The organism is Vreelandella sp. GE22, from assembly GCF_968212445.1.
This window is the reverse complement of sequence record NZ_OZ309110.1, coordinates 3593488-3706521: the sequence shown is the minus strand read 5'-3', so window position 1 is coordinate 3706521 and position 113034 is coordinate 3593488. Positions and strand designations below refer to the sequence as shown.

The window sequence follows — 113034 nt, the reverse complement described above, 5'->3', positions numbered from 1 at the left end:
GCCTTCTACGCCGCTCAGTCGCTGGGTATCGAAGAAGACCTGCACGAAGACTTTTTTGACGCGATTCACCAAAACGGCCAGTCGCTGACCGACGAAGACGACATTGCCGCGTTTTTCGCCAACTACGGCGTGAGCGAAGACGAGGCCAAAAAGGCCCTGAATTCCTTCCCGGTGCGCAGCGAAACCAACCGCGCCAATAGCCGCATGCGCGAAATGCGCCTGATGGGCGTGCCGGCGCTGATCGTCGACGGCCGCTACGTGGTCACGCCCAGCAGCGCCGGTGGTCTGGACAACATGCCGGTGATCGCCGAGGCGCTGATCGAGCGCGTGCGCAGCGAGCGTGACGAGTAATCGTGCTGAGCACCTCGGCCAGCGATAAACCGCTTGGCACGGATAGCCCGCTTTGGGAAAACGGGTCGCTGAGACTTTTGACCTTCAATCTCCAGGTGGGCATTCAAACGTCGGCGTATCATCATTACCTGACCCGTAGCTGGCAGCACTTCTTGCCCCACCCGCGCCGCGTCAAGCGTCTGGACGTGATGGGCGGGGTGCTCGGCAAGTTCGACGTGGTGGGGCTTCAAGAGGTCGACGGCGGAAGCTTTCGCTCGAGTCGCATCAACCAGGTCGAGTACCTGGCCACCCAGGCCGGGTTCCCGCATCACTTTCAGCAGCTCAACCGCAACTTGGGGCGCATGGCCCAGCACAGCAACGGGCTGCTCTCCAGGCTCAAGCCCAGCCGCATCGAAGAACACCGCCTGCCCGGCACTCGAGGGCGCGGCGCCATTCACGTGCGCTTTGGCGACGGCCCGGATGCGCTGCATATCTTCGTGGCGCACCTGGCGCTTAGCCACCGCGGCCGGGTGCGCCAGCTCAACTACCTAAGTGATATCATCGCCCCGCTTCGCCACGTGGTGGTGATGGGGGATCTCAACTGCACGCCGGAGCAGCTGCACGCCCACGAGCGCTTCAGCGCCTCCTTGCCGCTTCATCCGGTCAAGCCGCTTTTGAGCTACCCCTCCTGGCAGCCGCGTCGGGCGCTGGATCATATCCTGCTCTCGCAAACCCTGGAGGCCGCCGAGGTGAACGTGCTCGATCATCTCTTCTCGGATCATCTGCCGGTCGCCGTCGATTTGCCGCTGCCCGCCGCCTGCCTGCAAGCCCTCAAGGATAGCCAGCACCAACGCCCCGCCAGCGCATCGGACTAAGCGCTATAACCGTCCGTAAGTGCCCTTTAAGCCATAAAAGGGCGCTTTGAAGGCCTATCGTGGTCGCAGGGGATGACGCAAGGGCTAGAATCAGCGATCATTTCGAGTCGATTCTTGAAGGCAGGACACCCTAATGCGTGCAAATTCTCACGAGCCGCGTCTGCTGCGCGCCCTCGATGGGCTAACCGAAGGCGTTGGCCGAGCGATCGCCTGGCTTGTGATCGTCATGATGTTGGTGCAGTTCGCCATCGTGGTGCTGCGCTACGTGATTGGAACCAACAGCATCGTCATGCAAGAGTCGGTCATGTACATGCACGCCGCGGTCTTCATGCTGGGGTCGGCGTGGACGCTCAAGCACGACGGCCACGTCCGAGTGGATATCTTCTACCGCAAGCTCTCTAGTCGGGCGCGGGCATGGATCGATTTCCTCGGCACACTCTTTTTGCTCATTCCCGTGGCGCTATTCATCGCTATCGGAAGCGTCCACTACGTGGCGAGTAGCTGGGCCATTCTCGAACGCTCCCCCAACGGCGGCATTCCGGCGGTGTATCTCTTGAAAACGCTGATTCTGGTCATGGTGGGGCTATTGCTTTTGCAGGCGTTGGCGCAACTGATCCGCCAAGCGCTGATCATCCGCGGCGCTCTACCCAACCCCTCCCATGAGCACGAGGAGGTCGTCTAGTGGCCGTTTTATTGGACTTCATGCCGCTGGTGCTCTTCGCCGCCGTGTGCGGTGTGCTGATGCTGGGTTACCCGGTGGCGCTGTCGCTTGCCGGCACGGCGCTGGCCTTTGCGGGTATCGGGATGGCGCTACAGGCGCTGGGTATATCGGTGCCGTTCGAGGCGCGCATGATGGGCGCGATGCCCAACCGCCTTTACGGCATCATGACCAACTCGACGCTTTTGGCGGTGCCGCTGTTCATACTGATGGGCGTGCTGCTGGAAAAATCCCGGGTGGCGGAGACGCTTTTAGATGCCATGGCGATGCTCTTTGGCTCGCTGCGCGGTGGACTTGGGCTTTCGGTGGTCATCGTGGGCATGCTGCTGGCCGCCTCGACGGGGATCGTCGGCGCCACGGTGGTCACCATGGGGCTCTTGTCGCTGCCGACCATGCTCAAGCGTGGCTACTCGCCGGCGCTTGCCACCGGTACCATTTGCGCCACGGGCACCCTGGGTCAGATCATTCCGCCTTCGATCGCCCTGGTGCTTTTGGGCGACGTGCTCTCCAATGCCTACCAGCAGGCGCAGCTCGCCATGGGTGTCTGGAGCCCGCAAACGCTTTCGATCGGCGATCTGTTCATCGGCGCGCTGGTGCCGGGGCTGATTCTGGTCGTGGCCTACATCGTTTATCTTCTGGTCTTCGCCTGGCTCAAGCCCGCCTCGGCGCCGGCGGTGGATCGTGAGACGCTCAAGGCGGAGCTCAATCATACGGGGGCGATCTGGCCGCTTTTGTTGAAAGGACTGGTGCCGCCGGTGCTACTGATCGTGGCGGTACTGGGGTCGATTCTGGGCGGTTTCGCCACGCCCACCGAGGCCTCGGCGGTCGGGGCGTTCGGCGCGCTGGTGCTGGCGGCGGCGAATCGGCGCTTGAGCTTTTCGATGCTGAGAGAGGCGCTTTACTCCACCGCCCAGGTCACCAGCATGGTGTTTTTGATTTTGATCGGCGCGGCGCTGTTTTCACTGGTCTTTCGCGCCTACGGCGGCGAGGAGCTGGTCACCAGCCTGTTCGAGTCGATGCCGGGCGGCGTGGTCGGGGCGACGATCATCGTGATGCTGGTGATCTTTTTGCTCGGCTTCATTCTCGACTTCATCGAGATCACCTTTGTGGTGGTACCGATCGTCGGGCCGGTGCTGCTCGCCATGGGGGTCGACCCCATTTGGCTGGGCATCATGATCGCCGTGAACCTGCAAACCTCGTTTTTGACACCGCCGTTCGGCTTTGCGCTTTTCTACCTGCGCGGCGTTACGCCACCCGGTGTGCCGACCTCGGCCATCTACAAAGGGGTGATTCCGTTCATCCTGCTGCAACTGGGTATGCTGCTGGCTCTGTCGCTGTTCCCGGGAATTGCGACCTGGCTTCCTTCCGTGATGTAAGAGGTAGGTAATGATGACAGACATTGCAAAGGTACTGACCATCGCCGGCTCCGACCCTTCCGGCGGCGCCGGGCTACAGGGGGACATCAAGACGTTCTCGGCGCTGGGCGTTTACGCGACCAACGTCATCACCGCGGTGATCGCGCAGAACACCCAGGGCGTGGCCCAGGTCGAGCCGGTGTCGCCTTCGATGATCCGCGTCCAGCTCGAAAACCTGTTAGCGGATGTCGAGATCGACGCGGTAAAAATCGGCATGGTGGGCAGTCGCGAGGTCGCCGAGGTGATCGCGGACGTGCTCGACAAGCACCGCCCGCGCTGGATCGTGCTCGACCCGGTGATGGTGGCGAAAAGCGGCGATATTTTGGTGGACGACGAGGGCATCCGCGCGGTGCGCGATATCCTGGTGCCGCTGGCCCATGTGATCACCCCGAACCTGCCCGAGGCCGCCGTGCTGCTGGGGTCGGCTTCGCCGAAAACGCCGGACGAAATGGAGGCGATGCTGCCCGGGCTCACCCGGCTCGGCGCGCCTTTCGTGGTGCTCAAGGGCGGCCATCTGACCGGTGAAACCTGCCCGGATCTTTTGGCGACGCCTTCTGAGCACGCCTGGCTTCCCGCCTCGCGCATCGCCACCGAGAATCTGCACGGCACCGGCTGCGCGCTCTCATCGGCGGTGGCGGCGTGTCTGGCGAAGCTGCCCCTGGAGGCGGACAACCAGGCGCCGATTGCCGCGATCAAGGAGGCCAAACAGTGGCTGCACGCAGCGCTTGAGGCCAGCGAGCGGCTAAACGTCGGCCACGGCCGCGGGCCGGTCCATCACTTTCACCGCTGGTGGTAATATGAAAGCCTTGATTCAGCGCGTTAAAAACGCCGATGTCAGCGTCGAGGGGGAGAGCGTCGGCGCCATCGAGCAGGGGCTTTTGGCCCTGGTGGGGGTGGAGCGCGGCGATAGCGAAACGGACGCGGACAAGCTCCTGCACAAACTGCTTCACTACCGCGTGTTCAGCGATTTGGAGGGCAAGATGAACGACAACCTGCAGCAGGCCGAAGGCGGTTTGCTGCTGGTCTCTCAGTTCACGCTGGCCGCCGATACCCGCAAGGGGCTGCGCCCGGGCTTTTCGAGCGCCGCCGCCCCCGAAGAGGGCGAGCGGCTCTTCGATTATCTTGTTGGTAAGGCTAAAGCGGCTTGGCCGAACGTCGAAACCGGCCGGTTCGGCGCCGATATGCAGGTAGCGCTGGTCAATGATGGCCCCGTGACCTTCATGCTCGAAAGCCGCTAGCGTTCGAGCGGGCGCTAGTGCGCCTCGCTTTCGAGTATTTCGGCCTCCATCGCCTCCAGCGCTTCCTCGGCGGCGAGCCACTGCTGCTCGGCGCGCTCCACGCGCTCCTTGCAGGTGGCCTGCTCGGCAAGCGCTTTGGAAAGCTCCATCTTGCGCGCCGGGTCGGTATAAAGCTCGGCGTCGGCCAGGCTCTCTTCCACTTTCTCAAGCGCAGCCTGGGCGGCTTCCATGGCTTTCTCGGCCTGGTCGCGGGCCTTTTTCTGCGGGCGCAGCTTTTCGCGAAGCTCAGCGGCGGCCTTGCGCGAGGCCTTGCGGTCCACGCTCGGCGACTGCGCCTGGCGCTCGCTTTTCTCGACACGCTCCTCGCGGCGGCTCTCTTCCAGGCGCGCCTTCAGCCATACCCGGTAGTCGTCCAGATCGCCGTCGAAGGGCTCGACCTTGTGATCCGCCACCCGCCAGAACTCATCCACCGTGGCGCGCAGCAGGTGACGATCGTGAGAAACCAGAATCACCGTGCCTTCGAACGCCGAAAGCGCCTGGGTGAGCGCTTCGCGCATCTCCAGATCCAGGTGGTTGGTGGGCTCATCGAGCAGCAAGAGGTTGGGCTTTTGCCAGGCCACCAATGCCAGCGCCAGGCGCGCCTTCTCGCCGCCGGAGAAGGTGGCCACGTTGCCGAAGGCGTCGTCGCCCTTGAAGCCGAACCCGCCCAGGAAGTTGCGAATCTCCTGGTCGCTGGCGGTAGGGGAAAGACGCTGCACGTGAACGAACGGCGTGGTGGTGACGTCGAGCCCTTCGAGCTGATGCTGGGCGAAGTAGCCGATCGCCAGGTGCTCGCCGGGCACGCGCTTGCCGGCCAGCAGCGCAAGTTCGCCGGTCAGCGACTTGATCAGCGTCGATTTACCCGCCCCGTTGGGGCCCAAAAGGCCAATCCGGCTGCCCGGCAGCAGGCTCAGGTTCACCTTGTCGAGCTGCACGTTGTCGCCGTTTTCGCCCCCATAGCCCAGCTGCGCGCCGTCCAGCACCAGCAGCGGGTGCGAGGTCTTGTCGGCGGCGGGCAGGGTGAAGTGAAAGGGCGAATCGACGTGAGCCACGGCGATCTCTTCCATGCGCTCGAGCATCTTCACCCGGCTTTGGGCCTGGCGCGCCTTGGTCGCCTGGGCCTTGAAGCGGGTAACGAAGCGCTCGATCTCCTCACGGCGGGCCTGCTGCTTGGCGGCCTCGGCCTGTTGCAGGGCGAGCTTTTCGGCCCGGGTGCGCTCGAAGCGCGAGTAGTTGCCCCGGTAAAGCTCGACGCTTTGATGGTGCATGTGCACGATGTGATCGCACACCGCGTCCAGAAAGTCGCGGTCGTGGGAGATCAACAGCAGCGTGCCCGGATAGCGGGTTAGCCAGTTCTCCAGCCACAAAAGCGCGTCCAGATCCAAGTGGTTGGTGGGCTCGTCGAGCAGCAACAGGTCGGACGGCATGAACAGCGTACGCGCCAGGTTGACGCGCATACGCCAGCCGCCGGAAAAGCTCGATAGGGGCTGGGTCAAATTCGCCTGTAAAAAGCCCAGCCCCACCAGCAGCTGGGCCGCGCGGGACTCGGCGGTATAGCCGTCCAGGGTTTCGATCAGCCCGTGAAGCTCCGCCTCGCGGTGGGCGTTTTGGGTCTCTTGCGCTTCGAGAAGATCGTGTTGGGCCTGGCGCAGCGCGGTGTCACCGTCGAGCACGTACTCGATGATCGAGCGGTCCAGCGCCTCGACTTCCTGAGCCATGTGCGCCACGCGCTGGCCGCCGCTCATTTCGATATCGCCCTGATCCGGGCCCAGCTCGCCAAGCAAAAGCTTGAAAAGGCTCGACTTGCCGGCACCGTTGGCGCCAATGATACCGGCCTTGACGCCGTTATTGAGCGTCAGGTCGGCGTTATTCAGCAGCGTTTGCGTGCCACGTTGCAGGGCGACTTGGCGCAGTGCGATCATGCTTTCTCCCGGATAAGGCTGACGTAATGTTCGATTCTAACCGATTGCAGCGCTTGCAGCAGGCACCGCTTTGGGATTTCGCCTGCGATTTCTACGCCTTTGATAAGGTGGCGACGGCGTGTCTGACCCTTCAGGACAGCGCCGGAGTCGATGTGTGCGAACTGTTGTTTCACTGCTGGCTTTACCGATACGGTCTGCAGGCGCAAACCGCGGCGCTCGAACAAGCCCGCGCGGTGCGAAAGCATTGGCAGCAAAGCGTGACGCAAACCCTACGCGAGCTGCGCCGCGACCTGAAACCCGACGCCGCCCACAGCAGCTCGATTGCTAAGCTGCGCGAGACGATCAAAAACGCCGAGCTTCAAGCCGAAAAAGAAAATCTCCAGGCTTGGCAGGCATTTATCAAGAAAAATCCCCATGCTGTATCCGCGATTAGCGAAGGCGACAAAAGCGCGCTTGATGTAGGCATTTGGCTGCAAAGTAGGCTTTTTTCGCTCACTTTTGCCCAGAGCCAAAAACTCATGTACGAGCAGGGTCGAAGCGTTGAAAGCGCCTGGCGCACGCTGGTTTGGCGCCTTGACCCCGTTAACTGTGCGCGCTAGCCTCAAATTAAGCTATTTTTGAATAACGCGTGGTTTTTGAGTTGCCCGTGCCCGCTTTCAAACGTAGCGGGTAATGCATCGACTCCTGCGCTAGCCGTTATTCGAAAATGGATTTTTGCGCACTTCTTGACGCGCTTACCACTGCAAGGGGAACACTGCATGAAGGCTCACAAGGCTTTATCTACGCGCTCGGTCACCTCGAAACTTCTTACCTCGGCAAGCGTCGGCGCGCTGTTGTTCGGGCTAAGTGCCACCGCTCAGGCAGACAACTGGCGCTATGCTCACGAAGAGTACGAGGGCGATGTCCAGGACGTCTTCGCGGTGGCGTTCAAGGAGTACGTCGAGGATAACTCCGACCATACCGTTCAGGTCTATCGCTTTGGCGAGCTGGGCGAGTCCGACGACATCATGGAGCAGACGCAGAACGGTATTCTGCAGTTCGTCAACCAGTCTCCTGGCTTTACCGGTGCGCTGATTCCCGAGGCGCAGATCTTCTTCATTCCGTATCTGCTGCCCACCGACGAGCAAACCGTTCTCACGTTCTTCGATGAAAGCGAGGCGATCAACGAGACGTTCCCCGAGCTCTATGCCGAACAGGGCCTCGAGCTTTTGCAGATGTATCCGGAAGGCGAAATGGTGATCACCACCGATGAGCCGATTAGCTCGCCGGAGGACATGCAAAACAAGAAAATTCGTACCATGACCAATCCGCTGCTGTCCGAGACCTACAGCGCGTTTGGCGCTACGCCCACGCCACTGCCCTGGGGCGAGGTTTACGGCGGTTTGCAGACCGGTATTCTCGACGGTCAGGAAAACCCGATTTTCTGGATCGAGTCCGGTGGTCTTTACGAGGTATCGCCCCACCTGACCTTTACCGGTCACGGCTGGTTCACCACCGCGATGATGGCCAATCAGGACTTCTACGAAGGGCTCTCCGAGGAAGACCAGCAGCTGGTACAAGAGGCGACCGGGGCGGCCTACGAGCACACCATGGAGCACATCCAGGGGCTGGCCGAAGAATCCCTGGAGAAAATCCAGGCCGCTTCCGACGAAGTGACCGTTACTCGCTTGAACGACGAGCAGATCGAGGCGTTCCGCGAGCGTGCTCCCCAGGTCGAAGAAGAGTTTCTTGAAATGACCGGTGAGCGTGGCGCTGAGCTTCTCGAGCAGTTCAAGGCCGATCTCGAAGCCGTCACTAACGAGTCATGAAGCGCCTGCCATCTTACGTTGGCACCACAAAGCAATGACGCAGGGGCAGCCACGGCTGCCCCTTTTTTATGTCACCGGCGTGTTCACCGGTTGACCATGGCCGTTTAACCACCATTTTCCAGACGCTACGTTCGAAACCGCTCAAGGAGACACCCATGACCGATGAAGAAGCCGAAGATAACTACCGCTCGGGGTTACCCGGCGTGCTGGGCATGATCGACACCGCAATTAGCAAAATCGAGTCAGTGATTCTGGCGCTGGGGGTTTTGCTAATGGCGTTGAATACGGTGGTCAACGTGATTGCCCGGTTCGTGTTTGGCAACAGCATCATGTTTTCCGGCGAGTTAAACCGAATTTTGATCATCATGATCACCTTCGCGGGTATCGGCTACGCTGCCCGTCACGGGCGTCATATCCGCATGTCGGCCATTTACGATGCGCTGCCGGTGGGCGGGCGCCGGGCGCTGATGATCGTGATTTCGCTGTTTACCTCGCTCGTCATGTTCTTTCTGCTCTACTACTCGGTGGTGTACATCCTCGATCTTTATAGCAAGGGGCGGGTGCTGCCCTCGCTCGGGCTGCCCATCTGGATGATCTACATCTGGGTGCCCATGGGGTTTTTGATCACCGCGCTTCAGTACTTGCTGACCGCGGTGAAAAACGTGACTAGCCACGACGTGTACCTCTCGACCGGCGTTGTGGACGGCTACAAAGATACCGAAACGGAAGTCTAACAAGAGTAAGGCAGGCTTAGGGAAACACTATGACGACGATAATGTTAGTGACCATGATCGCCCTGCTGTTGCTGGGCTTTCCTATGATGGTGCCGCTGATTACCGCGGCGGTAATCGGCTTTTACATGATGTTCAACGGTTTCGGCCAGATGGATACGCTGATTCAGCAGATGATGGCCGGTATTCGCCCGGCCTCCCTGATCGCCGTTCCCATGTTCATTCTCGCCGCCGATATCATGACTCGGGGGCAATCGGCCAACCGGCTGATCGAAATGGTGATGTCGTTTATCGGCCATATCAAGGGTGGCCTGGCGGTGAGTACCGCCGCTTCGTGTACCCTGTTTGGCGCGGTGTCCGGCTCCACTCAGGCAACGGTGGTGGCGGTGGGCTCGCCGCTTCGCCCCAAAATGCTCAAGGCGGGCTACTCGGACTCTTTTACGCTGGCGCTGATCATCAACGCCAGCGACATCGCCTTTTTGATTCCGCCGAGTATCGGCATGATCATCTACGGGGTCATTTCCGGTACCTCCATCGGCGAGCTGTTCATCGCCGGTATCGGGCCGGGCCTTTTGATTTTGTTCATGTTTTCGGCGTACTGCATCCTTTATGCGGTCGTCAAGGATGTGCCCACCGAGCCACGCTCGAGCTGGAAAGAGCGCGGTGTGGCGGTGCAAAAGGCGCTCTGGCCCTTGGGCTTTCCGGTCATCATCGTCGGTGGTATCTACGGCGGGGTCTTCAGCCCCACCGAAGCGGCGGCGGCCTGTGTGCTCTACGCGGTACTGTTGGAGTTCGTGGTGTTTCGTTCGCTAAAGATGAACGACATCTACACCATCGCCAAGTCCACCGGTTTGATCACCGCGGTGGTGTTCATTTTGGTGGCGGTGGGTAACGGTTTCTCCTGGATCATCTCCTTTGCCCAGATCCCCCAGGCCATTCTGGAAGCGGTAGGCGTCAACGAGGCCGGCCCCACTGGGGTATTGATCGCGATCTGCGTCTCGTTTTTCATCGCCTGTATGTTCGTCGATCCGATCGTGGTGATTCTGGTGCTCACGCCCATCTTCGCCCCGGCGATTGCCGCCACGGGGCTGGACCCGGTGCTGGTGGGTATCCTGATCACGCTGCAGGTGGCCATCGGCTCGGCCACGCCCCCCTTTGGGTGCGATATCTTCACCGCCATCGCGATATTCAAGCGCCCGTACCTGGACGTCATCAAGGGAACGCCGCCGTTTATCTTCATTCTGATTCTCGCTGCGGCGCTTTTAATCATGTTCCCGCAGATCGCGCTGTTTTTACGCGATGTCGCCTTTCGTTGAACGCAAGGAGTGTGAGGCATGTTTCATCGTATCCTGATACCGGTGGATGGCTCGAAGGGCGCCATGAAAGCGCTCGAAAAGGCAGTCAGCCTTCACCTTCTAACCGGTGCGGAGCTTTACATCCTGTGCGTTTTCAAGCACCACAGCCTTTTAGAGGCGTCGCTCTCTATGGTGCGGCCTAACCGGCTCGACATTCCCGACGACGCCTTGAAAGAGTACGCCACCGAAATCGCCGTCTACGCCAAGTCCCACGCGGTGGAGCTGGGTGCGGAGTCCACCAAAGTGCGCGCCTTCGTGAAGGGCGGGCGGCCATCGCGTACCATCGTGCGCTTTGCCCGAAAACGGGAGTGCGATCTGACCGTGATTGGGGCTCAAGGCACCAACGGCGACAAGAATTTATTGCTGGGCAGCGTTTCGCAACGCGTCGCGGGAGCATCGCACTGTCCTACACTGGTGGTGTAGTCTTAAACCTTTGACGCAACATAAGGTCTTAAGCGAAGGTAAGCGTATCGTGTCAGCGAACGCTTTGCGCAGAACAGCGACACAGCATTTATTAGCCGGCGCACAGCGTCCTTGAAGAAGGTTTTAAAATGAAAGCAATGGTCTCTACTACGTTCAAAACCGCGGCTTTGACGGGTCTTCTTTTGGTGGCCCCCTTTGCCGCCGCCGAGCCGGAAACCGACGAGCAGCGCTTGGCTTACAGCCTGGGCGTTACGCTGGGCGAAAGCATGCAGGCCGATGTCGAAGATCTTGATATCGACACCTTTTCCGAAGGTATGCGCGACGTGTTCGAAGGCAACGAGCTTGCCTTAAGCGAAGAAGAGATGATGGAGACGCTGGTCGCGTTCCAGCAGCGCTCCATGCAGGAGCGTGAAGAGCAGGCCGCTGAAATCGCCGAGATGAACCAGCAAGAGGGCGAAGAGTACCTCGAAGAAAACGCCGAGCGCGAAGGCGTCGAAGTCACCGACTCCGGCCTTCAGTATGAAGTGCTCGAGTCCGGCGAAGACGACGGTCAATCCCCCGGCCCCGAAGACACGGTGGAAGTGAACTACGAAGGCATGCTGCTCGACGGCACCGTGTTCGACAGCTCTTTCGAGCGCGGCGAGTCGGTCACCTTCCAGGTCAACCAGGTAATCGAAGGTTGGCAGGAAGCGCTTCAGATGATGAGCGTCGGCGATAGCTGGATGATCTACATTCCGTCCGAGCTTGCTTACGGCGAGCAGGGCCAGGGCCCGATCGGTCCCAACGAGATGCTCACCTTCCGCGTCGAACTGCTGGGCATCGAGTAAGCATGATCCCACGCCTTTAAGCTACTCTGCGCCGCTTTTTAGCGGCGCTTTTAGTATCAGAGGCGCTTTGTCATCGTTTAAACGCCTTACGGTAAACAGAGTTTTCAATGAAAGGCTTTCAATGAAAGGATTACTGTCTTCTATCGCCTTGGCTGGTTGGCTGCTGACGGCACCCTATGCGGCGGCGGCGCCGGACACTGACGAACAGCGCTTCGCCTATAGCTTTGGGGCCACGATTGCCGAGGATATGCAGGAAAACCTCGAAATCGAAAACCTCGATTTACAGGCACTCGGCGACGGCATGCGTGATGTGTTTGATCACAACGAGCTGGTGTATGGTTGGCCGGTGATCAATACGGCGGTCCAGCAAGGGCCGGGTGGTGCCCTCGACGGGCATCATCTTGGCTACAGCTACGGTGCTACCATGGCACAAAACTTCATGCGTAATACCGAAGGCCTCGCTGAGCCACTCGAAGTCGATATCGATGCGTTCATCGACGGCATGCGTGACGTGTTTGCCGGTAACGCGCTGGCGCTAAGCCGCGACGAGATCGGTGCGACAAGAGAGGCGTTTGAAGCACGCCGCGCTCAAACGGCCGACGAGAAAGAGCGGCTCTTGAATGCCGATAGCGAGGCCTTTCTGGCGCGCAATGCCCAGCGTGACGGCGTGATCGAAACCGACGCCGGTTTTCAGTTCGAAAAGCTCGAGTCCGGTAGCGGCGCCTCGCCCGGCCTGGACGATAGCGTCGAGATCAGCATCCAACGTATGAACCCGGACGGCACCGAGTCGGGTGAACCGGCCTCGACGAGTACCTACGCGATCAACGAAGCGCAAAGAGGATTTAAACAGCTACTGCCGCTCATGCGCGTGGGCGATGTCTGGATGCTCTACACGCCCGCAAAGCTTGACCAGGATAATGGGCTTCAACTGCAGCGTGTCGAGCTATTGAGCATTGAATAAATGAAAAATCCCTGCGGTTTTACCTTTTGGTTGGCGGGCGCGCTTTTGTCGATGGCAGGCGCGAATAGCGACGCTGTCGCCGAGAATGGCACGCCCGGGGCGCTACCCCCGTTAGGCGCCGCGCAAGGCCAGGCCAGCGTCGTCGGGGTTTCCGCGGGCGGCTATATGGCCAGCCAGCTAGCGGCAGCGTGGCCCGAGCGCTTTAAAGGTCTGGGTGTCGTCGCTGCCGGGCCCTGGGGGTGTGCACAAGGAACATTGAGTCTGGCGCTTCGCCAGTGCATGCAGGTGAGCCGGGGGCTGCCCTCGCTCGAGGCCTTGGACGAGCGCTTCGAGCGCTACCGCGAGCAGTCGCTGGTGGGCAGCCGGGAAGCGCTTGGCGCGCTTCGTGTGTTCATTGCCCACGGCGACGACGACGAGGTGGTGGCGCCGGAGCTGGGTGCGCTGCTGGCCCGCCAATGGCGTGGCTGGAGCGCAGAGGACCAGGTGCGTTTCACGCCCGGAAGCCAGGGCCACGGCTGGCCGGTGCGCCTGCCCGCGCAGGCAAGCGTTGGCCCCCACGCGCTGGGGGGCTGCCGCCAGGGCGGGGGCAGCTTCGTGCTCGCCTGCGACGACGACCTGGCCGCGGATATGCTCGCGTGGTTCTACCCTGAGCGCGCCGGGGCGGCGTCCGACGGCGCGCTAATAGCCTTTGATCAAAGCGATTTCGCCGCGAAAGGCCTGGCCGACACCGGTTATCTTTTCCTGCCCAGGGGATGTGAAGAGGGTGGGTGTCCGGTGACCGTGGCGCTTCACGGCTGCCAGATGAGCGTTGAGGACATTGGCGACGTGTTCATCCGCCATAGCGGCCTGAATGATTGGGCGGCAGAGCACGGCCAGGTCGTGCTCTACCCCCAGGCCGAAAGCAGCCTGGCCAACCCCCAGGGGTGCTGGGACTGGTGGGGCTTTGCCGAAAGTACCTGGCAGCTCAACCCGCAGCACGATACCCGCGAAGGCGTGCAGGTACAGGCGTTGATGAACATGCTGGATAGACTCGAAGCGCCTCTCGATTAAGCGCCTTCGCGGCGCTCGTTAGCTTTTTTGGCGGCGAAGCTCTCGGTCCAGGGCGGACACCAGCGCGCCGGGCGTGGGCGAGTGAAGCACCTGTTCGAGAACGTCTCCTTCCCGATTGACCAGAAAAAGCCCGGCGGTGTGGTCCAGGGTGTAAGCCATGGAGGAGTCCGGCGTGTCGACTCGCTGCCACACCACGCCGTAGCGCTCGGCCACGTCCTCAAGCTCTTTGGGCGACCCCACCAGGCCAATGAACTCCTCACCGAACGCCTCCATGTATTCGCGCATGCGCGCCAGGGTGTCGCGCTCCAGATCGACGGTCACCATCACCGGCACCACGCGTTCGCGCGTCTCTTCGTCGAGCTGAGCCAGCGCCTGGCGTTTGACCGCCAGGGTGATCGGGCAAACGTCGGGGCAAAACGTGTAACCAAAAGAGACCACGGCCACCTGGTCCTCTTCCAGCTGGGTCAGCGCGAAAGCGCCGTCGGTCGAGGCCATGGCGATCGGCCCGCCGCGCAGGCCCTGCTCATCGTCGCTCGAGCCCATGATGAATAGCACCAGCGCGGCGAGCGCGGCCACCCCCAAAAACACCGCTACAATGACCGCAGGGCGCTTTTTTAAACGTGTTTGCATTGACTAACTCCTGGTGACGTCGAAATCGAACCAACTGCCGATTTTCCCTTCCGGGGTGGTTAGTATGACACGTGCGCGCCAGGGCATGACGGCCTGGGTGCACATACCCACCTGGCCCTGGCCGTTGAAGTGGCCCGGGGCGGTGGCCATCAGGTTAAAGCGATGAAGCCCCATGTCCATGTCACGGCCGTTGAACACAACGCTTACCTGGCTTGCCTCGATCCCCTCGATCTTGACCTCTAGCGGCAAGGCACTCAATGCGTCGATCGAGCCGTCCACGTCCACGGCGAAGCGGAGTTGGCCATCACCCAGAGCGGCGGTGCAGGCGCTTTCGTGGAGTTGGCAGCCCGGGTTCGGGGCGAACCAGGTGATATCGTCGCCGCCGCGCAGCCAGCTGTTCAGGCCATACACCAGGCAAGCCATCAGCGCCACGGCGGTCACCAGCATCAGCACATTGAGGACAGGAAATCCGGTAACGTATCCCGAAGAGGTTGGTTTATTCATGGGAAAAGCGTCACGATACGGCCATAGGCTAGAAAAGATACTGCATGGTAGCAGCAAACGTGCCCCAGGCCAGTGGCCAGGATGTCGCACGTGGGCGGGGCCAATCAGGAGTAGCGATGAACAGTATTACCGGGGCGCTGGGGCCACTTTTTTTGCTGATTCTGCTCGGCGCGGCGATTGGCTACAAGCGCTGGCCGAGCAGCGAGTTCTGGGCGCAGATGGAAAAAATCATCTACTTTCTACTGTTCCCCGCCATGCTGGTGGCAACGCTTGCCACCGCGGATGTAAGCCAGGTGCCGGTGGCCAGGCTTGCGGGCGTGCTGCTCGGCGCGATTATCCTTCTCACTCTGCTGCTCTGGGGGTTACGCGGGTGGCTTTTGCTCCCCGCCCCGGCGTTTACCTCGGTCTTCCAGGGGGCGATTCGCTTCAATACCTACGTGGGGGTGGCCGGTGCCGGGGCGCTGCACGGAAGTGCAGGGGTAACCACCGCGGCGGTGGCGGTCGCGGTGATGGTGCCGGTGGTCAATATTCTCTGCGTGGCGAGTTTCATCAGGGCAGGGACGCTTGGCCCAGCGAGCCTTCGCGCCAGCGCCCTGGCGCTGATCAAGAACCCGCTGATTTTGGCGTGCCTCGCGGGAATTTTTCTGAACCTGACCGGGATCGGCCTTCCGGGCTGGAGCGAAAACGCCGCGAAACTGCTGGGCCGCGCGGCGCTACCGCTGGGGCTGGTTGCCGTTGGCGTGGCGCTGCGCCCGGCGGCGCTTTTACGTATAGACCGGGGAACACTGACCACCAACGTGACCAAGCTTTTGGTGATGCCCGTTGTCGTACTGCTGCTGGCCTGGGCTCTAGGCCTCGATGCGCTGAGCCGCGACGTGGCGCTTTTGTTCGCGGCACTCCCCACGGCCACCTCGGCCTATATCCTTGCCCGCCAGCTCGGCGGCGATGCCGAGCTCATGGCGGCGATCATCACCGGGCAAACACTTTTGGCGATGCTCACGCTGCCGTTATGGCTTCAATTAGCCAGCGGGTAAAAATAAATAAAAAGTATTCGCATTTGTGTTGACGCAGTAAATGAGAATGATTATATTGTCCTTACTGGCGTTTGATGAGACGTCAGGGCCAAGGCAGCAGGCTTTTTCTGTCATGGTTTCTCCCTCTCATTGCTAGTCACGGTCTTTTGCCACTCCTCTGGAGTGGCTTTCTTTTTTGGGCCCTTCGAATCGTTATCTCAGGTACGCCGTGGCCTCACCCCCCTGCCGATGATGCAAACTGCGCGCGCTAAAGTGTCTAGACCGAGGCGGTCTCTCATTGTCATTCATTCCAGGCTCTCGCGATCATGGCCCACAAGAAACCCCACCTGCCGACCAAAATCTGCCCCGTCTGTCAGCGCCCCTTCACCTGGCGCAAGAAGTGGGCGCGGGATTGGGACAACGTCGTTTACTGCTCGCAGCGGTGTCGGCGTTCGGGCGTTTGATATCGGATGGCCATAAAAAAAGCCGCCAACGCTGGCTAATGCCGATCAGTTAAGCTTGGCTAGCCCCTGTGGGACGGAGATTTAGCTCGCGACGGGTGGCTTGGCCAGGGCGCCTGACGGCGCCATTCGCCGAATGGTCGGACTACCGCTGAAGCGGGCTCCACAACAACGAAATCTTGCATCCATCCCTTGTAGGAGCAGGCTTCAGCCAGCGATGCAGCGCAACGCGCTGCTGGGGTTGGTGATGATGGCAACCAAAAGTGCCGTCGCCACCGAAGGGCGGCTATCGCCGCCATCGCCCAATGGAATTGGGCTCCTACAATGGAGTCGTACCCCATCTCTCGTAAGAGCAGGCTTTAGCCAGCAACGCAGCGCAACGCGCTGCTACAATAGATTTACCGCTCGTTGTGGGTAGGCAAAAGCCTTAATTGATCGGCATTAGCCAACGCTGGCGGCTTTTAATTATCGCGGGTTAGCGCGCCTTCCGGTAAATCAGATCCCACACGCCGTGGCCGAGCTTCTCGCCGCGGGCCTCGAATTTGGTGAGCGGGCGAAAGCCGGGGCGGGGCACGAAGGGCGCGGTGTCACTTTCAGCGGTGTTGGCGTAGCCGGGCGCGGCGTCCATGACCTCGGCCATCCACTCGGCGTAGGCTTCCCAGTCCGTCGCCATGTGAAAAAAGCCGTCCGGCTCCAGGCGGGTGCGAATCAGCGCCACAAACGCGGGCTGCACGATACGCCGCTTGTGATGCTTTTTCTTCGGCCAGGGGTCGGGGAAGAAGAGCTGTACGGTGTTGATCGAGGCTTCCGGCAGGCACTCTTCCAGCACCTTCAAGGCGTCTTCACGGTAGACCCGCAGATTGGTGAGGCCCAGCTTTTCCGCCTCGTCGAGCAGCTTGCCAACGCCTGGGGCGTGCACTTCGATACCGATGAAGTCGGTTTCGGGATGGGTTTTGGCCTGCTCGATGAGCGAGTTACCCATGCCAAAGCCGATCTCGACCACGCGCGGCGCTTTGCGGCCGAACAGCGCATCGAGATCCTGTAGGCCGTCGGCGAGGGTGAGGCCCAGGCGGGGCCAGACGTCGTCGAGCCCGCGGGTTTGCGCCGGGGTCATGCGCCCGGCGCGAATCACGTAGCTTTTGATACCGCGCCGGTGAAGCGGAGCGTCCTGGCTTTCGGGGCCGGTAGCGCCATTTTCAGGCGAAGGTGCGTTGTCGTCGTTCATGATGTCTCGGCAGGGTCTCTCTAAGGGGCGTTAAATCAGCCGTTGATGCGGCCGGCAAACGGGGTCGACGGGTCGGCGCTTTGGCGCCGCGGCATGCGTCCGGATAAAAACGCATCGCGCCCGGCCTGAACGGCGAGCTTCATGGCGTTGGCCATACGCAGCGGGTCTTTTGCGTGGGCGATGGCGGAGTTGAGCAGCACGCCGTCGCAGCCAAGCTCCATGGCCTGAGCGGCTTCCGAGGCGGTGCCGATCCCGGCGTCCACCAGTACGGGCACGTTTGCCTGTTCGATGATTAGGCGAATGTTGTAGGGGTTTTGAATGCCGTGGCCGGAGCCGATCAGCGAGCCCAGCGGCATGATTGCGCAGCAGCCAAGCGCCTCGAGCTCGCGGGCCACGATCGGGTCGTCGCTGGTGTAGACCATGACGTCGAAGCCGTCGTCGATCAGCGTTTTGGCCGCGCTGAGTGTTTCCACCACGTTGGGGTAGAGCGTGGTCTCGTCGCCCAACACCTCGAGCTTGACCAGGTTGTGGCCGTCCAGCAATTCGCGGGCCAGCCGGCAGGTGCGCACCGCGTCTTTCGCGGTGTAGCAGCCTGCGGTGTTGGGCAGCAGGGTGTAGCGGCTGGGCGGGATCACGTCCAAAAGGTTCGGCGCGTCGGCGTCCTGGCCCAGGTTGGTGCGGCGCACGGCAAAGGTGACGATGTCGGCGCCGCTTTGGGCCACGGCTTCGCCGGTCTCGGTCATGTCCTTGTACTTGCCGGTGCCCACCAAAAGGCGCGAGCCGAAGGTGCGACCGGCAACGGAAAACGGCGTATCGTGTAGTGCTGTCATAAAAAAATCCTCAAGCGCGAGCAAGGCCTGGCTAGCCGCCGCCGATGGCGTGCACCACTTCGATCTGGTCACCTTCGTGCAGCGCGGTGGCGCCAAGCTGGCTTTTGGGAACGATCTGTTCGTTGATCTCGACGGCGATGCGCCGCTCGGTCAAGCCGAGCTGAGCGACGAGATCCGCCGCCGTCAGCCCTTGATTAATGGCGTAAGGTTCGCCGTTGAGCCTAAGCTCTATGGAGGCATTAGGGGTAGACATGGGTGATGAGTATCCCTTGATGAGGCAAACGATCCCTATTGTAGCGGTTTAGGGGCGCTCAAGGTATGTCACCCAGGATATGAAAGTGCTAAAGAATTCGACAACCTTTCAAGGAGCGTACTGTGCAGCAAGCCGATAAAGGATGGTGGTGTTGGGTCGCGGTTTCCGGTGCGCTCATGGTCGCACTCGGTGCCTACGCCGCCCACGGGTTGGCCGAACGAGTGAGCAGTGACATGGTTGATGCCGTTGAAACCGGCGTACGCTACCAGGCTTGGCATACGCTGGCCATGCTGGCGGTGCTCGTATGGCGCGGCCAACGCGCCCGCGCCGGGCAGCGGCTGGTGCTATCGCTTTGGCTTTTGGGCACGCTCTGCTTTTCCGGCTCGCTTTACGCCATGGCACTTGGCGGGATGAACCTGGGGCTGGTCACGCCCATAGGCGGGCTTGCGCTGATCGGCGGGTGGTTGTCACTTCTTTTGGTGGTGCTGATCGCACGCCCTTGAGGGCAGTGCCAGGGCAGCGCCGCCGGTCGCAGAAAGATGAAGTAAAACGCAGTTTTTGACGAGGAGAGACGCATGAGCGAGCAAGCACCCCGCCGTTTGCGGGCGGCCATGCTGGGCGGCGGCCAGGGCGCGTTCATCGGCGCGGTGCACCGCCTGGCGCTGCGCCTGGATAACCATTTCGAGCTACTTGCCGGGGTGTTCTCCTCGAACCCCGAGCGCAACCGGGCAAGTGCCCAGGCGCTCTATATCGAACCGGCGCGCTGTTACAAAGACGTCGACGCGCTGATCGAGACCGAGGCGAGGCGGGGCGATGGCATCGAGGTGCTGATTATCGTCACGCCCAACCACCTGCACTTCGACGCCGCACTCAAAGGCCTTGAGGCGGGGCTTCACGTGGTGTGCGAAAAGCCCATGACGCTGACTTCAGCTCAAGCCGGGCGTCTCGAAACGGCGGCGGTGCAAAGCGCAGGGCACTTTTTGCTCGCCCACACCTACGCGGGTTACCCGATGATTCAGCACGCCCGTGAAATGGCCGCCACGGGGGCGCTTGGCAAGTTACGCCACGTTCAGGTGGAGTACGTGCAGGAGTGGCTGAGCGAGGCGCAAGGCGAGGATAACCGCCAGGCGGCCTGGCGAATGGACCCTGATCAGGCGGGGGCAGCGGGGTGTCTGGGCGATATCGGTGTTCACGCTTTTCAACTCGCGCAGTTCGTCAGCGGTCAGAAGGTGGCAGACGTGAGCGCCTCCTTAACCACCGCGGTCGAAGGGCGGGAACTGGACGACAGCGTTCAGGCGTTGTTGCGCTTCGAGCCCGGTACCAGTGGCATGCTCTGGGCCAGCCAGTGCGCCCCTGGCTTTGAAAACGAGCTGAGCATTCGCTTGGTCGGCGAGAAGGCGAGCCTGCAATGGGCCCAGGAGAGCCCCAACGAGCTGTGGCTCAAGCCGCTCAACGCCCCCAGCCAGCGTCTGACTCGCCGGGAGGACGCCGTCAGCCAAACGGTGGGGCGCAGTATTCGCCTTCCCGGCGGCCACCCGGAAGGCTATATCGAGAGTTTCGCCAATCTCTATCAGGGGTTTGCCGATGGCGTGAAGGCGAAGACGCCGCCCGCTTGGCTACCCGGCATCGAGGATGGCGTGGACGGTATGCGCTTTATCGATGCGGTGCTCGCCTCCAGTCGACAAAACGGCGTTTGGACCCGGCTCGGCTAAAAGCCCCCGATGTTCGGGGTGCCGTGTGACGGGCCCGCCAGGTCCGCCGGCCGGTCGATATCCATCGCCACGCCCGGGTCATCGACCGGCAGCACCCGATGGTGCGCCGCGTGGGCCTTCAATACCCGCCTGGCGCCTTCGCCGCCTTTGATTTTGGAAAGTGCTTCCCAGAAGACACGACCGAATATCACCGGATGGCCCTGCCGGTCCTCGACGCTGGGCGAGACGATGATGTTGGGTGCACTCATTGCCATAAGCGCCGTTAGGGTTTGGCTTTGGATATAAGGCATATCGCCCAGCAGCACGGCGGCGGCCTGAATGTCTGACAGGGACGCGTCCTCCAGGATCGCGCTGAACGCCTCGCCAATACTCGCCCCCAACCCGTGGCGGGCGCTTTGCACGCGGATCAGCGAGCACTCCTCGAGGCCCTTGGGCGCATCCTCTTCGCGCACCACCACCCGCAGGCTCGTAAATGCTCGCCGGGCGTTGGCAACGCTTGCGATCAGCAAGGAGCGGCCATCGCTCAGCACCGCTTGACGTTTGTCCGCCGCGCCGAACCGGCTCGAGTAGCCCGCCGCCATCACCAACGCCATCACCGTATCAGAGCTCATCGAGGCGTTTCCCGTGCTGCACGCGCACGATATCTGCCATCACCGCCAGGGCGATTTCGGCGGGGGTTTTGCTGCCAAGCGCCAGGCCAATGGGCATGTGGATGCGCGAAAGCTCGGCCTCATTCAGGCCGCCGGAGCGTTCGAGGCGCTCAAAACGCGCCTGGGAGGTGCGCTTCGATCCCATCACGCCAATGTAGAACGCTTGGGTGCGCACCGCCTCCATCATCGCCAGATCGTCGATGCGCGGGTCGTGAGTCAGCGCCACCACGGCGGTGGCGGCGTGACAGGTGCCCTGGGCGATATACATTGACGGCAGCACGTTCTCGACCCGGGCCCCGGGTACCTCGAAACGCGCGCAGGCGCGCTCATCCGGGTCGCACACGATGACCTCGAAACCCAGGGTGAGCGCAAAGGCGGCGCAGGGCGCGGTGATCGGCGAAATACCGGCGATCACCAGCCGGTGCGCCGGTGAGACGCGCAGGTGGATAACGTCATTTTCGCTTTCCACGCGCGGTCCGGTCGGTGGGGCAGGGCGAAGCGTGCGCGCCCCGCTTGCGGTATTCACTTCGCGCGTCAAGGGCGCGTGGCCTTCGAGCGCCGTGAGTAGCGCGCTCAAATGCTCATGGGTGTTTGGGGCGGGCAAAAGCCGCTCGACCAGCACATCGAGTACGCCGCCGCAGGGCAGTGTAACGTTCGGCGCGTCGGTATCGGCGGTGTCGCCATAACGGGTAGTGGTCACGGGCTGGTCGAAGGCGCCTTTGGTGAGCCGTTCGAGAAAATCCTCCTCCACGCAGCCGCCGGAAAGCGAGCCGACGTGCTCGCCGCGTGCATTCGCCACAAGCCAGGCGCCCGGCGCCCGGGGCGAGGAGCCGAAGGTGTCCAGTACGGTGCAGAGCCAAATCGTTTGACCCTCGTCACTCCAATCCCGCGCTCGTTCGATGACCTTGAGGTCGAGGTGTTGCATCGAGAAAACCATTCCTTGTTGGGCGGCCCTTTTAAACGGCTCGCGTTCATCTGCCTGCTTAGCGTAGACCACTGGCGCGCTTTAATTTGTGTTATTGGATGCGATGAGGCGTTGGCTTTAATAGCGGCTATGCTTAATGCGTCATGACCGTGACCAGGCTATAGCGACGAAAAAATTAAAGGCAATTCAAAATGACCTCAACGACAACGTCCGAGAAGCATCCTGACGGCGCTCAAACGCGCTCAGCAGTTGCCCTTTCCATCAATGGCCAGCGCTACGAGCTGGAGCTTGATAACCGCACCACGCTGCTGGACGCCCTGCGCGAACATCTAAAATTCACTGGCTCCAAAAAAGGCTGCGACCTTGGCCAGTGCGGGGCGTGTACGGTGAATATCAACGGCAAACGGGTGAATGCTTGTTTGACCCTGGCCGTCATGCATCAGGCCGATGAGATCACCACCATCGAAGGCGTGGGGGGTGTCGAGCACATGGACCCCATGCAGCAGGCATTCATCGACCACGACGCCTTCCAGTGCGGCTACTGCACCCCGGGTCAGATTTGCTCGGCGAAAGCGACCCTCGAAGAGATTCGTGCCGGTATCCCGAGCCACGTAACGAAAGAGCTCGAGGGCGCCATCGAGATCAGCGATGAGGAGATTCGCGAGCGCATGTCCGGCAATCTTTGCCGCTGCGGCGCCTACGCCAACATTCTCAAAGCCATTCACCAGGTAGCCGGGGAGCGCTCATGAAATCCTTCTCCTTCGAGCGTATCGATGACGCCGCCCAGGCGGCGGCGCGCGCCTTTGAAGTGCCGGGTAGCAAGTTCATTGCCGGCGGCACCAACCTTTTGGATCTCATGAAGCACGAGATCGAAGTCCCACCGCATCTAATCGATATTACCGGCACCGGCCTTGACGATATCACTGAGACCGACGAAGGCGGCGTGCGCATCGGTGCTTTGGTGAGTAACACCGCCCTGGGCGCTGACGAGCGTATCCGCCGCGACTACCCGGTACTGAGCCGGGCGCTTTTTGCCGGCGCCTCGAGCCAGCTGCGCAATAAAGCCTCCACCGGTGGCAACCTATTGCAGCGCACCCGCTGCCCCTACTTTTACGATACGGCAATGCCCTGCAACAAGCGCGAGCCAGGCACGGGCTGCGCCGCGCTCGACGATGGCGCCGATACCCGCCAACTGGGCGTGATCGGGACCTCCGATCACTGCATCGCGACGCACCCTTCGGACATGGCGGTTGCGCTTCGCGTGCTGGACGCCGAGGTGGAAACCACCACGCCCCAAGGGCAAACGCGCAGGCTCACCCTCGATGAGTTTTATAAGCTGCCCGGCGACACCCCCGAGGTGGAAAACGCGCTCGAACCAGGTGAAATCATCACCGGCGTCGTACTGCCGGCCCCGGTCGGCGGACGCCAGCGTTACTACAAGGTGCGCGACCGTGCCTCTTACGCCTTTGCCCTGGTGTCGGTGGCGCTGATCGAAACCGACGACGGTCAGGGCCGCGTGGCGCTTGGCGGCATGGCACCCAAGCCCTGGCGTCGCGAGGACGCTGATGCCGAGCTGGGCAACGGTGCCCAGGCGGTGATGGCGAAACTGCTGGACGGCGCCCGCCCCACCGAGGAAAACGCCTACAAGCTGACGCTTGCCGAACGTACGCTTGCTGCCCTGCTGGCCAAGGAGTGATGTATGGATTTTAATCAGCCAACTGACGATAACCTGTTCGACCGGGCGCGACTCATCGGCAAACCGCATAAGCGCATCGACGGTCCGCTCAAGGTGACCGGCACCGCCCCCTACGCCTATGAGCGTCACGACGTGGCCAAGAACCCGCTGGTCGGCTATCCGATGGGGTCGAGCATCGCCAAAGGGCGTATCACCCACATGGATGCCACGGCAGCGCGCAATGCCGAAGGGGTGGCGGCGGTGATCACGACGCTCGATATCAAGGAGCTGCCCCGCCCTGAAAGCAATGTGGCCAAGCTTTTCGGTGGCGACACCGTCGAGCACTATCATCAGGCGATTGCCGTGGTCGTGGCCGACACCCTGGAGCAGGCCCGTGCGGCGGTCTCGCTCATCGAGGTGGAGTACGAGGAAACCCCTGGCGAGTTCGATCTGGACGATGCCTGGAAGCGCCTTCAGGACAGCGACGTGGTCTCCCACGTGGGCGATGTGGACGCGGCCTTTGATAGCGCGGAGGTCACCCTTGACGAGACCTACCACACCGCCTCGCAAAGCCACGCGATGATGGAGCCCCACGCGACCATCGCGGACTGGACTGATGGCAAGCACATGACGCTTTGGACCTCGAACCAGATGATCGAGTGGACCCACCAGGCGCTGGCGACCACCTTCGAGATGGATCCGGAAAACATCCGTTTGGAGAGCCCTTACATTGGCGGCGGTTTCGGCGGCAAGCTTTGGCTGCGGGTCGACGCCGTGCTCGCGGCTCTGGGCTCGAAAGAGACCGGCCGGCCGGTGAAAGTGGCGCTGCCGCGCTCGTTCATCTTCAATAACGCCACCCACCGCTCCGGCACCGTACAGCGGCTGCGCATCGCCGCCAACAAGGATGGGCACATTACCGCCTTCGATCATGCCGCCATTTCGCATACCTTGCCTGGCGGCAGCGGTGAAGACGCGGTGAACCAGACGCGCTGCTTCTACGCCGGCGAAAACCGCCGCACCGCGCACCACGCCATCGACATGAACCTGCCGGAATCCGCCGACATGCGCGCCCCCGGTGAGGCCTCGGGGCTTGCGGTACTCGAGATCGCCATGGATGAAATGGCCGAGAAGCTCGGTATGGATCCGGTGGAGTTTCGGATTCTCAACGACACCCAGGTCAACCCGGAAGAGCCCGAAAAGCGCTACAGCGACCGCCACTTTGTGGAGTGTTTGCGCAAGGGCGCCGAGGCGTTCGGCTGGGCCTCGCGCAACACCACCCCCGGCGGGCAGCGTGAAGGGCAGTGGCTGATCGGCCAGGGCGTGGCGGGTGCCTACCGCGGTGCTCCCACGCTGGATTCCGGCGCGCGGATACGCCTTAGCGAAGGCCGTGTGATCGTCGAAACCGATATGACCGATATCGGCACCGGCTCCTACACCATCATCGCCCAGACCGCTGCGGAAACCATGGGGCTGGAAATGGACGATGTGGACGTACGTCTGGGCAATAGCGCCTACCCCACGGCCTCGGGCTCCGGCGGCCAGATGGGCGCGGCCAGTGTCACCGCCGGGGTTTACGCAGCGTGCCTGGCGCTACAAGGCGAGATCAACAAGCGCTTGGGGGTCGAATCGGCGCGCTTCGAGAACGGCCAGGTGATCACCGATGATAAAAGCGTTGCCTTGCGCGATGTGGCCTCGGGCGAAGAGATCGTCGGCGAAGATACGCTGCACTTTGGCGATTTCAAGGATGACCTGGAAATCGGCACCTTCGCGGCGCATTTCGTCGAAGTGGCGGTACACGCCTACACCGGGGAAACGCGGCTTCGTCGCATGCTCTCGGTGTGCGATGCCGGGCGTATTCTGAACCCGATCACCGCGCGCAGCCAGGTGCTGGGCGGCATGACCATGTCGATCGGCGCGGCGCTGACGGAGAGTTTGACCGTGGATACCGCGCGGGGCTTTTTCGCCAATCACGATTTCGCCGGTTACGAGATCGCGGTTCACGCCGACATTCCCGACCAGGACGTGATCTTTCTGGACACCCAGGACGGCGCCTCTGCCCCCTTGAAAGCCAAGGGTGTCGGGGAGCTGGGCATTTGCGGCGGCGCCGCGGCGGTGGCCAACGCCATGTACAACGCCACGGGCATTCGCCTTCGCGACTACCCGCTGACGCTGGATCGTATGCTCGATAAATTGCCGGCGCTCTAACCTTCGGCGCGCCTTGTCAGCGCGTTCGTGGCCGCTTCATGGGAAGCGGCCCTCGCCGTCAGAGCGCTGAAGGTGGCATCACCCATGAAAAAGGCCCCGGGCAGTGATGCCCGGGGCCTTTCGTTGGTGCTGGCTTACTTCGCCTTATGCGCTTTTTTCTTATGCACCTGGCGCCATTCGTGCAGTAGCGGTTCGGTGTAACCGGAGGGCTGCTCGCGGCCCTTGAAGATCAGGTCAGACGCCGCCTTGAAGGCGGTGGAGCCGTCAAAGTCGGCGCTCATGGCGGTGTAGCTCGCGTCGCCGGCGTTCTGCTCGTCGACGACCTTGGCCATGCGCTTGAGCGTTTCTTGCACGCGGGCTTCATCGACGATGCCATGGTGCAGCCAGTTGGCGATGTGCTGGCTGGAGATACGCAGCGTTGCGCGGTCTTCCATCAGGCCGACATCGTGAATGTCCGGCACCTTGGAGCAGCCCACGCCGTGTTCGACCCAGCGCACCACGTAGCCCAGAATCCCCTGGCAGTTGTTATCCAGCTCCTGCTGAATCTCGTCATCCGACCAGTTGGTGTCCTCGGCGACCGGCACGGTGAGTAGCTCATCGAGCAGGTCCGTTTCGCCCTGGCTTTCAAGCTCACGCTGAACGTCGGCGACCTTCACCTGATGGTAATGCAGCGCGTGGAGCACCGCCGCGGTGGGTGAGGGCACCCAGGCCGTATTGGCGCCGGCTTTCGGGTGGCCGATTTTCTGCTCGAGCATATTGTGCATCAGATCCGGCATGGCCCACATGCCCTTGCCGATCTGGGCGCGGCCGCGCAGGCCACAGGCCAAGCCCACCTGTACGTTGTTCTTTTCGTAAGCGGTGATCCAGGCGGCGGACTTCATGTCGCCCTTGCGCACCATCGGGCCCGCTTCCATGGCGCTGTGCATTTCGTCGCCGGTACGGTCCAAAAAGCCGGTGTTGATGAAGACCACTCTTGATGTCGCCTCGGCAATACACGCCTTGAGGTTCACCGTGGTGCGACGTTCTTCGTCCATGATGCCCATTTTCAGGGTGTCGCGGCTCATGCCGAGGATATCTTCCACACGGCTGAAGAGTTCGTTGGCGAACGCGACTTCTTTGGGGCCGTGCATCTTCGGCTTGACGATGTAGACCGAGCCTGCGCGGGAGTTGCGCGGCTGGTCGGCGTCTTTTTTCAAATCATTCAGCGCGAGCAGCGAGGTCATGACGGCGTCGAGAATGCCTTCGGGCAATTCATTGCCGTCTTCATCCAGAATGGCCGGCGTGGTCATCAAGTGGCCCACGTTGCGCACGAACATCAGCGAGCGGCCGGGAAGCGTGACGCTTCCGCCCTCGGTGGTTTGCCAGGTGCGGTCGGCGTTGAGCGTGCGCGTGGTCGTCTTGTCGCCTTTTTCGATCTTCTCTTCCAGATCGCCGCGCATCAGGCCCAGCCAGTTGCTGTAAATGCCGACTTTATCTTCGGCGTCGACCGCGGCGACGGAGTCTTCGCAGTCCATGATGGTGGTCAGCGCGGCTTCGACCACGACATCCTTCACCCCCGCCGGGTCGGTCTTGCCGATCGAATCGTTAGCGTCGATCTGAATCTCGAGGTGCAGGTCGTTGTTGGAGAGCAGCACTGCGCTTGGCGCGCTTTCGTCGCCGTTAAAGCCGATCAGCTTGCCGGCATCTTTCAGGCCGGTTTCGCGCCCGCCCTCCAGGGTCACCACCAGGTGGCCGTCGCGCAGGCTATACTTGACCGCATCCCGGTGGGAACCGGTGGCCAGGGGGGCTGCGCGGTCCAGCACGCCGCGGGCGTAGGCGATGACCTTTTCACCGCGCTTGGGGTTGAAACTCGTACCCTTCTCGGCGCCGTCCTCTTCGGAAATCGCATCGGTGCCGTAGAGCGCGTCATAGAGGCTTCCCCACCGGGCGTTGGCGGCGTTCAGCGAGTAACGGGCGTTGCTGACCGGTACGACCAGCTGCGGGCCTGCCTGAATGGCGACTTCACGATCGACGTTGGCCGTTGTAACGTTAACGTTGGCCGGGGCGTCCACCAGGTAATTCTGCTTTTTAAGGAAGCTTTTATAGGCGGTCATGTCGTTGATAGCGCCGGGATGCTCCTTGTGCCAAGCGTCGAGGGCTTGTTGCAGCGTTTCGCGCTCTTCCAGCAGGCGCTGGTTTTTCGGGGTAAGATCGAAGAACAAGGCATCGACGCCGGACCAGAAGGCGTTTTCGTCGATACCGGTGCCCGGCAGGGCGTGTTCGCTGATAAAACGGTCCAGGCTGGCGGCCACCTGTAGACGGTGGCGCGTGATACGCTCGCTCATGGGTCTCTCCTGTGAAGGTGCCCGTGGGGTTGAAGGGGCCACGGCCCGTATCAATGAGTATTTATGGAAAATACTTCCATAAACGCTGGGGCGTGTAAATAGCGTAGTCGTTAAAGCGCCGCCGTGCTCGACTAAATGATAATAGCGCGCGCAATGGCCAAGCAGGCTACATGGCCGTTCAGGGAGACAGGTAATGCACGAGTTCGATCATTTATCAGAGGTGTTCCGCCAGGCAAGCGATGCCCCGGCGCTGCACTACCTGGCGCCGGGGACGGCGCTGACGCAGGCGGTGAAAAGCTACTTTAAGCACTATCAGCTCGACACCCTTTTCGAGAGTACGCCCTCGGTCTACGCCGGGTTTATCGACACCGGGCAGTTCAATTTGTGGTGTCAGGTCTGGAGTCCTATTGCGCCCAAGGGCACCATCTTCGTGGTGCACGGCTATTTCGATCACCTCGGGCTTTATCGTCACCTTCTGAAAAGCCTGCTGGACAAGGGCTGGCTGGTGGTGCTGTGGGATTTGCCTGGTCACGGGCTTTCCAGCGGCCCCCGTGCGGAAATCAACGAGTTCAGCGACTATCAGCACTGCTTTACCCACTTAAAAAAGACGCTGCAGGCGGCGAGTTTGGCGCCCACGCCTTGGGTCGGCATTGGTCAAAGTACCGGCGGGTCCATTCTGATCACCGACGCCCTGGAAAAACGCGAAGCGGCCCGCTGGGCGGGTATCGTCCTGCTGGCACCGTTGGTGCGCCCCTGGCGCTGGAGCCAGGCCAGCTGGGTGCATCTGATTGCCAGCCCCTTTGTAAAAGAACTGCCCCGCAAGTACCGCCCCAACTCCACTGACGAAACCTTCACCGCCTTTCTGCGCGACCAGGACCCGCTGCAGCCCGAGCGGCTCAGCGTTGCCTGGATTTCGGCCATGCGCCGCTGGATTCCCAGGCTGCTGGCGTTCGAGCCGCTGGCGCTGCCCACGCTGATTTTACAAGGCGAGCAGGACATGACCGTGGACTGGGAGCGCAACCTCGAAATCCTGGCCGACAAGCTGCCCGAGGCGACGGTGTATCGCCACCCCGAGGCGCGCCACCATCTGGTGAACGAGGCCGCGACCATTCGCCAGGCGCTTTTTTCAGAGCTTGAAGATTTCATCGACCGGGTGGATACCGAGTTTCCCGCCGAGCCCGAGCGCAGAGGTCGCGGCAAGAAGGCGGCCTCTTCCAAAGCGCTGGCGCCCTAAAGCGCATGGCACGACGCGCTTTCTCTCACCCGCCGGGCTTTTTGGCCAAAAGGCCGGTGGCCGTGATCGCCATCGCTCAGTTGCTGGGCACCTCCCTGTGGTTTAGTGCCAATAGTGCTTTTGATGAGCTGATGCGCGTCTGGAGCGTGAGCGCCACGGATATTGGCTGGCTAACCGGCGCAGTGCAGGGCGGTTTCATTCTGGGCACGCTCTCGCTGGCGCTTACGGGGCTGGCGGACCGCTTTCGAGCCAGCCACCTGTTCGTTGGCTGCGCGCTGGCCGGGGCACTCTTTAACGCGCTGTTTGCCTGGGGGGCGCAGGGGCTTGGGGACGCGCTTTTCTGGCGCTTTATGGTGGGGCTGAGCCTGGCGGGGATCTACCCGGTGGGCATGAAACTGGTGGTGAGCTGGGCGCCAGAGCGCACCGGCCAGGCGCTTGCCCAACTGGTCGCCATGCTCACGCTGGGCACCGCCTTGCCCCACGGCCTCAAACAGCTGGGGGCCGAGATTGCCTGGCAGGTGGTGATCAGCGCGTCTTCGCTATTGGCGCTTTTGGGGGCGGCGTTGATTTTTTGGCTGGGCGATGGGCCCCACCTACCCGCGCGGCCCAAGCCCGGGGCCAGGCGTATTCGTGTGATCGAGGCGTTCAAGGTTCCCCGCTTTCGCGCGGCGGCCTGGGGCTATTTTGGCCATATGTGGGAGCTCTATGCTTTCTGGACCCTGGTGCCGCTGCTGGTGGCAAGCTCGGTGCTGCCTGGCGCCTACCCGGGCCTTGGTATTTCGGGCTTGGCCTTCGGTGTGATCGGCATTGGGGCGCTGGGGTGTCTGCTGGGCGGGGCGCTTTCGCGAAGATTTGGCAGCGCGCCGGTGGCATTGGCGGCGCTGGCGCTGTCGTGTCTCTGCGCGGTGCTGTTCGCGCTATTCTGGCGTCAGCTCCCCCCGGTGGCGCTTTTGGCGCTGCTGCTGGTGTGGGGCGCGGCGGTCGTGGCGGACTCGCCGCAGTTCTCGGCGCTTTCCGCCAGGGCCTGCCCGCCGGCCATCGTCGGCGCGGCGCTGGCCATTTTGAACGCCATCGGCTTTGCCATCACTGTGGTGTCGATTACCGCTATCACCGCCCTATTCGAGCACACCGGCCTGGACGCGGCCTGGCTTTTAGTGCCAGGGCCCATAGTCGGGCTTCTGGGGTTCGTTCTGACGTTGCGCCGCCACCGCGCGCGCTAAGCTTGCCCACCCGCGGCAGGCGCGCCTTGACCCATGGGTGGCCCATAGGTTCTACGCTTATTGACGAACCCCATGAACTCGAAGACCCCTTCAGGAGGCGACGATGGCAAGTACTACCCAGGGCACGGCCCGCGTCTATCGTATGAACATGACCACCCACCGCTGCCCGTTTGGCGTGAAAACGGTGGATCTTCTCAAGCGCAAGGGCTTTACGGTGGAGGATCACTGGCTGACCTCCCGCGAGGAGATCGACGCCTTCAAGGCGTGGGAAGACGTCAAGACCACGCCCCAGACCTATATCAATGACACGCGCATCGGCGGTTACGAAGACGTACGCAAGCATCTGGGCCTGCGTGTGCGCGACCCCAACGCCACCACCTACCGCCCGGTGCTGGCGATCTTCGCCGTGGCCTTGTTGATCGGCCTGGCCGTGAGCTGGGCCGCTCAGGGCACGCTGCTGGGCCCGCGTATGCCGGAGTACGCCATCGCCACGGCGATGGTGCTGCTTGGCCTGCAAAAGCTTCAGGACGTGGAAAGTTTCAGCACCATGTTCGTCAACTACGATCTGCTCGCTCAGCGCTACGTGCCCTACGGCTACGTGTATCCTTTCATCGAAACCCTGGCCGGTCTTTTGATGCTGGCCGGCGCGCTTATTTGGCTGGCCGCGCCGCTGGCGCTTTTTGTCGGCGGGGTGGGCGCGGTCTCCGTTTTCAAGGCGGTTTACATCGACAAGCGCGAACTCAAGTGCGCCTGCGTGGGCGGGGGCAGCAACGTGCCGCTGGGTTTCGTGTCACTGACCGAAAACCTGGTGATGGTGGGCATGGGCCTTTGGATGCCGCTGCGCATGTGGCTGGGCTAAAAAGCACGGTTTATTCACTCTTGCCGGCGCGGGCGTCTCGGCGCCGGCCCGCGGCCAGCAGCGCAAGCACCGCCACCAGGGTAAGCATGTGCACTACCCCCACCAGCGCAAGGGCCCCCGGCCAGCCCCAATGGCTGTAGCAAAAGGCGGCAAGCGTGGCGCCCAGGGCGCCACCGGCGTAATAGAAAGTAAGGTAGAGGCCACTTGCAAACGAAGCGGGCACGCACTGCGCCCGGCTTACCATACGCGTGGTTAGCGTTTGCAGCAGGTAGGTGCTAATGGCAAAGAGCCCGACACTTAAAAGGCTCGTGTAAAAGCCGGTATTGGCGAACGCCAGCGACACCCAAAGCAGCGCGGTAAAGGGCAAAAAGAAGCGCGTCTCGCTGCTGTTTCGATAGAGCCTGGGGCTGGCGATGACCGCGGCGATGGCGGGCAGGGAGGCAAGGTAGACCAGCCCGATCTGCGCAGAGGAGTAGTTGAAGGGCGCTTGGGCGAGGCGCAGCCCCAGCACGGTAAAGACAGCGCTTTGGGTAAAGAGCAGGGTAAAGCCCACGCAGTACGCCACCGCCAAGCGGTTCTCCAAAAGCGCCTTTTTGAGCAGTTGAAGGTAAGGCGCCTGCTCGCTCGGCGGCGCCAGCTTAAGCGGCTGTGTTTGCGTTTGCCGGAAGATGACCAGCCAAGAAAGCCCCAAAAGTGCCGCGCAGCTCAAGAATCCGCCGCGCCAGGCGAATACATCCAGCGCCCAGGCGGGGTAAAAGCGGCTTAACGTGCTGCCGATAATGGTGCCGGCCACAAAAAAACCGACCCGGCGGGCGCGCTGCGCCTCGTTGTCAGCCTGGGCCAGCAGCGCGACGGTAGACGTCAGAACGCAGGGCAAGACCACGCCCTGGGTCACGCGAAGCCACCAGGTGACGCTCAGCGTAGTGCTGAACGCCAGCAGGACATTCAGCGCGATCAAAAGCCCGACCCCCATCAAAATGGCGCTATGCGAGGAGTGCCCCCGAGTAATGCGGTTGGCAAAGGGGGCGGTTAGCATCATGCCAAAAAGAGTGGCCATGTTGAGCCAGCCCGCCTGAGTGAAGCTGGCATCGAGCCGGCCTGCAAGCCAGGGGTAGATCGCCTGTAACTGGTACAGGTTGAAAAAAGCACTCGTGGAGCTTGCGAGTATTAAAAGCCGCATGGCCGCTTCCTGTACCAGTAGGGAGGGTGGCGAGGTGTCGCCCCATACTACCTAAAAGCAAGAGGCTCAGCGGCCCGGGCGCGGCCGGGTTTCTACACGTCAATCTGTTCACTCAACGTGATTTTATCGTGCGATTATCGCTGACTGGTTTAAATGGCCAAGTTTTGTTTAGGTTAAAGTAAATAACCTGTGTTATTAGTTATTCAAGAGAATTATTTGTTTCATTGGCTAGACGGCTAATTAAAAAAACCATAATATCCTTAAAAAAGAACATCAGCGCAACCAGCTGATCTAGCGTTTCAAGCGCACGCCTATCGATATCACAACAACCAGATAAGCCATATTTATCAGATCCTTGGGAGATCACTATGCGCCTTGTAAGCGGTATGCACAAACGTGCCCTATCCACTGCGGTATTTATCGCGTCTGCAGCCCTCGCGAGCCAATCGGTTCAAGCTGAGACACTGGATATTGGCGTGATGGGCGAACTTGCGTCTTTCGATACTTCCCAGGTCTCGGGGGGTGTTTGGGAGTCCCAGGTGCTCATGGACGTGTTCGAAGGCCTCTTCAAAGAAGGGCCGGATGGCGAACTTCAGCCGGGCATGGCAACGGATTACGAGATCTCCGACGATGGCCTGACTTACACCTTCCAGATGCGTGAAGGCGCGGTCTGGTCGGACGGCGAGCCGGTCACCGCCGAAGACTTCGTAGTGGGTTGGCGTCAATTGCTCAACCCCTCCAACGCCTCCAAATACGCCTACATGCTTTACCCGATCGTCAACGCACGGGCCGTCAATTTGGGCGAAGAGCCGCTGGAGGCCCTGGGCGTAGAGTCGCTCGATGACGGGCGCACGCTGAAGGTCGAGCTCAATCATCCGACGCCCTACTTTACCCAGCTTCTGACCCACTACACCGCCTACCCGCAGCCTGCGCATTTGGTGGAAGAGCACGGCCGGCGCTGGATCGATCTGGATCATATCGCCTCCAATGGCGCCTTCCATCCGGTCGAGTGGATTTCGCAGTCCACCATCACCACCGAGAAGAGCCCGACCTACTACGACGCGGACGACGTGAGCCTGGACGGCGTGGTGTTCCACACCACCGAAGACCGCAATGCGGCGATCTCGCGCTTTCGCGCCGGCGAACTGGATATCATTCGGGACTATAATTCCGAGCGTTATGAATGGCTCATGGAGAACCTGCCCGACGCCACCCAGATGGCGCCTTACCAGGGCGCCTACTACTACGTGTTCAACCACCGCGACGGCCACCCGACGACGGACGCGCGGGTACGCGAGGCGCTCAACCTGGTGATTCGCCGCGACGTGATCACCGAGCAGTTGATGAAGGGCACCTTCGAGACCGCCTTCTCATTGGTGCCGCCCGGCACCAGCCACTACGAGCAGCAGCCGATGGCGATTGCCGACGAGTCCTTCGATGACCGTATGGCCCGCGCCCAGGAACTGATGGAAGAGGTGGGCTATAGCCAAAGCAATCCTCTTAATCTGCGCCTACGCTACAACTCCAACGATGAGCACCAGCGTATTGCCGTGGCCATCGCTGCCATGTGGCGCCCGCTTGGGGTCAATGTCGAGATGATCAACTCCGAAGCGACGGTGCACTACCAGTCCATCGCCGAAGGCGATTTCGATGTCGCCCGGGCTGGCTGGATTGCCGACTACAACGACGCCGAGAACTTCCTGGTGTTGCTGCAAAGTGGCGTGGGTAACAATTACGGCGCCTACAGCAATCCCGAGTTCGACGCCTTGATGGACGAAGCGGCGCAGACCCAGGACCTCGACGAGCGTCAGGCCATTCTCGAGCAGGCCGAGCAGATGGCCCTCGAGGATGACGCCTTTGCGCCGCTGATGTTCTACGTCAGCCGCAACCTGGTCAATCCGGCGCTCTCCGGCTGGGAGAACAATATCCAGGACGACCATCCGTCGCGCTGGGTAAGCTTCGACGAGTAGTCACTGCTAGCAAGGCCGGTACGGCCGGCCTTGCCTTCAAAGTGCCAATTTCCCGATTTTAATCGCTTTTGCCTCACCAGGCCGGCGAAGCCGTGCGTGTCCCAAAGGATTCAGCCGGTTAAAACAAAGGAGGCTGTATGTCCCATTTAACCCGCTTGGCGGTGGCCGTCGGTGCCGCGACCCTGGCCCTTACAAGCCTTGGCACCCAAGCCGCGACGCTGCGTATCGACAACGGCGCGGAGCCGGGTACCCTCGACCCGCAGCGCTCCAGTGGTGTCTGGGAGTCCCGCATCATCCGCGAGATGTTCGAAACCCTGGTGAGCTACGGCCCCGAAGGCGAGCTGGTGCCGGGCCTTGCCGAGCGCTGGGAAATGAACGAGGCGGGTGACACGCTGACGCTTTACTTGCGCGAGGGCGCCGAGTGGTCCGACGGCGAGCCGATTACCGCCGATGATGCGCTTTACAGCCTGCGTCGCCTGCTGCGCCCCGAGATTGCCGCGCACAATGCCCAGCTTTACTACCCCATCGAAGGTGCTCACGCCGTCAATATTGGCGAGGCCGAGCCGGAAAGCCTGGGCGTTGAAGCGCTGGATGAACACACCCTGCGCATTCATTTCGCCAAGCCCGCCGCCTGGTTCATGCAGGCGCTGGCGATGCCCGAGGCCGCGCCGCTGCCCGAACATTACGTGACCGCGCAGGGCCAGCGCTGGATCACCCCGGGGCAGACGCCGGTGAGCGGACCCTTCAAGCTTGAGCAGTGGCAGCCCCAGGACCACATCACTCTGGCGAAAAACCCGGCCTACTACGCCGCTGATAGCGTCGCCCTCGACGAGGCGATCTTCTACCCCATCGAAGACGCCAGTGCGGCGCTGACCCGTTACCGCGCGGGGGAACTGGATATCAGCTATAGCGGCGTGCCCGGCCAGCAGTTTGACTGGATCGAGGAAAACCTGGCGGATGCGCTGCAGGTGAGCCCGATGGTCGCCAGCTACTTCTACATGTTCAACATGGAAGAGGGCAGCCCCTTCAGCGACATACGCGTGCGCGAGGCGCTGAATCTCGCCAGCCGCCGCGAAGTGATCGGCGACCAGATTTTGGGCATGGGACAGGTGCCCTCTTACTGGTTTGTCCCGCAGGCGACCTCCGGCGGCACCCAGGGCAAAATGGCGTTTGCCGATATGCCCATGGACGAACGTCTCGAGCGCGCCCGGCAGCTGCTGGACGAGGCGGGCTACGGGCCTGACAACCCGCTCGAGGTCGAGCTTCGCTACAACACCCTGGACGATCACCGCCGGGTCGCCGTGGCCATTGCCGCCATGTGGCAGCCATTGGGCGTCGAGGTGTCACTCAACAACAGCGAAGCCGCCACCCACTTTGCCAACATCAATGAAGGCAACTTCGAGCTGGCCCGCTACGGCATGGTCGCCACCATCGACGACCCCTACGACTTTTTGAATGCCTATAGCGACGGCGGCACCTCGGCGCGCAGCACCGGCTACCACAACGCCGAATACGACGAACTGGTCGCGCGCAGCGATGCGATTCTCGACCCCGAGGCACGGGCCGAGGTGCTGACCGAGGCCGAACAAATGCTGCTCGACGACTACGCGCTGCTGCCTCTTTATGACTACGTCAATTTGGCGCTGGTCTCGCCTAACGTTTCCGGTTGGCACGCCACGCCGCTGGACGTTCACCCGCTTCGTTACATCACGCTCGAGGAGTAGACACCGAGATGGCACACCACGCCGCACCTGGCCTGCAAGATCGTCAGCCAAAAAGGGCAGAGGCATGCTGACTTATATTGCCAAACGCCTTGCCATGGCGATCCCGACGCTTCTGATCGTCATTACGCTGTCGTTCTTTTTGATGCGCATGGCCCCGGGCGGGCCTTTCGATGGCGAGCGCCAGTTGCCGCCGGAGATCGAGGCCAACCTGATGGCCGCCTATCACATGGACGAGCCGCTGTGGCAGCAGTACCTGCGCTATATGGGCAACCTCGCCCAGGGCGATTTCGGCCCTTCGTTCGTCTACAAGGACTTCTCGGTCAGCGACCTGCTGCTCCAGGGCTTTCCGGTCAGCCTTCAGCTCGGTGCGCTGGCGATCGTGCTGGCGCTGCTGCTGGGGATTCCCATGGGGGTCTTTGCGGCCTTGAAGCGCAACAGCGCGGTGGATTACACGCTGATGGGGGTGGCGCTGGGCGGCATTGCGGTCCCCAACTTCGTGATTGCGCCGCTGATGGCGCTGTTTTTCGGCATCGTGCTGGGCTGGCTGCCGGTGGGCGGCTGGAACGGCGGCGCGCTGCCCAACCTGGTGCTTCCCGTGGTGGCGCTGGCGATTCAGCAGATCGCCTATATTGCCCGGATGATGCGCGCCTCGATGATCGAGGTGCTGGGCAGTCATTTCATCCGCACCGCCCGGGCCAAGGGCCTCACCGAGCGCGAAGTGATTCTGCGCCACGCCCTGCGCCCGGCGATGCTGCCGATCCTCTCTTATCTCGGGCCGGCGATTGCGGGCATCATCACCGGCTCCGTGGTGATCGAGCAGATCTTCGGGTTGCCGGGCATTGGCCGCTACTTCGTCCAGGGCGCGCTCAACCGGGACTACACCCTGGTGATGGGAACGGTGGTGTTCTACGGCGTACTGATCGTCTTGATGAACCTGATCGTCGATCTCCTTTATTCGCTATTCGACCCCCAGATCCGCTATGACGATTGAACGGAGCGCGTTATGACCTCTACTTATCACGCCACTGACGAGCAGCCGGGCAACGGCGTTGGCGGCGGTAGCCCCAACCCGCCCAAAGCGCCGCTCAAGGGCGAGAGCCTGGGCCAGGAAGCGTGGCGCCGGCTGCGCCAAAACCGCGCCGCCATGGCCAGTATCATCGTGCTTTCGCTGATTGCGCTGGTGTGTATTGTTGGCCCGTTTTTGCTGCCCTGGGGGCTTGCCGAAGTGGACTGGAGCGCCTTTGGCGTGCCGCCCACCACCGAAGGGTTTCACTTGCTGGGCACCGATGCCAACGGCCGCGATCTTCTGACCCGCACGCTTTATGGGGGGCGCATTTCGCTGTCCGTGGCACTGGTGGCGACCTTCGTAAGCCTGGTGATCGGTGTGCTCTACGGCGCCATTGCCGGGTACCTGGGCGGGCGGGTCGATAACCTGATGATGCGCTTTGTCGACATCATGTATTCGCTGCCCTTCATGTTTTTGGTCATCCTGCTCATGGTGGTACTGGGGCGCAATATCCTGCTGATCTACGCCGCCATCGGCGCCGTCGAGTGGCTGGATATGGCGCGTATCGTGCGTGGCCAGACTCTGGCGCTCAAGCGCCGCGAGTTCGTCGAGGCCTCCCAGGCGCTCGGCGTGAAGGATTCCAAGATCGTTACCCGCCACCTGATTCCCAACTCCATCGGGCCGGTGATCATCTACGTGACGTTGACGGTGCCCAAGGTGATTTTGCTCGAAAGCTTCCTTTCGTTTTTGGGGCTGGGCGTTCAAGAGCCGCTGACCAGCTGGGGCGTTTTGATCAGCGAAGGGACCTCCAACATGCAAGGGGCCCCCTGGATGCTGATCGTGCCCGCGGTATTTTTGGCCGTAACGCTTTTTTGTCTCAATTTTCTGGGCGACGGGCTGCGCGACGCCCTCGACCCACGTACCCGCTAGGAGGCCAGGATGCCCAACGCTCTACTGGAAGTCGATAACCTCAAGGTGGATTTCGAGCTGCCCAACGGCACGGTCTCGGCGGTTAAAGGCGTAAGCTTCAGCATTGCTGAAAACGAGACCCTGGCGCTGGTGGGCGAGTCGGGGTCGGGCAAGTCGGTGACGTCTACCGCGCTGATGCGGCTTTTGCCGAGCCTTGCGAAGATCTCCGGGGCGATCCGTTTCGAAGGGGAGAACCTGGTCGAGGCCTCCAATGCGCGGATGCGAAGCCTGTTGGGTAACGATATCTCGATGATCTTTCAGGAGCCGATGACCTCGCTCAATCCGCTCCACCCGATTGGTCGCCAGATCGCCGAGGTCCTCAAAAAGCACCGCAAGATGAGCGGTAGCGCCGTACGCAGCCGCGTGGTCGAGCTGTTGACCCAGGTCGGTATTCCCGAGCCTACCAAGCGCGTAGCGAGCTACCCGCACGAGCTTTCCGGTGGCCAGCGCCAGCGCGTAATGATCGCCATGGCGTTGGCCTGCGAGCCGCGGTTACTGATCGCCGACGAGCCCACCACCGCCCTCGATGTCACCGTTCAGGCCCAGATCCTCGATCTTCTGCGCGACCTGCAAAAACAGTACGGCATGGCGATTCTATTCATCACCCACGATTTGGGTCTGGTACGCCGCTTTGCCGAGCGGGTCTGCGTGATGTGCCAGGGCGAGCTGGTGGAAAGCGGGACGACCGAAGAGGTGTTCACCGCGCCCCAGCACGACTACACGCGCATGCTGCTCGACGCCGAGCCCAGCGGGCGCAAGTTGCCGGTGGCCGACGACGCGCCGGTGATTCTGCAGGCCGACGACATGAAGGTGCGCTTTACGGTGCGTAAACGCCTGTTCGGCAAGAACGAGTACTTCCAGGCGGTGCATGGCATCAGTCTCGACGTGCGCCGCGGGCAGACCGTGGGCATCGTCGGCGAGTCCGGCTCGGGCAAGTCCACCCTGGGCCGCGCCCTGCTGCGGCTTTTGAAAAGCGACGGGCGCCTGCGCTTTGAAGATACCGACATCACCGGCTTCGATAAGTCGCAAATGCGCCCGCTGCGCTCGCGCATGCAGGTGGTCTTTCAAGACCCCTTCGGCTCGCTTTCGCCGCGTTTGACCGTCGGCGAGATCATTAGCGAAGGGCTCAAGGTCCACTTCCCCGAGCTCGGCCGCCAGGCGCGGGAAGAGCGGGTCATCGAGTCCCTCGAGGAAGTGTCGTTGGACCCGGCGATGCGCAAGCGCTACCCCCACGAGTTTTCCGGCGGCCAGCGCCAGCGTATCGCCATCGCCCGGGCGCTGATTTTGAAGCCGGACTTCTTGCTGCTCGACGAGCCGACCTCGGCGCTCGATCGGTCGGTGCAGATGAGCGTGATTCGCCTGCTGCGCGATCTGCAGCAAAAGTACGGGCTCACGTATCTGTTTATCAGCCACGACCTTGCCGTGGTCCGGGCCCTGGCCGATAACGTGCTGGTAATGAAAGAGGGCCGGGTCGTGGAGCAGGGCAGCACCGAGGCGATCTTCGATCGTCCTCAGGACCCCTATACCCAGGCGCTGCTCGAGGCTGCCTTTCTTAATGACGACCAAGTCGCTTGAAAAGTCGCTTGATGTGCCAACAAAAAAGACGACTTGAAAGAACTTGTGCCAGGGCGTGGTACGCCATGGCGTGAGGGGTCGGCGGCCGGGGGAGAGGGGTTATCCCGGTGAGCGGCTGCCGATGCGTAGTAAAACTAAAATGAACGACAGGAGAAGCGTTGTAATGAAGATAAAAATAGCATTAGTCACGGGATCCATCATTTTGCTCGGGGGCTGCTCACAGCTGCCCTATGGGGATGGCGAGGGCAGCTTTGCCGAAGCCAAGACCCAAAATGCCATACCGGCGGATGTAAGAGCTGCGTTCAATCGCCTGGATACCGACGGCGATGGCGTGATCGACCCGACGGAAGCCTCCTCTTCCTCTGAAATTAGCGGCAGCTTTAACCTTTATGACACCAATGCCGATGGCGTCATTTCCCTTGAAGAGTACGCTGCCCGCATCAGAGACGAGCGATAGCCAAATAGCTTAGCGGCTTGCGACAGCAGGGCGGGTGTACGAAAAATGGGCTCAGCCGCTATAGATTGGCTTATAGGAATATTTATATAAAATTAAATAAAGTCAGGGATACAAAAAATGCTTAACCGTATAAAACCTTTTGCAGTGACAGGCGTACTCGCAGCAGTGGCCATGAGCCAGTCGGCCCAGGCGGCGACGGTGTACGAAACCGCCGAGACGCGATTACAGATTGGGGGCAGGATTGCTGCCGCCAGCACGTTTTTGAACGGCGTCGAGAACGACAACGATCCGAAAAACGCGGGCTCGCGTATCAACGTGGTGCACGAGTTCAACCTAGCGGATGGCTGGTCGACGATCTCCCGCGCGGAATGGGGCTTCGATCCGTTTTTTACCGATGGCACTAACGACCGCTTCAAGCGTTTGCTCTATACCGGGGTGAGCAGCGAAGAGTACGGCACGGTATTGATCGGTAAACAGTGGTCGCTTTGGTACGACATGCTGGCCTGGTATACGGATTACTTCTGGATCAACGGCGCTGCCGCCCAGGGTAGCTTCAATGCGGGCTTCAGTGGCGATGGCGGCGAGAACGGCTTGGGGCGTGCCGACAACGCAATCTCCTGGCAGAACACCTACGACAAGCTCACCGTGGGCCTGATGTATCAGATCGAAGGCAGCGAATTCGATGCCGAGGTGCCCGAGTACAGCAACATCGAGCGCTTCAAGCGCAAGTACGGCGCCCAGGGCGTGGCCCGCTACGCGGTGACCGATGACTGGAACGTCGGCGTAGCCGTTCAGCACAGCAATATCGACAGCACCCTGGATGGCGGCTCAGAGAGCAGCGCCGATGCCAACGCAGCGCTGTTTGGCACTAACTATGCCCCGGGCAACTGGTACTTCGCGCTGACCGCCGGTGAGTACCGCGATACGGTGTTCGATAGCACCTTTTCCGGCCTGGAGCAGCAGGGCAGCGGCATCGTCGATACTGCGCGGGGTTATGAAGGCGTAGCCCACTACACCTTCGAAAACGTAGGCCCTGGCAAGTTCGAGCTCTACTCCGGCTTCAACCGCCTGGAAGATGACGACTCCAGCGCCCGTAACGCCTTCTACCTGCTGGGCGGCGCTTACTTCTTGATGGACGACAACCTGATCCTCTCGGCGGAGTACAGCCTGGACGACTCCAAAGACGCCAATGGCGACGACATTAACGCCAACAGCACCTCTTTGCTGGTGCGCTACAACTACTAGGCGCTGTCCCGCTCGCTAACTAGCTTTTTGCCCCGCTTTTCGAGCGGGGCTTTTTTGTGTCGAACCGCCACCTTTGGCCGGCGTTGGCCAGGCGCGCTCAGGCGATGCACTGCCTTGTTGGCCCCTAAATTGGCCGCGCGCGGTGCCCGGTGAGCGTTGTATAGTCAATGTACCAACCAACGGGAGCTTCCTTTCATGTCCGATATTCTGCTCGCCGCCTCACATCTTTGGGATCGTTTGAACGGTGACGCACCGCCCAAAGTGCTGGATGCCTCGCTACCCAATAGCCCTATCGCGGCTTACGTCGCGCAGGATGACCGTAAAATCCCCGGATCGCTCGAATTCGATATCGAACAGGTTTTTTCCGATCCCAACGGGGCGTTTCCCCATACGCTGCCCGCCCTGGAGAGCTTGCAAGAGGCGTGCAGAAAGCTCGGCCTGGCGCCCGAGGACGACATCGTCATCTACGATAACCGGGGCGTTTACTCCTCACCGCGGGCCTACTGGCTGCTGACCCAGGCAGGCTTTACCAACGTGAGCCTGCTCGACGGCGGCTTGCCCGAGTGGCTGGCCCAGTCGCTGCCGGTTCAGCAGGGCTATACGAAGCCGAAGCCGCTGGCCGCACCGCCGGTACTCAAGGCCAATAGCAGCGTGATGAGCGTCGATGACGTCAGCACCAATATTGCAAAGCCGCGCTTCAAGCTGGTGGATGCCCGAAGCGCCGAGCGCTTCTCCGGCGCAGCGGCCGAGCCCCGCCCCGAGCTTCCCAGTGGGCACATTGCGGGATCACATAACCTTCCCTTCACGGAGGTTCTGGAAAAGGGCCACTTCAAGAGCCCGGAAGAGATCTCAAGGCTCATGCTCGGCCAAGCGCTCTCCCCGTCGGATCACCTGACCTTCAGCTGTGGCTCCGGTATTACGGCCTGTATCCTCTGGGTCGCGGCCGAGCTTGCCGGTTACGAACACCTTTCGCTGTTCGATGGGTCCTGGACGGCGTGGGTGATGAGCGGGCGCTACGCAGAAGATACACCTCGCGGCTAACGTAACCCTCAGCCGCCTTTCAAGAGCCGGTCCAACTGCCGGTAGCCGATGGCTTCGATCAGGTGCGGCTGAGTGAATAGCTGTAATAAGACCGAGGGTACGTAATCAATAACCTCCGGCTAGGTAAAGATTGTAAATACTGTTTCAATTTTTATACCTGACAAGAGAACTTCACTAGATATTATTAAAATTTATATCTTAGAGTATTTTAGTTATAAGTAGCTTTGATTGCAAAAGTAGTTGAGCCGCTCCAATGGCCAATATTATGAAGCGATAGAGAAAAATTATCTTTTTAAAAGTTCTTATAGTTATTTATATCAAAATGCCACATAGACATAAATGCCATGAAAATATAAGATTCACCCAATATAGAATAACAAATTAAAAAAATAAACTATTGATTATGAAGACTTTTTAAATTTCCTCTATGCCTATGGAGATATCATGAATCCTCAGACTTTAGAAACCTCTGTTTGGGCTTCGTACGTATTTACAAACTCACAAAAAGTATTTCACTTCGACAGCGATGATTCTCTGATTGATCAAGAATCCGCAGCGAAGGTAAGGACAAATATTTCGAAAGGTTTATATGTTCCCAGCGATCAACTCCCTTCGAAAATGTATTGTGGAACCAAACAGGCTCCAAAAAAACTCCCTAATGTTTTTCATGGGGCAGGGTACTGTATAGTGTCGAATAAAATCGCGAAAATTCTTGAACTTTTTGAACTAGGGCGCACACGATTACACCCCGTAGAACTATATCACCATGATCAAGAAACTCAAATAGAAGGTAAATACTTCTGTTTAATTTTCAGTGAAAGAAAAGACACCTTCCTTCCTGAATATTCTCCTAAAGTTGATAGACATCCATATGTAGAAGGTTGGACGCCATCCCCAGCTGGTATTAAAGAAGCTATTGCTTTAAGTGATAAAGCATTGAATGGCTTGGACATCTGGATAGAAGATACCATATGGAATGTTTTCTTTATGAGTGATGAAATTTACCAGTCGTTGCTTAAAGAGAATCTAGCGAATTCTTTTGATTTAGTACGGTGCCGCGTCATTGGCGAAGTTGCTGTTTAAGCACATCATTCGGAGCAATAGCAATGACTAAAGACTTATCTCATTTCTTTGACATACATCACATAATCCCCGTAGAAATTTTCAATATAACAGATATTAGAGAGGGTCTCGAAAAAATTTTTGGGCCTAGTTATCTGGATTTACGAGACACTGAATCAAACAAAATTGCACTTTACAAAAACGCCTTCCACCCTGCTAGTTCGGAGTAAGCTATAAGGTTAAGCTGTCTTCTTTGCGAAGTTACAGTTTTGTTCATACAATGCTGTCTTCTTTTGTTAGTCTAATAAATAGCTCTATAGATTTTTATAGATTCATTCCGCTTGGTAGCTTTATAGGAGTGATTAAAGCCGGCAGGATTGGCTTAATTGAGCCCAAAAAGTTTGGGTAGAAAATGCTAAGCCAGAAAAATAAACTCCTTTTTCCTTAAAGAGCACCCTCTCGATTTAACCCAATCCAGCTCGTCTTAACCTAATTCCACTCCGGAAAAATTAGCTCCAATGACCCTCATCCGCCCTTCAAGAGCCGGTCCAACTGCCGGTAGCCGATGGCCTCGATCAGATGCGGCTGGCCGGGTTTGGGTTCGCCCTGTAAATCCGCAAGTGTTAGCGCCACGCGCAACACCCGGTGGTAGGCCCGCGCCGAAAGTTTGAGGCGCTCCAGCACCCCGGCAAGCCAGGTGCGTTCTTCGTCGTTTAAATCGCAGGCGGCTTCCAGGGCCTTGCCGCTGAGCTGGCTGTTGAGCGCGCCGCGCGCCATCTGACGCGCTCGGGCCGCCATCACGCGCTCGCGCACCGCCTCAGATGATTCGCCCTGGGTCTGGGCGGTGAGCTGCTCCGGCGGAAGCGCCGGTACTTCTACCTGCAGGTCGATACGGTCGAGAAGCGGGCCTGAAAGCCGCGCCTGATAGCGCTGGATCTGGCTGGCGGTGCACTGGCAGCGGCTGCGTGGATCGCCCAAATGCCCGCAGGGGCACGGGTTCATGGCGGCCACTAACTGGAACCTGGCTGGATAACGGCGCTCGTGACTGGCGCGTGACAGATGAATTTCCCCGGTTTCCAGGGGCTGACGAAGTACTTCCAATACACTTCGCGAGAACTCCGGCAGTTCGTCCAGAAACAGCACGCCCATGTGGGCAAGCGAAATTTCGCCGGGTTTGGGTTTCGAGCCGCCGCCGACCAGCGCGGCGGCGCTGGCGCTGTGGTGGGGTTGGCGAAAGGGGCGCTGGCCCCAGTCTGCCTCTAGTGCCAGCCCGCATACCGAGCGCACCGCGGCGACCTGTAGGGCGTCGTCTTCACTCAGTGGCGGCAAAATACCCGGCAGGCGGCTGGCCAGCATGGTTTTGCCGGTACCCGGCGGGCCCGCCAGCAACAGGTTGTGGCCCCCGGCGGCGGCGACTTCCAGCGCCCGGCGCGCCTGGTGCTGGCCGCGCACGTCACAAAGGTCCGGCGCCGGGTTCTTTGCCTTCGGCGGAGCCGGCAGCACGTGGGGCGTGATGCGGGTTTGATCCAGCAGATGAGCGACCACCTCCCAAAGCGACGCGGCGGGCAGCACTTCCAGACCGTTACCCGCAAGGGCGGCCTCGTCGGCGCAGGCGTGGGGCACGATCAGCTTGCGCCCGGCGGTTTTAGTGGCCATTGCAAACGGCAGGATACCGGGCACCGGGCGCAGCTTGCCGTCCAGGGCTAGTTCACCGGCGCACTCGATGTCTTCCAGGGTATCGACCGGCAACTGGCCGGAGGCGGCGAGAATGCCCAGCGCGATGGGCAGATCGAAGCGCCCGCCCTCCTTGGGCAGATCCGCCGGGGCCAGGTTCAGGGTGATGCGCCGGGTGTTGGGGAAATCGAAGCCCGCGTTGACCAGCGCGCTTCGCACTCGCTCGCGGCTCTCCTTCACGGCGGCCTCCGGCAAGCCGACCAGGGTCAGCCCCGGCAGGCCGTTGGCCAGATGCACCTCGACCTGCACCGCCGGGGCGTCAAGCCCTACTCCGGCACGCGTATTGACAATGGCAAGCGTCATCCCCGCCCCCTGTGCAGATGTCTAATTTTTCTTTTGGAAATTAAACTTAACGTATTTGGCACGTGCTGGGTAGGCGCCAGGGGAAATTAGGGGCAAGTCAAACGCAAATCGTTTAGCCGAGAGGGCGACGCGGTCGGGTGGCTGTTCACTCGCTATGCGACAGCGCCGCGACAAGCTCCCGAGCAAAGCGCTGGGCCGAGGGCATCGCCCCGAAGCTCCATACCGGTGCCAGGCGAATGACGTGGTCGTTTTCGATGGCGGGCAGGTGCTGCCAGAGCCCGCTCCGGGCGAGCGCGTCTTCCACCCCGGCGGGGATCGGGTCGATGATCAGCAGCGTCGCCTCAGTATGGCGCGCGAGCGCCTCGACCCCGACCAGTGAAAACCCCCAGGCGTTGGTCCCTTCCTGCCAGGCATTCTCCAGGCCCAGCCGCTCCAGTACCGCGCTGTAGAGGCTGTTCGCGCCAAATACCCGCACGTGGCGGGCGTCCATGAACTGAATCATCAAAAGCGGCGGCGTGGCCGTCGGGACGTCGCTGCGCAGGCTTTCCAGCAGTGCTTCGGTGTCGTCGACCAGCGCGCGCGCTTGCGCCTCGCGCCGGGTCCGCTCGCCCAGGCGGTGGGTGAAGTCGATGATCTCCTGCCAGGTGTCCGCGCCCGGCGAGTAGAGGGGAAGTGAAGTGACGGGAGCGATGCGCTCAAGCTTTGGCGTCAGCCCTTCGAACATGGGCGATATCAAAAAGCCTTCCGGCGGCGACTGCGCCATCAGCTCGAAATTGGGCTGCTGGCGAAGCCCCAGGTCGGTGACGTCATCGGGAATGCGCGGCTCGCCGACCCAGTCGTGGTAGGCGGGGATCTGGGCGACGCCGCTGACCGGGGCGTCGATCGCCAAAAGGGTTTCGGCAATGGTCCAATCGAGGGTGGCCCACTGGGCCTGGGCGGTCAACGGCAGCAGGCCCGCTACGAAGAGCAGGCCGCGAATGAAAGTCGTGGTGGCGTTAGAGCGCATGACGAGGCGTCGCTTGAAGAGTCAGCCGGTATTTAAACGATAATCGTTCTTGCGTGCAAACCACGCCGCGCTAAAACGCCCAGCCGCTAGCCTGGACGAAACGCGGACGTGGCTTTTGAGCTGCGCTCTAGTACTCCAGCGACCAGCCCAGAGTGAACGTACGCCCCCGGGCCTGGTAGTCGTAGAGATACTCCGGCCCATAGTTGGGCGAATAGAAGCCCACGGCGCGCTGGCCCCAGGGTGTGGAGTACTGCTTGTCGGTCAGATTGCTGATTCCCAAACTCAGGGTGCCGATATCGGTCTGCTGGCTTCCGATCACATCGAAGGTGGTAAAGCCGTCGATGCTATCGCCCTCGGCGTCTTCGTACTGGCGGGCGTGGCTGCCCTGAAGGCGCAGCGTGCGCGCGTCATCCTGCCAAGCCACGTGGGCGGTCAGGCTGTCCTGGGAGGGGTAAGGGGCCACGGTAATACCGCGATCTTGCCAACTGCCGTCTACCTTGCGTTCGGAGGCCAGCGCGTGCAGGGTGCCGCCCACTTCCCAGTGGTGGCCGATGAAGCGGGTGAGCGAGGCTTCCAGGCCGTAGTCGCGGCGGTCGTCGTCGATCTGGGTCACATTGAGATCGTCGTCGAGCTCCATGGCGGTGTCCGACCAGGCGTAGTAGACCGCCGCTTGGGTTAACCAGTCGCCGCCCTGGTAGCGCCAGCCAAGCTCGACTTGCCGGGTCTTGATACCGTCCAGCGGGTTGTCCGCCACGGTTTGCCCGGCGCGGCCATAATACTTGGACGGGTCGGGCAGCTCGAAGCCCTCCGAGTAGCCCAGCCAGCTCTGATGGCCGTTGTCGAAATCATACAGGGCACTGGCGTTATAGAGCGTGACGTCGTAGTCGCTGGAACCGCCGGGCACGTCGTTGAAATCGTCGATGTCCACGTCCATGCGCTGATGGCGAATGCCGCCGCTAAGCTGAAGCTGATCCGTGGCCCACCACTCGCTTTGGGTAAACAGCGCCAGCGTGTCGATATCGAAACCCGGATAACGAGGCGCGACGCGATCGGCGCGCTGTACGAGCCCACCGGAGCTATCGCTTGCGGAGCGATCGAAACGCATCTGCGAGGCGTCAAACGACTCCCGGTCCAGGTCCGCGCCGTAGGTCACATTGAGATCGTCGTTTGGATCTGCCGAGAACAGCGCCTTCAAGCCGCTAAGCTGGGTGTTCTGCTGAGAGGCGGCGAAGTAGTAACCGCCGTCCTGAGCGGCGTAGGGGAAGGGGTAAAAACTCGATTCCTCCTCCCGATGAAACGCCTGCAGGTAGAAATTCTGATTCAAAAGGTCGGCGTGGTGGTAGCTTGCGCTGATCATCCTGCGGTCGGTACGCGGTTCGCGATCCGCGGTGAAGCCGTCGCGGATATCGGCGCCGTCGAGGTTCGGCGTGGGGGCGGCCAAATTCGGGTAGTAGACGCCGCGGTTGCCCTCTTTGCCGGAGTCATAAAGCTGCCCGCTGAGCATCAGCGTCTGTTCGTCGTCAAGCTCGACGCGTAGGTTGCCGAGGATATCCAGCTGGCGATTGTCCTGCAGGTCGCTTTGCGCGATATCGGGGAAGATTTCATCGCCCCCGGCGTCGTACTGGCGGCCGTTTTCCATCAGGGATACGCCAATGCGGCCCTGTACCGTTTCATTACCGCCGCTGGCCGACTGGGAAAGGCGCCGGTCGAGGTCGTGGCGCGTGTTGAAGCCACTGGTGACGCTCGCCTGGGTCTCGAAGTGGGGGCCGCCGCGCTCGCCTTGCTTGGTGATGATGTTGATCAAGCCGCCCGTGGCGCCACCGCCGTACAAGCTGCTGGTGCCCGAGAGCACCTCGACGCGCTCGATATTGAACGGGTCGATGGCGTCGAACTGACGCGACAGACCGCGGGAGTTATTCAGCGATACACCGTCGATGAGCACCTGAACGCTGCGCCCGCGCATGTTCTGCCCTGCATTAGTGCGCCCCTGGGGGCCGAAATCCAGCCCTGGCACCAGCCGGCCCAGCGCCGTTTTCAAATCACCCCCGGCGTTGATCTGCTGCTGCAGCTCGGGCCCTTCGACCACGTGTACCGCCCCCGGGATCTGGCTGATTTGGGTGGGCGTGCGTGAACCGACTACCACCAGCGTGTCCTGGGCCACGGGTTCCGCGTTACTGGTCGATTGGGATTGAGAAAGGGCCATCAAGGGGAAAGTACCGCTCAACAAAGCGGCGCTCAGGGCGACATAGCGAGTCATGAGTGATCCAGAAAGCAGATTGTTATTGATAGAACGCCGTTCATCGACGCTGCAAAGCGCAATGATAGGTGTTCTCATTTTTTATATCAATCTGTGTGGATCGTCGCTTCGAACATCAACGTGCCCGCGCGGCAAAGGGGATAAGCCGCGCGTCGCTTTTAGGATGATTGCCCTAAGATGCTGTTATAAAAGACTTCTCAAGGGCTTCTTGCAACGAGCTACTCGCCCAGATCGTCCACCGAGCCCGTGGCATCCTTGGCCGCCTTGGCGGAAGAGGCGCGGGGCTTGGGCGTCTTTTTGGCGGGCTCCTGGGGGGCCGGCGTGGTCTGCGCCTCGGCTTCCATGGGCGTTGCCTTATCGGCCTGGCTTGCGTCGATCGAGGCTTCCAGGTTGGCCACCTGGCGCTCCAGGGCTTCGACCCGCGAGCGGGTGCGTTGGAGCACATCCATTAGAATATCGAAGTCTTCCCTGGACACCAGCTCCATGCGATCAAACGCGCCGCGCATGACTTGCTGCACGCCTTTTTGAATGTCTTCCGGTGCGTGAGAGGCATTTTGCAAGCGGTCGCCAATCTGCTGTGCGAGTCGGCTAATGCGGTCTTGGGTCGCCATGGCTATCTCCTGATACGAACGCATAAATGTGAACGGCTTTCTCGTAAGGATACGCAACCCAAGCGAAATACGCATGTTTCACGTGCGTTTGGGCGGCGACTTTTTTGGTTGCATCAAAATGAAGCGATGTGGTTTGGCGGGCGCACTCCTATAGTGCGCCCGCTTTGCCATGCACCGGGTTAGCGCATGGCAAAGCGCGCGGTTTACCTTGGCTTCAGGCTTAAGTAGCTGATTTATTATTTAAATTTAATGAATGGCACGGTATGCGCATTATCGAGGCAAGGCATTAATTTCAGGCGGCGGCGCCGCTATTTATCCAGCAGGGGAGCTCCGGGATGAAACTCATCACCGCTATCATCAAGCCATTCAAGCTCGACGATGTTCGTGAAGCACTTGCCGATAACGGTGTGCAGGGGATCACGGTGACCGAGGTAAAGGGGTTTGGGCGTCAAAAAGGCCATACCGAACTTTATCGCGGCGCCGAGTACGTCGTGGATTTTCTACCCAAGGTCAAGGTGGAGATCGCCGTCGACGACGATCGCCTGGACAGCGTGCTCGATGCGATTTGCAGCGCGGCGAACAGCGGCAAAATTGGCGATGGCAAGGTGTTCGTCACGCCCCTTGAAGACGTCATTCGTATTCGTACCGGCGAGCGCGGTGCCGACGCCGTATAACCCGAACCAATAAGTCACACGGCGATTTTGTGAGCATTTTTGCTTGATACAACGTTTTAGTAGACGGGGAACGACTCATGAACGAGGTAACCAATCTGAGCTACGCGCTCGATACGTTTTACTTTTTGATTTGCGGCGTGCTGGTCATGTGGATGGCTGCCGGCTTCTCAATGCTGGAAGCCGGTATGGTGCGCTCCAAGAACACCGCGGAAATTCTAACCAAAAATATCGCGCTGTTTGCCATCGCCTGCACCATGTACCTGCTGGTGGGCTACACCATCATGTATTCCAGTGGTGAAGGCGGCTTTTTGCCAAGCCTGGGCTTTTTGATTGGCGCTGAGAATGGCGTTGACGCCGTACTGAATGGTGGTGAAGACGCGCCCTACTACGCTATGCGCTCTGACTTCTTCTTCCAGGTCGTGTTCGTGGCGACCGCCATGTCGATCGTCTCCGGCGCGGTGGCCGAGCGCATGAAGCTCTGGGCGTTTTTGGCCTTTGCCGTGGTGATGACCGGCTTCATCTACCCGGTTTCAGGCTACTGGACCTGGGGCGGCGGCTGGCTGGACGCGGCCGGCTTCTCCGACTATGCCGGCTCCGGCATCGTGCACATGGCCGGTGCGGCCGCCGCACTCGCGGGCGTGCTGATTTTGGGCCCGCGTAAGGGCAAGTACGGTCGTGACGGCGCCATTCACGCCATTCCTGGTGCCAACATGCCACTGGCCACACTCGGTACCTTTATCCTGTGGATGGGCTGGTTTGGCTTCAACGGCGGCTCGGAACTCAAACTGTCGGATGTCGCCTCGGCCAATAACGTCGCCCAGGTGTTCGTGAATACCAACGCCGCCGCCGCCGCTGGCGTGCTCGCCGCGCTGGTACTCGCCAAGCTGTGGTTCCGTAAGGCAGATCTCACCATGGCGCTCAACGGGGCGCTGGCAGGGCTCGTCGCGATCACCGCCGACCCGCTTTCTCCCACCGCGGTGGGGGCGGCCACTATTGGCGCCGTGGGTGGATTGATCGTCGTGGCGGCCATCGTCACACTCGATAAGCTCAAGCTGGACGATCCGGTCGGTGCGATTTCGGTGCACGGGGTCGTGGGCATCTGGGGCCTGCTCGCCGTGCCCTTGAATAACGGTGACGCCACCTTCGGCGCGCAGCTGATCGGCATCGTCGGTATCTTCGGCTGGGTCTTCGCGGCAAGCCTGGTGGTCTGGCTGGTGCTGAAAGCCCTCATGGGCATCCGCGTCAGCGAAGAGGAAGAGTACGAAGGCGTGGATATCGCCGAGTGCGGCCTGGAAGCCTACCCGGAGTTCAGCGTCAAGAAATAACCAAAGCGGTCCTTTTACAACGATGTGGCATATACAACGATGTGACATTTACAACGACGCAACATAGTGAGCTTACGGCCTCCCCTCGTGGGAGGCTTTTTTATTCTCTGGCGGTAGCGGTGTATGCTTGGGGTAGCGAGCAACGGTTTTGTCGTTGTGAACGTCTGCCCCACAACAATCGGACAGCAAGCGAGAGGATGTCACCATGAAACTCATATCAGCCATTATCAAGCCGTTCAAGCTTGATGACGTACGCGAATCCCTCTCGGACATCGGCGTGCAGGGGATTACCGTAACGGAAGTCAAAGGCTTTGGCCGTCAGAAAGGCCATACCGAGCTTTACCGCGGCGCCGAGTACGTGGTGGATTTTCTACCCAAGGTGAAGCTGGAAGTGGCTGTCGACGACGAGCTCGCCGAACAGGTCATCGAGGCCATCACCCAAGTAGCGAATACCGGCAAAATCGGCGACGGCAAGATTTTCGTCATGCCGCTGGAGCAGGTCATTCGTATCCGTACCGGCGAAACCGGCAAGGATGCGGTTTGAGTTAGTGAAGGGCCATTAGTGAGTGGTGAATAGTAAGTTGTGAGTAGTAAAAAACCCCTGCGGAGTATCTCCAGCAGGGGTTTTTTGTTGGTATCGCGATGAAGGTGGCGCCGAACATCACCATTCACCATTCACCATTCACCATTCACCATTCACCATTCACCATTCACCATTCACCATTCACCAGCCCATCACTTCTCGACAAACGCCCGCTCGATCACGTAGTCGCCGGGTTCGCCCATGCGCGGCGAGATATTCAAGCCCAGCTCGTCGAGCAGCGCACTGGTGTCGTCGAGCATCGCCGGGCTTCCGCAGATCATCGCCCGATCCTGGCGCGGGTCGATGGGCGGCAGGCCCGTGTCCTCGAAGATCTTGCCGCTGCGAATATGGTCGGTCAAACGGCCCATGGTGTGGAACTCTTCCCGGGTCACCGTGGGGTAGTAGACGAGCTTCTCGGCGATCTCTTCACCCAGGTATTCGTGAGCGGGCAACTCCTTGGTGATGAAGTCGGCGTAGGCAAGCTCCGAGACTTCGCGCACGCCGTGAACCAGCACGATTTTTTCGTAGCGCTCGTAGACTTCCGGGTCCTGAATCAGGCTCATGAACGGCGCCAGGCCCGTGCCGGTGGAGAGCATGTAGAGATTGCGCCCGGGCAGCAGGTCGTCGCACACCAGCGTGCCGGTGGGCTTACGGCTCACCATGATCTGGTCGCCCACCTGAAGGTGCTGAAGGCGCGAAGTGAGTGGGCCGTCCGGTACCTTGATGCTGAAGAATTCGAGGTGGTCTTCATAGTTGGGGCTGGCGATGGAGTAGGCGCGCATTAGCGGTTTGCCGTCCACTTCCAGACCGATCATGACGAACTGGCCGGTCTTGAAGCGCAGGCTGCGCTCCCGCGTGGTACGAAAGCTGAACAGGGTATCGTTCCAGTGATGGACGCTCAGCACGTCTTCCAGGGCAAACTTGCTCATGACAACTCCTTGGGTGCGAATGACGACGCGAGTAAGGACTCATTCGCATTTCATATTCTCAAAAAGAATAAGAGCGGTTAGGTATGTTGCCGCCAAGTCTAAACAGCAAGCGCATATCTGTTAAGTCAATTATACTGATAAACGTTATCCGTAAAATCGATATAGGCCGGGTATGCACTATACGTTACGCCAGCTCGAGGTCTTCGTGGCCGTGGCCCAGCACGAAAGCGTCTCCCAGGCGGCGCGGGCGCTTGCCATGTCTCAATCCGCCACCAGCACGGCGCTCACCGAGCTCGAGCGCCAGTTCGACTGCCAACTGCTCGACCGGTTGGGCAAGCGGCTGAAGCTCAACGCCCTGGGCTTTCAACTACTGCCCAAGGCGGTGGCGCTTCTGGACCGGGCCGAAGAAGTGGAGGAGCTTTTGCGCGGCCAAAAGGGGGTAGGCGCGCTCGAAGTAGGGGCCACACTCACTATCGGCAACTATCTGGCCACGCTTTTGATCAGCGACTTCATGCAGCGCTACCCCGGCAGCCGGGTGCGGCTGGCGGTGCGTAACACGCGCCATATCATCGAAGGGGTGCGCCAGCACTCGCTGGATTTGGGCTTGATCGAAGGGCAGTGCGACGACGAGATGATCGTCAGCCAGCCCTGGGTCGAGGACGAACTACGTGTGTTCTGCTCACCGCGACACCCGCTTGCCGGGCGCAAGCATCTGGAACTCGAGCAGCTTTTACGCGAGGACTGGATCATGCGCGAAGAGGGTTCGGGTACGCGCATGACCCTCGAACATGCCGCCCGCCACCGGCGCAGTCGTTTCAACACGCTGTTGGAACTCGAGCACACCGAGGGCATCAAGCGTGCGGTGGAGTCGGGCCTTGGCATCGGCTGCGTCTCGCGGCTTGCGCTGCGCGACGCCTTCCGGCGGGGAAGCCTCGTCGAGCTGCCCACACCGGAATTGGATTTGAAGCGCCAGTTCACCTTCATCTGGCACCGTCACAAGTACCTGACCACCGGCGTGCGCGAGTTTCTGCGCCTGTGCCGCGAGATGACCGCCGGTGCTAGCCGCAGCGACGATATCGAGCTACCGCCGGTGCCCTAGAAGGAAAAGCCCGGGCCCAGGATTAGAACGACGATAGCGAGCGCGTGGGTTGATTCTCCGTCAGCGGCGGTTTTGCGCGCTCGGAAAGCTTGAAGCTGCCGATCGTCACGGCCAGGTGATTCGCCTGCTCTTTTAGCTGCTCGGCGGCGGTGGTGGACTCCTCCACCATGGCGGCATTTTCCTGGGTCATGCGGTCCAGGTCGGCCACCGCGATGTTGACCTGGTTGATACCGTCGCTCTGCTCGCCGGTCGCGGCGGTAATTTCCTCGAGCACGTCGGACACGCGGGTGATGTGTTCCACGATGCTTTTCATGGTGGCACCGGCGTTACGCACCAGGGTGGTGCCGTTATTCACCTTGCTCTGGGAATCCTCGATCAGCTTTTGAATATCGTTGGCCGCATCGCTGCTGCGCCTGGCCAGCATGCGCACTTCTTCGGCCACCACGGCAAAGCCGCGACCGTGCTCGCCGGCGCGCGCGGCCTCCACCGAGGCGTTCAGCGCCAGCAGGTTGGTCTGAAACGAGATGCTGTTCATCAGGGTGACGATCTCACCGATCTTGTCCGAGGCCGTGGTGATCTCCTCCATGGTGGTCACCACGCCCGCGACCACTTGCCCGCCTTCATTGGCGACTTCCGACGCGGTTTGCGAGAGCTTGTTGGCTTCTTTCGAAGATGCCGCGGTTTGCTGCACGGTGCTGGTGATTTCCTCGATGGAGGCGGAGGTCTGCTGCAGGCTGGCGGCGGTGTTGTCGGTACGCCGCGACAAATCCTGGCCAGCGGTGGCGATCTCGCTGGCCGCATGGTGCACCGACTGGCTGCTGGTGCGAACGTCGAGCAACACCGACTCCATCTTGTCGACGAAACGGTTGAAAGCGCCGCTGATTTGGGCCACTTCGTCGCGCCCTTGCTCGGGCAGGCGGCGGGTCAGGTCGCCTTCACCGCTGGCGATATCGTCCAGCGCGTCCCGGGCACGTTCGAGCCCCTTGAACATCTGTTTGAGCCACACGCTCAGCAGTAAGGCCGTAACGACGAGAATGATCAGCAGTACCACCAGCGCCGAGTGGATCATGGCTCGCAGGCCCGCCGTGGCTTCGCGCTCGTCAAGCGCCACGCTAAGCTCCCAGTCGGTGCCTGCAATGGGCGTGGAGGCGATGTGTTTGTGTCGGCCATCGATCTCGATGTCTTCCCAGGCGTTACGCGTTGCGTTGAGCCGCTCGATGGTCGCCGGGCTGAGGGTTTGACTAAGCGCGGTCAGCGGCTGAAGCGTCAGCGCCGCATCCGGGTGGGCGATCAGGGTTTCGCCGCCGCTGCTTAGAAAGGCGAAGCTCGACGGGGTCGGCTGAATGGCGTTGACCTGTTCGATCAGGTTGTCGATCTCGACATCGCCGCCGACCACGCCCACGAGGCGGCCGTTGCGCTTGACCGGGGAGGCCAAGGTAACCACTAACTGACCGCTATTATCGTCCAGGTAGGGAAGCGTGACAATGGTGCTGTCCTGGGTAACGGCGGCTTGGTACCAGCCACGTTGACGAGGGTCGTAGTCATCGCCTGGTATCCAGCCGTCGGAGGAAAGATGGCTACCATCGACTTGGCCGAAAAAGGCGGCTATGAAACCTCCCGAATCTGCCAGCTGCACTAAGTGTGTAAGAGGATCACCGGTCAGCACGGGGCCACGCGCCGCTTCGACCATGGAGGACCGCGCCGCTATCCACTCTTCGAGCGCCAGCGCATTGCCCTGGGAGATGGAGGCAAGCTGCTGGGTCACTTGCTTGTCGTTGTGGGATTTTAGCGTCAGGTAGCTGACCGCGGCGTTGATCGTGAGCGCTAAAGTAATCACCACCAGGGTGATTATCAAAATGCGCATGCGTAGCGAAGAAAGCATGGCGTGGTCTCTGTCAGGGAGGAGGGTAAATGAGTAGACCATTCGGTCTTGAAATAATGGGAATGTCGTTCTATCGGCATTTCGGGATGCGACTTTAGTTTTAGCGAACGATTTTTTGCAGTCTGGCCCCATAAAAAAAGGGCCTCCTGTGGAGGCCCTCGATGCGTATCGGGTAGCGTCAAAGCGGCCCGTTTACCGGCTGGGCAAGGAGAGCGGCGAGGCGTGTTGCTCGCGACCAGTACGCTCATCGGCCAGGGTAAAGGCTCCGACCAACTCGGCCAGGCGCTCCGCCTGCTCCTTCAACTGCTCGGCGGCAGTGGTGGACTCCTCGACCAGCGCCGCGTTTTGCTGGGTCATCTGGTCCAGGTCGCTCACCGCGATGCTCACCTGGCTGATACCGTCGTTTTGCTCGGCAGCGGCGGTGCTGATGTCGCCCAGCATCTGGTTCACCCGGGTGACGCTTTCGGCAAGCTCATGCATGGCCTGTTCGGCCTGGTGCACCAGCTGCGTACCGCTTTCGACTTTTTCCGTGGAGGCCGTGATGCGCTGGCGGATATCCGCCGCCGCGTCGCTGCTGCGCGCGGCGAGCATGCGCACCTCTTCGGCCACTACCGCAAAGCCGCGGCCGTGTTCGCCGGCGCGCGCTGCCTCGACCGAGGCATTCAACGCCAGCAGGTTGGTCTGGAAGGCAATGCCGTCGATGACCTTGACGATCGCCTGGATCTCATCGGAGGTCGTGCGAATGTCGCCCATGGTCACGACCACCTGCTCGAAGGCGCTGTTGGTGCGCGTGGCCAGTTGCGAGGCGGTTTGTGACAGGCCGCTGGCCTCCTTCGAGGCGCTGGTGGTGTGGCCCACGGTGCTGCTGATCTCCTCCATGGCGGAAGAGGTCTGCTGCAGGCTTGCCGCCGCCTGGTCGCTGCGCCGGGAAAGATCCTGGCCGCCCTGGGTGATCTCGCTGGCGGCGTGGTGAACGGAGTCGCTACTGGCGCGTACGTCGACCAACACATCGTGGATTTTATTGGCGAAGGCGTTGAACTGGATGGCGAGCTCGGCGGCTTCGTTACGCCCGCGCACCGGCAGGCGCTGGGTCAAGTCGCCGTCGCCGGAGGCGATGTCGCGCATCCGGTCGGCCAGGTGGCGCAGCGGGCGGGAGATGCTGTTACCCAGCAGCCAACTGACAAAAAGGCCGGCCAGCGCAATCAAGAGACCCATGAGAATCATGCCCCACATGGACGTATTGGCCTGCTCGCCCAGTTCGTCCTGCAGATTTTGCAGGCCGGCCATGACCGCGCCTTCCGGCAGACGCAGCATTAAAACCCAAGGCGTTTCGATGTCGCCGATGGTAAAGGGCCAGTAAAGCTCGATGACACCCTGTTCGCGGTCATAGCGGCGTACGGGCTCGCCCGCCTGGGCGCTTTGAATAGAGGATTGCAGGGACGCGTCGAGTACGTCGCTACTGAGTTGGCCGAGCGCCTCCTGGTGCGCGGTGTGCGCCGTTAGAGAGCCGCCCGACGCGATCAAGGCCATTTCGCCGGCACCGTCGTAGAGCGACTGATTGGCTTCCAGCAGTATGGATTGAATGAAGTTGACCGATAGATCGACACCGGCGGCGCCGCGGAACTCACCGTCGACCAGTATGGGTACGCTGAACGAGGTCACCATGACGACCTGACCATCGTAGTCGTAGGGTACTGGGTCCACGATGCAGGTGGTCAGCGTATCGCGCGGGCAAAGGTAGTACTCTCCCTGGCGGACACCGTTGGGCTGGCGCGTTTCGCTTTCCATGCTCTCATCGAGAGGAAGCACCACGACGTTGTCGCTATCGTCGCGGAACCACAAAGGACGAAAGCGGCCATCCGGACCGTAGCCAAGCTCTTCACGGCCGGCAAAGACCTCGTCACGCCCGAACGCATCCGGCGCCCAGCCAATATAGGTGCCCAGCAGTTCCGGGTTATCGATGGCGGTCTGGCGGATCACCTGGGAGAGTTCGCGGCGGCTCAGATACAAGGAAGGGCGGCCGGATTCGTCGGTCACACCCATCAAGGCGTTGGTGCGCGCCAGGTTTTCGCTCAGGATCAGGGCATTTTCCAGCTCGCCCTTGATGCGCTCGGCCTGTTCCCCCGCAACGGAATCCAGGCGGACTTCGATATTGCGCTCGAGAAGCTCTTTCGTTTGGCGCTCTACCAGCTGGTGGGAGCGCCCATTCGCGATGATCGAATAGACGACCAGCGCGACCACGACCAACAGAATACAGCTGCCGACCAAAATCGCGATGAGGGTGCGTACGGATTTGAAATTCATTTCAAACGCCCTTTTGAGCCGCTTGTTAAGCGATGCGAGAGTAAGGCTGACACGGCATCCGTTAAGATGCGCAAACGCAGTGAGTGCAGCATTGAACGTTCATCCTGTAGAGGAAGGTGGCGGAGCAAATAGAGCGTGTGGTCTATGCCGATAATCATCTATCGACCTCGCCCCAAGCGACTTGAAGCTTTTATGACGATTACTCGACAATGAGCGTGCAGGGCCTTCCCGGAAGTCCCTGATACTGATAGTGGTGGGAATGCAGCGCCCAAGGCCCTTATCTATCGTTCGAGTGAGCGGGAAGAGCGTGCGGATGGACGCTCGAATCGTTGTCGAGCGTAAACCCGCCGACCAGCTCGGCCAGGCGCTCTGCTTGCTCCTTCAGCTGCTCGGCGGCGGTGGTGGACTCCTCGACCAGCGCCGCGTTTTGCTGGGTCATCTGGTCCAGGTCATTCACCGCAATGCTCACCTGGCTGATACCGTCGTTTTGCTCGGCGGCGGCGGTGCTGATGTCGCCCAGCATCTGGTTCACCCGGGTCACGCTTTCGGCAAGCTCATGCATGGCCTGCTCGGCCTCGTGCACCAGTTGGGTGCCGCTTTCGACTTTTTCCGTGGAGGCCGTGATGCGCTGGCGGATATCCGCCGCCGCGTCGCTGCTGCGCGCGGCGAGCATGCGCACCTCTTCGGCCACCACTGCAAAGCCGCGGCCGTGTTCACCGGCCCGGGCGGCCTCGACCGAGGCATTCAACGCCAGCAGGTTGGTCTGAAAGGCAATGCCGTCGATGACTTTGACGATCGCCTGGATCTCATCGGAGGTCGTGCGGATATCGTTCATGGTCACCACCACCTGGCCGAAGGCGCCGTTGGTACGTTCCGCCAGTTGCGAGGCGGTTTGTGACAGGCCGCTGGCCTCCTTCGAGGCGCTGGTGGTATGGCCCACGGTGCTGCTGATCTCCTCCATCGCGGTGGAGGTCTGCTGGAGGCTGGCCGCCGCCTGATCGGTGCGCCGGGAAAGGTCCTGACCGCCCTGGGTGATTTCGCTGGCGGCGTGGTGAACGGACTCGCTGCTGGCGCGCACGTCGACCAGTACGTCGTGAATCTTGACCGCGAAGGCGTTGAACTGGATGGCGAGTTCGGCGGCTTCGTTGCGTCCGCGCACCGGCAGGCGCTGGGTCAGATCCCCCTCGCCAGAGGCGATATCGCGCATCCGGTCGGCCAGGTGGCGCAGCGGACGCGAGATGCCGCTCCCGAGTAGCCAGCTGACCAGCAGGCCCAGCAGGGCAATGATCAGCCCCATAATGATCATTGCCCACATGGAGGCCCGGCCCTGGTCGTTCAACTGCGCTTGCATGCTGTTAAGCCCCGCCATAACGGCGCTTTCCGGCAGGCGAATGATCAACACCCAGGGGGTGCCGCTTTCATCGACATCGAACGGCCAGTAGAGCTCGATCATGTCGGATTCGCTGTCGAGATTGCGAACCGGCTGACCCTGACGGGCGCTGGCAAGGTCGGGCAACAGGCCGGCGGGAAGCGCCTGCTCGGCGTTTTCGCCCAGCAGGGCGGGCTCGCTGGTGTGGGCAGAAAGCGCCCCCTGGGAGGCGACCAGCAGCATCTGGCCGGCACCGTCGTAAAGGGTTTGGTTGGCTTCTTCCAGAAGCCCCTGAAGGAAATCGACCGCAAGGTCGACACCGGCGCTGCCACGAAACTCGCCGTCGACCAGGATGGGCGCGTTGAACGAGGTCACCAGCAGGTTTTCGCCGTTGTAGTCGTACCAGTGCGGGTCGACTACGCAGGTGCGCTCGGTCTCTTTGGTACAAAGATAGTATTCCCCCTTGCGAATACCGTCGTCGCCGCGCGCCTGGTTTTCTATGTCGCTACCCAGCGCGAGCACCTCGATGGCGCCGCTCTCGGTGCGGTACCACCAGGGCATAAAACGCCCATCCGGGCCGTAGCCCAAATCTTCCTGCTCGGTGTAGAGCGCGTCGTTGCCAAAGGCGTTGGGTTCCCAGCCAATGAAAGCGTCGAGCAGATCCGGATTATTGACCACCGTTTGGCGAATCAGCATCGAAAGCTCGCGGCGGCTCATGGTCATGAGCGAGCGGCCCTCGTCATCCTCCAGGCCCAGCATGGCGTTGGTGTTCGCAAGCGACGTTGCCAGCGTCAAGGCGTGTTCGAGCTCGCCCTGGATATCTTCGGCCTGGGCCGACGCGATGGCGGTCAGGCGGGCCCCGATGTTCTGTTCGAGCAGCGCATGGGTTTCATCCTCTACCAGTGCCTGAGAGCGCGCGTTGGTAATGAGCGAGTAGATCACCAGCACGGCGACGACCACCAGGATACAGCCGCTGACCAGGGTCGCGATCAGCGTACGGACAGATTTAAAATGCATTTTATTTTATCTCTGCAGCGTTGAGATTAGTGTTACCGGCTCTGCAAGGCGCCATGGCCGCTGGCAGGCGTAAGGCTCTCCAGCACCTTGCGCGACCTGGTCGCTAGGGCGGCAATGTTTTGTTAGGGGGAATGAGTTATATCACTTAATGCTTATCGGCAAGCGAGGTAATTTCTTGAAGCGCGGGGGGCCGTTTCAGCGCGAGGGGAAGGATTGGGTCGCAAACGGCTTTGAAAGGGTCGTTGGGGGCAGGTGATCGACGAGAGCGGCACCACGATGGGAGAAGCGCCGCTCAAGGTGCTCAAGGGATTTAGCTCAGCTTGCTGATGGCTTTATCGATATCATCGACAGAGGCTTTGCTGTAATCCTTCGAGAGCGTATGCGTTACCATCTTCTGGGTCGGCTTGTCGAGCTTATCGCGCAAAAGCCCCAGGAACTTGGGGGCGGCGACCAAGATGAGCTCGTCCATCTTGTTGCTCGTGCGGGCGTCGAACAGATATTTAACGACCTGCTTGGCGAACATCTCGTTTTCGTGCTCGAGCGCTTCGCCGCCTTCGGCGGAGGAGCGTGCCGCGCCGGAGGAGGACGTATGTACGTCCGCCCCGGGGCTATCGGTCACCAGGTCACCTTCGTGCATCTGCCCTTCGGCGTGAACCAGGCTCTCTTTTTCCGTGAGCTTGTTGGCTGCGTGGGTAAAAATACGCGCTCTGCCCGCATCTGCCACCACAATATAAGTTGCCATAATCAAACGTCCTCCGTGTCGTTAATGGTTGATTAAACATGGCAAGCGTTTAGCGTTAGGTCAAACGAAACCCCTCGCTCACTCATACGGTACAAAAGATGCTCGATCAGCAGAGAGAACAACGCGATGGCCGCTGGCGTAACCGCTACCTGTTAATGCGCCACGGCCATAGCCTGGCCAACGAACAGGGGCTCATCATCAGCGCGCCGGCCCAGGGCCTGAGTGCGTTCGGGCTTTCAGAAACCGGCGAGCGCCAGCTTGAAGCGGTGGTGGTCGACTGGCGCTGGCCGGCGCCTTCGCGCATCGTCCACTCGGACTTTTTACGCACCACCCACACCGCTCAACGTGTGGCCGAAGCGTTTGGGCTTTCGCTTGAAAAGGAGCCTCGTTTGCGCGAGCGCTATTTTGGCTCACTGGACGGCCAGGGCGACCGTTTTTACCCAAGCGTATGGGCACTGGACGGCGAGAATGCCGACCACCAAACGCACCAGGTGGAGTCGGTCCGCCAGGTCGCGGCGCGGATGCAGGCGGTCATCGAGGAGATGGAGAGCCGCCTAGAAGGGGAAGTGGTGTTGCTGGTCAGCCACGGCGACCCGTTGCAGATACTGCTCACTGCGCTAAACGCCAGGCCGCTCACCGAACATCGTGAGCAGCCTGCGCTTTTGCCTGCCAGTATCACCCTTATAGGGGCGAACGGCGGTGCCTAGTGGCCGAGAATCTGGCTCAGGAACAGCTGGGTACGCTCGGACTGGGGGTTGTTGAAGAACGGCTCCGGGGCGTTCTCTTCGATGATCTGGCCCTGGTCCATGAAGATCACCCGGTCGGCCACGGTTTTCGCGAAGCCCATTTCGTGGGTCACGCAGAGCATGGTCATGCCCTCGTTGGCAAGCTCCACCATGACGTCGAGCACCTCCTTGATCATCTCCGGGTCCAGCGCCGAGGTGGGCTCGTCGAAGAGCATGACGTCCGGGTGCATACATAGCGAGCGGGCGATGGCGACGCGCTGCTGTTGGCCGCCGGAGAGCTGGCCCGGGTATTTTCGGGCCTGCTCGGCGATGCGCACCCGCTCGAGATACTGCATGGCCTGGGCTTCGGCTTCCCGGCGGGACTTTTTCTGCACCCACATCGGCGCCACGCAGCAGTTCTCCAGCACGCTCAGGTGGGGAAACAAATTGAAGTGCTGGAAGACCATGCCCACGCTTTTGCGCACCTGCTCGATACGCTTGACGTCCTGGGTCAGCGGCACGCCGCCGACCACGATTTCGCCTTTTTGGTGCTCTTCCAGGTGGTTGATGCAACGAATCAAGGTCGATTTGCCCGACCCCGAGGGCCCGCAAATGACGATACGTTCGCCGCGTTTGACTTCGAAATCGATGTCGCGCAGCACGTGGAAGTCGCCGTACCACTTGTTGACGCCGCGCATCTCGACCATCTGGTCCTGGGTATTTAAAGCTGCTTCGCTCATGAGGTTATCCTTGAAATCCTAAGGGCGGCGTTAGTTCTTGTGGCCGGTGTTGAGGCGGCGTTCCAAATACTGGCTGTAGCGCGACATGCTGAAACAGAAAATCCAGAACATGAACGCGGCGAACACATAGCCTTCTATCGAGAAGCCCAGCCAACGCGAGTCGGAAAGCGCCGCTTGAACGATGCCCAACAGATCGAACAGGCCGATGATCATGACCAGCGTGGTGTCCTTGAATAGCGAAATGAAGGTATTCACGATGCCGGGGATCATCATCTTGAGCGCCTGGGGCATGACGATCAGCCCCATGCGCTTCCAGTAGGTCATACCCAGCGCCGCTGCGGCTTCGTCCTGGCCTTTGGGAATCGCCTGTAGCCCGCCGCGAATGACCTCGGCCATGTAGGCGCTTTGAAACAGCGTAATGCCGATCAAGGCGCGAATGAGCCGGTCGACGCTGAGTTCCGAGGGCAAAAACAGCGGCAGCATCACCGAGGCCATGAACAGCACGGTAATGAGCGGCACACCGCGCCAGAACTCGATGAACACCACCGCGAAGCTTTTGACGATGGGCATGTTGGAGCGCCGGCCCAGGGCCAGCACGATGCCGATGGGAAGCGCCCCCACCATGCCGACGGTGGCAAGCAGCAGGGTCAGCATCAGCCCGCCCCAGCGGTGCGTGGGTACGCGCGGCAGGTCGAAATAGCCGCCGTGGAGCAATACGTAGGCGATCACCGGGAAGACCAGCAGCGCAAATACCGCCACCCAGCGCTTGAACGGCAGGCGCGGAATGGCAAGCCAGGCGATCAGCGCGAAAAAGCCGACGAACACGATATTGGCGCGCCAGATTTCCGAGCGGGGGTAGAGCCCGTAGATGAACTGAGTAAAGCGCGCCTTGATGAACACCCAGCAGGCGCCTTCCCGGGAGCAGTCTTCGCGGGTGGTACCGATCCAATCCGCGTCGATGATCGCCCATTGCACGGTGGGCACCACCAAAAGATACAGCACGTAAAGGCCGATCAAGGTAAACAGCGTATTGATCGGGCCGTTGAAGAGATTGGCGCGCAGCCACGCCACGGGGCCGATGGTGCTTTTCGGGGCAGGGCGCTGCTCGATCATGGTTTGATTGTGAATCATGGTTGTTACCCTCGCCCTAGCGTTCGACCAGCGCCACGCGGGCGTTGAACCAGTTCATGAACATGGAGACCAGCAGGCTGATCGTTAGATAGACCCCCATGGTCATGGCGATGACCTCGATGGCCTGGCCGGTCTGATTCAGCGTAGTACCCGCAAAGACCGAGACCAGATCCGGATAGCCGATGGCGGTGGCAAGCGACGAGTTCTTGATCAGGTTCAGGTATTGGCTGGTCAGCGGCGGAATGATCACCCGCATCGCCTGGGGGATCACCACCAGCCGAAGAATCAGGTTGCGCGGCAGGCTCAGCGCCTGGGCGGCTTCGGTCTGCCCATGAGAGATCGCCTGAATGCCCGAACGCACGATTTCGGCAATGAACGAGGCGGTGTAGATCGAAAGCGCCAGCCACAGCGCCAGAAACTCCGGAATCACCGTGACACCTCCGCGGAAGTTGAACCCGCGAAGTTCCGGCACGTCCCAGGTGATCGGCACGCCGGTGGCTAAAAGCACTAAAAGCGGCAGGCCAAAAATCAGCAAAAAGGCGATCCAGTAGGCGGGCAGGCGCTTGCCCGTGGCCTCATGGCGGCGCTTGTTCCAGACGATCAGCGCGATACTGGCCACGATCGCCACGAGAAAGGCGGCGGGGATCAATCCAAAGCCGGACTCGAAAAGCGGCTCGGGCAGGTAGAGCCCGCGTACGTTCAAAAACATGACTTCGCCGAAGGCGAGGCTGTCGCGCGCACCGGGAAGGGTGCGCAGAACGGCGAAGTACCAGAAAAAAATCTGCAAAAGCAGCGGGATATTACGAAAGATCTCGATATAGGCGGCGGCCAGTTTGGCGATGAGCCAGTTGGGCGAAAGCCGGGCGATGCCCACGATGAAACCCACGAGGGTCGCTGCCAGCACGCCAAGGCCGCCCACCAGCAACGTGTTGAGCAGACCCACGAAGAAGGTGCGCCCGTAGGTGCTTTGCGATGAGTAATCGATCAGGCTCTGTACGATGCCAAAGCCTGCGGTGTTGTCCAAAAAACCAAAACCGGTGGTGATACCCCGTGCGGAAAGGTTGTCCTGGGTGTTGCCCACGATATAGAGCAAAAAGATGGCGACGACCGCCACCACCAGCACCTGAAAAATGAGCGCGCGTTTAGCGCGGTCTCGCCAGAAAGGGGGCTTGTGGCCCACCGGGCGAGCATCGGGTCTTACTGACATGAAAGCGTCTCCGCAATACGGCAGGATCAATCAAACGGCCCGCCTGGGTGTTAGCGCGGCGGGCCGGGGTCAAGCGAGACGCTTAGCGAATCGGCGGTGCGTAATGGAAGCCGCCGTCATTCCAAAGAGCGTTGACGCCGCGCTCGATCTCCAGCGGTGAATCCATACCGACGTTGCGATCGAAGCTTTCGGCGTAGTTGCCGACCTGACTGATGATGTTGTACGCCCAGTCGGCTTCAAGGCCCATGCCTTCGCCGTAGTTGCCGTCCTGGCCCAGAAGACGCGCGATATCCGGGTTTTCACTGTCCATCATGTCGTCGACGTTTTCGCTGGTGACGCCGTACTCTTCAGCGTTGAGCATGGCAAACAGCGACCACTTGACGATGTTGAACCAGGTGTCGTCGCCCTGGCGAACCACCGGGCCCAGCGGCTCTTTGGAGATGATCTCGGGAAGGATCATCGCGCTGTCCGGCTCGTCGAGCTGGATGCGCAGAGCGGCGAGCTGGGAGGTATCGGAAGTCAGCACGTCACAGCGCCCGGACTGGAAGCCGCCCACGGTCTGCTCGGAGGTGTCGAAAACGATCGGATCAAACGCCATGTCGTTGGCGCGGAAGTAGTCCGCCACGTTGAGCTCGGTGGTGGTACCGGACTGGATACAGATCGCCGCGCCGTCGAGCTCGTCGGCACCAGAGAGCCCTAGGTCACGGTTGACCATGAAGCCGATACCGTCGTAGAAGGTCACGCCAGTGAAGTTCAGGCCCAGGGTAGTGTCGCGGGTGGTGGTCCAGGTGGTGTTACGAGAAAGCACGTCGATCTCGCCAGACTGCAGCGCGGTGAAGCGCTCGACGGCGTTCAGCGAGATGTAGTTGACCGCGTCTGCATCGCCCAGCACGGCAGCGGCCACGGCGCGGCAGACGTCAACGTCCAGGCCTTGCCACTCGCCGCTGTCGTCCGGGGCGGAGAAACCGGGTAAACCATCACTCACGCCACACTGCACGGCGCCTCGTGAGCGCGTATCTTCCAAGACATCTGCCTGAACGCTTGCCACACCGGAGAGGGTGATGGCGCCCGCGGAAGCCAGCAGTACCACGTGTTTTTTATTGATCATGGTTGTTTCCCTTCCTCGTTATTAAAGTTCGTTATATATGCCGAAGCACGGCACATAACGCTAGCAAGGAAGATGCCAGAAAGGATATATCGGCTCATTCAGCGCTTTTCAACGCAAAAGCCGCAACGTTTTGACCAAAGTTGTGCTGCAAAAAAGTGCAGCTTCGGCTACTGGTTGGGCTTCTTTGGTGCACTGGCCGTGCGGACCTTGCCGAATCGGCCAGTGAAAACAGGTGAGTGGGGTAAAAATGGCTAACGAATAGGAGGGGCGTACTGAAGCCCACCATCGCGCCACAGCCCGTTCAGCCCGCGTCCGATATTAAACGCTGAGTCAGCGCCCACGTTGCGATCGAACATCTCGGCGTAGTTACCCACCTGCTTGACGATTTGATAGGCCCAGTCGGCATCAAGGCCCATCGCTTCGCCGAAATTGCCGTCGCGGCCCAGTAGGCGCATCACATCCGGGCTTTCGGATTCGAGTTGTTCGTCCACGTTGGCCATGCTCACGCCCAGTTCTTCGGCGTTGAGCATGGCGAACAGCGACCACTTAACGATGTTGAACCACTGATCGTCGCCCTGGCGCACCGCCGGGCCCAGGGGCTCCTTGGAGATCGTCTCGGGGAGGACGATGGCCATGTCCGGGTCGGCCAGCTGCATGCGCTGGGCATAGAGTTGCGAGGCGTCGGAGCTTAAAACGTCGCAGCGTCCGGACTCGAAGCCGGCGATGGTCTGCTCCGGGGCGTCGAACACCACCGCATCGAAGCTCATGCCGTTCAACCGGAAGTAGTCGGCCAGGTTGAGCTCGCTGGTGGTGCCGGACTGGGTGCACACCGCCGCGCCGTCCAGCTCGCTTACGCTCTGTACGCCCAGGTCGCTTGCCACCATGAAGGCTTGGCCATCGAAGTAGCTCACTCCGGTGAAATGGATCCCCTGGGTCGTATCCCGGGTAGAGGTCCAGGTGGTGGTGCGGGCCAACACGTCGACCTCGCCGGACTGAAGCGCCGCGAAGCGCTCGACCGAATCCAGCGGGACGAACTCGACGTTGGCGCCTTCCCCCAGGGCGGCGGCGGCCACCGCGCGGCAAATGTCGGTATCCAGGCCCCGGTAAGTATCCTCGTCGTCCAGCGCCGAGAAGCCGGGCTGGGCCGCGTTGACCCCGCAGCGCAAACTGCCGCGCTCTTGCACCGTTTCAAGCGTGGTAGCCAGCGCCAGGCCCGGCAGCAAAAGCGCCGCCCCGGTCACCAGTTTGATGCGCCAACCCCTGGCCCCTGTGATAGCCCCTGTGAGGGTCCTTGTGATTGCCCTTGTGTGATCCGCTTTGTTCATTGTTGTGTCCCTTGCGTGGGTAAGCGCTACAAAAAAGGCCGAGCAGTGCCCGGCCTCGATTCAGTGCGTGTCGCTTTGGGGAATTTAAGCGAAAGCGGCGCGCATAAACGGTGGCAGCGCCAGGGCGCCGCGGTGAGCCTCTACCGTGTAGTACTGTAGCGGCATTTCATGCTCCGCGGCAGCCTCTTCGCGAAAGCTTTCAACGTTTGTCGCCTTGCCCGCCAGCGTCACGCTCCACCAGCCCGACGGATAAACCGGCTGTGGGAAGGGCAGCGTTGCCACGCTCTCGAAACCGGCCGACTTCATGTCTTCGCGCAGTTCACGAATGATCGACCCGCTGTGGTAAAGCGGCGATTCGCTTTGCTGCACCAGCACGCCGCCGGTGCGCAGGATGCGGTGGCAGCGCGCCAGAAATTCGGTCTTGAAAAGCCCTTCCGCCGGGCCGACCGGGTCGGTGGAGTCGATGATGAGGACATCGACGCTTTCGTCCTCGGCCTCATCGACCCACTTCACGCCGTCCGCGAACAAAAGCTCCGCGCGCGGGTCGCCGTTGGACGCGACCAGCGCCGGGAAGAAGCGCGTGGAGGCCTTGGTGACCTCTTCGTCGATGTCGATTTGAGTGACTTTTTCAACGCTTTCGTGACGCAGCACTTCCTTGAGCGTGCCGCAGTCGCCGCCGCCGATGATCACGACGCGCTTCGGGTCCTGATGGGTGAAAAGCGCCGGATGGGCGATCATTTCGTGGTACAGGAAGTTGTCCCGGTCGGTGAGCATCACGCAGCCGTCCAGCACTAACAGGTTGCCGTAGGTCTCGGTGGCATAGACTTCCAGGTGCTGATAGGCGCTTTGTACATCCCAAAGCTTCTCGCTGACTTTCAGCGAGAACGCACTACCGTGGGCGTCGAAGACTTCGGTGAACCACTGCGCTTGATCGAGATCGCTCATCGGCCCTCTCCGGCGTCGCTTGGGTGGTCGTTCTTATGATACTGGGGGCTAAGCTCGTGCAGTGCCTCCATGAAGGCGCTGACGTGGTCGGGGTTGGTGAACTGGCTGATGCCGTGGCCCAGGTTGAAGATATGGCCCGGCCCGTGCCCGTAGCTTTCCAGCACCCGGGCGACTTCGGCGCGAATGGCCGAGGGCCGGGCGAACAGCACGTTGGGGTCCAGATTACCCTGTAGCGCCACCTTATGGCCCACCCGGTCGCGGGCGTCACTGAGTTCGGTGGTCCAATCAAGCCCCACCGCGTCGGCACCGGCGCAGGCGATGTGTTCGATCCACTGCCCGCCGTTTTTGGTGAACAGAATCACCGGCACGCGGCGGCCGTCGTGCTCGCGGATCAGGCCCGAGACGATCTGCTCCATGTAGCGAAGCGAAAACTCGAGATACGCCGGCGTCGAGAGCGAGCCGCCCCAGGTATCGAAAATCTGCACCGCCTGGGCGCCGGCACGAATCTGGGCGTTGAGGTAGTCGGTCACCGCGTGGGCCAGGGTATCGAGCAACTGGTGCATGGTGTCCGGGGTGTCGTAGAGCATGGTTTTCAGATGGCGGAAATCCTTGCTCGAGCCGCCTTCGACCATGTAGGTCGCCAGCGTCCAGGGGCTGCCGGAGAAGCCGATCAACGGCATGCGGCCATTGAGTTCGCGGCGAATGGTGGATACCGCGCGCATCACGTAGTCCAGGTCGCGCTCGGCGTTGGGCACGGAGAGCGCTGCGACTTCCTCCGGCGTGCGTACGGTCTTGCGAAATTTCGGCCCCTCGCCGGTCTCGAAGTAGAGCCCAAGACCCATGGCGTCGGGAATGGTCAGAATGTCCGAAAACAAAATCGCGGCATCCAGCGGGAAACGCTCCAGCGGCTGCAGGGTCACCTCGCAAGCGAAGTCCTGATTGCGGCAAAGGTCCATGAAGCTGCCCGCTTGGGCACGGCGCTCGCGGTATTCGGGCAGGTAGCGCCCGGCCTGGCGCATCATCCAGACCGGCGTGCGGTCCACCGGCTGGCGGGCCAAGGCCCGTAGAAAACGGTCGTTTTGCAAATGGGGAGGAGATACAGCGGAAGAGGACATAAACGCCTGCTCTAGGGAAATTTGTCCCTATTGTAGGCGAGGTAGTGCGTATCAGGATAGCGGCGCTCGTCGGGTGGCGATGGCTAGAATGTGGCCGCTTCGCCGTTTTATCGCCGCTTGCGTGGATGCAGGCCGTGAGGCCGGCGCCGCTTTTTGGTAAACTACCGAGTTCTTTTCCTACTCACATCGTTTCCGGCTCTGGTCGATTTGCGAGGTAACCCGTGACCATTCGCTTCATTGCCGCCTCCCGGCTGCCCACCCCTTGGGCTACATTTACCATGCACGGCTTCGAAGACGATGCAACGGGCAAGGATCATATCGCCCTGACGCTTGGCGATGTGACGGGCGACGCCCCGGTGCTCGGGCGCGTGCACTCCGAGTGCTTGACCGGCGATGCGCTGTTTTCGATGCGCTGCGACTGCGGCTATCAGCTTCAAGAGGCGCTCAAACGCATCGCCGAAGAGGGGCGCGGGGTGCTTTTGTATCTGCGCCAGGAAGGCCGCGGCATTGGCCTTTTGAACAAGATTCGCGCCTATAACCTGCAGGACCAGGGCGCGGACACCGTCGAGGCCAACGAGCGCCTTGGCTTTGGTGCCGATATGCGCCGCTACGATCTTTGTGTGCCGATGCTCGAGCATCTCAATATCCAGGCGCTCAAACTGATGACCAACAACCCCCGCAAGGTCGAGGCGCTGACCAACGACGGCGTCAACGTGACCGAGCGTTTGCCCATTACCACCGGGCTCAACCCGCACAACGAGCAGTACCTGGCCACCAAGGCCGGCAAACTTGGCCACATGATGGCGCTGGGGGATTTTACCCAGGCCGAGGATGTGGATATCGAGCGTAAAAAGTGAGTGATTGACGACGCTTGACTCTTGTCCGCCTTCTGAGCAGTCTTGCCAGATGAACTGGCAGAAGGCAAACAATGAAACAGTTATCGAAACAGGTGGGAAAGCCGTTATCGATAGTGCTGGTCGAAGACGACCCGGGCGACGCGGCGCTGATCCAATACACCTTCAAGTACGATCATGGCGATAGCACGCTCACCTGGGTCGAGAGCCTTGCTCGGCTCACCGATTTTTTGACGCAAGCCCCCTCCTTTCCGGATGTCATCCTGCTCGATCTCAGCCTTTCCGACGCCAGCGGTATCCAGACCGTTCTGGTCTGTAAGCAGATCGCCAGCGGCGTGCCCATCGTGGTGCTGACCGGGTTCGATGACGCGGATTTTTCCCTCGAAGTACTCGAAGCCGGCGCCCAGGACTACCTGATCAAGGGCAAGATCGACGCCGACTCCCTTCACCGCGCCATTCGTTACGCCATCAGCCGGGCAAAGCTGGAGCAGCGTTTGGTGATTTCGGAAGAGCGCATGGCCGCGGCAATCGAAGGCGCCAAGCTTGGCGTGTGGGAGTGGCTTTTGCAGGAAAACGTGTTTATCTACAGCGATCGCTGGCTGGCAACGCTTGGCTATCAACGAGAGCACGCCGACGTTCCTCAGAGTGTGAAAGAGTGGTTTGCCCAGGTCCACCCGGAGGACCGCGAGCGGGTCGAGGCCACCATCGCGCGTCATACCCAAGGGGAAGAGCCCAATTACCAGTGCGAGTTTCGTATACGCCACCGGGATGGCCACTGGGTGTGGGTGTTCGAGTCGGGGCATCTGGTCAGTCGCAGTGCCGAAGGGCGGCCCCTAAGGATGGTTGGCGTTCAACAGAACATCAGCGAACGCAAGGCGATGGAGGCGCAGCTAACCCAGCTCGCCATGTACGATGAACTGACGGGGCTGCTCAATAGGCGAAGCTTCATGGATCTTGCAAGGCGCGAGCTGGCACGCTTGAAGCGCAAGGGCGACCACGGCGTGTGCGTGGTGATGCTGGATCTTGATCGTTTTAAAAGCGTTAACGATACCTACGGCCACGGCGCCGGCGATGCGGTATTGATGCAGTTTTCTACGACCGTGACACGTCAGCTACGCCAAACGGATGTGTTTGCACGTTTGGGGGGCGAAGAGTTCGTGGTGGTGCTGCCCGATACCGACCTGACCGGCGCCGAGGTAGCCGCCGAAAAGCTGCGCGCCTCGGTCGAGGCGATGCAGGTACCGCTTGAGTGCGTGAGCACACCGCTCAAGGTCACCACCAGCATTGGCGTCGCGCGCATGCGGGGCAGCGATGCGCTTCCGGACGGCGCCCTGGCGCGGGCCGACAGCGCCCTTTACGAGGCGAAAAAGGCCGGGCGTAACCAGGTGTGCGTCAATTATGAATAACGACCCCCTTCAATCTGTAGCCCTCGTCGGTCAAAGCGGCTGGCCTTGGGTCGTTTTTTTGGCCGTCGCTCTGGTGCTCTCCATCGTACTGCAGGGGCTGGTCTATTGGCGCAGCCGCCAGCGTTTAGTTCGGTTGAAAAGCCAGCAGAAAGCGCTGAACCATATCCTTTGGGGTACCTCGGCCGGTACCTGGGAGTGGGATATTCAGACCGGTGAAACACGCTTGAACGAGCGTTGGGCAGAGATGGTCGGCTATACACTCGATGAGCTAACGCCCACCACGGTGGCGACTTGGGAGCGCTTTTGCCATCCGGCGGAGCTGGCGCGCGCCCATCAGGCGTTACGCGCGCATCTCGAGGGCGAGACCGACAGCTACAACATCGAATTTCGCATGTGCCACCGCGACGGTCACGATATCTGGGTGTACGCGCGCGGCCGGGTGGTCGATCGAGACGAGGCGGGCAATGCGCGATGGATGGCCGGTACGCACATCGATATTACCCAGCGTAAAGAGGCCGAGGCCCAGGCCCAGGTAATAACCGACCGCCTCACCAAACTGAGCGCGCTGCTGCCGGGCGCCCTTTTTCAGTACTTCCAGGGGACCGATGGCACGATACGCATCCCCTACGCGAGTGTGGGCATCAAGGATATTGCCGGCGTGACGGCCGAGCAGGTCAAGCAAGACGCAGGGCGAATCTTCGCGGCGATCCATCCCGATGACCTGGACAAGATGGCCGACAGCATCAACGCCTCCGCCGAGACGCTCAGCCCCTGGAATTTGACGTTTCGGGTCAATCATCCGGACGCCGGACTTCTTTGGATAGAGGGGAGCTCCAACCCCGAGCGTCTGGACGATGGCAGCACGGTTTGGCACGGCTACCTGCGCGACATCACGGCCTCTCACCTGCTTCAACAGGAGCGCGACGACTACCGCGAATCCCTGGAGAAATCCAATCGCGAGCTGGAGCACTTTGCTTACGCCGCCTCCCACGATCTGCGCCAGCCGCTTCGTATGGTGACCAGCTATGCCCAGCTTTTGAAGCGCCACCTCGGCGACCGGCTCGATGACGACGGCAGCACCATGCTGCACTACATGAGCGACGGCGCCAAGCGGATGGACGATATGCTGCTTTCGCTTTTGGAGTACTCCCGCGTGGGCCGACAGGACCAGCCGTTTACCACTTTCTCGCTGCGTGAATCCCTCGACGAGGCGCTCCATTTTCTTGCTCCGGCGATCGCGGATAACCAGGCGTCCGTCAGCGTCAAGGGGAAATGGCCCGAGGTCAGCGCGAACCAGGATGAAATGACGCGGCTTTTCCAAAACCTGATCGGCAACGCGCTCAAGTATCACCCCCTCGATAAATCGGTCGAGGTCGAGGTCGCGATCAAACGTCGCCGCCGCGCCGGCAGTTGGCATATTACGGTGACCGATAACGGCATCGGGATCAATTCTGACCAGATACCGCGGCTGTTTAAGGTGTTCCAGCGCCTGCACGCCCGCGGCCAGTTCGAGGGTACCGGCGTGGGGCTGGCGGTATGCCGCAAGATCGTCGAACGCCACCAGGGCCGAATCTGGGTGACCTCGGCGGGCGAGGGACAGGGCAGCTGTTTTCATGTCTCGCTGCCGCGCCAGGGGGCGAAGCCATGAGGATAAGTGGCCGTGGGCTTGGCACAGCGCTTGCGCTTTTGATGGGGCTTGCGCTGCTCCCTTCCAGCGGCTGGGCACAAACCGATTTCGATGGGTTCTTCATGCGAAGCCCTGCACCGATGTGGATGTTGGCCGTCGAGGACGGCGATATCCTGCGCGCCAACCCGGCCGCCTTCGAGTTTTACGGCTACGCCGACCTGGAGCGGATGAACGTCAATCAGATCAATACCTTTACCCCCGGTCAGGTACGTCAGGAGATCGAGCGCGCTAGCCAGCAGGACCGTAATCACTTCGTTTACCGCCACCGTCTGGCCGATGGCAGTACCAAAATCGTCGGGGTCTACTCCCAGCCCTACAGCTTGAACGGCGAACCGGTCATGCTCTCGTCGATTTACGATATGAGTGCTGTGGATAGCGCGACGGGCAGACGCTATGTCGAGACGGTCGAGGAGCAGGTGGATCTGCAAAGCGCTGAATTAAGCCGCGCTCGCGAACGCGCCCGCTGGTTCTGGATTGGCGGCGCGCTGGCCCAGGGCGCCGTGATCCTGCTGTTGGCGCTGGCGCTTTGGCGCCTGCGTAGAGCCCAGCGCGAAAACATGCGACTGATCGACGAACTCTCTTTTCGTAACCAGGAGCTCGAGCGTTTGAGCCAGGCCATGGCCCACCACTTTCAGGAACCGAGTCGACGACTGGTGAGTTTCGCTCATCAGTTGCAGCGCTCGTCCCAAACGCCGAGCGACTCGAACGAGGCGCTGGCGGTTCACTTTATCGCGACCCAGGCCCAGCGCCTGAGGGACCTGGTCAGCGATGTTCAGTGCTACCTGGGGGTGGGGACGGTCGCCGCGCCCCCGGAACGCGTCGATGTCGAGCAGCTGGTCACCGAGCTCTATCAGTTCGATCCAGTGCTTTCGGTCCTGCGCGAGGCGGGCAGCTTGCGCGTCGAAGGTGAGCTTTATGAGGTCTGGTTCAACCGCAAGCAGCTTGCCCAGTTGTTCAAAGTGCTGCTGCACAACAGCTGGCAATACCGCCATTCAGAACGGCCGCTGGACATCGTGATTAGCGCCAGTGTGAAAAAAGGGCGCGTCCAGTACCGGGTGGCGGATAACGGCCAGGGCATCGCGCCGGAATATCGCCAGCAGGTCTTCGAGATGTTTGCACGGCTGGTGCCTAACAGCGAGGAATGCCCTGGTACCGGCGTAGGGCTTGCCAAAGTCGTCAAGATGCTGCGCAAGGTGAATGGGCGTATAACGGTGGAGGACGGCATGACGGGTGGGGCGTGCTTCGTCTTCGATTTGCCACTGGTCAGGGAGAAACCGTAATGGATGGACATTTCGTTGTGTTATTGGTGGAAGACGAGCCCGCCGACGTGCATCTTGCCAAGATGGCCTTCAAGGAGGGCCATATGCTGGTGGATGTGCACGATGTCGGCGACGGCGTCGAGGCGCTGGCGTTTTTGCACCGTGAAGGTAAATACGCGTCAGCGCCGAGGCCGGATCTAATCCTTCTGGATCTCAATATGCCGCGCATGGACGGCAAGGCGTTTTTGAAAAGCGTCAAATCTCTGGAAACGCTTCGCCAGATTCCGGTGGTGGTATTGACCACCTCGGAAGCCGAAGCGGATATCTTCGCTTCTTATGATTTGGGGGCGGCCGGATTCATCGTCAAACCCATGGATATCGAGCAGTTCGTCGCCTCGATTCGCTCACTGGAAGACTACTGGCTGACACTGGTGCGCCGGCCAAGTTAAGCGCTTGGCAGCTTTCTCGGTGGCGAGGGCCACGGCCGGGGGTGGCAGAACGCGCGCTTTGTAGGCCGTAAGCCAGTTCCGAACACGTATATTTATAATTTTCTCGTTCATATATCCAATAATGAATTCGGCTCACTTTAGTGGGGCGGATTTTTCATTGGTTTTACGCCGACCAGGCCTGCCAAACTGAGCCTTCATTGACGATAAAGCTCATTTCGGAGGCACTCCCCATGGTACAAGACCTGATCACCCGGCGGCTCGATGACGGCCCACTTATCTGCGCTGAGGGCTTTCTTTTTGAACTCGAGCGCCGCGGTTACCTCTCGGCGGGGGAGTTCGTCCCGGAAGTGGCGTTACTGCGCCCGGACGCGTTGGAAGCATTGCACCGCGATTTCCAACACGCGGGCTCGGACATCGTGCAGGCGTTCACTTATAATGGGCATCGCGAAAAAATGCGCGTGATCGGCAAAGAGGAGCTGCTGGAGCCCTTGAACCGGGCCGCGCTCAAAATCGCCCGCAAGGTGGCCGATGATCAGCCCGGCAACCTGATGGCCGGTAACATTTCCAACAGTAACGTATGGGACCCTCAGGATCCGGCGTCCCAGCAGAGCGTGCGCGCCATGTTCGATGAAATGGTGCAGTGGGCCGTCGAGGAGGGCGCGGACTTCATCATCGGCGAAACCTTCTATTACGCCGGTGAAGCCCAGGCGGCGCTGGAGGCGATCAAGGCCAAGGGGCTGCCGGCGGTCATCACCCTGGCGCCGATGGCCGAGAACCAAATGATCGATGGCCCCGGCATCGTGGAGACCTGCGTGGCGCTCGAGCAAAACGGCGCCAGCGTGGTCGGCCTGAACTGCTTTAGGGGGCCGGATACCATGCTGGGCTGGATCCAGCAGATTCGCGAGGCGGTGTCTTGTCACGTCGCGGCACTGCCGGTGACCTTTCGCACCACCGCCCAGGAACCCACCTTTTTCAATCTTTCCGACACCCAAGGGTGCAGTTGCCCGTCGCCTCACGGGCGTCCCTTTCCCACCGCGCTGGACCCCTTGTTCTGCAACCGCTACGAGCTAGGCGCCTTTGCTCGCAAGGCCTTCGATAGCGGCATCAACTATCTGGGCGTTTGCTGTGGCGCCGCGCCCATGCACATACGCGAAGTGGCCATGGCCGTTGGCCGCGAGCCTGCCGCCGCGCAGTTTGCCGAGCGCATGGAGAACCACTTCATGTACGGAAGTCACGAGCGCTTGCCGGCGCATATTGCCGCGCTGGGCGAAAAGGCCTGATCAAGGGCTTGCGCTCACTCCCGGGCGCGGCTGATCCGCTCGTAAGCGTTGCTGATTTCGCTGGTACGCTGCTGGGCCATGTCGCGCATGCTTTCGGGCAAGCCTTTGCCGGCCAACTTGTCCGGGTGGTTTTGGCTCATCAGGCGCCGGTAGGCTTTTTTGACCTCGGCGTCGCTGGCCTCTTCGCTAATGCCGAGTACTCGGTAGGCGTCTTCGAGGGAGGTTTCGCTGGTACCCGCGGCGTTGGCGGAGGCGCGCTGCATCATCGCCTCGATCTGGCGTACTTCGGTTTCGCTACAGCCAATGCCCTGGGCCACGCGCATCATCATGGCGTGTTCGCTTTCTTGAATCTCACCATCGGCGGCGATGGCGCTGAGCTGCACCTGCACGAACATCTGGCGTAGCGCCGGCTGGCGCTGCGTCAAACGGCCTACCTTGCCAAGTTCTGCGTCCAGGTCGAAGCTGTCCGCCTGGCCGCGCTCGAAGGCGGTGCGCATCTGGGCGCGCAGCGCATCGCTTAGCTGCATCTGACTGAAAAGGCGCTCGGCGATGTCGCGCTCGTTGTCGCTAACGCGGCCATCGGCCTGGCAAAGGCACCCCATCACGGCGAAGACCGACTCCAGATAGCCCTGTTCGATCTGGCGGCGGGCGGTGATCAGTCGGCGTATCGCGCGCTGGGCGATCCAAAAGCCAACCCCCCCGCCGACCAGCAGGCCAATGGGGCCGAAAATGGCCAAGCCCAGCAAACCAAACAGCAGCGTCGAAATAAGCAAAAACGTCATAGTACTCTCAAGCGGTCGATGGAAAAGAGGCGGTGAACGAATTTATCACTTTCAGCGCCGCTATATTGGACGTCGGGCGTCATTATAGAAGGATTCGTTTTAAGTGCCCGTAGCTTTTGTTTAAACGCATGGTCACCGGTATGAGGCCTAAAAGCGTGGCCACTGGTTCGACACTACCTTCGCTTTTATCCTTTGTTAAACGTTTATTTCAGGGGGTGCACTATAGTGATAGCTGGCATGGCATTATAGTGATAGCTGGCATGGCATTGGCCATGGCTAACCCTTCAGGAGAGCCACCATGAAAGCACTATGTTGGCACGGCAAGAACGATGTTCGTTATGACACGGTTCCCGACCCGGAAATAGAGCACCCTCGCGATGCCATCATCAATGTCAGTAGCTGTGCGATCTGTGGCTCCGACCTTCATCTCTATAACCACTTTATCCCCGCCATGGAAAACGGCGATGTGCTCGGCCACGAGTTCATGGGCGAGGTCATGGAGGTGGGGCGCGACAATAAGAAACTCAAAGTGGGCGATCGTATCGTCGTGCCGTTCATCATCACCTGCGGCGAGTGTCCTCAGTGTCAGCGCGGCAATTTCTCGGCCTGTGAGCGCTCCAACCGCAACAAGGACCTGGCGGATAAAGCCTTTGGCCATGCCGGCGCCGGGCTTTTCGGCTATTCCCACTTAACCGGCGGCTACGCCGGCGGCCAGGCCGAGTACGTGCGTGTGCCCTTTGCCGATAGCACCCATATCAAGGTGCCCAGCTCGCTCACCGACGAGCAAGTGCTCTTTCTGGGCGATATCTTCCCCACCGGCTGGCAGGCCGCCGTCCAGTGCGATATCCAGCCCACCGATACGGTGGCGATCTGGGGGGCGGGGCCGGTCGGTCAGTTCTGCGTGCGCAGCGCCGTATTGCTGGGTGCCAAGCAGGTGGTGGTGATCGATAACGTTCCCGAGCGCCTTGCCATGGCCCAGGCGGGCGGGGCGATAGCGATCAATTTCGACCAGGAGAGCGTGCTGGAGAGGCTTCAAACACTGACCAGCGGTAAGGGGCCCGAAAAATGTATCGACGCCGTCGGGCTCGAGGCCCACGCCACCCGCTCACTGGATTCGGCTTACGATCGGGTCAAGCAGGCGGTCATGCTGGAATCCGACCGCTCCCACGTGCTACGCGAGATGATCTACGTCTGCCGGCCGGCCGGGGTGCTGTCGATTCCCGGCGTTTACGGTGGTCTGATCGACAAGTTTCCCATCGGCGCGCTCATGAACAAGGGATTGACCGTACGCTCCGGCCAGACCCACGTGAACCGTTGGAGCGAGGATCTTCTGCGCCGGATCGACGAAGGCCAGATCGATCCTTCTTTCGTGATTACCCACTCCGTTGGGCTCGACCAGGGGCCTGAAATGTACAACACCTTTCGCGAAAAGCAGGACGGGTGCATCAAGGTCATTCTCAAGCCGTAAACGAGCCAAGGGAGGTTGTGATGGCAAACTATTCAAACCGTACGCCCAGGCGTATGACCCGTTCGATGAGCGGGGCCGACCGGGTGGCGAGGGGCCTTGGTTGGCTGAGCCTGGGCATCGGGCTTTATAAGCTGCTGGCGCCGAAAAAGCTCAGCGGTGCACTGGGCATGAAAGGTGTCAATGGACGGGTGCGCGCCGGCGGTGTTCGCGAGATCGCAAGCGGCATCGGGTCGTTATCGGCAAACCCTACCCAGGCGGTATGGAGCCGTTTAGGCGGTGATGTATTGGACCTGGCCGCGCTCACCTATGCCCTGCAGGACCGCCACAACCCCAAGCGCCAGAATATTTACCTGGCACTGACCGCAGTGGGGGTACTGACCGCCGTCGACCTGTGGTGCGCCAAAGCGCTCTCCCAGCGCCATGCCTACCAGGGCGGCGTGACGCCGGACTTTCGCCACCGAAGTGGTTTCCCCGGCGGTTTGGCAAGCGCCCGGGGAGCGGCGCGCGGTTTTGACGTGCCCAACGACATGAAAGACGCGCTCCCCACCCCGCCGCGTTAACGTTACGTTCTTGATAGACCCAATGGCCAGAACTCGGACAGCCCAAAAGCGTCCGAGTTTTAGCCTTTTCTAAACGGCCAGACCCGGCCTGGGCGCTTGACCCCGCCCGGATTTTACTCGAACGTTACGCCTATAAAGGCGCCCGCCGCTCTTGGGGGCGTGGCGTCTGCAAAGACGACATTTGGAGATACATGATGGCCTCGCCCACTTTTTATACCGCGGACACGAAAAAAGCGGCCAAACACGACCCTGACGTGGGCGAGTACCATAGCCCGGCCGGCGGGTGGGGGGCGCTCAAGGCGGTGGGCAAGCACTTGCTGCACAGCCGTTCACCGGCGACCAACGCCCGCTCGCTTTTCAAAATCAACCAGCCCGATGGCTTCGATTGCCCCGGCTGCGCCTGGGGCGACCCGGAACACGGCTCCTCCTTCGAGTTTTGCGAAAACGGCGTGAAAGCGGTGACCTGGGAGGCGACCGCCAAGAAGGTCAAGCGCGATTTTTTTGCCAAACACAGCGTCACCGAGCTCAAGACCTGGGATGACTACCGCCTGGAGGATCAGGGCCGGCTGGTCGAGCCCATGGCGTATAATGCCGAGACCGACCACTATGAGCCCATCGAGTGGGACGCCGCCCTCGAGCTGATCGCCGCCGAGCTCAAGGCGCTGCCCACGCCGGACGACGCCATCTTCTATACCTCGGGTAAGGCCTGTAACGAGTCGGCCTACGTGTTCCAACTGCTGGCCCGGCTTTACGGGACCAACAACCTGCCGGACTGCTCCAACATGTGCCACGAAGCCAGCGGTGTGGCGCTGGGGGAGGCGCTGGGCACCGGCAAGGGCAGCGTGCGCTTGGAAGACTTCGAGCACGCCGAGGCGATTTTTGTGTTTGGCCAAAACCCGGGCACCAACCACCCGCGTATGCTCGGTACTCTGCGCGAGGCCGCCGAGCGCGGCGCGACTATCGCAAGCTTCAACCCGCTGCGCGAACGGGGTCTCGAGAAATTCGCCGACCCGCAAAAGCCGCTGGAGATGCTGCGGGGCGGCAGCCACCGGATCAGCTCGCACTACTTCTGCCCGAAGCTTGGCGGCGATATGGCCACGCTGCGGGGTATTGCCAAGGCGCTGTTCGAGCGCGAGGCCAGCGGCGAATCGGTGCTGGATGAGGCCTTTATCGACCAGCACACCGAGGCGTTCGAGGCCTACAAGGCGCAAGTGGATGCGACCGACTGGGCGGCGCTGGAGGCGCAGTCCGGTTTGAGCCGCGACGAAATGGGCCAGGCCGCCGAGCTTTACGCCCGCTCTAACGCGACCATTATCTGTTGGGCGATGGGCATTACCCAGCACGTGCACTCGGTGCCCACCGTGCGCGAAATCGTCAATGTATTGATGCTGCGCGGCAATATGGGCCGGCCCGGCACCGGCACCTCGCCGGTGCGCGGCCACTCCAACGTGCAGGGCGACCGCACCATGGGCATTTTCGAAAAGCCCACTGACGAGCTGCTGGACGCCCTGGAGGCGCGCTACAAAACGCCGATGCCCCGGGAGCACGGCGTGGACTCCGTCGCCGCCGTGGAGGCGATGCGCGACGCGCCCGGCAAGATATTCCTCGGCCTGGCGGGTAACTTCACCCGGGCGATTTCGGACAGTGGGGTGGCCGAGGCGGCGATGGGCCAGTGCCGGCTGACCGCCTTCATCAGCACCAAGCTCAACCGCAGCCACCTGATTACCGGCGAGAAAGCGCTGATTCTGCCGTGCCTGGGGCGCAGCGAAATCGACAAGACCGGCGGCAAGACCCAACTGATCACCGTCGAAGACTCGATGAGCATGGTGCACGGCTCCGCCGGCATCAACCGCCCGGCACGCGATGATCTGCCTTCCGAGATCGCGCTTTTGACAAAGCTTGGCGAGCACCTGCTGGGCAGCGAGAAGGTGGACTGGGCGGCGATGCGCGAGGATTACGACGTGATTCGCGATCACGTGGAAGCGGTGATTCACGGTTTCGATAACTTCAACGAGCGGGTGCGCGTGCCGCGCGGTTTTTGGCTAGGCAACCCCACCGCCGAGCTCACCTTTCCCACCGAAAGCGGCAAGGCCGTGTTCTCGAGCGAAGCGCTCCCGGAGCGCGTCATCCATCAGCAAATGGCTGAGCGCGACGGCTGGCTAACGCTGCAAACCATGCGCTCTCATGATCAGTACAACACCACGGTGTACGGCTACAACGACCGCTACCGCGGCATCGAGAACGGCCGCCAGGTGGTGTTTTTGAACGCATCCGATATTGCGCGTCTGGGCGTTGAAGCGGGGCAGTGGGTCGACCTGGTGGGCGAGTCCGGCGATGGCGTAACCCGCCGCGTCGAGGGCTTCAAGGTCGTGGCGTATGATACGCCCAAAGGGTGTGCGGCGGCGTACTACCCGGAGACCAACCCGCTGGTGCCGCTCTCCCACAAGGGCGACGGCAGTCACACCCCGGCGTATAAATCCATCGCCATCCGCCTGGAACCCAGCGCCCGCATTGCCTGATGACCAGGATCTAAACAGCGCGCTAAAAGCGCTCCAGCGCGCCCATCCCAAGCTCGACACGCTCAGCGCGCTGGTGCTGGTGGCGCTGGATCGGGTGGCCGGGGAGGCCGCGCTTTCCACCGCCCAACTGGCGCGGCGCCTCGAGATCGAGCACGCCCTGATTCGCCGCGCCTGCGCCGAGCTCGAAACCGAGGGCTGGGTGGTGATTGATCCCGCCGCCGGGCCGGGGCCCGCGCTACGAGTACGCCTGAACGCCTCGCTTTGGCTTTAACGCCGGCTCTTTAGCGTGGGTGGGGCGTTTATTTTGCCAGCAAAGCCAGGCGTTTTTCGATCGCCGCCTGAATACCCGGTGCATCCAGCCCGCAGTCGCGCAAGAGCTCGTCCGGGGTGCCGTGCTCGACGAAGCTGTCCGGTAGGCCCAGCGTCAGCACGTTCGCCTGGATATTTTCGGCGTGCAGCAGCTCCAGCACGGCGCTCCCCGCGCCGCCGGCCACCACGTTTTCTTCAAGCGTCACCAGCAGGTCGTGCTCGGCGGCGGCCTCCAGCACCATTTGATGATCCAGCGGTTTGATCGAGCGCATGTTGATATGCGTGGCGCCCAGGGTCTCGGCAACTTCCTGTGCCGGGCCGTTCATGCTGCCAAAGGCGAGCAGCGCGATGCGGGGGCCTTCGCCCTCGTCGGCGCGGCGGCGGTGCTCGGCGCGGCCGATGGTCATGGGCTCCAGATGCTCGGGAGTCGCCACCCCGGGGCCGGTGCCGCGGGGGTAGCGCACCGCGGCGGGGCCTTCGTGATAGTAGGCGGCGCTCAGCATGGCGCGGCACTCCGCTTCGTCCGCCGGAGCCAGCAGCACCATGTTGGGCACGCAGCGCAAAAACGAAATATCCATGCTGCCGTGGTGGGTCGGGCCGTCTTCGCCCACCAGCCCGGCGCGGTCGATGGCGAAGGTGACATCGAGCCCCTGTACCGCCACATCGTGAATCAACTGGTCGTAACCGCGCTGCAAAAAGGTCGAGTAGATCGCCACCACCGGCTTCATTGACTCACAGGCCATGCCGGCGGCCAGGGTCACCGCGTGCTGCTCGGCGATCGCCACGTCGAAGTAGCGCGCCGGGTACTCTTTCGAAAAGCGGATCAGATCCGAGCCTTCGCGCATGGCCGGGGTAATCCCCATCAGGCGTTGGTCGGCGGCCGCCATATCGCAAAGCCAGTTGCCGAATACATTGCAGTACTTCTGCTTCGGCGCGGCGGGGGCGGCGCTCTTTTGGGCCTGCGCTGCCGCCTTGTTGGGCTTTTCAAGCTTGGTGATCGCGTGATAGCCGATCTGGTCCGCTTCGGCGGGCAGAAAGCCCTTGCCCTTGACGGTTTTGATATGCAGAAACTGGGGGCCGGGTTGGTCGCGAAGCGCGCTCAGGGTGTCGGTCAGCGCTTCCAGGTCGTGGCCGTCGATCGGGCCCACGTAGTTGAAGCCGAGCTCCTCGAACAGCGTAGCGGAGCTTACGAAGCCCTTCATGTGCTCTTCGGTGCGCTTGGCAAGCTTGAGCGCTCCCGGCAGGTGGGAGAGCACTTTTTTGCCCTCTTCGCGCATCTTAAGATACGGCTTGCTTGCCAGCATGCGCGCCAGATAGGTGGCCAGGCCCCCGACGTTTTCCGAAATCGACATTTCGTTGTCGTTGAGCACCACGAGCATATTGGCGTTGACGTGGCCGGCGTGGATCAGCGCTTCGAACGCCATACCGGCGGTCAAGGCACCGTCGCCGATGATCGCGCAGACCTGGCGCTCATCGTTTTGGGCGCGGGCGGCCAGTGCCATGCCGAGCGCGGCGGAAATCGAGGTGCTGGAGTGGCCCACGCCGAAGGTATCGAATTCGGACTCCGCGCGGCGGGGGAAAGCGGCCAGGCCGCCGTGCTGGCGAATGCCGGTCATGGCCTCGCGCCGCCCGGTCAGAATCTTGTGCGGGTAGGCCTGGTGGCCGACATCCCACACCAGCCGGTCGCTGGGGGTGTTGTAAACGTGGTGCAACGCCACGCTTAGCTCGACCACGCCAAGCCCTGCGCCGAAGTGCCCGCCGGAGACCCCCACGCTATATAAAAGGTACGCGCGCAGCTCGTCGGCCAGTTCGGCCAGCTGACGGTCGTTCATGGCCCGCAGGGCCGCGGGATGGTCAAAAGAGTCGAGCAGCGGCGTGGCCGGGCGCTCGCGGGAAATCTCGTCGAACAGCTTCATGGGCATGGTGTCACGGTCGTTTTTTGTACAGGCATCGTTAATGGTCGCGCTCGATCATGTAGTCGGCAAGCTCGGCCAAGGGGGCGCCTCTTTCACCTAGCGGCGCAAGGGCGGCGGTGGCCTCGGTGATGAGCTCGCGGGACTTGCGCTTGGCGCCTTCAAGGCCCAAAAGGCTCGAGTAGGTAGGCTTGGCCCGCAAGGCGTCGGCGCCGGATATCTTGCCAAGGGTCGCCGTATCGCCGGTCACGTCCAGGACGTCGTCGTGGATTTGAAAAGCGAGCCCGATGGCGCGGGCGTAGTGAGCCAGTGCTGCAAGCCGTGGGTCGGTTTCCTCGACGGCGACAAGCCCGCCCAGGCGTACGGCGGCTTCGATCAGCGCACCGGTCTTATGGGCGTGCATGTGGGCAAGCGAGGCGACATCGGGCAGCCCGCCCACGGCGGCCAAATCCAGCGCCTGGCCGGCGACCATGCCCTGGCGCCCGGAGGCCGTGGCCAGGGTCGTCACCATGGACCCCAGACGCGGGTGATGAGTTCGCGCCAGCACTTCAAAGGCCAGCGCCTGCAGGGCGTCGCCGGCCAAAATGGCGGTGGCTTCGTCGAACGCCTTGTGTACCGTGGGTTGGCCACGGCGCAGGTCGTCATCGTCCATGGCAGGCAGGTCGTCGTGGATCAGCGAGTAGGCGTGAATCAACTCGATGGCCGCCGCCGGGGCGTCCAGCGGCTGCTCTTCGGCACCCAGTGCCCGACCCGCCAGATACACCAGCAGTGGGCGCAGGCGCTTGCCGCCCACCAGCAGGCCGTGGCGCATCGCCGCCTCCAGACGGGCATCAACGGCAGTGCTCTGGTCGAACAGCGCGTTTAGCGTGGCATCGACCCGGGCGCTGCTGGTTTCGCGGTGCGCGCTTAGGCGCATGGGGCTTTCGCTTACCATGGGGGCGTGTCCTCGGCGTCGTCCTCAGTGGGGGCATCACTTGGCGCGCTGGCCGGGCCATCGAAGGGCGTCATGCTCAACTTGCCATCACCGTCTTCGCTTAACGCGCGTACTTTGAGCTCCGCGCTGTCGAGGCGCTTTTGGGCATCGCGAGTCAGCGTTACGCCCTCTTCAAAGGCGGTCAGCGCCTCCTCCAGGGAGAGCTCGCCTGATTCAAGCCGCTCCACCAGGGTTTCCAGTTGGGAAACCGTGGCGGCGAAATCCTGTGAGGGGGGAGTGCTATCGCTCATTGACCCATGCCTACCTATTGACGCCCTTTGCCTGGGCTTCGAGTGTGCCTACTGTTAAGGGCACAGTATACACCCAGGCCAGGGGGTGGCGCCTGCCCAGGGCTACGCCGAGCTTTCAACGTGCGTCTCGTTCATTTTGAAAACGCACACTTTTCATCCACTCGGGCCGCCGGGAAGGGGCCTTGTCATGCTACCATGATGGCCTTTCATGAACCGATAAACGGCGCTTCGCCGAGCATAGGGGTTGATTCAGCCATGGCCAAAACGTCCCTGGACAAGAGCAAGATAAAAATCCTGCTACTCGAGGGCGTCCACCAGAGCGCGGTGGACAATTTTCGCAACGCCGGATATGAAAATATCGAGCATCTGCCCACGTCCCTGGACGAAGAGGCGCTGATCGAGAAAATCCGCGATGTCCACTTCATCGGTATTCGCTCGCGTACGCAGCTCAACGAGCGCGTGTTCGCCGCCGCCGAGAAGCTCGTCGCCGTTGGCTGTTTCTGTATCGGTACCAACCAGGTGGATCTTAACGCTGCGCTCAAGCGCGGTGTGGCGGTCTTCAACGCGCCGTACTCCAACACGCGCTCGGTGGCCGAGCTGGTGCTGGCGGAAGCCATCATGCTGCTGCGCGGTATCCCGGAGAAAAACGCCCGAGCCCACCAGGGCGGCTGGCTGAAGTCGGCGAAGAACTCCCACGAAGCCCGCGGCAAGACCCTCGGGATCGTCGGCTATGGCAGCATCGGCGCACAGCTCTCGGTGCTGGCTGAGTCGTTGGGCTTCAACGTCATCTATTACGACGTGATCACCAAGCTTGGCATGGGCAACGCAAGCCAGGTCGGTAGCTTTGAAGAGCTTCTGGGCCGGGCGGACGTGATCAGCCTGCACGTGCCGGATCTACCCTCCACCCGCTGGTTGGTAGGGAAAAAAGAGATCGCGACCATGAAACCGGGGGCGATCTTGATCAACGCCTCCCGCGGAAGCGTCGTGGAGATCGAGCCGCTGGCCGAGGCGATCAAATCGGGTCATCTCAACGGCGCGGCGGTGGATGTCTTTCCGGTAGAGCCCAAGGGCAATAGCGAGGAGTTCGAAAGTCCGCTGCGCGGGCTGGAGAATGTGATCCTGACACCCCACATCGGCGGCTCGACCCTGGAAGCCCAGGAGAATATCGGCGTCGAAGTAGCGGAAAAGCTCACCACCTACTCCGACAACGGCACCACCATCACCTCGGTCAACTTTCCCGAAGTGGCGTTGCCCGCGCACCCGGACAAGCACCGCCTGCTGCACATTCATAATAACGTGCCCGGTGTGCTCTCCGAGATCAACCGCGTGCTCTCGGAAAACGGCATCAACATCTCGGGCCAGTACCTGCAGACCAACGAAAAGGTCGGCTACGTGGTGATCGACGTGGACAAGGCCTACGGCCCGCAGGCGCTCGAGGCGCTCAAGCAGGTCGAGCATACGCTGAAAATCCGCGTGCTCTACTCATCGCAAAATAGCTAAACGGCCTTGTCCCGAGGGCCGTGCCGACCCGCCCTATGCGAGGGCGCTGTGAACCCTTCCCTGGGCGCTACTTTCGCCCTCCCTGGCGAAAGACGCTCGCTACGGGCGGCTCGGCACGGCAGATATAACGGCCTCCTTCGGGAGGCCGTTTGGCGTTGGGCTTAGGCCAAATCGAACAGCAGTACCTCGGCATTGACGGCGTCACCCAGTTCAAGCGGCTCGTCCGGGGTGAGGGCAGCGGCGTCCCCGGCTTCAAGGCGGGTGTCGTTGACCGTCAGCTCGCCTTTCACCACATGAAGCCAAACGTGGCGCCGGGGCGGCACTGCGCCGACGTCGCCATCGAACAGGCCGCCGTAGAGGTTGACGCTCTGGTGGATACTCACCGAGTCATCGTCCCCGTTTTGAGAGACGAGCAGGCGCCACTGCCCCTGGCGAGACGCCGTGGAAAACGCTTTTTGCTCGTAACTCGGCGCGATGGCGCGGCTTAGCGGCTCGATCCAGATCTGGAGAAAGTGCAGCCCTTGGGTTTTGGAATGGTTGTACTCGCTGTGGCGCACGCCGGTGCCGGCGGACATGCGCTGCACATCGCCCGGGCGCATGATTTCCCCGTTGCCCATGCTGTCCTCGTGGGCCATTTCGCCTTCGAGCACGTAGGAGATGATCTCCATGTCCCGGTGGGGATGGGTGCCAAAACCGTAGCCCGGTTTGACCCGGTCTTCATTGATGACCCGCAGGGCGCGAAAGCCCATATGCGCCGGGTCCATGTAGTTGGCAAAAGAGAAGGTGTGGTACGAGCGCAGCCAGTCGTGGTCGGCGTAGCCGCGCTCCAGGGAGCGGCGAATCTTCATGAGAATTCCTGGGTGAACGGGCAAACGCTCACTATACGCCGGGAGAATGCCCCCGGTGGTGAAGCTTTTGAGCCTTTAACGTCGATAAAATCGACGAATGACGCTTTTTGGGGCGCGATTGACCTGCGTCAACGTGTCGGCGTTCAAGCGCCCGGCGGTTTGCGCTAGAATGGGCGCGTTTTTAACCCGGTCCGCCCTTTACGAGGGCGACTACCTGGAGAGTTCGATGACCCAATCTGCCTCGGCGGCGCCCATCGTGGTGGCCGCGCTGTATAAATTCGTCACCCTGAACGATTTCGAAGCCCTGCGCGAGCCGCTCAGAAAGGCCATGGCCGATAACGGCGTAAAAGGCACGCTGCTGATCGCCAAAGAGGGCATCAATGGCACCGTGGCAGGCCCGCGGGAAGGGATCGACGCGCTGCTTGTCTGGCTCACCGCCGACCCACGTTTGGCCGATATCGACCATAAAGAGTCCTTCTGTGACGAGATGCCGTTCTACCGCACCAAGGTAAAACTTAAAAAAGAGATCGTCACTTTGGGCGTCGACGGTATCGACCCCAACGACACCGTGGGCACCTACGTCGAGCCCGAAGAGTGGAACGACGTGATTTCTGACCCGGAAGTACTGGTCATCGATACGCGCAACGACTACGAAGTGGAGATCGGCAGTTTCGACGGCGCCATCGATCCGAAAACCACTTCCTTCCGGGAGTTTCCCGACTACGTGCGCGAGCACTATGACCCGGCCAAGCACAAGAAAGTCGCCATGTTTTGCACCGGTGGTATCCGCTGCGAAAAGGCCTCGAGCTTCATGCTCAAGGAAGGCTTCGAGGAGGTGTATCACCTCAAGGGCGGCGTGCTGAACTATCTGGAAAAGGTGCCCGAAGAGAAGTCGCTGTGGCACGGCGAGTGCTTCGTGTTCGATAACCGGGTCACCGTGCGTCATGATCTTAGCGAAGGCGCTTTCGAGCAGTGCCACGCCTGCCGCCGGCCGATTTCCGAAGAAGACATGCAAAGCTCGGCCTATGAGCCGGGTATTAGCTGCCCGCACTGCATCGACTCGCTGCCCGAGAAGACCCGCGCCGCCGCCCGGGAGCGCCAGCGCCAGATCGAGCTGGCCAAGGCCCGCGGCGAACCCCATCCGCTGGGCCATGACCAGCGTAAAAGGGCCTAAGCGCTAGCGCTGCCCTCATCGACAGCGCCGCCCGGCGCTGTTGTACCCCTGCCCGCCAGAATGGGATTTATTTCCGTAAACGCGACACCGGCCCACGGCTCGCGTTATCCTGCTCGCTTTGCGCCGCAAGTGAGTAAGGAGAGAGCACGGTGAGTGACGCCAAGCGCAGGTCAGTGGGACGCCCGGCAGGCACCGCAAAAGCAAGCGGCGGGCACAGTCAGTCGCTGGTACGTGGCCTAACGCTGCTCGAACATCTGGCGGCAAGCCCGTTGGGGCTGGCCCTTTCAGAGCTTGCCGAACAGGCCGAGCTCGCCCCCTCGACCGCCCATCGGCTCCTTCAAGCGCTGCAAAGCCAGGGGTTCGTGACCCAGGAGAGCGAACAGGGGCTTTGGCGCATCGATGTCAAAACCTTTCGCATCGGTAACAGCTTTTTGGAGGCCCGCGACGTGGTCGCCACCAGCCGCCCGTTTCTAAGAAGGCTCACCTTCGAAACCGGCGAAACCGCCAACCTGGGTATTCGCGATGGCGCCACGGCCGTGTTTCTCGCCCAGCATGAATCCCCTCAGATGATGCGCATGATCACCCGTCTTGGCTCCCGCGCGCCGCTTCACGCCTCCGGTGTGGGCAAGGCGCTGTTGGCCGGCATGAGCGATGACGAGCGCAGCGAGCTTTTAAAAGGCGAGGCGCTCGCACGGGTGACCCCCAATACCTTTTTTGACTCCGACGCACTGGAGACAGAGGTGCGCACCATTCGCGCTCAGGGCTTTGCCTGCGACCGTCAGGAGCACGCCGTTGGCCTTCACTGCGTGGCGGCGTGCATTTTCGACGAGCGGCGCATGCCGGTCGCGGCGATTTCGGTGTCCGGGCCCATGACGCGTATCCCCGAAGAGCGCCTTTTGACGCTTGGGGCGCTGGTGCGCGAGGCGGCCAACAACATCACCGCCAAGCTCGGCGGGCGGCTGCCGGATGCGTGACAGCGCTTTGTCAGCCGCGCGTTGGCAAGTGTCGGGCGACCTTGAAAATGATGAATTTTGTGTAACGAGCGTTTTTTAACTCATGCTACGCTGCGGCCTGAAAAATCAGCCGCTTTAAACGCCCCATGCACGCTATGCTGTGCGTAAGGCGATTTAGCCGTTGGATTGCAATTACTACACCACCTAAAGGGAGACTCCGGTGTGAGGCCACTACGTTCATTATTCGGGCTAAGCGTTTGGTTGCTTGCGCTCTTCGTCATGATAAGCCCGGCGCTGGCGCAAACCACGCTCGGTGCCGATGAAGAAACAGCAAGCGCCGATACCCAAGCGCCACCCTCCTACGAGGCGCTAGCCAACCTTCTTGAAAACGACCAGTCCCGCCAGCAGCTCATCGAGCGTTTGCGAAGCGAAGCCTCTACGCTTCCCGGCGAGCTCAACGAGGAGCTCTCCCCGGAGGCCGCCGCCGCCGGTGGCAACGTCGCGCCCGAGGACGTTTCCTTGCCCCGCCAGCTCGCCGAGCTGACCAGCCGGGTAGTGGGGGATGTCGGCACGCAGCTCGAGCAGGCGGTCGGCATCGTCGGTGGCCTGTTTAGTGGCCAGGGCGGCGGCGGTAGTTTCGATACCGCCGCTTTCATCAGCGCGGCGATCAACCTGGGGATAGTGATTGCGGCCACCTTCGTCGTCTTCATGGTGTTTCGACGGCTGGCGAAATCGATATTCACACGGCTTAGCGGCTGGTCGCAAACCGGTGAAGGGGCCTCCTCGATACTGCGCCTGGTGGCCTGTGTGGCGATTGCCGCCGTGGTCGATGCGCTGCTGATTGGCGCCTCCTACGTCGTGGGTAATTTGGTCGCGACGTTTGCAGTCGGTGAAACCGGCGAGCTTTCCACGCGCGCGTCGCTCTTCCTCAACGCCTTTTTGATCATCGAGCTAATCAAGGCGGCGTTTCGTATGCTCTTCTCGTCGCGCTACGAGGGCCTGCGCCTGCTACCTATTTCCGCGCCGGAAGCGTCCTACTGGAACAGCTGGATCGCCCGGCTGGTGGGTATGGTCGGCTACGGCCTGATGGTCGTGGTGCCGCTGATCAACTTCTATATCACGCCCACGCTTGGCCAAGCGGTCGGCACGCTGATCATGGTGCTGACGTTTATCTACGCCGTGACCGTGGTGCTTAAAAACCGCGTGCGCCTGCGGGATAACCTGCACGGCATGGGCAGCCGCACCACGATGACGGCCAGCCGTATTTCGCTGAACCTGTTCGCCCGGACCTGGCACCTGTTCGCGCTGCTCTATTTCCTCATCGTATTCGTGCTGACCCTGGTGCGCCCGGGCGACGCGCTGCCCTTCGTGCTGTTCGCCACGCTCAAAACCCTGGTCGCAGTCGTGGTGGGGATTCTGCTCTCGAGCTTTTTGACCCAGTCCATCGGCCGGCGTATCCAGCTTTCCGAGGATCTGCGCCGCAAGCTTCCGATGCTGGAGCATCGCCTCAATAGCTACGTGCCCAATGCGCTTCGCGTGCTACGCACGATCATCCTGGTGGCCGTGGTCATGGTGGTGCTGGATGCCTGGGGCGCCTTCAACCTGGCCGGCTGGTACGCCTCCGAGCGCGGCGCGCTGATCGTGGGCCGTTTGATCAGCATCGCGGTGATTTTGATCGTGGCGCTAGGGGTTTGGCTCGGCCTTGCCAGCCTGATCGAGCACAAGCTCAACCCGGAAACCGGCGGCGGCGAACCCTCGCCCCGGGCCAGAACGCTACTCAGCCTTTTCCGTAACGCCCTGGCGGTGGCCATGGTGACGATTACCGGCATGATCGTGCTGTCTGAAATCGGCATCAATATCGGCCCGCTGATTGCCGGTGCCGGTGTGCTGGGTCTGGCCATTGGTTTTGGCGCCCAGAAGCTCGTGCAGGATGTGATCACCGGCGTATTCATTCAGATCGAAAACGCTATGAACACCGGCGATGTGGTCACCGTGGGCGGCGTCACCGGCACCGCCGAGCGTCTGAGCATTCGCTCGGTGGCAATTCGCGATCTCTCCGGCACCTACCACGTCGTACCGTTCTCGAGCGTGGATACCGTCTCCAACTATATGCGCGAGTACGGTAACCACGTGGGTGAGTACGGTATTGCCTACCGTGAAAACATCGATTACGCCATCGAACAGCTGCAGCTCGCGTTTGAAGATCTTAAAGCGAGTGAAGAGCATGGCTTCAAGCTGCTGGCGGATATGACCGTGGCCGGCGTGACGGCGCTCGCTGATAGCTCGGTGAACATTCGCGTGGTGATCAAGACCACGCCGGGCGATCAGTGGGGCATAGGCCGTGCCTACAACCGCCTGGTCAAGATGCGCTTCGACGAAGCTGGTATCGAGATCCCGTTCCCGCATACCACGCTCTACTTCGGCGAGGACCGCGACGGCAAAGCGCCGCCCGCGAACCTGCGCATTCTGGATTCGACCGCCAAAGAGAAGAGCGCGGTGCAAACGCCGGTCTCCGAATCCGCGGCGCCCAGCCAGTACACAAGCGAAGCGGACCACAAGACGCCGCACCACGACGACGTCGAGGACACCGACGATACGTAAACGTATCTAAAGTGAAAGACCAGCAGGGCCGCCTTCGGGCGGCCCTGCTGCGTTTGCGGTGCCTGCTCATGTTTTCCAGGCGAAGGCCGATACATTCATCAGGCGTTCATCCAGGGATACACCGCAACCATGTTCAGCCTCAAGACCAATATGTCGTCGCTGCTGGTGCAGAATAATCTACGCACCAGCCAGCAGATGATGCAGACCTCCATGCAGCGGCTCTCTTCAGGGCTGCGGATCAATAGCGCCAAGGATGACCCGGCCGGGCAGGCGATTGCCAACCGTATGGGGGCGCAAATGCGCGGCATGGGCCAGGCCATTCGCAATACCAATGACGGTATCTCCCTGGTGCAAACCGCCGAAGGCGGGCTGAATCAAATCAACGATAACCTGCAGCGTATCCGCGAACTCAGCGTTCAGGCCGCAAGCGACACCTACAGTGCCAAGGACAAACGCTCGATTCAGGACGAGATCGACCAGCGCCTGGACGAGATCGACCGCATCGCGGGCCAAACTAACTTCAACGGCAACAACCTGCTTGGCGGCACCCGGGAATTTTCCATCCAGACCGGCGCCAACTCAGGCGACAGCATCAGCGTGCGCATGGTGTCGATGGACCGTCAGGCGCTGGGCCTCGAGGGTTTCAGCGTGCTTCAAGGGGAGGCCACGGACAAGCCCATGGCGCTTTTGGATGAAGCGATTGGCAAGCTCGACCTCCAGCGAAGCTACTTCGGCGCTACGCAAAACCGCTTCGAGAGTGTGATCGAGGGCCTCGACAACAGTATCGTCAATCTTTCCGCTGCCCAGTCACGCATTCAGGACGCCGACTACGCCCGGGAAGCTTCCAATATGGTGCGTGCGCAGATTCTCCAGCAGGCCGGCATCGCTATACTGGCCCAGGCCAACCAGCAGCCGCAAATGATCTTGCGATTGTTGGAAGGGTTGTAACCTCCAACGTCCCACGCCTTCCTTTCGAACCTGACTTCTAAAAGATCACTCGACGCCACTGACGAAAGCAGGGCGCCGCGTGTTATTTCGTTTGTGGTGCGCCACACTTGTTTGCTTTGATAAGGGGAATCTCCCTACAACAAAGTGAGGCAGCGCCATGGCTCAAAGCTCGTTTCTATCCACCGATGAGGTTCGCGACCGTTTCTCCAGGGCGATGTCGGCCATGTACCAAGCGGAGGTGCCACAGTACGGCACGCTCCTGAGGCTGGTCGATCAGGTCAACAAGGAGACGCTCGAGTGCCAGCCGAGACTTCGCCGGCGTTTACAAGCCCAGGACGAGCTGACCCGGCTAAGCGTCGAGCGCCATGGCGCCATTCGCGTAGGCACCGCCGACGAGTTGGCCATGCTCGGCCGCTTGTTTGCCGTGATGGGTATGCACCCGGTGGGCTACTACGATCTCTCTGAAGCGGGGGTGCCGGTGCACTCCACCGCCTTTCGCCCCGTCGACGATGCTGCCCTGGCCCGTAACCCCTTTCGCGTCTTTACCTCGCTTTTGCGCATGGAACTGATCGAAAGCGATACGCTCAGAGCCCGCGCCGAGGCGATTCTGGCCGAGCGGGATATCTTTACCCCCAAAGCGCGGGCGTTGATCGAGCGTTTCGAAACCCAGGGCGGTTTGAGCGAGGAAGAGGCTGAGGCCTTCGTGACCGAGGCACTGGATACTTTCCGTTGGCATCAGGAAAGCACGGTCGATTTGGACACCTACCAGGCCCTTCACGATGAGCACCGCTTGATTGCCGATGTCGTCTGCTTTCACGGCCCGCACATCAACCACCTGACGCCGCGCACGCTGGATATCGACGAGGTGCAGCGGCGCATGCCCCATGAAGGCATGAATCCAAAGGCAGTGATCGAAGGGCCGCCGCCGCGGGCGTGCCCCGTCTTGCTGCGGCAAACCAGTTTTAAAGCGCTGGAAGAGTCGATCCGCTTTAGCGGTGCTACCGAGGGCAAACACACCGCCCGCTTTGGTGAAATCGAACAGCGCGGCATGGCCCTGACGCCCAAGGGTCGGGCGCTGTACGACCAGCTTTTGAGCGAAGGCCGCACGCGGGCTCAGGGGTTGGACAATAACGCCTACCAGGCAGTGATGAGCCAAGCGTTTGAAACGATGCCCGATAGCTTCGAGGAAATGCGCCGTGAAGGGTTGGGTTACTTCCACTACCGCCTGACCGACGCAGGCCGGGCGGCCAGCGGCCAGCACAGTGGCGATATCGAAACGCTGATTCATCAGGGGCTGGTCGAGGCCCAACCGATCACCTACGAGGACTTTCTACCGGTGAGTGCGGCGGGCATCTTTCAATCCAACCTGGGCGGTGGCGAAAACGCGGCCTATGCCGGTAACGCCAACCGCCAGGCGTTCGAAGAGGCGCTCGGGGCGCCGGTCATCGACGAACTGGCGCTTTACGCCGAGCGTGAACGGGCCTCCATGCAGGCGGTAGTGCGCGCGCTAAAGTCCTGATTGGGCGGGGTGGCTAGTCGATGATGCCCTGCTCGCGCGCCATGGCGTAGGCCGCCTGGGGGCCGTTCCAGAGCGAGGGAAGCAAAATCAGCGATACCGGCACCGCGGTGATCACGATGAACTGCTGGAGCGCGGCGATCTGGCCTTCACGCATCGCCAGTAGCACCGCTGCCATGACCGCCATGATGACGCCCCAGAACGCCCGCAGAAAGCGGCTGGGTTCGTCGTGGCCCGCGCCGACCATGGCGATGGCGTAACTCATGGAGTCGCCGGTGGTGGCCACGAAGATGGTGGTCAGCAGCAGGATCGCCAGGGCCATCCAGGTGCCGCCGGGTAGCGCCTGGGCCACCGTGAGCGTGGCAATGTCGAACTGGAAGCCTTGTAGGGCTTCGGTCAGGTCGATCGCGCCGGTTAGCTGGTAATAAATGCCCGAGCCGCCCAGTAGTGTGAACCAGACCGTGGTGGCGATGGGCGCGATGACCGCGACGGCCAGAATCATCTCGCGGATGGTGCGTCCACGCGAGATCCGCGCCACGAAAATCGCCATCAAGGGCGCAAAGGCGATGAACCAGGCATAGAAGAAAACGATCCACCACTGCATCCAATCCGCCGGGGCGGTTTCCGCGGTCGTGGTGACCATCTTGAAGAAGTCGCCCAGGTACGTGCCCATACCGGCAAAGTAGCTGTTGAACAGAAAAAGCGTCGGACCGAACAAAAAGATGACCCCACCGATGGCCAGCGCCAGCATGACGTTGAAGCGGCTCAGGAACTGCATGCCCTTGTGCACCCCGCTCACCGAGGAGAGCACGTACACCACCGCGAGCGTACCGAGTATGATAAGCCGCGTGACGAAGTTATTGGGCAGCCCGAACAGATCCTGCAGCCCATAGCTGAACTGGGTCGCCAGAAAGCCGACCGGCCCCACGGTACCCGCCACCACGGCCAGCACGCAGCAGGTATCCACGACTCCGCCCAGCGGGCCGCGCATCAGGCGCTCACCAAAAACCGGGTAGAGCAGGGTGCGCGGCTGAAGCGGCTGGCCTTTGACGTAGTGGGCGTGGGCCAACACGATCGCGGTGAGCGAGCCCAAAATCGCCCAGCCGACGAACCCCCAGTGGGTAAACGACTGGGCCAGCGCCCCGGGCACCGCCGCGGCAACGCCGGGCTCGGTATCGAAGGCGGGCGGCACGACCACGAAGTGGTAGATCGGCTCGCCAGCGGCAAAAAAGACGCCTCCGCCGGCCAACAGCGTGCAGAGGATGATCGAAAGCCACTTGAACGTGCTCAACTCTGGTGCATCCAGATTGCCGATCTTGGCTTTACCCGCCGGGGTCAGCGCAAGGCCGATGGCAATGAAGAACGTCACCAGCATCAAAAACTGGAAGTAGGTGCCGAAGGTCAGCGCGCTCCAGGCAAAGCCCAGGCTGATCGAATCGGCGACCAGGTCCAGGTCGTAAAAGGAGAGCGCTAGAAAAAGTACGATAAATCCGATACTTAGGATTAATACGATGGGATCGCCTAGCGTAGAACGCTTGCGGCTTTCACCGTCGTGAGCCGGTTTATTCATCAAGAAGAACACCTTTGGTGGGACGAGAGAAAGCCGTTTGTTTTGCGTAGAACGTTGGCAAAATCTGGATAAAAAAAAGCGCCATTGGGGAAATGGCGCGAGGACAGGAAACAGCGCTTAGTATACAAGCGGTGTAGACCAAAGTCTAACGTGTTTTGCATTGGTGCGATAAATAATTTCATCAGCACCTTTTTGGTGCAATAAGGATGAGCGACTTTTTGAAAGGCCTCGTTTAACTGCCTGATTTTAATGAGCAAGCCAAATAATGGCAGCGTTGCTGCAGAGCTCAGGACTCGTTTGATTGTATACAAGGTGCTCACCATGGCTTGCTGTTTCTTCCCCCTTCAGACACACAAAGATGCTTTTTCGCCGCGTTGGGCGGGCGTTGCCGCGCTTTTGCTGCTGCCCGCCTCGGCCATGGCCGACACGCCCATTCGCTTTCAACTGGATTGGCGCTTCGAGGGCCCGGCGGCGCCTTTTTTGATGGCCGAGGAGAAGGGCTATTTCACCGATGAAGGCCTGGACGTTCAGATCGACTCGGGCAGCGGTTCCGCCGGGGCGATCAACCGGGTCGCCTCCGGGGCCTACGAAATGGGCTTTGGCGATCTCAACGCGCTGATCGAATTTCTCGCCGAGAATCCGGAGGGCCCGGGCATTCAGGGCGTCTATATCGTCTACGACGGCACGCCGGCGGCGGTCTTCGCGCGCAAGGACAGCGGCATCGAAACACCAAAGGATTTGGACGGTAAAACCATCGCCGCCCCCGCCTTCGATACCGGCTACCGCGCCTGGCCGATCTTTGCCAGCGCCAACGACCTCGAGTCTGACGCGGTCGAGTGGCAAAACGTCGACCCGACCCTACGGGAAACGCTGCTCACCCGGGGCGATGTCGATGCGATCACCGGCTTTTACTTTACCAGCCTCTTGAACCTGGAGGAGCGCGGCCTGGCTGAGGAGGAGCTGACCATCATGCCCTTCCCGGAGTACGGGGTGCCGCTTTACGGCAACGCCATCATCGCAAGCCAGGAGTTCGCCGAGGAGCACCCGGAGGCGGTCGAGGGCTTTCTGCGCGCTTTCAACCGCGCCCTGCAAGAAACCATGGACGACCCGAAAGCGGCCATCCAATACGTGCAAAACCGCGACGGCTTGATCGACGTCAAGATGGAAACGCGTCGGCTCAAATTGGCGCTCGATAGCGTAGTCGATACGGCGGATGCCCGCGAAAACGGCGTCGGCGATGTGGACGGCGAGCGTCTGGAGCAGGCCATTGCGCTGGTCGCCGAGGCGTTCGAGCTGCCCTCGACGCCGACCAATGAGCAGGTCTTTACCTCGCGTTACCTGCCGCCGGTCGATGAGCGGATGTGGCTGGAGGCCGAGTAATGTCGGAAGCGTTCGTCCGTTTCGATGACGTCAGCCTCTCTTATGACGGGGTGGATAACGCCATCGAAGCCATCGATCTGGATATCTCTGAGGGCGAGTTCGTCGCCTTCGTGGGGCCATCGGGGTGCGGTAAATCGACCTTCATGAAGCTCTGTACCGGGCTTCACGCGCCCACCAGCGGCGCGATAAGCGTGGATGGCAGCGCCGTGACCGGGCCGCTCAAGATATCGGGCATGGCGTTTCAAAACGCCAACCTGCTGCCCTGGCGCACCACGCTCGATAACGTGCTTCTGCCGCTGGAGATCGTCAAACCCTACCGCCACCAGTTTCGCAAACGCCGCGAGGAGTTCGTCGGCTGGGCGCGCAAGCTTCTCGAGACCGTGGGCCTGGCCGATTTTGAGGACCAATATCCCTGGCAGCTCTCCGGCGGTATGCAGCAACGCGCCTCGATTTGCCGGGCGCTGATTCACCAGCCGCGTCTTTTGATGCTCGATGAGCCCTTCGGGGCGCTGGACGCCTTCACCCGGGAGGAGCTCTGGTGCGTACTGCGCGATTTATGGGAGGCGCAGCGCTTCACCGTGGTGCTGGTCACCCATGATCTGCGTGAGGCGGCGTTTCTGGCGGATACGGTGTACGTGATGAGCCCGCGCCCGGGCCGGGTGATCGAAAAACGCGCGATCGATCTGCCTCGCCCGCGCTCGATCGAATCCACTTACGAGAAGCCCTTTATCGATCTGGTGCACGAACTGCGCGGCCGGATCGGCGATGTGCGCGCAACTTAAGGCTCTTCTATGAAACGACCGAGTAAAACCGCCGAACGCCTGGCGCCCTGGATCGCTGTACTGGTACTGATTGTGGTGTGGGAAGTCACCGTACGGCTTTTCGATGTGCCCAGCTTCATCTTCCCCAGCGCCCTGGACACCGGCCAAGCGCTCATCGACTACGCCGGGCCCATCGGCGTCCACTCTTGGCAAACCTTCTGGACCACCCTGATCGGTTTTGGCCTGGGCGTGGCTGTGGGGCTCACGCTTGGCTTCATCATTGGCTCGTCGCGCTTTTTGTATAATGCCTGCTACCCGCTGCTGGTCGGCTTCAACGCCATTCCCAAGGTGGCCTTCGTGCCCATTCTGGTGGTGTGGTTCGGCATCGGCTCCGTGCCGGCGATTCTGACCGCATTCTTGATCTGCTTTTTCCCCATCGTGGTCAACGTGGCCACCGGTCTTGCGACCCTGGAGCCGGAAATGGAGGACGTGCTGCGGGTGCTGGGCGCCCGGCGCATGGATGTGCTCTTGAAAGTCGGCCTGCCGCGCTCGCTGCCCTATTTTTTCGCTTCGCTGAAAGTGGCGATCACCCTGGCCTTCGTGGGCACGGTGGTCTCGGAGACCGTGGCCTCGAACCAGGGCATCGGCTACCTGATGATGAGCGCGGGCTCGCAGATGCGCATGGGGCTGGTGTTTGCCGGGTTGATCGTGATCAGCGCCATGGCCATGGTGATGTACGAGCTCTTCGCGGTGCTTGAAAAGCGCATGACCGGCTGGGCGCACCGCGGTCAATAAGGCCGTCGTGGCCCGTAGAAGCGGCTCTTGGAGGATAGAGCGCTACCAGCGGTACAAAAGCGAGGCGCTGGTGGTGTTGTCGGTGCGCTCGCTGGCATCTTCCGGCGGCTCTGAGTTGTGTTTGATCTCGTGGGATAGGCGCATGGAGATGCGCGCACTCACCCGAGCGGTCAGCGAGGTAAACGAGCGCGAGGTGGTGTTGGAGTCGGTGTACTCGACGGACATCTCCTGCTCGAACTCGGTGTACTCGGAAAACCCATAGCGGTAGGCCAGCGCGCTGTAGGCCACCGCCAGGCGCTCGTTATCGTTGTCGCGCAGCCGGTCGTCGCGGTAGCCAGGCCCCGCCTCCAGCGAAAGCGAATGGGGTTCGCCGGATAGCAGTTGACGGCCGTAGCCGCCGATCACCGAGAGCTGCTGGTCGTAGCCGGCAAAGCGGTCCTTCTCCCAGCGAGCAAAGCCAAAAAGATAGTGCGGGCCGTTGAAATCGAAGCGCTCGCGCCCGGCCAGCAGGTACTGCTCGGCACTGGTTTCGCCGTCCTTGGTGACGTTGCGCACCTCGCCGCGCAGCGAATGGGTCAGATCCCCGGTCAGCCAGGTCAGGCGCGTCTTGCCGATCAGGGTCTGGCTGTCGGTATTGCCCGAAAGATGGGTGAAACCAAGCTCGGCATCGCCGGTGAAATTCGGCGAAGCCTCTTCCGGCGGCGGCGGGGCGTAGAACGGATTAGCCATCGCCACGCCTGCAAAAAGCGGCCAACTCACCAGCACACTGCTTCTTAATAAAGTAAGCACGTTAGCTTTTTTCCCTGAAATTGACGAAAGCGAGCCAGCGCTCGGGTAGGCAAAAGCGCCATAGGTTACCGTGGCTTCGCGCTGCGTGCCATAATGACGCCACCGCGCACGTTGAGTTCCCCTTATGACGACTTCCCGGCCCCGCTCGCTTGCCGATCTCAATCCCGCCCGGCGGCCGCGTTCCAGGCGCCGTTGGTATAAACGCAGTTTCCGCCTGCAGGTGATGCTGCTGGTGGGGTTTTTGCTGGCCGGGATGCTGCTGGCCCAGGGCGCCTACCTCAACCATCGCAAGACCGATATCGTCACCCAGCAGATGGGCGAGCGGGCGCTGGCCGTCGCGAAAACCGTGGCGGGGATGCCGAGTATCGTCGAGGCCTTCGCCGCGCCGGACCCGGCGGGCATCATCCAGCCGCTGGCCGAGCGCGTGCGCCAGGAGACCGGCGCGCGCTACGTGGTGGTAGGCAACGCCCGCTCGATTCGCTATTCCCACCCGGTGGTCGAGCGCCTGGGCCAGCGCATGGTCGGCGGCGACAACGAACAGGCGCTGATCTACGGGCAGTCGTACATTTCCGAAGCCACGGGGACGCTGGGCACGGCGATGCGCGGCAAGGCGCCCATCTGGGATAACGAGGGCAATATCATCGGCCTGGTGTCGGTGGGGTTCATGACCGACCGAGTGGCCCTGGACGCCGCGCGCTATACCACCCTGAGCTGGGTGCTGGTGGCGCTGATGATTTTGCTCGGCTTTGCCGGTGCCTACTGGCTTTCCCAGCATCTCAAAAAAGTGATTTTGGGGCTCGAACCCTACGAGATTGCGCGCATCGCAATCGAAAAAGAGGCCATCCTGCAGTCCATCCACGAGGGCATTTTGGCGGTCAACCGGGAAGGTCATATCACGCTGGTCAACCAGCAGGCGCGCCGCTTTCTAAAGCTTCCCGACGACCATGTGCTGCTGGGCCAGCCGATTCGCGAAGTCGTCCCGAATTCCCGGCTGCTTGAAGTGCTCAAAAACGGCGAGCAGGAGTTCGATCAGCAGATGTGGCTTGGCGATCATCCGGTGGTGGTCAATCGCGTGCCGATTCTCGACGGTGACGACATCGAAGGCGCGGTTGCGACCTTTAGGAGCCGGCGGGAAATCATCGACCTTTCCCAGGCGCTGACCCAGGCAAGCCGCGATGTGGACATGCTGCGCGCCCAGGCCCATGAGTTCTCCAACAAGCTCTATACCATCTCCGGGCTTTTGCAGCTCGAGCGCACCCAGGAGGCGCTCAAGCTGATTCATCAGGAGACCGAGCGCGCGCAAGCGCAAATGAGTTTTTTGATAGCCCATGTCGCCGATACGGTGCTAAGCGGTACGCTTTTGGGCAAGCTGACCCGGGCCCGCGAGCTTGGCGTTGCGCTCGAAATCGACGAGCAAAGCTCGCTCTCTCAGCCGCTTACGCCAAGCGGCCAGGAAGTGATGATGAGCGTGGTCGGCAATCTGCTCGACAACGCCTGCTTTGCCGCGCTCAATGGGCCCCTGGCGAGTACGCCGACCGTGCGGCTTTTTTTCACGGATTTGGGCGAGCAGTTACTGATCGAGGTGGAAGATAACGGCGCCGGTGTGGCACCCGAGCACGCGAGCACCATTTTTGATGAGGGTTTTTCGACCAAGAGCGGCAGCCACCGGGGCATTGGGCTTGCCCTAGTGGCCAGGCTTTGCCGCCAAAACGGTGGGGCGGTCACGCTGGAAGAGAGCGAGCTGGGCGGGGCGTGCTTTATCGCGGTGCTGGATCGCTCGCTTTGCAGTACCGCGCCTTGAGGGGCGCGTCGAGTGATAACAAGATAACGCCGAAGGGGACACGGCATGACTAATACGCAGTACGGCATTCTGGTCGTCGAAGACGACTTTCGCATCGCCGATATCCACCAGGCCTTCATCGAACAGAGCGACGGGTTTTACGTGGCCGGCTCCGCGCGCACGGCCCGGGAAGCGAAGGCGCTGCTCGACGCCCGGTCGGATTCGATTCATCTGGTGCTATTGGATGCCTACCTGCCCGATGTCGAGGGGCTGGAGCTTCTATGGACCATTCGCCGGCACTACACCCGCGTGGATATCGTCATGGTGACCGCGGCCAAAGAGGTGGAGACGATTTCCGAGGCGCTGCGCGGCGGCGTATTCGACTATTTGATCAAACCCATTGAGGCCTCGCGGATGACCCGGATGCTGACTCGCTTTCGCCGCGAGCGTGAAGCCATGGCGAGCCGCGGGGAGATGAACCAATGGGAGCTGGACCAGGTGCTGGCCAGGCTCACGCCCGAAAGCGCTCATAAAGCCGAGCCCCAGGCGCTGCCCAAGGGCATCGACCGGTTGACGCTGGATCGCGTCGTGGCCGCGCTGGCCGCGGATGCCTCGGCGCTGACCGCGGTGCAGGTCGCCCACGCCTTGGGTGCTAGCCGCTCGACGGCGCGGCGCTATCTGGAATTTCTGGTCGCCGAGCAGCGCGTCGTCGCCGAGCTGGGCTACGGCGATGTGGGGCGCCCGGAGCGGCGCTACCGGCTCCTGGATACCACCGCGCTATCCTGAAGCGGTCCATCTTCCAAGGCATCGGTTATCGGGCGTGAACAAAATGAACAAAATGCCCACAAAGAATTTTTTAGCGTTTATGACCACAAGCTTGTTTCGGCCCGCCTGGGTCTTCTAACGTTCGCGACGTATAGATCATAACAACACCGACACGTGGAGAACGCCATGACTCTGTTTTTAAAGGCCACGCCCTTAAAGCGTCTCGCTCTGCTGGCCCTGCCCGCTGCCCTGCTGGCCGCCGCGGGGTCCTCCGCTCAGGCTCAGGAGTGGACGCCGAGTAAATCCGTCGAATTCATCGCCCCCGCCAACCCGGGCGGCGGCTGGGATACCCTGGTACGTACGGTGTCTCGCGTCATCCAACAGGAAGGCCTGGCGGACGAGAACTACGCCGCTATCAACGTTCCCGGCGGCGGCGGGGCGGTTGCCTGGGCGCAGATCGCCCGCGACGACGGCAACCCCCACAAGCTCTTCGCCACCAGCCCGCCCATCATTTTGGTGCCGCTGGCCGGCGCCTCGCGCTACGACCACACCGACTTCACCCCGGTGGCGCGGCTGATCACCGACTACTCGATCATTTTGGTGGCCGAGGATTCCGAGTATCAGGACCTCAACGACCTGTTCGCAGCGCTTGAAGAGAATCCCAACCTGAGTGTGGGCGGCGGCAGTGCGCCGGGCTCGATGGATCATATCTCCATGGCGGGCGTGGCCTCGGCGGCGGGGCTCGACGCCTCCAGCGTCAACTACATCCCCTTTTCCGGCGGCGGCGACGCCATGACCAACCTGATGGGCGGTCACGTCGAAGCGGTGATCACCGGTGCCGGCGAATCCGTTGGCCAGTTGGGTGAAGGTAGCCAACTGCGTGCCCTCGGCGTTTCTTCGCCGGAGCGCCTGGGCGGCGGGCTTGCCGATGTACCCACCTACCAGGAACAGGGTGTGGACTACACCTTCGATATCTGGCGCGGCGTGATGGGTACCCCGGATATGCCCGAAGAGGCGGTCGCCTACTACGAAGAGCTCTTCGCCGAGATGCTCGAGACCGACGGCTGGCAAGAAGCCCGGGATCAGCTCGGCTGGATCGACGCCTACCAGGACAGCGACGAGTTCGGTGACTTCCTGGACGCGCAGCAGGAGCAGTTCAGCAGCGTGCTAAGCGACCTGGGCCTTCTGCGCCAGTAAAACGGCCGTCGCGTTACGACCCTGGTGGCCGCATGGGCCGCCGGGGTCGTGTGCCTGAAACGCTGGCCTGAGAGGCGGGCGCTAGCCCTACCTTCGCGGCCCTTCTTTTGAAAGAGACTCCTCATGACGCGATTAAACACCAATCAGTGGCTGGCCCTCGTGCTTGCCGTGTTCGCGGCAGCGTATCTGGCCATGGCCTGGCAGGTGCCGACGTTTCCGTTGCCGCGCCCGGTCGACTCGGACCTGTTTCCCAAAGCGCTTGGCATGACACTGCTGCTGCTGGCCGGGTTTCTGTTTTTCGAAAAGCCGGCGCCGATTGCCGGCAGCGACGAGATCGATGAAGAGGCCGAACGAGGCCCGTTGCTGCTGAAACCCTGGGCCAGAGTGATCGTGACCTCGGTGGCGATCGCCGCCTACGCGCTGCTGCTCGTGCCGCTGGGTTTCGTGGTGGCCTCACTGCTTTTGTGCGTGGGCCTAACCGCCTACTACGGCTACCGCCGTCATGGGGTGAACCTGGCGGTGTCGCTGGCGGTGGTGCTGGGGCTTTATCTGTTGATGACGCGGGTGATGGACGTCTACCTGCCCACCGGCATACTGCCGATTTAAGCGCCGTCGTCTAAACGCTGCTAACGAGAGACACGCCCATGGATGCCTTGAACAATCTCATGTACGGCTTTGGCATCGCGCTCGAGCCGATCAATATCGCCTACGTTTTCGCCGGTGTGTTTGCCGGTACCATCATCGGCATGCTACCGGGCCTGGGGCCGATCAGCGCGCTGGCGCTGATGATTCCGATCACCTTCTCGATGGAACCCTCCTCGGGGCTGATCCTGATGGCCGGGGTGTACTACGGCGCCATCTTCGGCGGCTCGACCTCGTCGATCCTCTTGAACGCCCCGGGGGTCGCGGGCACCGTGGCCACCTCCTTCGATGGCTACCCCTTGGCCAAGCAGGGGCTGGCGGGCAAGGCGCTGGCGATTGCCGCCTATTCGTCGTTCGTGGGCGGTACGGTCTCGGTGGTCTTTCTGATGTTGGTGGCGCCGCTTCTGTCCAAAGTGGCGGTGAGCTTCGGCCCGGCGGAGTACTTCGCGCTGATGGTGCTGGGGCTGACCGCGGTAGTCTCGCTTTCGGACAAATCCCTGGTGAAAGGCCTGATCGCCGCCGTGGTGGGGGTGATGATCTCGATCGTGGGCATCGACATGCAAACCGGCACCGAGCGCTTCACCTTTGGCTCGGCGCAGTTGCTCGACGGCATCGATTTCCTGGTGGTGGCGCTGGGTATCTTCGCCCTGGCCGAGGTGTTCTACATGCTGCTGCGCGGCGGCGGTGGCAAGGAAGCGCCGCGTAACGCCATCGGCTCGCTCAAGCTTACCCGCTCGGAAGTGGGGCAGATCGCCGGGCCGGTTAGCCGAAGCTCGGTGCTGGGCTTTTTCACCGGCGTGCTGCCGGGCGCGGGCGCCACGATCGGCTCGTTTTTGGGCTATAGCATGGAAAAACGCATCGCCAAAGACGGCGATACCTTCGGCAAGGGCAACATCAAGGGCGTAGCCGCGCCGGAAGCGGCCAACAACGCCGCCTGTACCGGCTCCTTCGTACCGCTTTTGACCCTGGGTGTCCCCGGCTCCGGCACCACGGCGGTGCTGCTGGGCGCGCTTCTGGTCATGGGCGTCACTCCGGGTCCGATGATGCTCGAACAGCGCCCGGACGTGTTCTGGGGCGTGGTGGCGAGTATGTACGTGGGCAACATCTTCTTGCTGGTGCTCAACCTGCCGCTGATTCCCTTGATCGCCAAGATACTCGATCTACCCCGGGCGATGCTGCTCTCGCTGATTCTGATATTTTGCATGATCGGCGTGTACGGCATGAGCTTCAGCGTGTTCGATCTACTGCTGCTGCTCGGATTTGGCCTGCTGGGTCTTGGCATGCGGCTGTTCGGCTTTCCCGCCGCGCCACTGATTCTTGCGCTGATTCTGGGCAATATCATGGAGGAGTCCATGCGTCGGGCGCTGCAGATCTCCGGCGGCGACTGGATGACCTTCGTCGAGAAGCCCATTTCGCTCTCGCTGCTCGCCATCGCGCTTTTGTCGCTTTTGCTGCCGCTACTCAAAAAGCGCCGCAAGCGCGCGGCGTAATCGAGTTTTCCCCTTTTGAGCGCCCGCTTCGGGCGCTTTTTTTATGCGTGTTCTCGGGGTATGGCCCATTGAGTCCTTGTGGTGCAGGCGCTCGTTTTGGTGCATATCGAGAGTGCAGTTTTTCAACGACGCCGCGCCGCGCTGGTGCGAACGCGCTCTCAGAAACGTGGTTTGTCACATTTAGCTCTTTGATATAAATGATTTTTGGTTGGCGTGGCCCACATTGGCGCACACCTTGCAATCGTTATAAGCGATACCTCGCGGGTTTTCACCACAAGGCCCGCCGCTCAAATAACGAGCCCTCCCCAAAGGGCGCAAGGAGATCCAAGTGGCCAAGCTAACGCATCCTCTTTCCCGCCGTTTCATGACCTCTCTACTGGCTGCCGCCGTCATGGGCGCCGGCGCCCAGGCCGTGGCCCAGGAGAGTAACGACCCGATCAAGGTCGGTATTCTCCACTCGCTTTCCGGCACCATGGCGATCAGCGAGTCGACGTTGAAAGACACTGTCGAGATGCTCATCCAGCAGCAAAACGACGCGGGCGGGCTGCTGGGCCGGGATCTTGAGGCCGTAGTGGTCGACCCGGCTTCCAACTGGCCGCTGTTCGCCGAGCGCGCCCGGGAGCTGCTCGCCCAGGAAGAGGTGGACGTCATTTTCGGCAACTGGACCTCGGTTTCGCGCAAGGCGGTGCTGCCGGTGGTCGAGGAGCTCAATGGCCTGCTCTTCTACCCGGTGCAGTACGAAGGCGAGGAGTCCTCGGAGAACGTCTTCTACACCGGTGCGGCCCCCAACCAGCAGGCAATTCCCGCCGTCGAGTACCTGATCAACGAAGTGGGCATCGAGCGCTTTGCGCTGATCGGCACCGACTACGTTTACCCGCGTACCACCAACCGTATTCTCGAAGCCTTCTTGAAGGACGAACATGGCATCGCGGATGAAGACATCATGGTCGACTACACGCCCTTCGGCCATTCGGACTGGCAGAACATCGTCTCCGAGATCCGCCGCTTCGGCGAAGAGGGCAAGCCCACCGCGGTGGTCTCCACCATCAACGGCGACGCCAACGTGCCGTTCTACCGCGAGCTTGCCAACCAGGGTATCGACGCCGCGGACATCCCGGTCATCGCCTTTTCGGTGGGCGAGCAGGAGCTTTCCGGTATCGACACCGGCCCGCTGGTCGGCCACCTGGCCGCGTGGAACTACTTCATGAGCGTGGACACCGACGAAAACTATGACTTCATCGACGCCTGGATCGAGCATACCGGCGATGAAGAGTCGGTCACCAACGACCCGATGGAAGCGCACTACATTGGCTTCAACATGTGGGCGGAAGCGGTACGTAAAGCGGGCACCACCGACGTGGACGCCATCAAGGACGCGATCATCGGCGTGAGCGTGCCGAATCTGTCCGGCGGCTATGCGGCCATGATGCCCAATCATCACATCACCAAGCCGGTGCTGATCGGCGAGGTGCAGGACAACGGCCAGTTCGACATCGTTTGGCAGACGCCCTCCACGGTGGCCGGCGACGCCTGGTCGGATTACCTGCCCGGCTCTCGCGACCTGATCAGTGACTGGCGCAAGCCCATGGAGTGCGGCAACTTCAACGTGGTCAACGGCTCCTGCGGTGGCAGCACCGCAGCTGAGGAAGCCGAAGCGGCGCTGGCCGAGTAGCGTTTTCGAGTACGCCTTTTACCCGGGCCGCGTAGGCGGCCCGGGGCACGCCATCTCTTACTCATACTCAAAGGAAGAACCCGATGAGGCGTTTCCTTTTCTGGGCGCTGCTGTGCCTGCTGGCCGGCTTTTTGCCGAGTGCCGCGGCGCAAACCAACGCCAACTCGCCTAATGACGATACCGGCTACGCGCTGCTCGAAACTTTGGATGTGGACTCCTACCGCGACAAGGGCGAGGCGATCTCCGCCATTTTGCAAAGCGATGACGAGCGCGCCCGCGAGTGGCTCCAGGCACTGCTCGATGGCCGCCTGCAGCGCACGGATGACGGCCGCTTCGTGGTGGTGCTGGACAACTCGGGCCGCAACTGGCCGGTGGAAGACGCCCTGACCGGCGAGGCGCTCGGCGAGATGTCGCGCCGCGAACTCGACCGGATCGGCATCAATAATGCGCTTCGAAACCAGCTTAGAAGCGCCATCGCCGTGGTGGATCTCTACTCGCCCAACGTGGAGCGCCGGCGCACTTCTGCTGACCGCCTGCTGGGCGAGGTGGATGATGAACTCGCCGACACACTGGCCACGGTCATCACTGAAGCCGACGACGACTACGTCAGCATGCGCCTGGCCCAGGCGGTGGCGATCTATCAGGCAGAAAACGGCGAGATGGACGGCGTCGAGGCGCTTTCGGGCAGCCTGCACCCCCGCGCCCGAGTGGCCCTGAACCGCGCGGCCAGCGGCGACAACCCGGCGGTGGCCGATGCGGCGCGCAACGCCCTGGGCAATATCGAGCAGAGCCTCAAGATCAACCGGGGCGTCGAGACGCTTTACTTCGGCCTGAGCCTGGGCTCAATACTGGTGCTCGCGGCGATCGGCTTGGCCATCACCTTTGGGGTAATGGGCGTGATCAATATGGCCCACGGCGAGCTGATGATGCTCGGCGCCTACACCACCTGGATGATGCAGCAGCTACTGCCCGGACAACCCGGCCTTGCGCTGGTGCTCTCGATACCGGCAGGCTTTTTGGTGGCCGCACTTGCCGGCATCGCCATCGAGCGCAGCGTGATTCAGTTTTTGAAGGGCCGCCCGCTGGAAACGCTGCTGGCCACCTTCGGTATCAGCCTGATCCTCCAGCAGCTGGTGCGCACGGTGATTTCGCCGCTGAACCGCACGGTGATCACCCCGGAGTGGATGAGCGGGTCACTCGTGATCAACGATGCGCTGTCGCTCACGCTCAACCGCCTTTACGTGATGGGCTTTGCGCTGTTGGTGTTTGCCGGGCTGATGTTGGTCATGCGCCGCACGCGCTTGGGGCTCGAGGTGCGCGCCGTTACGCAGAACCGTGCCATGGCGCGCTCCATGGGCATTCGTGCCACTCGGGTCGATATCATGACCTTCGCGCTGGGCTCCGGTGTCGCCGGGCTGGCCGGCGTGGCGCTTTCTCAGCTCACCAACGTGGGGCCGAACCTCGGTCAGAACTACATCATCGATTCGTTCATGGTGGTGGTGTTCGGCGGGGTGGGGAATCTTTGGGGGACGCTGGTGGCCGGGCTTTCGCTGGGCGTCATCAATCAGGTCCTTGAGCCCTGGGCCGGGGCGGTGCTTTCCAAGATCATCGTGCTCGTGTTCATCATCCTGTTCATTCAAAAGCGCCCGCGGGGACTCTTCCCCCAGAAGGGCCGCGCGGCGGAGGGTTAAGCGATGAGCCTGCATTCAACCTCGAGCCGCTTCTGGCTCACCCGTCCGTTCGGCGAGCGTGCAACCCAAATATTTCTGGGCGTGCTGCTGGCGGCCCTCGTCATCGTCACCGTGCTGCACGTGGCGCTGCCCCGGGGCCACGCGCTGCATATCAACGCCTATACGGTGAACCTGTTCGGCAAGTACTTGAGCTACGCGCTGCTCGCCGTGGCGGTGGATCTCGTCTGGGGGTATCTGGGTATTTTGAGCCTGGGCCACGGGGCGTTTTTCGCTATCGGCGGCTACGCCATGGGCATGTACCTGATGCGCCAGATTGGTGAGCGCGGCACCTACGGCGACCCGGTGCTGCCCGATTTCATGGTGTTTCTCAACTGGGAGAGCCTGCCCTGGTACTGGCACGGCTTCGACATGGCCTGGTTCGCCTTCGCCATGGTGGTGCTGGCGCCCGGGCTTCTGGCGCTGATCTTCGGCTTCCTGGCGTTTCGCTCCCGGGTCACCGGGGTGTATCTCTCGATCATCACCCAGGCGCTGACGTTTGCGCTGATGCTGGCGTTTTTCCGCAACGAGATGGGCTTTGGCGGCAACAACGGCCTGACGGATTTCCGCGAGATCCTCGGCTTCAACCTGCGCAGTGCTGATACGCGCCTCGGGCTCTTTATAGCCTCCGGCGTGGCGCTGGCGCTGGGCTATATTCTCTGCCGGGCGATCGTCACCAGTAAGCTGGGCCGGGTGTGCGTGGCGACCCGGGATGCCGAGGCGCGTACGCGCTTCATCGGCTACCGGGTCGAGCGCTTCCAGCTGTTCGTGTTCGTGGTCTCGGCCATGCTCGCGGGTGTGGCGGGGGCGCTCTACGTGCCGCAAGTCGGCATCATCAATCCAAGCGAGTTCGCGCCGCTGTTTTCCATCGAGATCGTTTTATGGGTGGCCCTCGGTGGCCGCGCCACGCTCTATGGCGCGGTGATTGGCGCCATTCTGGTCAACTACGCCAAGACCGTGTTCACCGGCGTGATGCCCGACGCCTGGCTCTTTGCCCTCGGTGGGCTGTTCGTGCTGGTCACCGTACTACTGCCCAAGGGCGTGGCCGGGCTTTTGCCCCATCTTTCGCGGCGGCGTACCCCTTCATCCAGTGAGCCCCGGGAGGCGAACGCATGAGCTTTATAGAGTCGCTAAAAGCCCGCGATCGGGTGTTCGATTTCATGACGCCGCAGGCCTCAAAGGTGGATGTGCGTCACGGCCCGATTCTCTACATGGAAGACGTCACGGTCAGCTTCGACGGCTTTAAGGCGATCGACAAGCTGAACCTGACCATCGACGACGGCGAGCTTCGCTGCATCATCGGCCCCAACGGGGCGGGCAAGACCACCATGATGGATATCATCACCGGCAAGACCCGGCCCACCGAGGGCAGCGTTTGGTTCGGCAGCCGCCACAACCTTTTGAACATGAACGAGCCGGAGATCGCGAGCCTCGGCATCGGGCGCAAGTTTCAAAAGCCCACGGTGTTCGAGGCGCTCAGCGTATTCGAGAACCTGGAGCTCGCCATGGCCGCGGACAAGCGCATCGTGGCCACACTGACCGCGCGCATGACCGGCGAGATCCAGGACCGCATCGACGAAGTGCTGGAGACCATCGGCCTGACTCAGCTTCGTTTTCAGCCGGCGGGCATTCTCTCTCACGGCCAGAAACAGTGGCTCGAGATCGGCATGCTCTTGATGCAGCGCCCGCGCCTGTTGCTGGTGGACGAACCCGTCGCCGGCATGACCGAGCAGGAGATGGAGCGCACCGCCGAGCTTCTCACCGGGCTTGCCGGCAAGCAGTCGGTGGTGGTGGTCGAGCACGACATGGGCTTCGTGCGCTCCATCGCCCGCCAGGTGACCGTGCTGCACCAGGGCAGCGTGCTGGCTGAGGGCAGCATGGATCAGGTCGCCAGTGACCCGAAAGTGGTCGAGGTGTACCTGGGTGCCGACGACGAGGAGGCCGCCTGATGCTCGCCATCGACAAACTCAACCAGTTCTACGGCGAAAGCCACACGCTCTGGGATCTCGATCTCGAGGTACCCAAAGGGCAGTGCACCTGCGTAATGGGGCGTAACGGCGTGGGCAAGACCACGCTGATGAAAGCCATCATGGGCGAGGTCGCGGTGAAAAGCGGCCAGCTTCGTTACCAGGGCGGCGATACCGGCGAGATCGAACTGACCAAAAAAGCGATCGAGGCGCGCTCCCGGCTGGGCATCGGCTACGTACCCCAGGGCCGGCAGATTTTCCCGATGCTGACGGTGGAAGAGAACCTGCGTACGGGCCTGGCCGCCCGCGGCGACGGGCTGAAGAAGATCCCCGCGCGGATTTTCGAACTCTTCCCGGTGCTCCAGGAGATGAAGCACCGCCGCGGCGGCGATCTCTCCGGCGGCCAGCAGCAACAGCTCGCCATCGGCCGGGCGCTGGTGATCGAACCCAAACTGTTGATTCTGGACGAGCCGGGGGAGGGCATTCAGCCCAACATCGTCGCCCAGATCGGCCAGGTGATCCGCCAACTGATCGAAGAGGACGGCCTCACGGTGCTGCTCGTCGAGCAGAAACTGCCGTTTGCGCGCAAATACGCCGACCGCTTCGTGATCATGGACCGCGGCCGCCCGGTGGCCAAAGGCGAGATCGGGCAGCTCTCCCAGGAGCTGATCAAGACGCACCTGACGGTTTGAGTTATCCACACCCGGTTTGCGCGTGCTACCAACCACACGGCTGTCATTTGGCTGGCGTGTGGTTGTTGAAAAATCAGTGGGCTTTCAATGCCTGATAAAAGGCCGGGTTCTCCTGAATAGTCGCCAGCACCTTGGCTGCTAGCCCGGTGGGGTTGCGCCGCTTGCTCTCCCAGCTTTTGACGGTATCCACACTGGTGCCCATCGCTTGGGCAAACTCCGCTTGGGACACATCCAGCGCGGTGCGGATCTGTTTGACATCCGCTACCTCGAAACGCGTCATGCGCGACGCGGGGGATCGCTTCTCCTTGATATGAACGGCTTCTTCCAGGGAGTCCTTGAGTTCGTTAAAAACGTGCATGTCACTTACTCTTCATTCATTTTTAAGGGTGTACAAAGTACACTTTTTAAAGTCTAGAGTCGGCTTGAAGAGGCAGTTCTTCGGCGGTGGTCGTGATTTGATCGAATAGTGGATGCGCCGGGTTGAGCATGTAGTTGAGTTCCCGCGGCACGATTACGCTGGGTAGCGCCAGTGCCAGGCTTTGTTTTGATGCCAGCCAGCCGTCGCCCAGCTCCGCGGTTTCTGCGGGTGCCGGTGCTTCTTGCCAGTTGTCGGGGAGGTCTTCTACACCAACGCGTAGAATGCTCTCGGCGGGTAGCGTCAGGCGCAGTAGTGCATAGGCATTGAGCAGACGATAGCTCTCCAGGTGCACCATGATTTCGAGAAGCGCCAGCGACTCGGAGCTTGCCACATACACGCAGGCGTTGCCGGGGCTGTTCCAACGCCC

At 61.3% G+C, this 113034-nt stretch carries 102 protein-coding genes (2 of these 102 cut by a window edge); 67 read left to right on the top strand and 35 right to left on the bottom strand.

Going from position 1 to position 113034, the window contains the following annotated elements:
* From ACWHRL_RS17380 to dtd, 6 genes are all read left to right on the top strand, one after another.
* Window positions 1-351 carry the 3' portion of a thiol:disulfide interchange protein DsbA/DsbL gene (locus tag ACWHRL_RS17380; RefSeq protein ID WP_447530320.1) on the top strand. 282 nt of this gene lie to the left of the window's left edge, so 351 of the gene's 633 nt are visible here — the last part of the coding sequence; its start codon lies off the left edge, out of view; it ends in the stop codon at window positions 349-351.
* A 5-nt stretch (window positions 352-356) separates the two neighbouring features.
* Window positions 357-1205: an endonuclease/exonuclease/phosphatase family protein gene (locus tag ACWHRL_RS17375; RefSeq protein ID WP_447896197.1), complete on the top strand. Its 849-nt coding sequence runs from the start codon at window positions 357-359 to the stop codon at window positions 1203-1205.
* Window positions 1206-1338: 133 nt separating this feature from the next.
* Entirely contained in the window at window positions 1339-1887 is a 549-nt protein-coding gene (locus ACWHRL_RS17370; RefSeq protein ID WP_447894642.1) for a TRAP transporter small permease subunit, read from the top strand.
* 20 nt (window positions 1888-1907) lie between these two features.
* Window positions 1908-3299 (top strand): TRAP transporter large permease, encoded by a 1392-nt coding sequence (locus ACWHRL_RS17365; protein ID WP_447896196.1) that lies wholly within the window; start codon window positions 1908-1910, stop codon window positions 3297-3299.
* Between the two features lie 13 nt (window positions 3300-3312).
* Entirely contained in the window at window positions 3313-4134 is an 822-nt protein-coding gene (thiD, locus tag ACWHRL_RS17360; protein WP_447530560.1) for a bifunctional hydroxymethylpyrimidine kinase/phosphomethylpyrimidine kinase, read from the top strand.
* A gap of 1 nt (window position 4135) precedes the next feature.
* Complete coding sequence (gene dtd, locus ACWHRL_RS17355; protein ID WP_447530318.1) at window positions 4136-4576, top strand: D-aminoacyl-tRNA deacylase; 441 nt, start codon at window positions 4136-4138, stop codon at window positions 4574-4576.
* 14 nt (window positions 4577-4590) lie between these two features.
* Here the strand turns inward: dtd and ACWHRL_RS17350 are convergent, their stop codons facing one another.
* Window positions 4591-6537, bottom strand: a complete 1947-nt coding sequence (locus ACWHRL_RS17350; RefSeq protein WP_447894641.1) for an ABC-F family ATP-binding cassette domain-containing protein — start codon at window positions 6535-6537, stop codon at window positions 4591-4593.
* Window positions 6538-6563: 26 nt separating this feature from the next.
* Here ACWHRL_RS17350 and ACWHRL_RS17345 point away from each other — a divergent pair, with 26 nt between their 5' ends.
* The 8 genes from ACWHRL_RS17345 to ACWHRL_RS17310 all read left to right on the top strand — a co-directional run bounded on the left by ACWHRL_RS17345 (window position 6564) and on the right by ACWHRL_RS17310 (window position 13692).
* Complete coding sequence (locus ACWHRL_RS17345) at window positions 6564-7136, top strand: TIGR02444 family protein (RefSeq protein WP_447894640.1); 573 nt, start codon at window positions 6564-6566, stop codon at window positions 7134-7136.
* A 159-nt stretch (window positions 7137-7295) separates the two neighbouring features.
* Complete coding sequence (locus tag ACWHRL_RS17340) at window positions 7296-8345, top strand: TRAP transporter substrate-binding protein (protein ID WP_447530315.1); 1050 nt, start codon at window positions 7296-7298, stop codon at window positions 8343-8345.
* 155 nt (window positions 8346-8500) lie between these two features.
* Window positions 8501-9079, top strand: a complete 579-nt coding sequence (locus ACWHRL_RS17335; protein ID WP_447894639.1) for a TRAP transporter small permease — start codon at window positions 8501-8503, stop codon at window positions 9077-9079.
* 29 nt (window positions 9080-9108) lie between these two features.
* Window positions 9109-10392, top strand: coding sequence for a TRAP transporter large permease (locus ACWHRL_RS17330; RefSeq protein WP_447894638.1), 1284 nt, complete (start codon window positions 9109-9111; stop codon window positions 10390-10392).
* 18 nt (window positions 10393-10410) lie between these two features.
* The gene (locus ACWHRL_RS17325) at window positions 10411-10854 is read left to right on the top strand and encodes a universal stress protein (RefSeq protein ID WP_447530312.1); all 444 of its coding nucleotides are present in this window, start codon (window positions 10411-10413) and stop codon (window positions 10852-10854) included.
* 128 nt (window positions 10855-10982) lie between these two features.
* Entirely contained in the window at window positions 10983-11681 is a 699-nt protein-coding gene (locus ACWHRL_RS17320; protein WP_447894637.1) for an FKBP-type peptidyl-prolyl cis-trans isomerase, read from the top strand.
* A 121-nt stretch (window positions 11682-11802) separates the two neighbouring features.
* On the top strand, window positions 11803-12642 hold the full coding sequence (locus ACWHRL_RS17315; protein ID WP_447894636.1) for an FKBP-type peptidyl-prolyl cis-trans isomerase N-terminal domain-containing protein: 840 nt from the start codon (window positions 11803-11805) through the stop codon (window positions 12640-12642).
* The gene (locus ACWHRL_RS17310) at window positions 12643-13692 is read left to right on the top strand and encodes an alpha/beta hydrolase-fold protein (protein ID WP_447894635.1); all 1050 of its coding nucleotides are present in this window, start codon (window positions 12643-12645) and stop codon (window positions 13690-13692) included. It begins immediately after the preceding gene.
* 18 nt (window positions 13693-13710) lie between these two features.
* Here the strand turns inward: ACWHRL_RS17310 and ACWHRL_RS17305 are convergent, their stop codons facing one another.
* The gene (locus tag ACWHRL_RS17305; protein WP_447530308.1) at window positions 13711-14322 is read right to left on the bottom strand and encodes an SCO family protein; all 612 of its coding nucleotides are present in this window, start codon (window positions 14320-14322) and stop codon (window positions 13711-13713) included.
* A 3-nt stretch (window positions 14323-14325) separates the two neighbouring features.
* Window positions 14326-14826 carry a hypothetical protein gene (locus ACWHRL_RS17300; RefSeq protein WP_447894634.1) on the bottom strand — a complete coding sequence of 167 codons (501 nt, stop codon included), beginning with the start codon at window positions 14824-14826 and terminating at the stop codon, window positions 14326-14328.
* Window positions 14827-14942: 116 nt separating this feature from the next.
* Between ACWHRL_RS17300 and ACWHRL_RS17295 the strand changes: the two genes are divergently transcribed.
* Window positions 14943-15860 (top strand): AEC family transporter, encoded by a 918-nt coding sequence (locus ACWHRL_RS17295; protein ID WP_447894633.1) that lies wholly within the window; start codon window positions 14943-14945, stop codon window positions 15858-15860.
* A 305-nt stretch (window positions 15861-16165) separates the two neighbouring features.
* The gene (locus ACWHRL_RS17290) at window positions 16166-16303 is read left to right on the top strand and encodes a DUF2256 domain-containing protein (RefSeq protein WP_447554571.1); all 138 of its coding nucleotides are present in this window, start codon (window positions 16166-16168) and stop codon (window positions 16301-16303) included.
* A 472-nt stretch (window positions 16304-16775) separates the two neighbouring features.
* On the opposite strand, the gene trmB is transcribed toward ACWHRL_RS17290, so the two are convergent.
* The 3 genes from trmB to thiS are packed head-to-tail and all read right to left on the bottom strand — an operon-like array spanning window position 16776 to window position 18608.
* Complete coding sequence (gene trmB / locus ACWHRL_RS17285) at window positions 16776-17525, bottom strand: tRNA (guanosine(46)-N7)-methyltransferase TrmB (protein WP_447894632.1); 750 nt, start codon at window positions 17523-17525, stop codon at window positions 16776-16778.
* Window positions 17526-17560: 35 nt separating this feature from the next.
* Window positions 17561-18355 carry a thiazole synthase gene (locus tag ACWHRL_RS17280; RefSeq protein WP_447530303.1) on the bottom strand — a complete coding sequence of 265 codons (795 nt, stop codon included), beginning with the start codon at window positions 18353-18355 and terminating at the stop codon, window positions 17561-17563.
* Between the two features lie 31 nt (window positions 18356-18386).
* Complete coding sequence (gene thiS, locus ACWHRL_RS17275) at window positions 18387-18608, bottom strand: sulfur carrier protein ThiS (protein ID WP_447530302.1); 222 nt, start codon at window positions 18606-18608, stop codon at window positions 18387-18389.
* A gap of 122 nt (window positions 18609-18730) precedes the next feature.
* On the opposite strand from thiS, the gene ACWHRL_RS17270 reads away from it, so the two are divergent.
* The gene (locus ACWHRL_RS17270; protein ID WP_447530301.1) at window positions 18731-19111 is read left to right on the top strand and encodes a DUF423 domain-containing protein; all 381 of its coding nucleotides are present in this window, start codon (window positions 18731-18733) and stop codon (window positions 19109-19111) included.
* 72 nt (window positions 19112-19183) lie between these two features.
* Entirely contained in the window at window positions 19184-20320 is a 1137-nt protein-coding gene (locus ACWHRL_RS17265; RefSeq protein WP_447894631.1) for a Gfo/Idh/MocA family protein, read from the top strand.
* On the opposite strand, the gene ACWHRL_RS17260 is transcribed toward ACWHRL_RS17265, so the two are convergent.
* Complete coding sequence (locus ACWHRL_RS17260) at window positions 20317-20931, bottom strand: nucleotidyltransferase family protein (protein WP_447894630.1); 615 nt, start codon at window positions 20929-20931, stop codon at window positions 20317-20319. The two genes, ACWHRL_RS17265 and ACWHRL_RS17260, sit on opposite strands and share 4 nt — an antisense overlap.
* The gene (locus ACWHRL_RS17255) at window positions 20921-21895 is read right to left on the bottom strand and encodes an XdhC family protein (RefSeq protein ID WP_447894629.1); all 975 of its coding nucleotides are present in this window, start codon (window positions 21893-21895) and stop codon (window positions 20921-20923) included. The genes ACWHRL_RS17260 and ACWHRL_RS17255 overlap by 11 nt, the downstream gene beginning before the upstream one ends.
* A gap of 191 nt (window positions 21896-22086) precedes the next feature.
* Between ACWHRL_RS17255 and ACWHRL_RS17250 the strand changes: the two genes are divergently transcribed.
* From ACWHRL_RS17250 to paoC, 3 genes are read left to right on the top strand one after another with little or no spacing between them, the layout of a single operon-like run.
* Window positions 22087-22644, top strand: coding sequence for a 2Fe-2S iron-sulfur cluster-binding protein (locus tag ACWHRL_RS17250; RefSeq protein WP_447894628.1), 558 nt, complete (start codon window positions 22087-22089; stop codon window positions 22642-22644).
* The gene (locus ACWHRL_RS17245) at window positions 22641-23591 is read left to right on the top strand and encodes an FAD binding domain-containing protein (protein ID WP_447894627.1); all 951 of its coding nucleotides are present in this window, start codon (window positions 22641-22643) and stop codon (window positions 23589-23591) included. Before ACWHRL_RS17250 ends, ACWHRL_RS17245 begins: the two co-directional genes overlap by 4 nt.
* A gap of 3 nt (window positions 23592-23594) precedes the next feature.
* The gene (gene paoC / locus ACWHRL_RS17240) at window positions 23595-25775 is read left to right on the top strand and encodes an aldehyde oxidoreductase molybdenum-binding subunit PaoC (protein WP_447894626.1); all 2181 of its coding nucleotides are present in this window, start codon (window positions 23595-23597) and stop codon (window positions 25773-25775) included.
* Between the two features lie 134 nt (window positions 25776-25909).
* Here the strand turns inward: paoC and ACWHRL_RS17235 are convergent, their stop codons facing one another.
* On the bottom strand, window positions 25910-28099 hold the full coding sequence (locus ACWHRL_RS17235; RefSeq protein WP_447894625.1) for a malate synthase G: 2190 nt from the start codon (window positions 28097-28099) through the stop codon (window positions 25910-25912).
* 193 nt (window positions 28100-28292) lie between these two features.
* On the opposite strand from ACWHRL_RS17235, the gene ACWHRL_RS17230 reads away from it, so the two are divergent.
* The 3 genes from ACWHRL_RS17230 (at window position 28293) to ACWHRL_RS17220 (ending at window position 31412) form a co-directional block, all read left to right on the top strand.
* Entirely contained in the window at window positions 28293-29333 is a 1041-nt protein-coding gene (locus ACWHRL_RS17230) for an alpha/beta hydrolase (RefSeq protein WP_447894624.1), read from the top strand.
* A 5-nt stretch (window positions 29334-29338) separates the two neighbouring features.
* A complete protein-coding gene (locus ACWHRL_RS17225) occupies window positions 29339-30553 on the top strand; it encodes an MFS transporter (RefSeq protein WP_447894623.1) in 1215 nt (404 codons plus the stop codon).
* Window positions 30554-30656: 103 nt separating this feature from the next.
* Entirely contained in the window at window positions 30657-31412 is a 756-nt protein-coding gene (locus ACWHRL_RS17220; protein ID WP_447894622.1) for a glutaredoxin family protein, read from the top strand.
* Between the two features lie 10 nt (window positions 31413-31422).
* Here the strand turns inward: ACWHRL_RS17220 and ACWHRL_RS17215 are convergent, their stop codons facing one another.
* Complete coding sequence (locus ACWHRL_RS17215) at window positions 31423-32592, bottom strand: MFS transporter (RefSeq protein WP_447894621.1); 1170 nt, start codon at window positions 32590-32592, stop codon at window positions 31423-31425.
* A gap of 479 nt (window positions 32593-33071) precedes the next feature.
* Between ACWHRL_RS17215 and ACWHRL_RS17210 the strand changes: the two genes are divergently transcribed.
* From ACWHRL_RS17210 to ACWHRL_RS17170, 9 genes are all read left to right on the top strand, one after another.
* Window positions 33072-34562: a peptide ABC transporter substrate-binding protein gene (locus ACWHRL_RS17210; RefSeq protein ID WP_447896195.1), complete on the top strand. Its 1491-nt coding sequence runs from the start codon at window positions 33072-33074 to the stop codon at window positions 34560-34562.
* 137 nt (window positions 34563-34699) lie between these two features.
* Window positions 34700-36286: a peptide ABC transporter substrate-binding protein gene (locus ACWHRL_RS17205; RefSeq protein ID WP_447894620.1), complete on the top strand. Its 1587-nt coding sequence runs from the start codon at window positions 34700-34702 to the stop codon at window positions 36284-36286.
* Window positions 36287-36350: 64 nt separating this feature from the next.
* Window positions 36351-37277 carry an oligopeptide ABC transporter permease OppB gene (gene oppB, locus ACWHRL_RS17200; protein ID WP_447530280.1) on the top strand — a complete coding sequence of 309 codons (927 nt, stop codon included), beginning with the start codon at window positions 36351-36353 and terminating at the stop codon, window positions 37275-37277.
* 12 nt (window positions 37278-37289) lie between these two features.
* Window positions 37290-38222 (top strand): ABC transporter permease, encoded by a 933-nt coding sequence (locus ACWHRL_RS17195; protein ID WP_447894619.1) that lies wholly within the window; start codon window positions 37290-37292, stop codon window positions 38220-38222.
* 9 nt (window positions 38223-38231) lie between these two features.
* On the top strand, window positions 38232-39836 hold the full coding sequence (locus ACWHRL_RS17190; protein WP_447894618.1) for an ABC transporter ATP-binding protein: 1605 nt from the start codon (window positions 38232-38234) through the stop codon (window positions 39834-39836).
* A gap of 163 nt (window positions 39837-39999) precedes the next feature.
* On the top strand, window positions 40000-40293 hold the full coding sequence (locus tag ACWHRL_RS17185; protein ID WP_447530277.1) for a hypothetical protein: 294 nt from the start codon (window positions 40000-40002) through the stop codon (window positions 40291-40293).
* Between the two features lie 171 nt (window positions 40294-40464).
* Window positions 40465-41538 (top strand): porin, encoded by a 1074-nt coding sequence (locus ACWHRL_RS17180; protein WP_447894617.1) that lies wholly within the window; start codon window positions 40465-40467, stop codon window positions 41536-41538.
* Window positions 41539-41733: 195 nt separating this feature from the next.
* Complete coding sequence (locus ACWHRL_RS17175) at window positions 41734-42579, top strand: sulfurtransferase (RefSeq protein ID WP_447894616.1); 846 nt, start codon at window positions 41734-41736, stop codon at window positions 42577-42579.
* 444 nt (window positions 42580-43023) lie between these two features.
* A complete protein-coding gene (locus tag ACWHRL_RS17170) occupies window positions 43024-43662 on the top strand; it encodes an Imm43 family immunity protein (RefSeq protein ID WP_447894615.1) in 639 nt (212 codons plus the stop codon).
* Between the two features lie 504 nt (window positions 43663-44166).
* On the opposite strand, the gene ACWHRL_RS17165 is transcribed toward ACWHRL_RS17170, so the two are convergent.
* The 4 genes from ACWHRL_RS17165 to ACWHRL_RS17150 all read right to left on the bottom strand — a co-directional run bounded on the left by ACWHRL_RS17165 (window position 44167) and on the right by ACWHRL_RS17150 (window position 49552).
* Window positions 44167-45678 carry a YifB family Mg chelatase-like AAA ATPase gene (locus ACWHRL_RS17165; protein WP_447894614.1) on the bottom strand — a complete coding sequence of 504 codons (1512 nt, stop codon included), beginning with the start codon at window positions 45676-45678 and terminating at the stop codon, window positions 44167-44169.
* A gap of 145 nt (window positions 45679-45823) precedes the next feature.
* Window positions 45824-46684, bottom strand: coding sequence for an ABC transporter substrate-binding protein (locus ACWHRL_RS17160; RefSeq protein WP_447894613.1), 861 nt, complete (start codon window positions 46682-46684; stop codon window positions 45824-45826).
* 127 nt (window positions 46685-46811) lie between these two features.
* Entirely contained in the window at window positions 46812-48941 is a 2130-nt protein-coding gene (locus ACWHRL_RS17155; RefSeq protein WP_447894612.1) for a TonB-dependent receptor, read from the bottom strand.
* 218 nt (window positions 48942-49159) lie between these two features.
* Window positions 49160-49552 (bottom strand): accessory factor UbiK family protein, encoded by a 393-nt coding sequence (locus ACWHRL_RS17150; RefSeq protein ID WP_447530270.1) that lies wholly within the window; start codon window positions 49550-49552, stop codon window positions 49160-49162.
* 335 nt (window positions 49553-49887) lie between these two features.
* Here ACWHRL_RS17150 and ACWHRL_RS17145 point away from each other — a divergent pair, with 335 nt between their 5' ends.
* The 3 genes from ACWHRL_RS17145 to glnK all read left to right on the top strand — a co-directional run bounded on the left by ACWHRL_RS17145 (window position 49888) and on the right by glnK (window position 52095).
* A complete protein-coding gene (locus ACWHRL_RS17145; RefSeq protein WP_447530269.1) occupies window positions 49888-50226 on the top strand; it encodes a P-II family nitrogen regulator in 339 nt (112 codons plus the stop codon).
* Between the two features lie 77 nt (window positions 50227-50303).
* On the top strand, window positions 50304-51551 hold the full coding sequence (locus tag ACWHRL_RS17140) for an ammonium transporter (protein WP_447894611.1): 1248 nt from the start codon (window positions 50304-50306) through the stop codon (window positions 51549-51551).
* 205 nt (window positions 51552-51756) lie between these two features.
* Window positions 51757-52095: a P-II family nitrogen regulator gene (gene glnK, locus ACWHRL_RS17135; RefSeq protein WP_227389979.1), complete on the top strand. Its 339-nt coding sequence runs from the start codon at window positions 51757-51759 to the stop codon at window positions 52093-52095.
* 191 nt (window positions 52096-52286) lie between these two features.
* Here glnK and ACWHRL_RS17130 read toward each other — a convergent pair whose 3' ends face one another.
* A complete protein-coding gene (locus tag ACWHRL_RS17130) occupies window positions 52287-53063 on the bottom strand; it encodes a ferredoxin--NADP reductase (protein WP_447530267.1) in 777 nt (258 codons plus the stop codon).
* A gap of 172 nt (window positions 53064-53235) precedes the next feature.
* Between ACWHRL_RS17130 and ACWHRL_RS17125 the strand changes: the two genes are divergently transcribed.
* Window positions 53236-54162 carry a LysR family transcriptional regulator gene (locus ACWHRL_RS17125; protein ID WP_447894610.1) on the top strand — a complete coding sequence of 309 codons (927 nt, stop codon included), beginning with the start codon at window positions 53236-53238 and terminating at the stop codon, window positions 54160-54162.
* A 22-nt stretch (window positions 54163-54184) separates the two neighbouring features.
* Here ACWHRL_RS17125 and ACWHRL_RS17120 read toward each other — a convergent pair whose 3' ends face one another.
* From ACWHRL_RS17120 to ACWHRL_RS17105, 4 genes are all read right to left on the bottom strand, one after another.
* Complete coding sequence (locus ACWHRL_RS17120) at window positions 54185-56044, bottom strand: methyl-accepting chemotaxis protein (RefSeq protein WP_447894609.1); 1860 nt, start codon at window positions 56042-56044, stop codon at window positions 54185-54187.
* Window positions 56045-56236: 192 nt separating this feature from the next.
* Window positions 56237-58348: a methyl-accepting chemotaxis protein gene (locus ACWHRL_RS17115; protein WP_447894608.1), complete on the bottom strand. Its 2112-nt coding sequence runs from the start codon at window positions 58346-58348 to the stop codon at window positions 56237-56239.
* 277 nt (window positions 58349-58625) lie between these two features.
* Window positions 58626-60734: a methyl-accepting chemotaxis protein gene (locus ACWHRL_RS17110; protein WP_447894607.1), complete on the bottom strand. Its 2109-nt coding sequence runs from the start codon at window positions 60732-60734 to the stop codon at window positions 58626-58628.
* A gap of 310 nt (window positions 60735-61044) precedes the next feature.
* Window positions 61045-61476: a host attachment protein gene (locus ACWHRL_RS17105; RefSeq protein WP_447530261.1), complete on the bottom strand. Its 432-nt coding sequence runs from the start codon at window positions 61474-61476 to the stop codon at window positions 61045-61047.
* 98 nt (window positions 61477-61574) lie between these two features.
* On the opposite strand from ACWHRL_RS17105, the gene ACWHRL_RS17100 reads away from it, so the two are divergent.
* The gene (locus ACWHRL_RS17100; RefSeq protein WP_447894606.1) at window positions 61575-62183 is read left to right on the top strand and encodes a histidine phosphatase family protein; all 609 of its coding nucleotides are present in this window, start codon (window positions 61575-61577) and stop codon (window positions 62181-62183) included.
* Here the strand turns inward: ACWHRL_RS17100 and ACWHRL_RS17095 are convergent.
* From ACWHRL_RS17095 to hemE, 7 genes are all read right to left on the bottom strand, one after another.
* Complete coding sequence (locus tag ACWHRL_RS17095; RefSeq protein ID WP_447896194.1) at window positions 62180-62908, bottom strand: amino acid ABC transporter ATP-binding protein; 729 nt, start codon at window positions 62906-62908, stop codon at window positions 62180-62182. The two genes, ACWHRL_RS17100 and ACWHRL_RS17095, sit on opposite strands and share 4 nt — an antisense overlap.
* A gap of 63 nt (window positions 62909-62971) precedes the next feature.
* Window positions 62972-64072 (bottom strand): amino acid ABC transporter permease, encoded by a 1101-nt coding sequence (locus ACWHRL_RS17090; RefSeq protein WP_447894605.1) that lies wholly within the window; start codon window positions 64070-64072, stop codon window positions 62972-62974.
* Window positions 64073-64088: 16 nt separating this feature from the next.
* Window positions 64089-65279: an amino acid ABC transporter permease gene (locus ACWHRL_RS17085; protein ID WP_447894604.1), complete on the bottom strand. Its 1191-nt coding sequence runs from the start codon at window positions 65277-65279 to the stop codon at window positions 64089-64091.
* An 82-nt stretch (window positions 65280-65361) separates the two neighbouring features.
* A complete protein-coding gene (locus tag ACWHRL_RS17080) occupies window positions 65362-66387 on the bottom strand; it encodes an amino acid ABC transporter substrate-binding protein (protein ID WP_447530257.1) in 1026 nt (341 codons plus the stop codon).
* A gap of 251 nt (window positions 66388-66638) precedes the next feature.
* The gene (locus ACWHRL_RS17075; protein WP_447894603.1) at window positions 66639-67712 is read right to left on the bottom strand and encodes an amino acid ABC transporter substrate-binding protein; all 1074 of its coding nucleotides are present in this window, start codon (window positions 67710-67712) and stop codon (window positions 66639-66641) included.
* Window positions 67713-67796: 84 nt separating this feature from the next.
* Window positions 67797-68657: a polyamine aminopropyltransferase gene (gene speE / locus ACWHRL_RS17070; protein ID WP_447894602.1), complete on the bottom strand. Its 861-nt coding sequence runs from the start codon at window positions 68655-68657 to the stop codon at window positions 67797-67799.
* On the bottom strand, window positions 68654-69772 hold the full coding sequence (gene hemE, locus ACWHRL_RS17065; RefSeq protein WP_447894601.1) for a uroporphyrinogen decarboxylase: 1119 nt from the start codon (window positions 69770-69772) through the stop codon (window positions 68654-68656). Before hemE ends, speE begins: the two co-directional genes overlap by 4 nt.
* Window positions 69773-69993: 221 nt before the next feature.
* On the opposite strand from hemE, the gene ribA reads away from it, so the two are divergent.
* The 6 genes from ribA to ACWHRL_RS17035 all read left to right on the top strand — a co-directional run bounded on the left by ribA (window position 69994) and on the right by ACWHRL_RS17035 (window position 76707).
* A complete protein-coding gene (gene ribA / locus ACWHRL_RS17060; protein WP_447530253.1) occupies window positions 69994-70629 on the top strand; it encodes a GTP cyclohydrolase II in 636 nt (211 codons plus the stop codon).
* Window positions 70630-70700: 71 nt separating this feature from the next.
* Window positions 70701-72032 (top strand): diguanylate cyclase, encoded by a 1332-nt coding sequence (locus tag ACWHRL_RS17055; RefSeq protein ID WP_447894600.1) that lies wholly within the window; start codon window positions 70701-70703, stop codon window positions 72030-72032.
* Window positions 72025-73680: a sensor histidine kinase gene (locus tag ACWHRL_RS17050; RefSeq protein WP_447894599.1), complete on the top strand. Its 1656-nt coding sequence runs from the start codon at window positions 72025-72027 to the stop codon at window positions 73678-73680. Before ACWHRL_RS17055 ends, ACWHRL_RS17050 begins: the two co-directional genes overlap by 8 nt.
* Window positions 73677-74999, top strand: coding sequence for a sensor histidine kinase (locus ACWHRL_RS17045; RefSeq protein WP_447894598.1), 1323 nt, complete (start codon window positions 73677-73679; stop codon window positions 74997-74999). Before ACWHRL_RS17050 ends, ACWHRL_RS17045 begins: the two co-directional genes overlap by 4 nt.
* Complete coding sequence (locus tag ACWHRL_RS17040; RefSeq protein WP_447894597.1) at window positions 74999-75427, top strand: response regulator; 429 nt, start codon at window positions 74999-75001, stop codon at window positions 75425-75427. Before ACWHRL_RS17045 ends, ACWHRL_RS17040 begins: the two co-directional genes overlap by 1 nt.
* 230 nt (window positions 75428-75657) lie before the next feature.
* On the top strand, window positions 75658-76707 hold the full coding sequence (locus ACWHRL_RS17035) for a homocysteine S-methyltransferase family protein (protein ID WP_447894596.1): 1050 nt from the start codon (window positions 75658-75660) through the stop codon (window positions 76705-76707).
* Between the two features lie 14 nt (window positions 76708-76721).
* Here ACWHRL_RS17035 and djlA read toward each other — a convergent pair whose 3' ends face one another.
* Window positions 76722-77489: a co-chaperone DjlA gene (djlA, locus tag ACWHRL_RS17030; protein WP_447530247.1), complete on the bottom strand. Its 768-nt coding sequence runs from the start codon at window positions 77487-77489 to the stop codon at window positions 76722-76724.
* Window positions 77490-77787: 298 nt separating this feature from the next.
* On the opposite strand from djlA, the gene ACWHRL_RS17025 reads away from it, so the two are divergent.
* The 4 genes from ACWHRL_RS17025 to ACWHRL_RS17010 all read left to right on the top strand — a co-directional run bounded on the left by ACWHRL_RS17025 (window position 77788) and on the right by ACWHRL_RS17010 (window position 82307).
* Window positions 77788-78957, top strand: coding sequence for a zinc-dependent alcohol dehydrogenase (locus ACWHRL_RS17025; protein ID WP_447894595.1), 1170 nt, complete (start codon window positions 77788-77790; stop codon window positions 78955-78957).
* Between the two features lie 20 nt (window positions 78958-78977).
* On the top strand, window positions 78978-79517 hold the full coding sequence (locus tag ACWHRL_RS17020; RefSeq protein ID WP_447894594.1) for a hypothetical protein: 540 nt from the start codon (window positions 78978-78980) through the stop codon (window positions 79515-79517).
* 194 nt (window positions 79518-79711) lie between these two features.
* Window positions 79712-82036 carry an FdhF/YdeP family oxidoreductase gene (locus ACWHRL_RS17015; protein ID WP_447894593.1) on the top strand — a complete coding sequence of 775 codons (2325 nt, stop codon included), beginning with the start codon at window positions 79712-79714 and terminating at the stop codon, window positions 82034-82036.
* A complete protein-coding gene (locus ACWHRL_RS17010; RefSeq protein WP_447530243.1) occupies window positions 82029-82307 on the top strand; it encodes a MarR family transcriptional regulator in 279 nt (92 codons plus the stop codon). Before ACWHRL_RS17015 ends, ACWHRL_RS17010 begins: the two co-directional genes overlap by 8 nt.
* Before the next feature lie 28 nt (window positions 82308-82335).
* Here ACWHRL_RS17010 and dxs read toward each other — a convergent pair whose 3' ends face one another.
* The 3 genes from dxs to ACWHRL_RS16995 are packed head-to-tail and all read right to left on the bottom strand — an operon-like array spanning window position 82336 to window position 85482.
* Complete coding sequence (gene dxs / locus ACWHRL_RS17005; RefSeq protein WP_447894592.1) at window positions 82336-84267, bottom strand: 1-deoxy-D-xylulose-5-phosphate synthase; 1932 nt, start codon at window positions 84265-84267, stop codon at window positions 82336-82338.
* A 31-nt stretch (window positions 84268-84298) separates the two neighbouring features.
* Entirely contained in the window at window positions 84299-85192 is an 894-nt protein-coding gene (locus tag ACWHRL_RS17000) for a farnesyl diphosphate synthase (protein WP_447530241.1), read from the bottom strand.
* Window positions 85186-85482: an exodeoxyribonuclease VII small subunit gene (locus tag ACWHRL_RS16995; protein ID WP_447894591.1), complete on the bottom strand. Its 297-nt coding sequence runs from the start codon at window positions 85480-85482 to the stop codon at window positions 85186-85188. Before ACWHRL_RS16995 ends, ACWHRL_RS17000 begins: the two co-directional genes overlap by 7 nt.
* 255 nt (window positions 85483-85737) lie before the next feature.
* Here ACWHRL_RS16995 and serA point away from each other — a divergent pair, with 255 nt between their 5' ends.
* The gene (gene serA / locus ACWHRL_RS16990) at window positions 85738-86982 is read left to right on the top strand and encodes a phosphoglycerate dehydrogenase (RefSeq protein WP_447530239.1); all 1245 of its coding nucleotides are present in this window, start codon (window positions 85738-85740) and stop codon (window positions 86980-86982) included.
* A gap of 161 nt (window positions 86983-87143) precedes the next feature.
* On the opposite strand, the gene ACWHRL_RS16985 is transcribed toward serA, so the two are convergent.
* Window positions 87144-87830, bottom strand: coding sequence for a pirin family protein (locus ACWHRL_RS16985; protein WP_447894590.1), 687 nt, complete (start codon window positions 87828-87830; stop codon window positions 87144-87146).
* Window positions 87831-88056: 226 nt separating this feature from the next.
* Between ACWHRL_RS16985 and trhO the strand changes: the two genes are divergently transcribed.
* From trhO to hglS, 5 genes are all read left to right on the top strand, one after another.
* Complete coding sequence (gene trhO / locus ACWHRL_RS16980) at window positions 88057-89004, top strand: oxygen-dependent tRNA uridine(34) hydroxylase TrhO (protein WP_447530237.1); 948 nt, start codon at window positions 88057-88059, stop codon at window positions 89002-89004.
* A gap of 149 nt (window positions 89005-89153) precedes the next feature.
* Window positions 89154-89978: an IclR family transcriptional regulator gene (locus ACWHRL_RS16975; RefSeq protein ID WP_447530236.1), complete on the top strand. Its 825-nt coding sequence runs from the start codon at window positions 89154-89156 to the stop codon at window positions 89976-89978.
* A gap of 201 nt (window positions 89979-90179) precedes the next feature.
* A complete protein-coding gene (gene ybiO / locus ACWHRL_RS16970) occupies window positions 90180-92558 on the top strand; it encodes a mechanosensitive channel protein (protein ID WP_447894589.1) in 2379 nt (792 codons plus the stop codon).
* Window positions 92559-92687: 129 nt separating this feature from the next.
* A complete protein-coding gene (locus ACWHRL_RS16965; RefSeq protein WP_447894588.1) occupies window positions 92688-93506 on the top strand; it encodes a flagellin N-terminal helical domain-containing protein in 819 nt (272 codons plus the stop codon).
* A 157-nt stretch (window positions 93507-93663) separates the two neighbouring features.
* Window positions 93664-95025, top strand: coding sequence for a 2-oxoadipate dioxygenase/decarboxylase HglS (gene hglS / locus ACWHRL_RS16960; protein WP_447894587.1), 1362 nt, complete (start codon window positions 93664-93666; stop codon window positions 95023-95025).
* Between the two features lie 13 nt (window positions 95026-95038).
* On the opposite strand, the gene ACWHRL_RS16955 is transcribed toward hglS, so the two are convergent.
* The gene (locus ACWHRL_RS16955; protein ID WP_447894586.1) at window positions 95039-96592 is read right to left on the bottom strand and encodes a BCCT family transporter; all 1554 of its coding nucleotides are present in this window, start codon (window positions 96590-96592) and stop codon (window positions 95039-95041) included.
* Between the two features lie 321 nt (window positions 96593-96913).
* Here ACWHRL_RS16955 and ACWHRL_RS16950 point away from each other — a divergent pair, with 321 nt between their 5' ends.
* From ACWHRL_RS16950 to ACWHRL_RS16940, 3 genes are read left to right on the top strand one after another with little or no spacing between them, the layout of a single operon-like run.
* A complete protein-coding gene (locus ACWHRL_RS16950; RefSeq protein ID WP_447894585.1) occupies window positions 96914-97972 on the top strand; it encodes an ABC transporter substrate-binding protein in 1059 nt (352 codons plus the stop codon).
* A complete protein-coding gene (locus ACWHRL_RS16945; RefSeq protein WP_447894584.1) occupies window positions 97972-98754 on the top strand; it encodes an ABC transporter ATP-binding protein in 783 nt (260 codons plus the stop codon). The genes ACWHRL_RS16950 and ACWHRL_RS16945 overlap by 1 nt, the downstream gene beginning before the upstream one ends.
* 9 nt (window positions 98755-98763) lie before the next feature.
* Window positions 98764-99528, top strand: coding sequence for an ABC transporter permease (locus tag ACWHRL_RS16940; RefSeq protein WP_447894583.1), 765 nt, complete (start codon window positions 98764-98766; stop codon window positions 99526-99528).
* Between the two features lie 42 nt (window positions 99529-99570).
* Here the strand turns inward: ACWHRL_RS16940 and ACWHRL_RS16935 are convergent, their stop codons facing one another.
* Window positions 99571-100257: a DUF481 domain-containing protein gene (locus ACWHRL_RS16935; protein WP_447530557.1), complete on the bottom strand. Its 687-nt coding sequence runs from the start codon at window positions 100255-100257 to the stop codon at window positions 99571-99573.
* Between the two features lie 184 nt (window positions 100258-100441).
* Between ACWHRL_RS16935 and ACWHRL_RS16930 the strand changes: the two genes are divergently transcribed.
* From ACWHRL_RS16930 to urtE, 10 genes are all read left to right on the top strand, one after another.
* On the top strand, window positions 100442-102118 hold the full coding sequence (locus ACWHRL_RS16930) for an ATP-binding protein (RefSeq protein WP_447894582.1): 1677 nt from the start codon (window positions 100442-100444) through the stop codon (window positions 102116-102118).
* Between the two features lie 45 nt (window positions 102119-102163).
* Window positions 102164-102883 (top strand): response regulator, encoded by a 720-nt coding sequence (locus ACWHRL_RS16925; RefSeq protein ID WP_447530227.1) that lies wholly within the window; start codon window positions 102164-102166, stop codon window positions 102881-102883.
* 165 nt (window positions 102884-103048) lie between these two features.
* Complete coding sequence (locus ACWHRL_RS16920; RefSeq protein WP_447530226.1) at window positions 103049-104059, top strand: tripartite tricarboxylate transporter substrate binding protein; 1011 nt, start codon at window positions 103049-103051, stop codon at window positions 104057-104059.
* A 123-nt stretch (window positions 104060-104182) separates the two neighbouring features.
* Entirely contained in the window at window positions 104183-104665 is a 483-nt protein-coding gene (locus ACWHRL_RS16915) for a tripartite tricarboxylate transporter TctB family protein (RefSeq protein ID WP_447894581.1), read from the top strand.
* A gap of 38 nt (window positions 104666-104703) precedes the next feature.
* On the top strand, window positions 104704-106191 hold the full coding sequence (locus ACWHRL_RS16910; RefSeq protein WP_447530224.1) for a tripartite tricarboxylate transporter permease: 1488 nt from the start codon (window positions 104704-104706) through the stop codon (window positions 106189-106191).
* A 364-nt stretch (window positions 106192-106555) separates the two neighbouring features.
* On the top strand, window positions 106556-107863 hold the full coding sequence (gene urtA / locus ACWHRL_RS16905; RefSeq protein WP_447896193.1) for an urea ABC transporter substrate-binding protein: 1308 nt from the start codon (window positions 106556-106558) through the stop codon (window positions 107861-107863).
* 83 nt (window positions 107864-107946) lie between these two features.
* Window positions 107947-109554, top strand: coding sequence for an urea ABC transporter permease subunit UrtB (gene urtB / locus ACWHRL_RS16900; protein WP_447894580.1), 1608 nt, complete (start codon window positions 107947-107949; stop codon window positions 109552-109554).
* A 3-nt stretch (window positions 109555-109557) separates the two neighbouring features.
* Entirely contained in the window at window positions 109558-110706 is a 1149-nt protein-coding gene (gene urtC / locus ACWHRL_RS16895) for an urea ABC transporter permease subunit UrtC (protein ID WP_447894579.1), read from the top strand.
* Window positions 110703-111539: an urea ABC transporter ATP-binding protein UrtD gene (gene urtD / locus ACWHRL_RS16890; RefSeq protein WP_447894578.1), complete on the top strand. Its 837-nt coding sequence runs from the start codon at window positions 110703-110705 to the stop codon at window positions 111537-111539. Before urtC ends, urtD begins: the two co-directional genes overlap by 4 nt.
* A complete protein-coding gene (gene urtE / locus ACWHRL_RS16885) occupies window positions 111539-112249 on the top strand; it encodes an urea ABC transporter ATP-binding subunit UrtE (protein WP_447894577.1) in 711 nt (236 codons plus the stop codon). The genes urtD and urtE overlap by 1 nt, the downstream gene beginning before the upstream one ends.
* Before the next feature lie 73 nt (window positions 112250-112322).
* Here the strand turns inward: urtE and nadS are convergent, their stop codons facing one another.
* Complete coding sequence (gene nadS, locus ACWHRL_RS16880; RefSeq protein ID WP_447894576.1) at window positions 112323-112607, bottom strand: NadS family protein; 285 nt, start codon at window positions 112605-112607, stop codon at window positions 112323-112325.
* 46 nt (window positions 112608-112653) lie between these two features.
* Window positions 112654-113034: the 3' portion of an RES family NAD+ phosphorylase gene (locus tag ACWHRL_RS16875; protein ID WP_447894575.1), read on the bottom strand. 84 nt of this gene lie beyond the right edge of the window; 381 of the gene's 465 nt are visible here — the last part of the coding sequence; its start codon lies off the right edge, out of view; it ends in the stop codon at window positions 112654-112656.

What these genes read in the sequence shown, in the direction of transcription:
- trhO (WP_447530237.1), top strand. Translation starts at nt 88,057, where the DNA reads ATGACCCAATCTGCCTCGGCGGCGCCCATCGTGGTGGCCGCGCTGTAT.
- ACWHRL_RS17185 (WP_447530277.1), top strand. Translation starts at nt 40,000, where the DNA reads ATGAAGATAAAAATAGCATTAGTCACGGGATCCATCATTTTGCTCGGG.
- ACWHRL_RS17045 (WP_447894598.1), top strand. Translation starts at nt 73,677, where the DNA reads ATGAGGATAAGTGGCCGTGGGCTTGGCACAGCGCTTGCGCTTTTGATG.
- ACWHRL_RS17085 (WP_447894604.1), bottom strand. Translation starts at nt 65,279, where the DNA reads ATGTCAGTAAGACCCGATGCTCGCCCGGTGGGCCACAAGCCCCCTTTC.
- ACWHRL_RS17190 (WP_447894618.1), top strand. Translation starts at nt 38,232, where the DNA reads ATGCCCAACGCTCTACTGGAAGTCGATAACCTCAAGGTGGATTTCGAG.
- dxs (WP_447894592.1), bottom strand. Translation starts at nt 84,267, where the DNA reads ATGCCCATGAAGCTGTTCGACGAGATTTCCCGCGAGCGCCCGGCCACG.
- ACWHRL_RS16940 (WP_447894583.1), top strand. Translation starts at nt 98,764, where the DNA reads ATGAAACGACCGAGTAAAACCGCCGAACGCCTGGCGCCCTGGATCGCT.
- ACWHRL_RS17245 (WP_447894627.1), top strand. Translation starts at nt 22,641, where the DNA reads ATGAAATCCTTCTCCTTCGAGCGTATCGATGACGCCGCCCAGGCGGCG.
- ACWHRL_RS17115 (WP_447894608.1), bottom strand. Translation starts at nt 58,348, where the DNA reads ATGAATTTCAAATCCGTACGCACCCTCATCGCGATTTTGGTCGGCAGC.
- paoC (WP_447894626.1), top strand. Translation starts at nt 23,595, where the DNA reads ATGGATTTTAATCAGCCAACTGACGATAACCTGTTCGACCGGGCGCGA.
- oppB (WP_447530280.1), top strand. Translation starts at nt 36,351, where the DNA reads ATGCTGACTTATATTGCCAAACGCCTTGCCATGGCGATCCCGACGCTT.
- ACWHRL_RS17345 (WP_447894640.1), top strand. Translation starts at nt 6,564, where the DNA reads ATGTTCGATTCTAACCGATTGCAGCGCTTGCAGCAGGCACCGCTTTGG.
- ACWHRL_RS16915 (WP_447894581.1), top strand. Translation starts at nt 104,183, where the DNA reads ATGACGCGATTAAACACCAATCAGTGGCTGGCCCTCGTGCTTGCCGTG.
- ACWHRL_RS17175 (WP_447894616.1), top strand. Translation starts at nt 41,734, where the DNA reads ATGTCCGATATTCTGCTCGCCGCCTCACATCTTTGGGATCGTTTGAAC.
- ACWHRL_RS17035 (WP_447894596.1), top strand. Translation starts at nt 75,658, where the DNA reads ATGGTACAAGACCTGATCACCCGGCGGCTCGATGACGGCCCACTTATC.
- ACWHRL_RS17220 (WP_447894622.1), top strand. Translation starts at nt 30,657, where the DNA reads ATGGCAAGTACTACCCAGGGCACGGCCCGCGTCTATCGTATGAACATG.
- ACWHRL_RS16985 (WP_447894590.1), bottom strand. Translation starts at nt 87,830, where the DNA reads ATGAAGATTCGCCGCTCCCTGGAGCGCGGCTACGCCGACCACGACTGG.
- ACWHRL_RS17000 (WP_447530241.1), bottom strand. Translation starts at nt 85,192, where the DNA reads ATGGTAAGCGAAAGCCCCATGCGCCTAAGCGCGCACCGCGAAACCAGC.
- ACWHRL_RS17120 (WP_447894609.1), bottom strand. Translation starts at nt 56,044, where the DNA reads ATGCTTTCTTCGCTACGCATGCGCATTTTGATAATCACCCTGGTGGTG.
- ACWHRL_RS17140 (WP_447894611.1), top strand. Translation starts at nt 50,304, where the DNA reads ATGAACGAGGTAACCAATCTGAGCTACGCGCTCGATACGTTTTACTTT.
- ACWHRL_RS16955 (WP_447894586.1), bottom strand. Translation starts at nt 96,592, where the DNA reads ATGAATAAACCGGCTCACGACGGTGAAAGCCGCAAGCGTTCTACGCTA.
- ACWHRL_RS17350 (WP_447894641.1), bottom strand. Translation starts at nt 6,537, where the DNA reads ATGATCGCACTGCGCCAAGTCGCCCTGCAACGTGGCACGCAAACGCTG.
- ACWHRL_RS17370 (WP_447894642.1), top strand. Translation starts at nt 1,339, where the DNA reads ATGCGTGCAAATTCTCACGAGCCGCGTCTGCTGCGCGCCCTCGATGGG.
- urtA (WP_447896193.1), top strand. Translation starts at nt 106,556, where the DNA reads ATGACCTCTCTACTGGCTGCCGCCGTCATGGGCGCCGGCGCCCAGGCC.
- urtD (WP_447894578.1), top strand. Translation starts at nt 110,703, where the DNA reads ATGAGCTTTATAGAGTCGCTAAAAGCCCGCGATCGGGTGTTCGATTTC.
- ACWHRL_RS17090 (WP_447894605.1), bottom strand. Translation starts at nt 64,072, where the DNA reads ATGATTCACAATCAAACCATGATCGAGCAGCGCCCTGCCCCGAAAAGC.
- ACWHRL_RS17195 (WP_447894619.1), top strand. Translation starts at nt 37,290, where the DNA reads ATGACCTCTACTTATCACGCCACTGACGAGCAGCCGGGCAACGGCGTT.
- ACWHRL_RS17250 (WP_447894628.1), top strand. Translation starts at nt 22,087, where the DNA reads ATGACCTCAACGACAACGTCCGAGAAGCATCCTGACGGCGCTCAAACG.
- ACWHRL_RS17225 (WP_447894623.1), top strand. Translation starts at nt 29,339, where the DNA reads ATGGCACGACGCGCTTTCTCTCACCCGCCGGGCTTTTTGGCCAAAAGG.
- ACWHRL_RS16935 (WP_447530557.1), bottom strand. Translation starts at nt 100,257, where the DNA reads ATGGCTAATCCGTTCTACGCCCCGCCGCCGCCGGAAGAGGCTTCGCCG.
- ACWHRL_RS17110 (WP_447894607.1), bottom strand. Translation starts at nt 60,734, where the DNA reads ATGCATTTTAAATCTGTCCGTACGCTGATCGCGACCCTGGTCAGCGGC.
- speE (WP_447894602.1), bottom strand. Translation starts at nt 68,657, where the DNA reads ATGAGCGATCTCGATCAAGCGCAGTGGTTCACCGAAGTCTTCGACGCC.
- ACWHRL_RS17080 (WP_447530257.1), bottom strand. Translation starts at nt 66,387, where the DNA reads ATGATCAATAAAAAACACGTGGTACTGCTGGCTTCCGCGGGCGCCATC.
- ACWHRL_RS17305 (WP_447530308.1), bottom strand. Translation starts at nt 14,322, where the DNA reads ATGCAAACACGTTTAAAAAAGCGCCCTGCGGTCATTGTAGCGGTGTTT.
- ACWHRL_RS17330 (WP_447894638.1), top strand. Translation starts at nt 9,109, where the DNA reads ATGACGACGATAATGTTAGTGACCATGATCGCCCTGCTGTTGCTGGGC.
- ACWHRL_RS17160 (WP_447894613.1), bottom strand. Translation starts at nt 46,684, where the DNA reads ATGCGCTCTAACGCCACCACGACTTTCATTCGCGGCCTGCTCTTCGTA.
- ACWHRL_RS17015 (WP_447894593.1), top strand. Translation starts at nt 79,712, where the DNA reads ATGGCCTCGCCCACTTTTTATACCGCGGACACGAAAAAAGCGGCCAAA.
- ACWHRL_RS17265 (WP_447894631.1), top strand. Translation starts at nt 19,184, where the DNA reads ATGAGCGAGCAAGCACCCCGCCGTTTGCGGGCGGCCATGCTGGGCGGC.
- ACWHRL_RS16925 (WP_447530227.1), top strand. Translation starts at nt 102,164, where the DNA reads ATGACTAATACGCAGTACGGCATTCTGGTCGTCGAAGACGACTTTCGC.
- ACWHRL_RS17215 (WP_447894621.1), bottom strand. Translation starts at nt 32,592, where the DNA reads ATGCGGCTTTTAATACTCGCAAGCTCCACGAGTGCTTTTTTCAACCTG.
- ACWHRL_RS16920 (WP_447530226.1), top strand. Translation starts at nt 103,049, where the DNA reads ATGACTCTGTTTTTAAAGGCCACGCCCTTAAAGCGTCTCGCTCTGCTG.
- thiD (WP_447530560.1), top strand. Translation starts at nt 3,313, where the DNA reads ATGACAGACATTGCAAAGGTACTGACCATCGCCGGCTCCGACCCTTCC.
- hemE (WP_447894601.1), bottom strand. Translation starts at nt 69,772, where the DNA reads ATGTCCTCTTCCGCTGTATCTCCTCCCCATTTGCAAAACGACCGTTTT.
- ACWHRL_RS16950 (WP_447894585.1), top strand. Translation starts at nt 96,914, where the DNA reads ATGGCTTGCTGTTTCTTCCCCCTTCAGACACACAAAGATGCTTTTTCG.
- ACWHRL_RS16910 (WP_447530224.1), top strand. Translation starts at nt 104,704, where the DNA reads ATGGATGCCTTGAACAATCTCATGTACGGCTTTGGCATCGCGCTCGAG.
- ACWHRL_RS16945 (WP_447894584.1), top strand. Translation starts at nt 97,972, where the DNA reads ATGTCGGAAGCGTTCGTCCGTTTCGATGACGTCAGCCTCTCTTATGAC.
- glnK (WP_227389979.1), top strand. Translation starts at nt 51,757, where the DNA reads ATGAAACTCATATCAGCCATTATCAAGCCGTTCAAGCTTGATGACGTA.
- ACWHRL_RS17235 (WP_447894625.1), bottom strand. Translation starts at nt 28,099, where the DNA reads ATGAGCGAGCGTATCACGCGCCACCGTCTACAGGTGGCCGCCAGCCTG.
- ACWHRL_RS17255 (WP_447894629.1), bottom strand. Translation starts at nt 21,895, where the DNA reads ATGCAACACCTCGACCTCAAGGTCATCGAACGAGCGCGGGATTGGAGT.
- ACWHRL_RS17155 (WP_447894612.1), bottom strand. Translation starts at nt 48,941, where the DNA reads ATGACTCGCTATGTCGCCCTGAGCGCCGCTTTGTTGAGCGGTACTTTC.
- ACWHRL_RS17260 (WP_447894630.1), bottom strand. Translation starts at nt 20,931, where the DNA reads ATGAGCTCTGATACGGTGATGGCGTTGGTGATGGCGGCGGGCTACTCG.
- ACWHRL_RS16995 (WP_447894591.1), bottom strand. Translation starts at nt 85,482, where the DNA reads ATGAGCGATAGCACTCCCCCCTCACAGGATTTCGCCGCCACGGTTTCC.
- ACWHRL_RS17210 (WP_447896195.1), top strand. Translation starts at nt 33,072, where the DNA reads ATGGGCGAACTTGCGTCTTTCGATACTTCCCAGGTCTCGGGGGGTGTT.
- ACWHRL_RS17325 (WP_447530312.1), top strand. Translation starts at nt 10,411, where the DNA reads ATGTTTCATCGTATCCTGATACCGGTGGATGGCTCGAAGGGCGCCATG.
- ACWHRL_RS17320 (WP_447894637.1), top strand. Translation starts at nt 10,983, where the DNA reads ATGAAAGCAATGGTCTCTACTACGTTCAAAACCGCGGCTTTGACGGGT.
- dtd (WP_447530318.1), top strand. Translation starts at nt 4,136, where the DNA reads ATGAAAGCCTTGATTCAGCGCGTTAAAAACGCCGATGTCAGCGTCGAG.
- ACWHRL_RS17020 (WP_447894594.1), top strand. Translation starts at nt 78,978, where the DNA reads ATGGCAAACTATTCAAACCGTACGCCCAGGCGTATGACCCGTTCGATG.
- ACWHRL_RS17165 (WP_447894614.1), bottom strand. Translation starts at nt 45,678, where the DNA reads ATGACGCTTGCCATTGTCAATACGCGTGCCGGAGTAGGGCTTGACGCC.
- hglS (WP_447894587.1), top strand. Translation starts at nt 93,664, where the DNA reads ATGGCTCAAAGCTCGTTTCTATCCACCGATGAGGTTCGCGACCGTTTC.
- ACWHRL_RS17335 (WP_447894639.1), top strand. Translation starts at nt 8,501, where the DNA reads ATGACCGATGAAGAAGCCGAAGATAACTACCGCTCGGGGTTACCCGGC.
- ACWHRL_RS17290 (WP_447554571.1), top strand. Translation starts at nt 16,166, where the DNA reads ATGGCCCACAAGAAACCCCACCTGCCGACCAAAATCTGCCCCGTCTGT.
- trmB (WP_447894632.1), bottom strand. Translation starts at nt 17,525, where the DNA reads ATGAACGACGACAACGCACCTTCGCCTGAAAATGGCGCTACCGGCCCC.
- ACWHRL_RS17130 (WP_447530267.1), bottom strand. Translation starts at nt 53,063, where the DNA reads ATGAGCAAGTTTGCCCTGGAAGACGTGCTGAGCGTCCATCACTGGAAC.
- ACWHRL_RS17295 (WP_447894633.1), top strand. Translation starts at nt 14,943, where the DNA reads ATGAACAGTATTACCGGGGCGCTGGGGCCACTTTTTTTGCTGATTCTG.
- nadS (WP_447894576.1), bottom strand. Translation starts at nt 112,607, where the DNA reads ATGCACGTTTTTAACGAACTCAAGGACTCCCTGGAAGAAGCCGTTCAT.
- ACWHRL_RS17125 (WP_447894610.1), top strand. Translation starts at nt 53,236, where the DNA reads ATGCACTATACGTTACGCCAGCTCGAGGTCTTCGTGGCCGTGGCCCAG.
- urtB (WP_447894580.1), top strand. Translation starts at nt 107,947, where the DNA reads ATGAGGCGTTTCCTTTTCTGGGCGCTGCTGTGCCTGCTGGCCGGCTTT.
- ACWHRL_RS17180 (WP_447894617.1), top strand. Translation starts at nt 40,465, where the DNA reads ATGAGCCAGTCGGCCCAGGCGGCGACGGTGTACGAAACCGCCGAGACG.
- ACWHRL_RS17150 (WP_447530270.1), bottom strand. Translation starts at nt 49,552, where the DNA reads ATGGCGACCCAAGACCGCATTAGCCGACTCGCACAGCAGATTGGCGAC.
- ACWHRL_RS17230 (WP_447894624.1), top strand. Translation starts at nt 28,293, where the DNA reads ATGCACGAGTTCGATCATTTATCAGAGGTGTTCCGCCAGGCAAGCGAT.
- ACWHRL_RS16930 (WP_447894582.1), top strand. Translation starts at nt 100,442, where the DNA reads ATGACGACTTCCCGGCCCCGCTCGCTTGCCGATCTCAATCCCGCCCGG.
- urtE (WP_447894577.1), top strand. Translation starts at nt 111,539, where the DNA reads ATGCTCGCCATCGACAAACTCAACCAGTTCTACGGCGAAAGCCACACG.
- ACWHRL_RS17025 (WP_447894595.1), top strand. Translation starts at nt 77,788, where the DNA reads ATGAAAGCACTATGTTGGCACGGCAAGAACGATGTTCGTTATGACACG.
- ACWHRL_RS17095 (WP_447896194.1), bottom strand. Translation starts at nt 62,908, where the DNA reads ATGGTCGAGATGCGCGGCGTCAACAAGTGGTACGGCGACTTCCACGTG.
- ACWHRL_RS17170 (WP_447894615.1), top strand. Translation starts at nt 43,024, where the DNA reads ATGAATCCTCAGACTTTAGAAACCTCTGTTTGGGCTTCGTACGTATTT.
- ACWHRL_RS17040 (WP_447894597.1), top strand. Translation starts at nt 74,999, where the DNA reads ATGGATGGACATTTCGTTGTGTTATTGGTGGAAGACGAGCCCGCCGAC.
- ACWHRL_RS17145 (WP_447530269.1), top strand. Translation starts at nt 49,888, where the DNA reads ATGAAACTCATCACCGCTATCATCAAGCCATTCAAGCTCGACGATGTT.
- ACWHRL_RS17105 (WP_447530261.1), bottom strand. Translation starts at nt 61,476, where the DNA reads ATGGCAACTTATATTGTGGTGGCAGATGCGGGCAGAGCGCGTATTTTT.
- djlA (WP_447530247.1), bottom strand. Translation starts at nt 77,489, where the DNA reads ATGACGTTTTTGCTTATTTCGACGCTGCTGTTTGGTTTGCTGGGCTTG.
- thiS (WP_447530302.1), bottom strand. Translation starts at nt 18,608, where the DNA reads ATGTCTACCCCTAATGCCTCCATAGAGCTTAGGCTCAACGGCGAACCT.
- ACWHRL_RS17315 (WP_447894636.1), top strand. Translation starts at nt 11,803, where the DNA reads ATGAAAGGATTACTGTCTTCTATCGCCTTGGCTGGTTGGCTGCTGACG.
- ACWHRL_RS16965 (WP_447894588.1), top strand. Translation starts at nt 92,688, where the DNA reads ATGTTCAGCCTCAAGACCAATATGTCGTCGCTGCTGGTGCAGAATAAT.
- ACWHRL_RS17075 (WP_447894603.1), bottom strand. Translation starts at nt 67,712, where the DNA reads ATGAACAAAGCGGATCACACAAGGGCAATCACAAGGACCCTCACAGGG.
- ACWHRL_RS17365 (WP_447896196.1), top strand. Translation starts at nt 1,908, where the DNA reads ATGCCGCTGGTGCTCTTCGCCGCCGTGTGCGGTGTGCTGATGCTGGGT.
- ACWHRL_RS17100 (WP_447894606.1), top strand. Translation starts at nt 61,575, where the DNA reads ATGCTCGATCAGCAGAGAGAACAACGCGATGGCCGCTGGCGTAACCGC.
- ACWHRL_RS17205 (WP_447894620.1), top strand. Translation starts at nt 34,700, where the DNA reads ATGTCCCATTTAACCCGCTTGGCGGTGGCCGTCGGTGCCGCGACCCTG.
- ACWHRL_RS17300 (WP_447894634.1), bottom strand. Translation starts at nt 14,826, where the DNA reads ATGAATAAACCAACCTCTTCGGGATACGTTACCGGATTTCCTGTCCTC.
- ACWHRL_RS17055 (WP_447894600.1), top strand. Translation starts at nt 70,701, where the DNA reads ATGAAACAGTTATCGAAACAGGTGGGAAAGCCGTTATCGATAGTGCTG.
- urtC (WP_447894579.1), top strand. Translation starts at nt 109,558, where the DNA reads ATGAGCCTGCATTCAACCTCGAGCCGCTTCTGGCTCACCCGTCCGTTC.
- serA (WP_447530239.1), top strand. Translation starts at nt 85,738, where the DNA reads ATGGCCAAAACGTCCCTGGACAAGAGCAAGATAAAAATCCTGCTACTC.
- ACWHRL_RS17280 (WP_447530303.1), bottom strand. Translation starts at nt 18,355, where the DNA reads ATGACAGCACTACACGATACGCCGTTTTCCGTTGCCGGTCGCACCTTC.
- ACWHRL_RS17050 (WP_447894599.1), top strand. Translation starts at nt 72,025, where the DNA reads ATGAATAACGACCCCCTTCAATCTGTAGCCCTCGTCGGTCAAAGCGGC.
- ACWHRL_RS17340 (WP_447530315.1), top strand. Translation starts at nt 7,296, where the DNA reads ATGAAGGCTCACAAGGCTTTATCTACGCGCTCGGTCACCTCGAAACTT.
- ACWHRL_RS17310 (WP_447894635.1), top strand. Translation starts at nt 12,643, where the DNA reads ATGAAAAATCCCTGCGGTTTTACCTTTTGGTTGGCGGGCGCGCTTTTG.